The following is a 95,006-nucleotide window of genomic DNA, read 5'->3' on the forward strand; positions in this document are numbered from 1 at the left end:
CCTCAAGACCGTCGGCAGCGTCTGACCATGAGCGACAATGTCAGGTTCCCCCTCCCCGACATTGTCCGCCGCCGCGCCGAGACCGAAGGCGCGGACGGGCGAGCCTGGCTGGCAGGCCTCGACCAGACCCTCTCCGAACTCGAACACGAATGGGGCCTCACGATCGGCGAGGCGATGCCGGGCGGCAGCACGGCCTTTGTCGCCGAAGCCACCGATGCCGCCGGCGACACTTTCATCATCAAGCTCCCAACGCCGGCCAGCCAGCTCGGTCGGCAGGAGATCACCGTTCTCGCCCTCGCCCGCGGCAAGGGCTATGTGCGGCTGGTCCGCCAGGATGCCGCCCGCCACGCCATGCTACTCGAACGCCTGGGCGGCCGCCTCGATGAACACGACATGCCCTACAGCACCAAGATCGACGTCATGTGTGGCACCCTGCTCGATGCGTGGATGCCGGTTCCCCCCGGCTTCACCTGGATCACCGGGGCCGAAAAGGCCAATAGCCTGGCCGCGGCCATGCTGCGGCTCTGTCAGGCGCTGGGCCAGCCATGCTCCCAGGCCGTGCTCGACACCGCCTTGATGTATTGCCGGGACCGCGCTGCCGCCTGGCGGCCGGAAAATGCCGTACTGGCCCATGGCGACCCGCACCCTGCCAATATCCTGGAAGTGCCCGGGAGCGCCGGGCGACATTGGAAGTTCATCGATCCCGATGGCCTCGTCATCGAGCCCGCCTACGATCTGGGTGTCCTGCTGCGTGCCTGGCATGAAGGCGTCACCGGCCGCCACGCCCACGACATCGCCCGCAGCCATGCCCGCCACCTCACCTCGCGCACGCAGGTTCCGGCCGAAGCCATCTGGCAATGGGGCTATATCGAACGGGTCTCCACCGGCCTCCACCTGATGGAAATCGGCGAGACGGCAACGGGCCGGGAATACCTCACCGTCGCAGAAGCCCTGACCCTCTAAGGAGCCGCGAAATGTCCGACAAGGTCCGTCTCGATGGCTATCTGGAAGTACCGCCCGACCGCGCCGCCACGGTGACCCAGGCGCTGCCCGATCATATCGCCCTGACGCGCGCCGAACCCGGCTGCCTTGCCTTCGACGTCACCCCCAGCCCGAGCGAGCCGAACCGCTTTCTCGTCTCCGAGGTCTTTGCCGACCGGGTCGCTTTCGAAGCGCATCAGGCGCGGGCCAAGGCATCGGCCTGGGCCGAGGTCACCGCCGGCCTGCCCCGTCACTATACCATCCGGGTCGAGCCGTAGCGGCGACGCGGGCTGCCACGGCCGGCGAACCTGGACGAGCCGCTGGCGCGCCCGTCGATCAATGCGCGGGAAAACCGGCCGGCGGCGTCGGCTGGGTCACCTCAGCCTCTTCTTCGGACCGGTCCAGTTCCGTTTCCTCGCTCAGTTCGCGCTGCGCGCGCAGCCAGTAGTCGAGCGCCCGCCCCTCTGGCGAGCCATCACTTTCCCACAGCGCATAGGCGCGGGTGCGGATGTCGGTCTCATGTAGTGTGTGCATGGCGGTATCCTCCTCAACCGGTCATAACGGCGCCGGCCGGCATCGGGTTGCCGTCAGAGGCTCCCGGAATTTCAAGCCCGGCTATCGCTCCGTCAAAGCCAGCCTGGCCCCCAGCAGCACGAAGGCGCCGGCAAATGTGCGCCGCATCCAGACCATGATGGCCGGCCTGGAAATCACGTGCCCGCGAATGGCTGCAGCGAACAGTCCATAGGCCGCAAACACCACAAACGTCATCGCCATGAACACCCCGCTCAACTCCAGCATGCGCATCAGTGCATTGTGTGTTGCCGCAGGAACGAATTGCGGCAGGAAGGCGAAAAAGAAGATCGAGAGCTTCGGATTGAGGATGTTGATCAGCACCGATTCAACGATCACCTTGCCCGCCGATTTCGGCTCCCGGTCCGCCTCCACGCTCAGCGCGCCGGATTCCCTCAGGGTCGCCCAGGCCATGTAGAGCAGATAGGCAACGCCCAGATACTTGATGATCTCGAAGGCCAGCGCACTGGTATGCAGGATCGCGGCCAGCCCGGTAATGGCGGCCAGCATGTGCGGCACGATGCCGAGCGTACAGCCAAGTGCCGCCCAAAGGCTGGCCCTGTGGCCCCTGCTCAACCCAGCCGCAATGGTGTAAAGCGCACCAGTGCCGGGCGATACGACCACGATCAGCGTGGTGACGAGGAATTCGATGCTCATGCCTGGTCTCCATTGGGGCCGAAATGTCGACCATGCCCACGATTGACCTGCCATGCCAGCGCGCAACCTGCATAATCCCCACGGAACGCGCCCCTGCCCGGGCGCATTGATGCAGGCAATCCCGGGGCCTTCCATGAAACTGTTCGTCTGCGACCATTGCGGCAATACCGTCTATTTCGAGAATGCGCTGTGCGAGCGCTGTGGCCATCAGCTCGGCTATCTGCCCGAGAGCAACGCGCTGGTCTCGCTGGTCGAGGACGGCGGGCTGTGGTCGACACCGGCCTTCCCCGATGACGCCTATGTCTTCTGCGAAAACGCCCATCACGGCGCCTGCAACTGGCTGATCCGCGCCGAACCGGGCGGCGACATCTACTGCGCCGCCTGCCGCCACAATGACACCATCCCCGCCATCGCCGACCAGCGCAACCTGCTGCGCTGGCAGATCATCGAGCGCGCCAAGAAGCGCCTGATCTATTCCCTGCTGCGCATGGACCTGCCGCTTGAGACGCGCAACGAAAACCCCGCCCATGGCCTGTCCTTCCGCTTCCTGGCAGACCTCCCGGTCGCCGCCGGTCCGGTGCTGACCGGCCATGAGGGCGGCGTCATCACCATCGCGCTAGCCGAAGCCGACGACGCTGAGCGCGAGGCGCGACGCGCCAGCATGGGCGAGCCCTACCGCACCCTGCTCGGCCATTTTCGCCACGAGATCGGCCATCATTACTGGGATCTGCTGGTCGATCGCCAGCCGTCACAGGATCGCTTTCGCACTTTGTTCGGCGACGAGCGGGCCGACTACGGCGAGGCGCTGCGAGCTTACTATGCCAGCGGCGCCCCGGCGGGCTGGCCGCAGAACTATATCAGCGCCTATGCCACCGCCCATCCATGGGAGGATTTCGCCGAGACCTTCGCGCATTATCTCCACATCACCGACACCGTGGAAATGGCCTCGGCCTTCGGTGTGCGCGCCCGCCCCCGCACCGAAGATGTTGGCCTTGCCGTGCATGTCGATTTCGACCCCTATGTGCAGCGCGACGTGCAGACCATCATCGACAACTGGGTGCCGCTGGCCTCCATGCTCAACAATCTCAACCGCGCCATGGGCCACCCGGATGCCTACCCGTTCATCCTGACGCCCGCGGTGATCGAAAAACTGGGCTTCGTGCACGACCTGGTGCATGGGCGCCGCCTGCCCCATTAACCAGTTAGCGCGCTCTTAAGCCTGTCGCTCGACGAGCCATTCCCTGCCCCGGCATTTGCGCTATTGTCGGCGATGTCGGGCAGCTTGCGCGCCCATGGCAGCGCAGCACCCAGAACAAAAACCGCCAGGGAGGCGGAGAAGGCCGATCTCGTTTTCGAGGTCGGCCTTTTTCAATTCGTCATCGGTCAGCTCGACAAAAGCGTCGGAACATCTCGCGCAGTCGTCGCGTTGTCGAGGCATCATGGGCCGCACGGTGCTCCACCGGCAAAGTTTTGCACCGCACGGCCCGTTCACCTCAACGATGAACCTACGGAGCCTATAATGATCCGCACCCTTTTGGCCACCACCGCCCTTGCCGCACTGCTCGCGGGCGGCGCCATCGCCCAGGATGCCACGCCTGCCGCTGATCCGGCGGCCCCCGCAACCACTGAAGCTCCTGCCGATCCGGCAGCCCCTGCCGACGCAGCTGCGCCGGCCGCAACCGAGGCCACCCCGGTTGAATCGGGCGCCATGGAAGAAACCGATGTCAACGAGCCCTGGGACATGTCGGCCGGCTATGTCGCCGCTGATACCGACAATCTCGGCACCCGCCTGATCGGTCAGCCCGTCTATTCCAGCGCCGGCGACGACGCCGAGGAAATCGGCAATATCGACGATATCGTCTTCGACGAGAACGGTCAGATCAAGGCCGTGGTCATCGCCGTGGGCGGCTTCCTCGGCATCGGCGAAAAGGCCGTCGCCGTCGACTTCCAGCAGCTTGAATTCACCCTCGCTGCCGACAATACGGAACGCTGGGTGCTCCCTACCACGGCTGATGCGCTCACCGCAGCACCGGATTTCGTCTGGTCGGACGATGAGCCCGTCGATGCTGATGAGGTCGATGCCAACGCTGACGCCGTAGATGCCGAGACCGACGCAATGGCTCCAGCCGATCCGGCCGCCCCTGCTGCCCCGGCAGCGGATAACGCCATGGCCCCGGCCGCTGACGGCGCCGCGCCGATGGCCCGGGAAGGCTATGAGCCCCTTGAGGCCGAAGCCCTGACGGCCGAGAACCTCACCGACGCCACCGTGATTGGCCCCGATGGCGACGACATTGCCGAAGTCGAAGACCTGCTGCTGACCCAGGATGGCAAGATCGACGCCATGCTGGTCGACTTTGGTGGCTTCCTCGGCATTGGCCAGAAGCGGGTTGCCGTGGGCATGGAAAACCTTGAATTCGCTGCCAATGCCGATGGCGATCTGCTGGTCTATAGCGACTTCACTCGCGAGCAGCTCGAAGCTGCCCCCGAATATGACGAAGCCGCCTACGCGGCCGATCCTAGCCTCCGCGCCACCGACCTGTAGTCGTTGGCCGGCCGCTCCGGCAACCAACTGGTCCCTCGCGGATTATCCCCTGGATGGGCCGGCCCTCGGGCCGGCCCATCTGCGTCACAGGAGACCCCATATGCTGCGTTCGCTCGTCACTGCGCCGGCCATGACCTTGTTGCTGCTGCTCTCCCCCGCTTTCGGGCAGGCCGCTGCGCCGGCCACCGAGCTGGAACAGAGCGGGCTCACGCCACCCACCGTGCTCTCGCAAGGCTATGCGGCCAGCGGCCAGGACGTGCTGGTCACCCGCCTGCTGGGCGAAACCGTCTTTTCCTCGATCGAGGATTCCGCCGAGGAAATCGGCACCGTCAGTGACATGGTGGTAACATCAGGGCTCGGCATATCAGCGGTGGTCATCAGCGTGGGCGGTTTCCTCGGCGTCGGCGAAAAGGATGTGGCTGTTGATTTCGCCCAGCTCAAATGGGCCCAGCGCGAGCACGGCTCCCGCCGCTGGGTGCTTGCCACCACGGCCGACGCGCTTGCCGCGGCCCCCGCCTTCGCCTGGTCCGACAGCGAGGCCATGACGGGCGAGACCGCGCTGACCCCGCAAGAGGAAGAGGACCAGCTGGTCGACGGCGACCCCAACGACACCACCGATATCGACCCCGCTTTGACCACCGATCAGTCCGAGCGCCCCACCATCACCACCCCGCTTGACCGCTCCGGCTTTTCCGAATTCGACGAAGCCGGCCTCACGGCCGAGGACCTGCGCGGCATCGGCGTCTATGGCATTAATGACGAGCAGATCGGCACCATCGGGGATGTCATCGCCAACCCCGATGGCAGCTTCGACGCCGTTATCGTCGATGTCGGCGGCTTCCTGGGCCTGGGCGCCAAGCCCGTCGCGGTGGGCTACGACAACCTGGTCTTCTCCGCCGATACCTTCGGCAACCGCTACCTGTTTCTCAACACGACGCGCGAGCAGCTCGAAACCCAGCCCGCTTACGATCCGGCAACCTATGCCGACCAGCGCGAAACCCAGCGCATGTCGATCGCGCCCTGACCGCCGCCAGCGAGTCGCTGCCAACCCCTTGAAATCGGCAACAGAAATACCAGATCGATATTGCCCGGCGGCTGCCGGGTGAGAGCTGAAGCTTCTCCCTGTATCTATGTTGCTCAATTGAGGATGTAGCTATGAGGACTGACCTCGATCTCGTTACCAATCCCTTCGACATCGCCGAAATCACGCGTGCCGACTTCGTCGGTTACTACCACCCCCGCGAAATCGTCGCCGATCCGCTGCTGACCATCGCCCGCAAGCGGGCGCTGCTGGCGCGCTGGCTGTCGGACGCCAATGCCCTGCCCAACGCGCCGGCACTTCGGCGGTCGCCCGCAGGCGTAACCGCGACACTCGATGAAATCAGGCTGGCCCTGGACAAGCTCGACGAGATGGTCGAGGCCATCGTGCTGGCCGGTGGTGGACAGACCAGCGGCATAGCCGCCTAGCAATCGCGCCCGCGCCCCGGCTGCCGGGGCGCTTCCGCCCAGACACTCGCCATAAGTCAGTTACTGCCGCGAAAACCGCAGTCGGCCGATCTCGTCATATTCGCTTTGCTCGACCTTGAGCTGCTCGGCAGCCTCGCGCTGGTGCTCGCGCTGGTCCAGCAGTTCGACCTTCTTGAGGTCTTCGAGCGCCTCGGCCAGTCCATCCTGGGCCGCTTCGAGCTTGCCCCGCATGTCGCTGGCGGAGTTGAGCAGGTTGTCGCGCCGCGTCAGCGCGGCCTTGGCAAAGGTCGAATAGGCGAAATGGGCGACGTCGGAAATGCCGGTCTTGGTGTGCTCGATTTCGATCTGCTGGTCGAGTTCGGACGCCATGCGTTCGAAATCGGCAATCATCATTTCGATCTGCGCGACCTGACGGCGCTTCTCATCCACCTGGAACTTCTTGAGCCGAATGAGGCTCTCGCTGCGCGATTTCAAGACCTGTACTCCTTACACACCAAGTCAGTTCCGGGACAAATACACTGTCCCATCAGCCCGCCGCACCCGCCTCGTCGACGATCGCTTCGAGCATTTTGTAGCCCTCGGCGATGGTCGTCGTCTCTTCCCGCTGCTGCCCGAGAAACGCCTCGAGCGCGGGATTGATGGCGATCGCGCGGTCCACTTTCGGATCTGACCCTTTCCGGTAAGCCCCCAGCCGGATCAGTTCCTCCATGTCCGAATAGATGGACATGAGCTCTCGCGCCTTTTGCAGGACGGGCCGGACTTCGACCGGCACGCACCCTGGCATGGTGCGCGAGATGGACCGGAGCACGTTGACCGCCGGGTAGCGTCCCCGCTCGGCGATCCCGCGCTCCATTACGATGTGCCCATCCAGAATACCGCGCACGGCGTCCGCAATGGGCTCATTGTGATCATCACCTTCGACTAAAACGGTAAACAGTCCGGTAACAGAACCTGTCGTGGCTGTGCCTGGACCCGCGCGTTCGAGCAATCGTGGCAATTCGGTGAACACCGTCGGTGGATAACCCTTGGCCGTCGGAGGTTCCCCGATGGCCAGGCCAATCTCGCGTTGCGCCATGGCAAAGCGGGTCAGGCTGTCCATCATGCACAGCACCCGCAGGCCCTGGTCGCGGAAATATTCCGACAGCGCCAGGCTCATATAGGCCGCCTGCCGGCGCATCAGCGCCGCCTCGTCCGAGGTGGCGACCACCACCACCGCATGCGCCAGCCCCTCCTCGCCCAGATATTCCTGGATGAATTCGTGCACTTCGCGGCCGCGCTCGCCGATCAGCCCGATGATCGCCACATCCACATTGGCATTGCGCGCCAGCATGGACATGAGCACCGACTTGCCCACGCCTGAGCCGGCAAAGATGCCCATGCGCTGGCCCTCGCACAGCGTGGTGAACGTATTGAGGCACCGCACCCCCAGCTCCAGCGGATCGCCCACGCGCACCCGGTCATGCGCCAGCAGCGGGTTCTGCCGCAGCGGATAGGGCGTCGCCCCGCGCGGCAGCGGCCCCTTGCCGTCGATCGGCTCGCCATCGGCATTGATCACCCTGCCAAGCCAGCCCTGCGACGGAAAGGCCGCGCCATCATGGCGCTGGAACACTGCCTTGCAGCCCAGTCGAACCCCGCTCAGCTGCCCAAACGGCAGGCAGAGCGCGTGCCCATCCTTGAAGCCGATGATCTCCGCGCCCAGCCGCTCGCCATTGACGGTTTCGATCTGCACCCGGCCGCCTACCCGCAACTCGCGCACTGGGCCGACGATTTCGATCAGCAGCCCCTGCACGGATTTGACGCGGCCGAACACCTCGACATCGTCAATCGCATCGATCGCAGAGATCAGTGCCTTCATTTCGCGTTCAGCTTCCCTTCGTCGACATCATCAAACTATGGTTTCCCGGTCGCTCGAATCGTCTCAGGCCACGAATCACACAGTAACCGATCATTAAGCAAAACGCGCTATTTGAGGGTTTGGCCCCGTCCGTCCGCCACTTCGGACCGACCACCCGCCAACCCCCTGACATAGCCACAATTGCTTGAGTCGAAAGAGTCGGTTGAAACCTCTTCTTAAACCATTTTCTTAAGAAAATTCAATAAGATTAACCCTTAAATTTCAACGACTTAGACTTAATTTACCCTAACGTCGTTTGCGTATTGCCGAACCGAATTAAACTTTGTTAACTATTTGGGCTTAGGGTTCAGTCATATCCAGTAGGGTTGGCGTGGGCAGTCGAGGTCCCACGGTTCCAGCAGGAACGAATGGCAAGGGGAATATAATGCGGGTACTCCTTATTGAGGACGACAGCGCTACGGCGCAGAGCATCGAGCTGATGCTGAAGTCCGAAAGCTTCAACGTCTACACCACCGATCTCGGTGAAGAAGGCGTCGATCTTGGTAAGCTCTATGATTACGACATCATCCTTCTCGACCTGAACCTGCCCGACATGAGCGGCTACGAGGTGCTTCGCACCCTGCGCGTCGCCAAGGTTCAGACGCCGATCCTGATCCTGAGCGGTCTGGCCGGTATCGAGGACAAGGTTCGTGGTCTCGGCTTCGGCGCCGACGACTACATGACCAAGCCCTTCCACAAGGACGAACTCGTGGCCCGCATCCACGCCATCGTCCGCCGGTCCAAGGGTCACGCCCAGTCGGTCATCCAGACCGGCGATCTCACGGTTAACCTGGATACCAAGACCGTCGAAGTGCAGACCCAGCGGGTGCACCTCACCGGCAAGGAATACCAGATGCTCGAGCTGCTCTCCCTCCGCAAGGGGACCACGCTCACCAAGGAAATGTTCCTCAACCATCTCTATGGTGGCATGGACGAGCCCGAGCTCAAGATCATCGACGTGTTCATCTGCAAGCTCCGCAAGAAACTCAGCGTGGCCACCGGTGGCAAGAATTACATCGAGACCGTCTGGGGCCGCGGCTACGTGCTGCGCGAGCCCGATGCAGACGAAGTCTATAGCGAGAACGTCGCCTAGGCTCCCAGGCTCCGGCGTCAACAAAAGCCCCGCGCGATCACTCGCGCGGGGCTTTTGTTTGTGCCCTGTGGCGCCTCGCCGCTGCGACACCATTTCGTAGGCGCCGCCGATCGATCCGCCTCTATGCTGCCTTCATCGACTGACGGAGGATCGGCATGGCCCGCAACTATGACTATCCCGCAAAGGGTCTGCTGCGGCGGTACTACGCCAACGGCGACTTCCTCGACGGACAATCGGTGCCACTGCCCCACCCTGCCCCCGACGCCGCCACCCTCACCATCGCCACCTTCTTCAACATACCGCGCTGGGTTGTTGCCTTGCTGGCGCTGCGCGACAGGCTGGTCACCCCCCTCGGCCTCAAGACGGGCACCGAGCTTGATTTGCGGCCCCCGACGCGTGACGAGATCGTCTCGGCCACCTATCCCGGCATTTTCGCTGTCCACGCCGCCACCGACGACGAGGTCATCCTCGGCAGCGATGACAAGCACCTCGATTTCCGCATCTCCATCCTGCGCTCGCGGCAGGATGACCTGGTGGCCCTCAGCACTTGGGTGCGGCCACACAACCTGCTTGGCCGCACCTACCTGACGCTGGTCTACCCATTTCACCGCCTCATTGTGGCCCGCTGCCTCGCCAACGCCACCGGTCTCGGCATTACGAAACAGTCACCCGCCTCGACCTGCTAGCCCTGCGCAAGCGGCTTGAGATCGGGCAACAGCAGTTCGATCGGAACCGGTTCGCCCTGAGGTGTCTGGCCGCGCCGGAACAGCGACAGCGTGGCGTAGCCATGCACGGTCGACCACACCTTGAGTTCGTTGATACCGGGGCCGGCAGGATCCGGCTCGAACAGGGCGCACACGTCGACCAGAACGTTGTAGGCGCGTAGCGAGGCCGCCTGCAGGTCGCCATCGGGATGGTTCTTGTACTCGAAGCTGAAGTTCAGGCGGAACAGGGCCCGCTGCTCGCGCGAGAACCGCAGGTAGCCACGGCAGATGCCGAACAGTTGCTCGCGCGGCCCGGTTCCCTGGGCAAAACGATCTTCCAGCATGTAGTCGCGAAACCGGTCGAAACCATGGGCCGCGATGGCGACGAACAGCCCTTCCCGGTTGGCGAAATGATGCGCGGGCGCGGCATGTGAAACGCCGGCGCGGGCCGCCACCTTCCGCAGGCTCAGTCCCTCCAGTCCCTCCTGGTCGAGTATGTCGAGGCCGGCGAGCACCAACGCATTGCGCAGGTCGCCATGGTGATAGTCAGAACCGCTCATAGAAAATGCATATCAATCTTGACAGCGCAAAGATAGCGCTTCATCTTGCAGAAACTTTACACTGTCTAGATGGATACCATCATGCTGATGCAGCGAGCCTCGACCGGGCTTTTCTGGTTTCTCTCCATCGTCATCGCGGCACTGGCCTTCGTTGTCGTGACACTGGCAACCGCCATCGGCTTCGATCAGGCAGCACCACACTTGGTTCATTACCTGGACAGCGAGAAGCTCCCGCTCTACGCCCATATCGTTTTTGCTCCATTGGCGCTGCTGCTGGCACCCTTCCAGTTCTGGGCCGGCCTGCGCAACGGGCATCGTCGCATACACCGCGCCATCGGCTATGCTTACGCCGTGTCCATCGCCATCGCCGCCATCGGCTCGCTGCTGATGCTGCCGCGTTTCCAGGGCTCAACATGGGCCACAACGGGCTTTGCCCTGCTGGCCGTAATCTGGGTGGCAACCACCGCCCGGGCCTTCCTGCTGGCACGCGCGCGCCGGATCGCGGCGCACAGGGCCTGGATGATGCGCTCGGCAGCGCTGACCTTCGCAGCCGTCGTGCTGCGGCTGATGATGCTGCCGCTTATGGCGACAGGCATGCCGATGCTTAAGACCTATGACATCACCGCCTGGGCCAGCTGGCTACTGCCGTTGCTCGTCGTTGAATGGCTGCTGCGCCGGCCCGGACGGATGGTGCAGCAGCCGGTCTAGTTTCAGGTCAGTCGCCGGTTTCCTGCATCACCGCCACGGCATTGACCACGCCATCCTCATTGGCGCGGAAGGTCAGCTCCTGCCAGATCTCGAAAGGCGCGGTGGCGGCCGGGGTGAGGTTGACGCTGCGGAACCAGCCGTACTCGTCCGGCTGTCCGGTCAGGTAGTTGCCGATAATCACGTCGGTGGGCAGGCCAATGCCCATGATCCCCAGATCGGCATTCATGTCGGCCGGCCAGGTGCCGCACTTGGCCGAGGCAGGAGCCGCATCGCGCACATCGATGCCCACGCCCGTCACCGCGCCATCGCCCATCTCGCCATCCGAATAGAGCCAGAGCGTTTCCGCATTGCGGCTGAGGCAGGCCCAGCTGACGGCCTCGCCGGCCTCGCCCCAATGCTGCGCCTCGGCGCCGAGCCTGGCAGCCAGATCGGCAAGCTGGGTTTCCTCCAGCACAACGGATTCCGAACCAATGGTGACGCCATAGACCTGCTTGACTGTTCCCCACGGCTCGGGCGCAGCCGGACCGCTGCGCGACACCTGGTCGATCCAGGTATTGGCGATGGGCGACTCCTCGGCCAGAACAGGAACGGCCGAAGCCGCGAGCAGCAGGCAGGTAAAGGCAGTGCGACGCATTGGTGTTGTCCCCTTGTTTGGTGGCGCCGCTATAGCGACGCTAGGATGAACCCAATCTGACAGCAGCCGGGGACCAGTGCAGATTATTTTCGTTGGCCCGTCGAAGTGCCACGCAGCCACTCGTCGTTCAGGCAGAAGCGCGGTCGGGAGCCGCGCGCCAGCCAAGGAGACAAGAATGATCCGCCCTGCCATCACCATTGCCGCAGCCATCCTCATGAGCGCAGCCGCCTTTGCCCAGTCCGAGCCCGTGGGCCAGACGGTCGAGGTCAACGGCATGCAGATGTATTATGAAGTCAGCGGCGAGGGTGAGCCGCTGATCGTCCTGCATGGCGCCTACATGAACATCCCCACCATGGGTGAGATCATCCCCAGGCTGGCCGAGACCCACAAGGTCTACGCCCTTGAGTTTCAGGGCCACGGTCGCACCGAGGATATCGACCGGCCCATCACCTATCCCAATCTCGCCAGCGACGTCGCCACCTTCATGGACGAGGTCGGCATCGAGAACGCCGACATATTCGGCTATTCCATGGGCGCCGCCGCCGCCCTGCGTCTCGCCATCGACCACCCCGAAAAGGTTGATCAGTTGGTGACGGCCTCCGTGGGCTATGACGTCTCCGGCTGGCAGCCGGCATTCACCGCCTTCATCCCCCAGATGTCCCCCGAAATGTTCGTCGGCACCCCCATGGAAGACGAGTGGAAGAAGCTCGCGCCCAATCCCGACGGCTTCCGCGCCGTGGTCGAGAGGTTGATTGACCTCGAGCACGAGCCCATGGCCTGGGAGGCGGACGTCAAGGCGCTCCAGACCCCAGTGCTGATCATAGCCGGCGACGCCGATGTCTCCACCCTTGAGCACAACGTGGCCATGTTCCGCCTGCTGGGCGGCGGAGAAATGGGTGACATGGGCGCGCCGCTCTCCCCCTCTCGCCTGGCCATCCTGCCCGCGACGTCCCACACCGCCGTCATCAATCAGGTCGACCTGCTCCATGGCTTCATCGAGCCATTCCTGCAGGGCGAAACGCCCGCCGGCTTCATGGGCCAATAGGCCGTGCCGCAATGGGAGGCAGCGGCCTCCCATTTTCCTTCGCCACGAAGTGGTTGCGACTGGACACCGATGCTGGTTTCATCCGCCACCATGAGCGAATCCGAAACCCATCGCGCCATCACCAGCGTCTGGAAAATCGAGCAGGCCCGGCTCATCGCGGGGCTGACCCGCATGGTCCGCGACATCTCGCTGGCCGAGGAACTGGCGCAGGACGCGCTGGTCATTGCCCTCAGGAAGTGGCCGGAAACCGGTGTTCCCACCAATCCTGGCGCCTGGCTGATGCAGACCGCCAAACGACGCGCCATCGACTATTTCCGCCACCGCAAGATGGCCGCCACCAAGCTCGAAGAAGTCGGCCGCATCATCGAGGACGATGCACCCGACCACGAGGCCGACATCATCGAGAACCTCGACGACGATGTCGGCGACGACCTGCTGCGGCTGATTTTCACCTCCTGCCACCCGATTTTGCCAGCAGAATCAAGGGTCGCGCTGACGCTGCGCCTGCTGGGCGGCCTCACCACCGAAGAGATCGCCCGCGCCTTCCTCGCCGCCGAACCCACCATCGGCCAGCGGATCGTCCGCGCCAAGAAGGCCATCGCTGATGCCGGCATTCCCTTCGAAGTGCCTGTTGGCGCCGAGCGCGAGGAACGGCTGGGCTCGGTCCTGGGCGTGCTCTATCTCATCTTCAACGAAGGCTATTCGGCCACCTCGGGCGACGACCTGATCCGCCCCCAGCTGTGCGAGGAGGCCATGCGCCTGGGCCGTACGCTGGCCCGGCTGTCGCCCGATGACGCTGAAGTCCATGCCCTTGTAGCCCTGATGGAAATCCAGGCCTCTCGCACTGCCGCCCGCACCGACAGCCGGGGCGAGCCGGTGCTGCTGCTCGATCAGGATCGCTCGCGCTGGGATCAGTTGCTGATCCGCCGCGGCCTGGCGGCGCTCGACCGGGCCATCGCCCTGGGCGGCGAGAATGCGCCCTATGCGCTCCAGGCCGCCATCGCCGCCTGCCACGCCCGCGCCCGCAGGGGCGCCGATACCGACTGGGCCCGGATTGCCGCGCTCTACGCCACCCTGGCCCGGGTAACACCGTCGCCGGTGATCGAGCTCAACCGCGCCGTGGCGGTGTCCATGGCCGAGGGCCCGGCCGCCGCCCTGGTGCTGATCGATGCCATCAAGGACGATCCGACGCTCCGCAACTATCACCTGCTCTATGGCGTGCGGGGCGACCTGCTCGGCAAGCTAGGCCGGCATACCGAGGCAATGCTGGAATTCCGCCGTGCCGCGGAACTGACCCGCAACGAGCGTGAAAAGACCTATCTGCTTGGCAGGGCTGAAAAAATCGCCTAGGCGGCGAGCGATGAACCCAGGTCGAACTTGGCTTCGAGAATGGTGCGGTCGAAGGGCTTCATCATGTAGTCGCTGGCGCCGGCCTTGAGCGCCATGGCGATGGCGCCGATGTCATTCTCGACGGTGCAATAGACGATATGCGGCTTGTCGCCGCCGACATAGGCCCGCAGCAGCTTGAGGAATTCCAGCCCGCTCATGATGGGCATGTTCCAGTCGAGGAAAATGGCGTCCGGCATTTCCTGGCGGCATTTGTCGAAGGCGTCCTGCCCGTCTTCGGCTTCCTCGACGATATAGTCCATGTCCTCGAGGATGCGGCGCGCCACTTTGCGCACCACACTCGAGTCATCGACGATCAGGCAGGATTTCATTCCCGAGGGACTCCGCGGAGGCTAACGCTCGTTCGATTATGAGTAGCACATCCTAGGAATTGGTTAGCAGACTGCTGACGTTTGGCGTCACCTCATCACGCTGTCGGCTGTTCCAGCGCCGCGCCGGCCGGTTTGGGCGTGGCGGTGAGGTAGAACATGTCGTTCTCGATGCCGATATTGATCTCCATATCGGTCATGCGGGCCAGCAGGCCCGTATAGAACGGCTGGATGCCGCGGGCATCGACAAAGCCTTCTTCGGGCATGCCGGACAGCAGCCCCGCGGCGCCCGAGGGCACCAGCGTCTTCTGCCGCTTTTCCGGATCGCTCTTGGAGGTGAACTCGAACTTCTCGTTGCCAGCATCGCCGATGATCGATGCCGTCACCTGGCCGCCGCGCGGCACCGACATGGCGGCGATCAACAGCATGTTCATGAACAGCTTGGCCTTGTGCTTGGGCAGAAGGATCAGCGGCACGTTCCATTCGAGATCGGCCTTCTCGATCTCGAACAGGATGCGCGCCACGCGCTCGCATTCGCGCGTGTCGATATCGGTACCCGAGGTGGACGATGCCCCATAGGCGAGGCGCGCGAATTCGAGCTTGGCGCGGCTCTGCCGGGCGGCGCTGGCGATCAGGTCGCGCGCCCCCTCGGCCATATCGGTCTGGTTGGGATCAGCCAGCACTTCGAGCCCGTTGCCGATCGCCCCGATGGGGTTGATCAGGTCATGGCAGACCCTGGAGCACAGCATGGCCGCCAGATCGGTTGCCTTGAGCTCGATGATGTCCATCCGTGCAGTCTCCATAGAATCAGTTTCCCAGACATTAGAGGGTGATCGGCAATAGTGGACAGGCGAAATGCGCGCCCTGTGCCGACCTAGTTGATCGACAGGTCCTTGGACAGCACCGCCCAATTGGCCTCGGCCGCGATTGCCGCCGCATCGGGCGCCAGCAGGAAGGCCTCGCGATTGGCAGCCGAATAGAACAGGTAGAGGCGCTGCTTGAACACCACGTAGATCGAAGGATTGCTGTCCGCCACATAGCCACGGGCCATGCCCATGGCACCATGGCCGCCAAATTGCGGCGCATAGATTTCGGGCGAGCCCTTGAAGATGTCGCGATTGGCCGCGGTGACGAAATGCCAGGGCACGTTCTGCCAGATATACTCGAAATCCGCCCGCCCCTGCAGCGGCTCGGGCTCGGTGAAATAGCTGACCGGGTCCATGCCATAGATACCCACGCCCGTCAGCGGATTGGTGACGAAAAGCGTCACCACCGACTGCGCCCGAACCGGCAGAATGGCGAGCCAGGCCATGCCCAATAGCGGCAAAACAAAGGCAAGCATGGTTAAGATTTGTTTAGAGGTTTGCTTCATCATTGATCCAATGATCGGCATGCCGGCGACCAAAGTCCGCCTTACAAAACTACGGTTCAAGCCTTAACGACTCCGTAACCGCCCGCTTTGCCTTCGCCCGGGAGATTTCGATGTTCAAGCGTCTAGCCCTTTTTGTCGCCCTGGTGGCCGCCCTGGCCGCACCGGTGCCCGCCGCCTTCGCCCAGGGCTCGCTCAGCGACACCTATGCCGGCGAAGACCTGGTCGAAAGCGGCAAGGAATTCTTCGGCTCTGCCAGCCAGGGCCTCGCCTCGCTGGTCGAGCGCGCGGTCAGCCAGTTCGGCCTGCCCAATGGCTACATTCTCGGCGAGGATGCCGGCGGCGCCCTGTTTGCCGGCGCCCGCTATGGCGAAGGCGTTCTCTACACCCGCAATGCCGGCGAATATAACGTCTATTGGCAGGGCCCCTCGGTTGGCTTCGACATTGGCGGCGATGGCTCCAAGGTCATGATGCTGGTCTATAACCTCAACCAGATCCAGGACGTGCTTGGCCGCTTCGTCGGCGTCGATGGCTCGGCCTATATCGTGGGCGGCTTCGGCATGACCGTGATCAAGCGCTCCAACATCGTGATGGTGCCCATCCGCTCCGGCGTCGGCGCGCGCCTCGGCATCAATATCGGCTACCTCAAATTCACCAACGAGCCGACCTGGAATCCCTTCTGACGGCCACGTCCGGCCGCTGGCCATCGGCCCTGCGGGTCGGTAACGTCAGGCGCATGTCAAATAGCATTGGCAGGACGCGAGATGCATGTAGGACGGTCATATCGGCTGATCGATTTTGCGCTCTGGTCACGGCGCAGTGTGATCTACATGATCGTGGTCAGCCTCCTGGCGATCGGGGTCTATCATATTCCCGGAATAGCCGGATTCAGCGTGCCATGGCCGGTGGTCATCATGCTGGGCACCACCGTGTCGCTGATCGCGGGCTTCAAGAATGCCCAGGTTCTCGCCCGTAGCGGGGAAGCCCTTCAGCTCTTTGCGCAGATTTCGGCCATCAGCCGAGTATGGGCGAGCCTCTGCCGGGACTTCGCTGACCCCGATACCGCGCGCGCCCTCATTCACCGGCATCTGGCCTGGCTCACCGCATTGCGCTTTTCGTTGCGCCGCCCCATGCCCTGGGAAACGATGGCGCGGCCGAGCAATGCCGAGTTTCGCAAGCGCTACCATATCGCGGAGGACGAGAGCTCCCTGCAGACGGAGATCAGACCCTTGCTGACGGCCGAGGCCGAGATGGTCCTTGAGGCGCGCCATCCCGCCCCGCAGGTGCTCGATCTGCAGACCCGCCACCTCAACCAGTTGTTCAAGGAAAGCGCCCTCCCTCCGCAGATTTACGGCGAGCTGATGAAGTCGATGCGCGAAATGCATGACCTGCAGAGCCGAGCCGACCGGATCAAGAACAATCCCTACCCCCGCCAGTACGCCATCGTCGGCACGATGTTCGTCGCCATATTCTGCACGATACTGCCGTTTGGCGCGGTGCCCATCTTTGCCGATCTCGGCAAGGCCGGCGCCGTGCTTGGTGCGGCTACGATCTGGCTGGCGATTCCGTTCAGCACACTGCTGGGATGGATGTACCTGTCGCTCGACCAAGTCGGCGAAAGTACGTCCAATCCTTTCGAGGGGAATGCCAACGACGTCCCCATCAGCCAGATTTGTCGCGACATCGAAATCGAGCTGCGCGGAATGCTTGGAGAGCCGAACCTGCCAACGCCGCTGCCCGCTACCAACGGTTTTGCGACCTAGAATGCCAGCTTGGCCGTGACGCCGAGCCCCAAACCCGTTAGGGTTAACCGCTGGCAAACATGGCGGCCGCCTGCCATTGCTGCCAGATAGGGATTGCCCGTATTGCAGGCCGGTGCGGCTGCGGAGTTTGGCCGATGGTCATCGAGAACATCATGTATTTCGCGCTGGGCCTGCTGGTTGCGGGCCTGGTGGCGCTGATCATCCTGCCGGCAGTGTGGAAGCGGGCGGTGCGCCTCACCAAGCGCCGCATCGAGGCCGCTACGCCCATCACCATGGCCGAATTCCGCGCCGACAAGGATCAGCTGCGCGCCGAATTCGCGCTCTCCACCCGCCGGCTCGAAATGAATGTCGAGACCCTGCGCAAGCGGCTCGCCGAACAGCTGGGCGACGTCAACCAGAAGCGCAGCGACCTGGGCCTGCTCAAGGCCGAGCGCGACCAGCATCTGGCCGTGGTCCGGGAACTCGAAGCCCGTGAAGCCGAACTGCGCGCCCGCGTCGCGGAACTCGAGCGCGAGGGCACCGACCTCGCCCAGCGCCTGCGCATGCGCGACCGCGAGCTCGATACGCGCAGCGAGGAAGTCGCAAAGCTGCGCGACACGCTGCGGGGTGGCCTGCCCCGTGGCACCGACGCCGACGGCAAGCCGCTGACCGGCGACTATGACGAGGACATCGATCGCCTGACCACCACCCTCGCCATCGAGCGCAAGCGCGCCAGCTTCCTCGAAGACCAGGCCCGCAGCCTTTTGGCCCGGCTCGAGACCTCCGACCGCCGCAGCGTCGAGGCGACAGCAGCCATCGCCCAGATGCGCGCGGCGCTGACCACCAGGGACGACAAGAAGGACGCCCAGGCCGATAGCCTGGTGGTTGCCGAGGCCCGCATCGCCAGCGCCGAGAACCGCCTCAACGCCCTGCTGGCCGAAACCAGCCAGGTGGTGGAGCAATCCGAAGGTCGCGCCGAGCTGCTGCTGGCCGACAAGCTCAACCTCGAAGCCGAGTTGGAGACGCTGCGCAAGAAGGTGAGCAACGTCGAATCCACCATCCTGGCGGACTGGGATACCGAGCGGATCGAGGAAGCCTATCTGCGCGAAAAACTCAACGACATTGCCGCCAGCGTCAGCCGGCTGGTCTATGCGGTGGATACCGAGACAGCAGTGCCCAGCGCCAGCGAGGAAAGCCTGTTCGACCGCGTCCAGCGTTTCGCCGACGACGGCGAGGGCAGCGACACGCTGCCGGCCAAGCCCGCCAAGGGCGACCGCAAGCGCGGCTCGGTGACCGACCGCATGGCGGCGCTCAAGGAAATCCAGGGGCGGTAGCGGAGCGGCGCTTCGCGTGCCCCACCACCAGCCGTCACCCTCGGGCTTGACCCGAGGGCACTGTACTTAACAGTGCGCCCCGCAAAGTGAAGTCCCCTCGGGTCAAGCCCGAGGGTGACGATCGAGCTCTGGGAGGGAGAGGTGGACTCCACTACTCCCCGATCACCACGCTCCGCGTCAATTCCCCCGTCGCCTGGTCGAACAGCGCCAGCGTCGTGACCCCGTCCGCCGTATAGGTCACATTGATCGCGCCTTCGCTGACCACGGCCGAAACCACCTCGACGCCATTGGGCAATACCACGCGTTCCGCTACCGCCGGTGGCGGCGCATCGCGCATCACGCGATAGACAAGGGCGATGCCAATCGCCATAAAGCCCAGCAACAGGATGCCGATCGAAATACCGAACGAGCGGCGCGCCTTCCCCAGCATGGCAATGGCTTCCGGCGTCAGCGGCGCATCGGCCTTTTGTCCAGTCTCGTTAGGATCGCTCATGGTCGAAAATACCGCACTAGAGTTCGAGGGCGAGGAAGTCGAAGTCGTCGTCGATGCCGGCATGGCCGGCGAACGGCTCGATGGCGCCCTGGCCAAGGCCCATACCGTGCTAAGCCGGAGCCGCATCAAGGACCTGATCCTGTCCGGCGCCGTCAGCATCGACGGCACGACCGTCAGCGAGCCCAAATACCGGCTAAAGGCGGGCGAGACAATCGTTCTTCTTGCCCCACCCCCCGAGGATGCCGAACCCCATCCCGAGGATATCCCGCTCGACATCCTCTACGAGGACGATCAGCTCATCGTCGTCAACAAGCCGGTCGGCATGGTGGTCCATCCCGCCCCCGGCTCGCCCGATGGCACGCTGGTCAATGCGCTGCTGTTCCATTGCGGCGATAGCCTGGTCGGCATTGGTGGCGTCAAGCGCCCCGGCATCGTGCACCGGCTCGATCGCGACACATCAGGCGTCATGGTCGCCGCCAAGACCGAGAAGGCGCACAAGCACCTCAGCGAGCAATTCGCCGATCATGGCCGCACCGGGCCGCTGCACCGGGCCTATATCGCCTTCGTCTGGGGCTCCACCGAAACCGCCAAGGGCACGATCAACGCGCCCCTCGGCCGCGACCAGAACAATCGCCTCAAGCAGGCGGTGCGCAAGGATGGACGCGAGGCCATCACCCACTATTTCGTCGAGGCCCGCTTCGGCGATGTCGGCTGGGACATCACACGGGTGCAGTGCCATCTCGAAACCGGCCGCACCCACCAGATCCGCGTGCATATGGCCCATATCGGCCATCCCCTGGTCGCCGACACGGTCTATGCCGCCGGCTACGCCACCAAGATCAACAAGCTGCCGCCCGACGTGGCCGGTCCGATCCAGACCCTCGGCCGCCAGGCACTGCACGCTGCGGAACTGGGCTTCGAGCATCCGGTAACCAAGGAGGAGATGTTCTTCGAAGCCCCGCTGCCGCCCGATCTGCAGGCGCTGGAGGATGCGCTGGAGAACTACGACAAGGCATTTGCGCGGTAGCTCTTCTCACCTCTCCCTTTGGGTGAGGTAAGAGGGAACCTTCCTCAACATTGCGCATTTGTAATCTCTTGGCGCTCTTACAATCGCCCAATTGCGTCCTATATAGTTCATCGTTGTTTGCCGATGGGCCGGTTACGGCCATCGCCAGATACGCTTCCGCCCGTGCCATACGGGGGAACCAGAAAGGGGTGCGTCCATGGCCCAGACCAATCTTCCAGTCCTCTCCGCCGAAGGGGGCTTGAGCCGCTATCTTCAGGAAATCCGCAAGTTCCCCATGCTGGAACCGGATGAAGAATACATGCTGGCCAAGCGCTACAAGGAACATCAGGACCCCGGTGCGGCCCAGAAACTCATAACCAGCCATCTCCGCCTCGTGGCCAAGATCGCCATGGGCTACCGCGGCTATGGCCTGCCCATTTCCGAAGTCATTTCGGAAGGCAATGTCGGCCTCATGCATGCGGTCAAACGTTTCGAGCCCGAAAAGGGCTTCCGCCTGGCCACCTATGCCATGTGGTGGATCCGCGCGGCCATCCAGGAATATGTGCTGCGCAGCTGGAGCCTGGTCAAGATCGGCACCACCGCCGCCCAGAAGCGCCTGTTCTTCAACCTGCGCAAGGTGAAGGGCCAGATTGCCGCCCTGGACGACGGCTCGCTCCATCCTGACCAGATCAAGCAGATTGCCACCACCCTCAAGGTGACCGAGGATGACGTGGTATCCATGAATGCGCGCCTCTCGGGCGACGCCTCGCTCAATTCGCCGATGCGTGCCGACGAAGGTTCGTCCGAATGGCAGGATTGGCTGGTCGACGATACCCCAAGTGCTGAAACCAGCCTGGGCGAAAGCCAGGAATTCTCGGAGCGGATGGGTCTGCTGACCAGCGCCATGGACGTGCTCAACGAGCGCGAGCGCGCCATCTTCCAGGCCCGCCGCCTGCAGGACAATCCCGCGACGCTCGAAGAGCTGGCCCAGCAATATGACGTCAGCCGCGAGCGCATCCGGCAGATCGAGGTCCGCGCCTTCGAAAAGGTGCAGGACGCGGTCAAGGAAGCCGCCGCGGCGCACTGAGCGCCCCCGACACAGTTGGAAAGGGCCACCTTCGGGTGGCCCTTTGTCATTTCGTGATGGTCTGCTTGTCGCGCTCGCGCGTTTCGGTGAGCAGGCGGGTCGTTACATTCTGGCAATGGGCACAGGTCGAGGTCACGGTGACCTCATAGGTGTCCTCGATCCATTTGGTCATCACCTTGCCCGGCTTTGCAGGCGCGGCGCTGAGCTTGGCTTTCGTCTTGTCGACGGCTTCCGCTGGCACGGCCTCTTCGACCTTGCTCCTAGGTTCGCTTGACACCAGCCGCTCGCTGCGTCCGCTCTCCCTGACGCTGAACGGCGTGCCGCATTTCTCGCATTGCGCCTGCTTCGACCCTGAGCCGAAAATGCCGCGATAGCTGGCGAACCCGACACCACCAGCGGCGATGACCGCGATGGCCGCGCGCGGCAGCATGTCAAGGCTCCCCGCAAGCCAGTAGCCCAATCCACCCACGACCAGGCCGGCAATGCTGCCCCAGATCAATCCGCTCTTGTGAATACTGGCGCGCAGCGCCGCCTGCTCAACCGACAGATCGCTCATGTCCATGTCCCCCAACACTGGGGCGCAATCTTACCGTAGCCACGAGGCCGGGCAAGTCATGTATGTGCGGCCATCAAGTCCCACAGCCGCTCCTTGCCCAGGATGAGCAGCCAGGGCGTTGCATCAGCAGGCACGATCTCCACAGCGCCACCAGTGCCCTCGTTCGACGTGCCGATCAGCCCGCCCGGCTCCAGCAACAGCCCATCCATCGGATAATACAGCCCCGTCGAATGCAAAAACCGGATCGGCAGCAGGGGATGGATCGACACGCGCTCCCTAGGCCCCGCCTCGAAGCGGATCGGGCCCACGACCGCCAGCGCCACGTCGACCTCGTCAACCAACAGCAGACGGCGCGTCGGGGCATATTGCAGCACCGCGCTGAGCGCCGCCAGGGTGTGGTCGAGCCTCTTGCCCGTCATGCCCAAGGCCAGCGTCACCGGGGCGCTGGTGGAATAGAGCGCCTTCTGGAAATCGGTGGTGATCTGCTCGGGAATGTGGATGACGCGGGTGCGCTCTTCCCACACGGTCCTGTCGGCCAGCGAATCGAGGTCGCCGATGATAGCCGCCGGCATCAGGCCGGCGTCGCCGATGGCGTCGGCGCCGCCATCGGCGCCCACCAGCGCCACACCGCGATCCGCCAATTCGCGCAACAGCGCCGGGTCCACCGCCCCGCCGCCCACAATGGCCATGGGCCCTTCGAATACGACCATTGGCGCATCCGCCGCGGGCACGGAAGTGTCTTGCACTGTCACAAAGCTCTCATTAAGTGTGGGGCGTCTCGCTGGGGTGTTCCGGAAGTTCCGGAGCTGAGAATTACCCATTGAACCTGAACCAGGTCATGCTGGCGGAGGAAGTTCGAGATGGCAAGGGCGTCTCGGCGTCCTCTCCATTGACGCTATCCCTTCACTCATGGCCGTGACACCAAACGAAGGGAATGACCCATGGTCAAATTCACCCGTCTGGCGCTTGCGGTCCTATCCGGACTGTTCGTCGCGCCCGCTTTCGCCGAAGAAGTGCCAATCCTGCGCATCTACACCTATGACGGCTTTGCCGCCGAGTGGGGCCCAGGGCCCGGCCTCAAGGCCGGCTTCGAGGCGATCTGCGGCGGCTGCTTTGTCGAATTCATCGCCGCCGACAGCTCCATCGGCACCCTGCGCCGCGTGCAGCTCGAAGGCGACACCACCGAGGCCGACCTTATCGTCGGGCTCGATACCGCCATCGCCGGCGAGGCCCGCGCCACCGGCCTCTTTGCCGATCATGAGCTTGATCTCTCCGGCCTCAGCCTGCCCGGCGAGTGGACCGACACGCAGTTCGTGCCCTTCGATTATGCCCACTTCGCCTTCGTCTACGATACCGACACCGTGCCCAATCCGCCCAAGTCGTTCGAGGAACTGATCGCCCTGCCCGACGACTTCAAGATCGTGGTGCAGGACCCCCGTTCCGCCACACCGGGCCTCGGCCTCGTGCTGTGGATCGCCGCCGCCTATGGTGACCGCGCCCCGGAAATCTGGGCCGGCCTCAAGCCGCATATCCTCACCGTCACGCGCGAGTGGAGCGAAAGCTACAACCTCTTCCTCGAGGGCGAAGCCGATATGGCGCTGAGCTATTCAACCTCGCCCGCCTACCACATCATTTCCGAGGGCGACGACACCATCAAGGCCGCCCTGTTCGAGGAAGGCCACCTGGCCCAGACCGAAGTGGCCGGCGTCCTGAAATCCTCGCATGCTCCGGCCTTGGCACAGAAGTTCCTCGCCTATCTGACGTCGCCCGAGGGCCAGAAGCAGATCCCATCGACCAACTGGATGTTCCCGGTCATCGACCTGGGGGCCGACCTCGATCCGACCTTCGCCACGCTGCCGCAGCCGGAAAAGACGCTTGTGCTGAGCGACGACGACATCGCCGCCAACGGCCAGCGCTGGGTGGATGAGATGCTGGCGGCCGTGCAGTAGGGACACAAGGGAGATCGCGGCTGTGAGCGGCAGGTTGAGCACCGCGTCACCTCTCCCTTTGGGGGAGAGGTCGACCGTCTTCGGTCGGGTGAGGGGGCCTTCCCCACACGCCGAGCCAAAAAAAGGCCCCCTCACCCGGCGCTGTCGCGCCGACCTCTCCCCCAAAGGGAGAGGTGAGCTGCGGCGCTTGGAATCGGCCCCTTGCTGACCCTGCCCCATCGCCCCATCCGTATCGCAGTCGCCATCACCCTGGCCGTGGCAATAACCGCGCTCATCGCCCTCGTCCTTTGGTCGATCCTGACGGCGGCCAGTGGCGGCGCCACCGGCTCGCGCATCGACATCCCGCACCTGTTGCGCATGACCTCCATCCAGGCCGGCCTCACCACCGTCCTCTCCATAACCGTGGGAATTGCCCTGGCCTGGGCGCTCAATCGCCTGCGTTTCCCCGGCCGCGACCTGGTCGTCGGCCTCTTCGCCTCGGCCATCGTCACGCCCGGCATGGTGGTGGCCTTCGGGCTGCTGTCAATCTGGGGACGCAACGGCTGGATCAACCAGGCCAGCGAGGCCTGGTTCGGCATATCGATCGGCAGCCCGGCCTACGGCCTTTCGGGGATCCTGCTCGCCCATGTCGTGCTCGACGGCGCCCTGGCCGCCCGCATCATGCTGGCCCGGCTCGACGCCATTCCCACCGGCCGGCTCAAGACCGGCCAGTCGCTGGGCCTGTCCGCCTTCCAGCGCTTCGCCATTATCGACTGGCCGGCCCTGCGCGGCACCATACCCGGCCTTGCCGCCATCATCTTCCTCCTCGCCTTCACCAGCTTTCCCATCGTGCTGCTACTAGGCGGCGGCCCCGCCAACCAGACACTGGAAGTCGCCATCTACGCTGCCGTGCGCCAGGATTTCGACCTCGCCGGTGCCGTGCTGCTGGCCGCCACCCAGATCGCCGTCTGCTCGCTGGTCATCCTGGCCGCCTCGGCCCTGGCGCCCATCCCCACCAACTTTGGCGCCTCGACACCGCCGCGCTGGCGCGACAGAGGCCCGGCCCGGTCGCTGCAGGCCCTGGTTCTGCTCGGCTGTACCATTGGCTTCCTGTTGCCACTGACCGCCGTGCTGGTCGACGGCGTGGGCGCGGGAATGGGACGTGTCGTGGCCCAGCCGGCCTTCTGGTGGGCAGCAGCAAGCAGCCTTGTCATCGGCACGACCTCAGCCCTGCTGACCCTGTTGCTGGCCCTTGCCCTGGCCCTTGGGCGCGGCGCCACCGGCAGCGGCACCCTGCGCACGCTGCTGGGCATGCCGGCCTTCGCCTATCTCGCGGTGCCCGCGGTCGTGCTGTCGCTGGGATTCTTCCTGCTTGTGCGCACTCTCGGCATCGCGCCGTCCACGGCCGCGCCCTTCGTCGTCATCCTGGGCAATAGCCTGTTGGCGCTGCCCTTCGCCATGGCGACCCTGGGCCCGCCGCTCGAAGCCATTGCCCGCACCCGCGGCAAGCTCATCCGCTCGCTCGGACTGTCCGGCTGGCGCCAGTTCGCCCTGGTCGAATATCCCCTGCTCGGTCGGGACATCGGGGTCATGCTGGCGCTCGCCTTCTGCTTCTCGCTGGGCGACCTCGGCGTCATCGCCCTGTTCGGCACCCAGGATTTCCAGACCCTGCCGCTGATGATGTTCCGCGCGCTCGGCTCCTATCGCAACAACGACGCTGCCGCGATCGCCGCCATCCTGCTGATCGGCACCATCGCTGCCTTTGTCGGTCTGCCCAAACTGTTCGAGAGGATCGCCGATGCTGCGCGTTGAGAACCTGACCTACGCACATCCCGGCCAGGCGGCTCCCTACATATTCTCCTTCACTGCCGAAGCCGGCGAGGTCACCGCCATTTCGGGGCCTAGCGGCTCAGGAAAATCGACCTTACTCGACCTGCTCGCCGGCTTCCTGTTGCCAAGCGCCGGCCGTATCGAACTCGACCGGCAGGACCTGCTGCCCCTGCCCCCCGAGGCCCGGCCGGTGTCACTGCTGCTGCAGTCGGAAAGCCTGTTCGAGCACCTGACGGCGGCGCGCAATATCGGGCTTGGCCTGCCGGCCGGCCTCGACCGCGCGCAGGCCCGGATGCAGATCGATGCGGCCTTGGTGGAGGTTGGTCTTGAGGGAATCGGCGACCAGGTGGCCAGCACGCTCAGCGGCGGCCAGAAACAACGCGTGGCCCTGGCACGCACGCTGTTGCGCGCCAGGCCGGTGCTGCTGCTGGACGAACCCTTCTCGGCCCTGGACGACGACACCCGCATTTCGGTGCGGGAGCTGGTGGGCCAGCTAACGGCGCGCCACGCCTGGCACACCATCCTCGTCAGCCACCACGCCGACGACATCGCAGCCCTCGCCAGGCGGCGCTATGTTCTGTCCGAGGGGAAATTGCGGGCCGTAACGCCCTCCCCCTGAACGAGGGGAGGAGCAGTTGCGCTTGCAGGATACTTGTCCCCACCAGGGGCGGGGGAATCGTATCTACTCAGCCCAAGCGGAGAACACCTTGTCGAACAGGGCCTGCGCCGCCTCATCCTTTTCCAGGGTGATAATGGCATTCCGCCCGGTGCCGTAGACGACCGCCAGATCCATCCAGCGGCGGTTTTCCAGCAGGTCGGTATTGGTTTCGGCATCGGCCGGCGTGGCACTGAGCGCGAACAGGAACGAGTTGCCCACCACGCGTGCCGACGCACCCACCAGCGCTGTGCCCGGCACCAGTTCCTCGTCCTTGAGCAGCACGCCCGGCAGCGTGGCGATGGTGCCCCCGATGAAGGTGTCGTTCACCTTGAAGTCGACTTCCATCAGATGGCTCGCGGGCAGGCTCGGATCGGAATTCTTGCGGATGGTGATATCGACGCCCAGGTTGCGCGCCGGAATGCTCGCCGTACCGATCAGCGTCGGCAGCCCGAGCTCGTCCACGCCTTCGCTCCACTCAACCGTGCCCGAGAACGGCACGGCGCCTGTCGTGCCGTCCTGGCTGGCCTCGAGCAGCAGCGACTGGCTGCCGGCGAGAACCGCCGGATCGACCGAGGCCGCGGGGTCGGCGATGGCGAGCGGGGTCGTGTCCTCGCCTGTCAGCCGTTCCTCGCTCTTGATCTCGCCAGAATTCACATCGGGCAGCACGGTCTCATTGCCGGTCGGCTGCACAGGTTGCGGCGTCGGCTCAAGCCGATCCTCAATCTCAAGTCCGCCGAGCTCCGCATTGGCATTGCCAGTCGGGGTGACAGGCGCCGTGTTGCCGGGTCCGACCACGGCGTCACTGGTCGTTTCTGCCGGCTGCACCGGGTCGAGCGTCGGCGTCGAATTGGCTGCGTCCGCCGTCTCGGTCACGGGCGCCTGCGCCTGGCCGAACATCTGGTCGAGATCGACATAGCCCTCGCGCCACGCCCAGAAGCCCGCGCCGCCGACACTGGCGAGCAGGATGGCGAAGACGACAAGGAAGATCGTGAGCCCGGCGCCACTGCGCTGGGCCGGGGCGTCGGTAAAGCCGGCATCGTCGCTCTCGTCGGCTACCGGCGGCTTGGCGAAGGATGCAACGGCAGGCTCGGGCAAGGCGGGTGTCGGCTCGCCGCGCGCCTCGCGATCCAGGACTTCGATGGCACGCTCGATGACACCCTGCGCCTCGGTAGCGTCGGGCTCGACATCGACTTCCCGCACGCTCGAGAGCGCCGCCTCGACCGGTACGGGCTCGATGACGGGCGTCACGACCTGCTGCCGCGCCACGGCATGGTTGCCGATCGACGGCTCGATCCGCGCCGTGACCCGGGTCGCCTCGGCCGAGGAATTGGCCGCCAGCGGAATGGCATCGCGGCGCGGCTCGAAACTGGGCCCCTTGAGGGGCGATTCCAGCGGACGGACGTTGGAGGATTGCGGCACGGGCGAGGTCGGACCCGTCCGGTTCGCCTGCACGCGCGCCACGATGGCCGGCATGACCCGAATTTCGGATTTTGTCTCGGGCTTGACCTCGGATTCGGTCTCCGCCTTGCCCCCCGCGGGCTCCGCCGAACCCTCTGTCACGGCCGATGCCTGGCTGATGATGTCTTCGATGGACATGGGTGCCGCAGGCTTTGGCGTGACACTGACCGGCGTACCGGCCTCGGCCGGTACCGGCGCCGCCCCGATCGTCGCGGCCTCAGGTCCGGATGCCTCGACGGGCGCGGGCTTTGGTGCCTCGACCGGCGCCGGCTTGGGTGCCACTGCGACCGGCGGCGGGGTCGGTGCGGGATCGGCAACCGGCGCCGACGCACGCGGCGCTGGCGGGTGTTCGCGCCCGAGCGTGATGACGGCCTCGCTGGCTTCCTGCTCGACCTGGCGGATACAATCTTCGAGCTGCAGGCGATGCTGGGTGATGTCGCGTGCCGGCAATGGCGGCGTAATCGCACGCAGCTGTCCGACGAGGGCCGAGCGGGCCTTCTCGTAGACTGCCCGGCGGGCCGCCCCATTGTTCTCCGGCAGCGCCGATATGGCGCGGCGCAACAGCTCCTTGTAGTCCGCCATGTGTTACTTGATACTCACAATTGCAGCGATGTGTTGTAACAAAAAATCTCAGTCTTGGAATGGGTCAACCACCAAGATGGTATCCAGCCGTTCCGGGCTCGTCGACAGCATGGCGACCGGCGCCCCGATCTGCTCTTCAATATAGCGGACATACTTGATCGCCTGCGCGGGAAGATCGGCCCAGCTCCGGGCGCCGGCGGTGGTGTCCGACCAGCCTTCGAGCGTCTCGTAAATCGGCTTAACGCGCGCTTGTGCCCCCATTGAGGCAGGCAAATAATCAATCCGTGATCCATCGAGTTCATAGCCGACGCAGACCTTGATCTCCTTGAGACCATCGAGCACGTCGAGTTTGGTCAGCGCAATACCCGTAATGCCCGAGGTCTTGACCGTCTGGCGGACCAGCACGGCGTCGAACCAGCCGCAGCGGCGCGGCCGCCCCGTATTGACCCCGACCTCGCGGCCGACCGTCGCCAGGTGGCGCCCGATCTCATCGTCCAGCTCGCACGGAAACGGACCTTCGCCGACGCGGGTCGTATAGGCCTTGGTGATACCAAGCACATAGCCGATCGCCGTGGGCCCCAGGCCCGAACCGGCCGCCGCCTGGCCGGCGACGGTATTGGACGAGGTGACGAAGGGATAGGTGCCGTGGTCATTGTCGAGCAAGGCACCCTGCGCGCCCTCGAACAGAATGCGGGCGCCAGCCCTGCGCTTGTCGTCGAGCACTTTCCAGACCTGGTCCATGAAGGGCAGGATTTCCGCCGCCACTGAAGTCAGTTCGTCAAAAATCTTCTGCGCTTCGATCTCGACCAGGCCCATGCCGCGGCGCAGCGCATTGTGGTGGCCGAGCAGGCGTTCAATCTTGACCATCAGCGTGTCCGGCTCGCTGAGATCGATCAGCCTGATGGCGCGTCGGCCGACCTTGTCTTCATAGGCCGGGCCGATGCCCCGCTTGGTGGTGCCGATCTTGAGGCCCGAATTGGAATCTTCGCGGATGGCGTCGAGCTCGCGATGCAGCGACAGGATCAGCGGCGCATTGTCGGCAATGCGCAGGATCTCGGGCGTGATCTTGACGCCCTGGCCGCGCAGTTTGGCCATTTCCTGGACGAAGTGATGCGGGTCGACGACCACGCCATTGCCGATCACCGAGAGCTTGCCCTGCACAAGGCCCGATGGCAGCAGCGCCAGCTTGTAGCTCACCCCGTCGATGACCAGTGTGTGGCCGGCATTGTGGCCGCCGTGATAGCGCACCACCACATCGGCGCGCTCGCTCAGCCAATCGACGATCTTGCCCTTGCCCTCGTCGCCCCACTGCGAGCCGACGACAACCACATTAGCCATAGAATTACCTTCTCCAGGATAGGCGCGACACAAAGGGCCCGGCCGCCACGGCCGCACCCTTATCCACTTGGACGTCTGTCCTCCCGGCCACCTTGGGTAGAAATTTTGCCGATGGCCGAATAACTGCTAAGTCCAGACGTCCATACATCACCAAGACGACGATGACAAAGCCGCAGACCCACGAAAATCGCGGCATATCGGCCCGCCTGCTCGACCAGCCCTACCTGCTGCTGATTCTGGCCCCGCTGTTTTGGGGCGGCAATGTCGTGGCGGCCAAGCTGGTGGTCGGCGAAATCGACCCCTTCCTGCTGCTGGCGGCTCGCTGCGTCGGCGCGACGCTGTTCATCCTGCCCTTTGCCTGGCCCTATCTCAAGGCCGACTGGCCGGTGATCCGCAGGACATGGCCACAACTGATGGCTTTCGGCTTCGTCGGTTATGCCCTGTTCAACGTGCTGCTCTATCTGGGGCTCAGCACCACATCAGGGGTCAATGCCGCCATCGTGCAGGCATCGCTGCCCATGCTGATCCTGCTCGCCAATTTCGTGGTGTTCCGGGCCCGGGCAAAGGTCCTGCAGATCGTAGGCGTGATCATCGCCATATCCGGCGTCATGCTGACCGCCACCCACGGCAATCTGGGACGGATACTCACCCTCGACATCAATGTCGGCGATGGCTTCGTCATCCTGGCCTGCCTGGCCTACACTGCCTACACGCTGGCCCTGCGCTTCCGGCCGGATGTGCACATGATGAGCTTCATGGCCGTGGCCTTTTCGGGCGCAGCCATCAGCGGCGTTATCATGCTGCAGCTCTTCGGGGACGGGGTCGGACAGTTCGCCACCATCCCGTCCATGTCGGCCACGGTCTGGATTGTGCTGATCTATGTGATGATCTTTCCGTCCATGTTCAGCCAGGTGGCCTATGCGCGCGCCGTCGACCTCGTCGGCCCCAACCGCGCCGCACCAAGCCACAACCTGATCCCGGTTTTCGGCGCCATTGGCTCCGTGTTGATTCTTGGGGAGCGATTGGAGCTCTACCACTACCTGGCAGCGGCGATCATCATCGGCGGCATCGTGCTGGCCGAATGGGCCGCACGGCGGCGACGGTAAAATGCAGAAGGCCGACGCAATCGCCGGCCTTCCGGAGCGGCAAGACTTGCTTCGCCGCTAGAACCGCAGGGCCTTGGCCTGCTTGACGCCTTCGAGCGAAGCGATTTCGGCCAGCTGGTTCTCGGTCAGCGTGCCGTCGATGGAGACAAGCGCGATGGCGTCGGAACCGACATCGACACGGCCGAGGTTGAAATTGGCGATGTTGATGCCGAGCTTGCCCAGGAGCGTGCCGAGGCGGCCGATATGGCCAGGCTTGTCCTCATTGGTCACATAGAGCATGGACGGCGTCAGTTCGGCCTCCATGTTGATGTCCTTGACCTGGATGATGCGCGGCTTGCCGTTGGCGAAGATGGTGCCGGCCACGCCGCGCGTCTGCCGCTCGGTGGTCACCGTCAGGCGGATATAGCCCTCATAGGCGCCCTGGCGATCGCGCGTGGTGGTCTCGACGGTAATGCCGCGATCCTTGGCGATCTGCGGCGCCGAGACCATGTTGATATCGCCCAACGAGGGCTTGAGCACGCCGTTGATGGCCGCAGCGATCATCGGCTTGACGTTGAGCTCGGCAACATTGCCTTCGAACTCGATCTTGATGCCGCTGATCGCCGTTTCGGTGAGCTGGCCGGCGAAAGAACCCAGCGCCTCGGCCAGCTTGACCCACGGCGTCAGGATCGGGGCTTCCTCGGCCGAGATCGACGGGAAGTTGAGCGCATTGGTGATTTCGCCAACCATCAGATAGGCCGAAATCTGTTCGGCCACCTGCAGCGCCACATTCTCCTGCGCCTCGGTCGTCGCCGCACCCAGATGCGGCGTGCAGATGACGTTGGGCAACTCGAACAGCGGATTGTTCTCGGCTGGCTCCTCGAGGAACACGTCGAGCGCCGCGCCGGCAACATGGCCCGACTTGAGGGCGTCGTAGAGCGCGGCCTCGTCGATCAAACCGCCACGGGCGCAGTTGATGATACGCACGCCCTTCTTGGTCTTGGCCAGGGCCTCGGCGTCGATGATGTTGCGCGTCGCCTCGATCAGCGGCGTGTGCAGGGTGATGAAATCGGCACGGGCCAGCAGCTCGTCCAGCTCGACCTTTTCGACGCCCAGCGTCTGTGCGCGCTCTGGCGTCAGGAACGGATCGAAGGCGATGACCTTCATGCGCAGGCCGATGGCGCGGTCGGCCACGATGGAGCCGATATTGCCGGCGCCGATTAGGCCCAGCGTCTTGTTGGTGACCTCGACACCCATGAAGCGGTTCTTTTCCCACTTGCTGGCGCGGGTCGAAGCATCGGCTTCCGGCAGCTGGCGGGCCAGCGCCATCATCATGGCAATGGCATGCTCCGCGGTCGTGATGGAGTTCCCGAAGGGCGTGTTCATCACGATGATGCCCTTCTTGGTCGCGGCCGGAATGTCGACATTGTCGACCCCGATACCGGCGCGGCCGATGACCTTGAGCTTGTGGGCGGCGGCAATGATCTTTTCGGTGACCTTGGTGGCCGAGCGGATGGCCAGGCCATCATACTGGCCGATGACTTCGAGCAGCTTTTCCTTGTCCTTGCCCAGATCGGGCAGGTAGTCCACCTCCACGCCATTGTCCTTGAAGATCTGGACGGCGGTGGGGCTCAGCTTGTCGGAAACGAGAACCTTGGGCATGGCAGCCCTCCTGCTTTTGGTTGCGGGAGCAGGGTTTGAACCTGCGACGCCGCATGAATACGAGAACTCCGTCCTCTCCCCGCCGTCACCACCCGGCTTGTCCGGGTGGTCCATGGATTGCCCGGACAAGCCGGGCAATGACGATCAGGGGGAGGTCGGACTAGACGGGAACTAGGCAGCGGCCTTGTTCAAGGCTGCCAGCTCTTCGGCAAAGGCATAGTCCAGCCACGGCACCAGCGCCGCCAGGTCGGCCGCCTCGATGGTCGAACCGGCCCAGATGCGCAGCCCCGAGGGAGCATCCTTGTAGGCGCCGATGTCATAGGCGACGCCTGCCTTGTCGAGACGCGACACGATGGCCTTGGCGAAGGCCGCCTGCTTGTCGGCGTCGAGCGCCGTCACCGTAGGGTCGACGATCGACAGGCACACCGAGGTGTTGGAGCGGTTGGCTGCGTTCTTGGCCAGGAAATCGACCCATGGGGTCCTGGCGACCCAGTCAGCCAGCACCTTGAAATTGGCGTCGGCGCGGGCCTGCATGGACTTGAGGCCACCCAGCGACTTGCCCCATTCCATGGCGTCGATCGCGTCCTCGATGCAGATCATCGACGGCGTGTTGATGGTCGCCGCCTCGAACACTTCCTCGAGCAGCTTGCCGCCCTTGGTGAGGCGGAAAATCTTGGGCAACGGCCGGTCGGGCTTGAAGGTCTCGAGCCGCTCGACGGCGCGGGGGCTGAGGATCAAGACGCCATGGGCGGCTTCGCCACCCAGCGCCTTCTGCCAGGAGAAGGTCACGACATCGAGCTTGGCGAAATCGAGATTCTGCGCAAAGGCCGCCGAGGTGGCGTCGCAGATGGTCAGCCCCTTGCGGTCGGCCGCGATCCAGTCGCCATTGGCGACCCGCACGCCCGAGGTCGTGCCATTCCAGGTGAAGACCACATCGCGATCGAAATCGACTTGGCCCAGATCGGGCAATTCGCCATAGGGCGCCTTGAGGATGCGGACATCATCGAGTTTGAGTTGCTTGGACACATCGGTGACCCAGCCCTCGCCGAAGCTCTCCCAGGCCAGCATGTCGACGCCACGGGCGCCGAGCATCGACCACAGCGCCATTTCGACGGCGCCGGTATCTGATGCCGGGACAATGCCGATACGGTAATCGGCGGGAACTTCAAGCAGTTCGCGCGTCAGGTCGATGGCGCGCTGGATGCGGGCCTTGCCCGGCTTGGAGCGGTGCGACCGACCAACCAGCGAATTGCTGAGCGCTTCAACCGTCCAACCAGGACGCTTGGCACAGGGGCCCGACGAAAAATTCGGATTAGCCGGTTTCACCGCCGGCGCGGTCAGGGGCATTGCAGCCATATCAAGCGACCCTCCCAGGTCTATGCGTCTCGCGTTAGGGCGAGATGTCCTGAAGCGGGAAATACGCCGGATCGATCCAGGCCGTCAATGAGTCTTTTGGGGACCCACCACCAACACTGTTGAGGAACTCAGAGATCGTCTTGGGGAACACGTGACCGAGCCCGAATCGGGTTGTCCACCCAGGCCGCCGCCATGCGGCGATGGTTGCGAGATGCGACAGTCAGGCGGCACGGTCAGTTCCCCCTGAGGGCTTCAGAGCGGCCCGCGTTTCGCTAGCGTGTCGCCTAGTCGGGCCGGAACCGCCAGGCAATTGTGGCGCGGAGCGGCGCGGTGACTTGCCCGGAATTGTGCGAGGCCGAGCCGAGTTTCTCGAGCGTGGTATTTCCGTTCAATCCGCTGCCCGTCGCTGGTTGATCAGGCAGATCGAGCAGGCGTTGTCCCTCAATGAGCGCCACCGAGGTTTCATCGGTAAAAGCATGGCCGGTGAGCGCCACCGGCACCATGAGCCCGCCGGTGGGAAGACGCAGGCTCACAAGGCCGCTTTCGGTGTCATGCGTGAGCTCTGCGCTGCACACCGAATCCGTTCTCAACGCGGTTGGCATGTAATTCCGCGTCCAACGGGAGCAGCCAAAGTCTGGGAGGGGCGCGGCGCATGGCGTTTTCAGACCTACCTGCATTCCGGATAGAGCGGTTGTACCGACAATAGACACCTGGTGGCGGCTTCGGCGCCTTGACGTGCCGAGCATTTGCGCTTCCTGTCGCACTGTCATACAAAGATAGGGTGGAGGTAGACGATGGTGGCCATAGATTACCAAGTGCTGGCACTGCGCTATGCCAGCACCGAGCCCTCGCGCCCGCGACACGAAAACTTCCTGCCCGGCATGGACCTGCATGATGGCCCCATGCCGCTGGACTACTTCGTCTGGGCGATTGAGGGGATGGGGCGAACCGTCATCGTCGACACCGGATTTGGTGCCGATCAGGCCGTGGCGCGCGGTCGCAGGCTGCTGCACGAACCGGCCACGTTGTTGAAACAGGCCGGAATTGACGCGGGAGCGGTCACCGACGTCATTCTCACCCACCTCCACTATGACCATGCCGGCGGGCTGTCACAGTTTCCGGCGGCGCAGTTTCATCTGCAGGACGACGAGATGAGTTACGCGACGGGGCGCAACATGTGCCACGCCCACCTGCGCGCGCCATTCGAGGCCGAAGATGTGGTGGATGCGGTGCGCCTGGCGTTCAAGGGCAGGATGCGTTTCCACAGCGGCGATGCGGAGCTGTTCCCGGGGATCAGCCTGCACCGGATCGGCGGCCACTCGGGCGGTTTGCAGGTCGTGCGCGTGGCGACAAAGCGGGGGCCGCTGGTGCTGGCCTCTGACGCGTTCCATTTCTCGGAGAACCGGGTGCGCCGCGCACCCTTTCCCATTGTCTATCACCTGGGCGAAATGCTCGATGGCTTCGACCGTTGCGAGCAACTGGCAGGCGGAGATGCCGACCTGCTGATTCCCGGCCATGATCCGGAGGTGCTGCAGCGCTGGCCCCGCCTGCGGGAGGACACGCCTGATATTGTCCGGGTCGATCTGGCACCGACACGGTGATTCTGAATTTTGTCATCTTGACGTATTGTCATACAATGTGGTTTGGTCGCAAGGCTTTCGACTGAAGAGGAGCGGCCATGCAGATAGACACCACCATTGAAGCCCAGGGCCGATCCCGCCGCATTCGGGGTAGTTATGATCCCCGCTTCGCGCCGGTTCTTGATGCCTTCATCGAGAACTACCGGACCGAAGAGGAGATTGGTTCGGCCACCTCCGTAGTGGTCGAGGGCCAGACGGTTGTCGATCTGTGGGGAGGCAGCAGGGACGCCGCCTTCACCCGTGATTGGGAACGCGACACCATCGTCTGCATGATGTCCGTGGCCAAGGGCATTTCCGGCATTGCCTTCAACATCCTCATCGACCGCGGCTTGGTCGATCCTGACGCGCCGGTGGCGCGCTATTGGCCCGAATTCGCCCAGAACGGCAAGGAGGGCGTACTGGTGCGCCATGTGCTCGATCACACCGCTGGGCTCCCCGTGGTGCTGGAGCCGCTGTGGAAGGGCGCGATCTTTGATTGCGATGCCATCGTAGCCGCGCTCGAGAAACAGGCGCCGCTGTGGCCACCGGGCACGACGGCGGCCTATCACATCCACACCCAGGGCAACCTGCTGGGCGAGATCGTCCGCCGTGTCACTGGTATGCGTTACCGCGACTTCATCGCCCAGGAACTGGTGCGGCCGCTGGGGCTGGACTACCGGATCGGCGGGCTGACCGAGGCCGATTTCGACCGCAGGGCAGAACTCGTCCCAACCGTCGAGGGAACCCTGTTTGCGCGCAAGGACAGCGAACCGGATTCACTGCTGGCCAAGGGGTTCCAGCAGCATCCGGACGAGCCCATCGGCGTCACGCTCAATTCGATCGGCTGGCGCCAGGCCGAAATCGCCAGCGCCAATGGACATGGCACGGCGCGCTCGGTTGCCGCCATCTACGGCGCCATCGCCAATGGCGGCACATTGGGCGATGTGCGGATCATGTCGCAGCAGACCATCGCCAATATGCTGACCGAGCAGCACAACCAGACCGAAAAGATGCAGAACCGTCCTTATCATCAGGGGCTGGGCGTTCTGCTCAATACGCCGGTCTCGGTGTGGATGGGCCCCAATCCACATGCCTTCGGCCACCACGGTTTCGGTGGTTCCATTGGCATGGGCGATCCCGACGCCAAGCTCGGCTTCAGCTATGCCTGCAACAAGATGCATGCCCTGCCGGATAATGGTCCGCGCGCGCGCCGCATCATTGAGGCGATCTATGGCGTGTTGGGGGAACAGCCATGAGTTCCATTGAGCCGCGTGTTGCCGCTGTGACCGGCGGAGCGGGCGGAATTGGCGAAGCAACCGTGCAGCGCCTGCGTCAGGACGGCTGGCAGGTGGCAGTGCTCGACCTCGATCCGGACAATGCCAAACGCGTGGCCGAGCGTCACGGTGCGCTCGCCTGCCCGATCGACATCGGCGACGCCGCAAGCATCGAGGCGGCGGCAGCCTTTGTCGAGCGGGAACTGGGGCCGTGCTCTGCATTGGCGGCGGTTGCAGCGCACCTGGAAAATCCGCATGCGCCTGAGCGGCAGGACATGAACGAGTGGGACGATATCCTGCGAGTCAACCTCACCGGCACATTTCGCACGCTGACCGCCTTTGGGCGCGGCATGAAGGAGCGCCGCAGCGGCGCCATCGTGACAGTTGGATCGATCACCGCCTTCAATTCGTCGCCGCTACAGGCCTATGGCCCGACCAAGGCCGCCATCCTCAACATGACGCGCAATTTTGCCGTCGCCTGGGGACGTAGCGGGATACGTGTCAACTGCGTCTGCCCCGGCCCGACGCGCACGCCCGCTGTGGAGGCCAGCTATGCCCGTGGCGAGCGCAATCCGGAGACCATGATCCGCCAGACCGCCCTGGGCACCCTGGTTCGGCCGATGGACGTGGCCAATGCCATTTCCTTTCTGCTGTCTGACCAGGCGGCGGCCATTACCGGGATCGACCTGCCGGTCGATAGCGGCACGCTGGCGACCCAGCTCTGGTCGCTCTACGGCGGCGTTCCCGGGCCCGAATAGCAATCCAATTAGCAGCACCTCAGCAACCAAATGGGGTTGCCAAGCGTCCAAGATTGTCATACAAACGTACGGTATACAAAGGAGTGAGTGCGTTGGACGAGGGAACACAACGCCAGGTCATCCTGGTTACCGGGGCAGGCAGGGGCATCGGCCGGGCAGCCGCAGAGCGCCTGGCGCGCAACGGCGTATCGGTCGGTGTGCTCGACATCTCTTCGGACCTCGCTGCTGAAACCGTGGCAAGTATCCACGAGGCCGGCGGACGCGCCTTGGCGCTGACCACCGACGTGGCCGATCGGGCAGCCATGCTGTCTGCTGCTGCGCACCTGAGCAGCGCGTTCGGCCCGCTCACCGGTATCGTCAATGACGCCATGTGGATCCGCTACGGTCCCATTGAACATCTTGCTGAGGATGATCTCGACCGCATGCTGGCTGTTGGGGTCAAGGGCCCGATCTGGGGCGTGCAGGCCCTGCTGGCGCATCGTGGGCCAGGGGCGGCATGCGTGGTCAATCTCGCCTCACCCGTCGCCGATCTCGGCATGGCCAATACCGTCGCCTACACCGCCGTGAAGGGCGCCATCGTTGCCTTGACCCGGCAAATGGCAGTCGAGCTGGGGCCGCAGGGCATTCGCGTCAATGCGGTGGCTCCCGGCGCCGTGCCGACACCGGGCGCGCGTGCCATCGTCGACGAGGCCGGCTACGCCAAGCGCCGCGCCCAGACGCCCTTAGGCCGGCTGGGCGAGGAATCCGAGATTGCCGCGGCCATCGCATTTCTGTGCGGGCCGGACGCCGCCTTCATCACCGGCGAAGTGTTGCATGTCGATGGCGGCATAACAGTCAAGTCCATGTGAGGCGCGTGATGGCAAATCGAAGGGACGATCGTCCCGCCCCAAACTCAACCAGTCATCTACAGCAAGGCAATGATCGTCATGACGACTGAACCAAACGAACTGGACGAAATGTTCCGGCGTGGTCTGGCGCTCCGCCGTCAGGTGCTGGGACCTGAATATGTTGATCGCTCCATGGCCAATGCCAACGACTTCATGATGGCCTTTCAGCGGGTCACGACAGAGTGGTGCTGGGGCTATGCCTGGACGCGCGACACGCTCGATCTCAAGACGCGCAGCATGCTCAACCTGGCCATGCTGACCGCGCTCAATCGGGCCGCCGAGATCCGGCTGCATGTGCGCGGGGCGATCAACAATGGCGTCACGGTCGAGGAGATCCGCGAAACCCTGCTGCATGCCACCATCTATTGCGGCATTCCGGCCGGATTGGACGCCTTCAAGGCTGCCAATGAGGTGCTCGTGGAGATGGGTGTCATGGAGCCAGCCGCCGAAGTGGTGGATATCGAAGAGTAATGACATATTGACGTACTTGTAGACTGTCATACAAACTGACTGAAGGACGATGCGTAGCGCACGATCCAACGAGGGAGGAATATCATGAGCACAATCAAGTCCGGCGGGCCTGTTGCCAGTCGCCGTCAAGTCATCAAGGGGCTGGCCTACGGCGGCGCCGCTGCCGCGATCGGCATGCCGCACATTGCCCGCGCCCAGGACAACGATACGATCCGTATCGGCTATATCGACCAGTTCACCGGCATTCGCGCCAACTTCGGCGAGACCGCACCCTGGGTGGTCGACCAGATGGAAGCCCTGCTGGCCGACGGCATCGAAATCGGCGGCAAGACCTATAATGTAGAAATCCTGCGCCGCGACAGCCAGTCCGACCCCAACCGCATGGGCAGCCTGGGCAACGAGCTGGTGCTGCGCGAAAATGTCGATCTGCTGCTGGTTGCCGACGGCCTGGCGGCGCCGGCCCTGGAAATCTGCGACCAGAACGGCACGCCCGCCATTTCGACCATCCTGCAGTGGGAACCCTTCTATGCAGCACGTGGCTCCAACCCCGAAACGGGCTATCCTTGGAGCTTCCTGTTCTTCTGGAGCGGCGGCGACATCATCAAGAACTATGTCGGCATGTGGGATGCTTCGGGCATCGACAAGGTGGTTGGCACCTTCTACGAGGACAACGACTTCGGCCGCGGCTTCTCCGCCGGCATGACCGACTCGCTCAAGGCCGGTGGCTATACCGAAGTCCCCGGCGGTCTGTTCAAGGAACAGGTGGACGATTTCTCCAACCAGGTCGCCGCTTTCCGCGACGGTGGCGCCAAGATCGTCACCGGCCTGGTCTTTCCGCAGCACCTTGCGACTTTCTATGGCCAGGCCCTGCAGGCCGGGCTCGAGCTGGACGCGGTCACGATTGCAGCCGCATTCGTCTTCCCGTCGGGCGTCGAAGTGCTCGGCGACCGGGGCGCGGGCATGTCGACCGAAATCTGGTTCAACCGCCAGTTGCCGTTCAAGTCGAGCCTGACCGGGGAAACCGCCGACGCCTTCTGCGGGGCTTATGAAGAGGCCACGGGACGTCAGTGGGCGCAGCCTATGGGCTACCACCATGCCATCTGGGAAGTTGCCCTGGCCGCCCTCAAGGCATCGGGCGATCCCAAGGATCGCGCGGCGGTTCGCGACGCCATTGCCGGGCTCGAACTCGACACCATCATCGGCAAGGTCGATTTCAAGAACTCGACAATGAAGTCGGTGGCCAACACCTGGGTCACCATGGGCCAGTGGCATGCCAACCCCGAGGGCAGCAAGTTCCCCTATGAGCTTTATGTGACCAACAATGTCACGGCCCCGGAGGTCCCGGTGCAGAAGGAGTTCCTCCCCCTCTCCGCCTTCCGCTGACCGGGCGCATACTGGCCTGACGGCCGGGGACCCAACGGGCCCCCGGCCGAATTGATGAGCAGGAGACACCAATGCCCCCCGTATTGCAGGCCGACCGCCTTTCAAGGCGTTTCGGACAGATCGTCGTCGCCGATGAACTGTCCTTCAGCGTCGATCACGGCCAATGCCTGGGCATTATCGGGCCTAACGGCGCCGGCAAGACTTCGGTCTTCAACATGCTGGCCGGGGTGATCCGTGCCCAGAGTGGCCACATCCTGCTCAACGGCGCAGATGTGACCACCAAGGCGCAGCATGAACGCACCCGGCTGGGGATTGGCCGCACCTACCAGGTGCCGCAGCCTTTCGGCCAGCTGACCGCCTTCGAAAACGTGTTGACCGCCGCCAGCTTTGGTGGTGGCCGCCGTGGTCAGGACGCCGCCGACCACGCCGCAAGCATTCTCGATCGCACCGGGCTGAGCAAACGGTCCGACATGCCGGCAGGCGCACTGCCCTTGCTCGACCGCAAGCGGCTGGAACTGGCGCGGGCGCTGGCCTTGTCGCCGCGCCTGCTGCTGCTTGACGAAATTGCCGGTGGCCTGACCGAGGCCGAGGTGAACGTGCTGGTCGATCTGATCGCCGCCATCAAGCCGACACTGGCCATCGTCTGGATCGAGCATGTGACCCATGCCGTATCGGCGGTGGCCGACAATGTCGTCGCCATCAACTTCGGCAAGAAGATCGCCGAGGGTACGCCGGCAGCCGTCATGGCCGATGCCGCCGTCCAGGAAGTCTATATGGGAGCCGTGATGGATGTCGCTGCTGTCGGTTGAAAATCTCGAAGTCTCCTATGGCGACTTCCAAGCGGTGCGCGGCGCGTCCCTCGAGCTGGAGGCCGGCCAGACCATTGCCATCATCGGCGCCAATGGCGCCGGCAAGTCCACCCTGCTCAATGCCATTGTCGGGCTGAACAGCCAGAAGCGTGGCACGGTCCGTTTCGACGGGCAGGACATAACCCACCTGCGGACCGACCGTATCGCCCGGGCAGGGATCACCATGGTCCCCGAAGGCCGGCGGCTGTTTGGCACGCTGACCGTCGAGGACAACCTCATGGTCGGCCTCGCGGCCGAGCGGCCGGGGCCCTGGACCATCGAGGCGATTTACCAACTGTTCCCGCGCTTGGGTGAGCTGCGCAGCATGGTTGCCGGCAGCCTGTCGGGCGGCCAACAGCAGATGGTGTCGATCGGCCGGGCGTTGATGACCAATCCGCGCGTGCTGCTCTGCGACGAGATCTCCCTGGGGCTCGCTCCCAAGGTCATCGGCGATATCTACCGCTGCTTTGACGCGATCACCGCCAGCGGCGTCTCGGTGGTGCTGATCGAGCAGAACGTGGTGCAGGCCTGCGCGGCCTCCGGATACGTCTATTGCATGCTCGAAGGCCGGATCAGCCTCGAAGGGCGCCCGCAGGATCTGACCAGAGCCGAAATCACAGCGGCCTATTTCGGCACGGAGGTCCGGACATGATCTGGCTCGAAACCATTGCGAACGGCATCTTCCTTGGCGGCCTCTATGCCCTGATCGGACTGGGACTGGGCTTCGCCTTCGGCGTGATGCGGGTGGTGAACGTGGCGCAGGGCGATTTCATCGTCGCGGCCGCCTTCATCGGGCTGTTCCTCTATCCCTGGACGCCGGTACACCCGATCCTCGTGATCATCCCGGTCGCGGTGGTGGCCTTCCTGATCGGCATGGCGCTGCAATGGCTGCTGGTCAACCGGGTGCTGGGGCACGACCAGATCCCGCAGATCCTGCTCACCTTCGGCTTGGCCATCGTGCTGCGCAACGGCATGGTTGCCGGCTTCGGCGCCAACAGCCAGTCGATCGATGTGGGCGAGATGCGCTTCTGGGGTTTCGATTTCCTGGGCCTGCGGCTGGGGGTATTGCCCGCGCTGGTCCTGGTGATCGCCATTGTCCTGTTCGCCGCGCTGCACCTCTGGCTGCACCGGTCCCGGCTTGGTCGCCTGATCCGGGCCACGGCCGATGACTATCAGATCGTGCAGCTCCAGGGAGTCAACTACCGCAAGGTCTACGCCGTGGCCATGGGCCTCGCCATGGCCCTGTCAGCCGTGGCTGGCGTGCTGCTGGCCATGCGCGGCTCGTTCACGCCCTATTCGGGCTCCGATCGCCTGCTCATCGCCTTCGAGGTTGTGGTCATCGGGGGGCTCGGATCGTTCTGGGGTATGTTCCTGGGCGGCATGGTCCTGGGCGTGACCCAGTTGATCGCCCTCAAGCTCGATCCGACTTCGGGGCTGATGTACGGCCACATCGTCTTCTTCATCATCCTAATCCTGTCGCCAAACGGCCTGGCCGGGGCATTTCGCAACGCGGTGTTCCGGAAATGACACGAGCCTCAATCTCTTCGCCCAAACCCGCACTGGTGGCCGCTGCCGCCGCTCTTTCGACCATCTGTCTTGCTCTGGCCCCCTTCGTCGTCCGCGAAGGTGACCTGAGGCTGATGATCGAGATCTTTGCCGTCTTCACCTTTGCGCAAAGCTGGAATTTTCTGGCCGGCTATGTCGGGTTGATGTCGTTCGGGCAGCAGCTCTTCATCGGACTGGGCGCTTATTTCGTCTTCCTGATATCGGGCAAGGCCGGCATCAACCCTTTCCTGCTGCTGCCGCTTTCATTCGTCTTCTGCGCCGCCTTCGCAGCGGTCTGTGCGCCGTTCGTCTTCCGCCTGCGCGATGCCTATTTTGCCATCAGCATCTGGGTGATCGCGGAAGTGGTCCGCATGTTCATTTCGCAGAAAGACTGGCTGGGCTCGGTCAGCGGCCTGCCGCTGGTGGCGACGCGCGGCATGGATCGCACCGTGGTGGCCAACACCACATTCTACTTCGTCGCAGCCCTGGCACTGATTTCGGTCTTTGGCCTCTACGCCCTGTCCCGCAGCCGCATGGGACTGGCCCTTGCGGCGGTGCGCGACAACGAGGGTTCCGCGGCCGCTGTTGGTATCAATGTGTGGTGGACCCGGTTCTTCGGCTTCGTGCTGGGCTCGGGCCTCGCCGGTATCGCGGGCGCCACCTACTACATGTCGGTCTTTCACGTGGAGCCCGGCGGCGCCTTCGACCCGAACTGGATGGTCATCATGCTGTTCATCGTCATCATTGGCGGCGTCGGCACCATCGAGGGACCGATCATCGGCACCACCATCTATTTCCTGTTCCGCGCCTGGTTCGCCGGCACCGGCAATCTCTACCTCATGCTGCTGGGGGCGGCCGCCGTCGTCACCATGCTGGTGGCACCCAAGGGCATCTGGGGCGTCCTCCGCTCCCGCCTAGGTTTTGAACTGTTCGGCACCCGCCGGCTCGGCCCCACCAATCACAGGAGTTCACCATGACCGGCAGGCTCGCTGGCAAGCGCATTCTGGTCATCGGCGCCGCCAGCGGCATCGGCCTGGCCGTCGCCCAGGCGGCGGTGGCCGAAGGGGCACGGGTCGTGATTGCCGATCTGGCGCAGGAGGCCGGTGAGACCGCCGCGCGGCAAACGGGCGGCGATTGCAGTTTTCGCCAATGCGACGTTGGCGATGAAGCCAGTGTCATGTTGACTGTCGCCGGGGCCGCCGCGCAACTGGGCGGCCTCGATGGCCTGGTCAACAATGCCGGCCTGATGCGCGCCGGTCCGCTGGAATCGCTGACATCAGGCGACTGGGACCGGATGATGACGGTCAACGCCCGGGGCGTATTCCTCGCCGTCCGCGAAGCCATTCCGCACCTCAAATCCGCTGGCGGCGGGTCCATCGTCAATACCGCCTCGCTGGCAGCCAAGCGTGGCGGCCCTGGCATTGGCGGCTATGCGGCGACCAAGGGCGCCGTCATGGCCTTCACCACGGCAGCGGCGCTGGAGCTGGCCCCGCACAAGATCCGGGTCAATTCGGTATGCCCGGGCTTCATCGACACGCCGTTCAACAATCCCGCCATCAACTTCATGGGCGGGCGCGAAGAGCAGGCCAGGATCGTCAAGGCCATGGTGCCGCTCGGTCGCCAGGCGACGCCCGAAGAGGTTGCACCACTCTACACCTACCTGCTGTCTGACGAGTCCGGCTACGTCACCGCGCAGGCCCTCTCCATCGACGGCGGTGTCTACAATTGAGCGCGGCCAGCGAAGTCGACAGGTTCGACTATGTGGTGATCGGCGCTGGCTCGGCTGGCGCTGCCGTAGCCGCCCGGCTGAGCGAGAACAGCGCCCACCGCGTGCTTCTGCTCGAGGCGGGCGGCATGGATCGGCATCCCGGATTTCGTCTGCCGCTGCTGATGGGCGCCTTCATCAAGTCAGGCATCTACAACTGGGGCTATGCGACAGAGCCCGAGCCCCATCTGGATGGACGCCGCATTGCCTGGCCACGCGGCAAGGTGATTGGTGGAACCTCCACGCTCAACGGCATGGTCTACATCCGAGGCGTACCGTCCGACTATGACGGTTGGGGTCTCAAGGGCTGGTCGTGGAATGAGGTTCTACCATTCTTCCGCAAGGCGGAGGGCCACGAGCACAGACGTGACCCGTGGCATGGCACATCGGGGCCGCTGCATGTTCGCCGCGCTACCGGTGGTCATCCACTCGCCGAGGCTTTCGTAGGCGCCGGCGCGCAGGCAGGATATCCGACAAATGATGACTTCAACGGGCCAACGCAGGAAGGGTTCGGCCTTTATGATTTCACCATCAAGAACGGGCGCCGCTGCGGTACTGCTCGCGCCTATGTCCGGCCGTCGCTGGGGCGGAAGAACCTCAAACTCGCCACACATGCTTTGGTGCGGCGCCTGATCGTTGAAGACGGCAGGGTGAGCGGCGTGGAGTATGAACGCGGCGGGCAAATCTGCCGGGCTGATGCAGCGCGTGAGGTCGTTCTATCGGCCGGCGCGATCAACTCCCCACAGATTCTCATGCTCTCCGGCATTGGCGATTCTCGCGAGTTGAAGAATATCGGTATCGAGCCGGTGCTTGATCTGCCCGGTGTTGGTCGCAACCTCCAGGACCATTTCGATTGTGCCCTGGTCTATGAATCCCGCGAGCCCGTCTCACTTTACAGCCAGTTGCGCTTCGACCGCGCGGTGCTGGCCGTGCTGCGCGGCATGGTGTTTGGCGCCGGACCGGCCACGGTCTTCCCCTACGAGGGTGGTGCCTTCATCAAGGTCGATCCCAGGGAATCCAACCCGGATATCCAGGTTCACTTCATGCATGGCCGCGAGGATACGGCGCAGCTGCACGCATTCTCGCCGCCGCGACCCGAAACCAAGCATGGCTTCACGATCAGGGTGTCACAGCTTCGGCCCGATAGCCGCGGCCAGGTTCGCCTGCGCTCGGCCGATCCGCATGATGCGCCCTTGATGACGGCCAATTACCTCGCAGCCGACCGCGATGTTCAAACCACCATCCAAGGACTTCGGGCGATGCGCCGCGTGGTGGAACAGAGGGCGTTCGACCGCTATCGCGGTCGAGAAATTGCGCCCGGGCCCGAGGTGGCAAGCGACGTAGATTTCCGGCATTGGCTGAGCCGGGCCGGTGGCACGACCTTTCATCCCGTAGGCACATGCGCAATGGGGCATGGCCCAGACGCCGTGGTCGATGAACAGTTGCGACTGCACGGACTTGCCGGGCTGCGCATTGCCGACGCCTCGATCATGCCGCGCATCATCAGTGGCAACACCAATGCGGCAAGCATCATGATCGGTGAAAAGGCCGCGGCGTTGATCAGCGGTGGAACGGCATGACCGCTGCTGAAGCAGAGTTCGACTATATCATCATCGGCGCCGGCTCCGCCGGCTCAGTGGTGGCCAATCGACTGTCCGCCGATCCGCAACTGAGAGTACTGGTGCTGGAGGCCGGGCCGGACGAGCGAGTCATCCATAGCCGTGCTCCCGGCGCGTTTGTTGGCCTGTTTGGAACAGACCGAACCTTTCCCTACGTTTCGGACCCCGAGCCGGCTGCCGCCGGCCGGCGAATCCATGTGCCGCAGGGCCGCATGCCGGGCGGTGGCAGCGCCATCAATGGCATGATCTATGTCCGCGGTGATGCCCGCGACTATGACGACTGGAGCGCGGCCGGCTGTACTGGCTGGAGCTATGACGAGGTGCTGCCATATTTCCGGCGCTCCGAACAGAATGTGCGTCTAGCCGACAGCTTCCATGGTGTCGACGGACCGCTCGGTGTCACCGACGTGCCGCATCGCCATGCCGTCAGCACCGGATTCGTGCGGGCGGCCCAACAGGCAGGACTGGCCTACAATCACGATTTCAACGGGGCCAGCCAACTCGGGGTCGGCTTTTTTCAGGTCACCCAACGGGACGGGGAACGCGAGAGCACCGCTGCGGCCTTCCTGCGACCGGCGCTCCGCGCAAGGCAGAACCTGGCCCTCGAGCTGAACGCAGACGTAGAGCGGATCGCTGTCGCCGACGGGCGGGCAAACGGCGTCTTCTGGCGACGCGGCGGCACATTGCGTGGCGCCACCGCACGACGCGGGGTCATCCTGTCAGCGGGCGCCATCGGTAGTCCCCGCCTGTTGCTGCTGTCCGGCATTGGCCCGGCTGCGCAACTGGCGGAATGGGGAATTCCCGTCGTCCACGACCTCGCCGGTGTCGGGCGCAATTACCAGGACCATCTCCAGATCCCCAATTACTACGCGACACGGGGGCCGATCAGCCTGCTCGGGCAGGACAAGGGCCTCAACGCGGTTCGACACCTGGCGCAGTGGGCACTGTTTCGCACCGGCCTGCTCACCTCCAATGTGGGCGAAGCCGGCGCGTTTGCCGATACCGATGGCGACGGTCGCGCCGATATCCAGCTGCATGCCTTTCCGGTGATGGTGCCCGACCACGAACGGGCGCCGCCGCCCGGCCACGGGATCACGATCAGCCCATGCGACCTCAGACCGAAGTCGCGCGGACAGGTGATGCTGCGCGGGGCTGATCCGCGCCTGCCGATGCGCATCATTGCCAATGCACTGGGTGACGAAGCGGATGTGGCCTCGCTCGTCAGGGGGCTTCGACTTGCGCGCCGGATAGCTCGGGCTCCTGCGCTGGCCGCAATGGTCGAGCGTGAACTTCTCCTGCCTGCAGACGATCCTGGTGACACTGTCTTGGCCGACTATGTCCGGTCCTATTGCAAGACCGTCTATCATCCTGTCGGAACGTGCCGGATGGGCATCGACGCCGGTGCGGTTGTTGATCCGGGCCTTGCGGTTCGGGGCATCGCGGGCCTACATGTCGTTGATGCGTCGATCATGCCGGCCATTCCGAGCGGCAACACCAATGCGCCAACCATCATGATTGCTGAAAAGGCCGCCGATCTTCTGACCGGCAAGGCGCCGCCGCCACGCGCTCCCCAACGGGTCGCCGCATGAGCGCGCTGATCCGCCACAAGGCTGTGTTGACCACGGCGACCGCCGAGCGCCTGGCGCAAGCGGGGTTGGCGTATGCCAGGAGCAATTCCATGGTGGTTGCTGTAGCAGTCGTCGATGACGGGGGCGCCGCGATCGTTCTCATCCGCATGGATGGAGCGAACCCTGCCGTTGCCGATCTGGCGCTCGACAAGGCCCACACTTCTGCCAACACAGGCGCGCCCACCGAGGCCTTCGGGGAACTCATGCTGTCACGCCCTGGGCTGGCGTTGGGCCTTTCGAACCGGCCAAGGCTGTTGACGTGGGGCGGGGGCGTGCCGGTGCGGGTCGATGGTCACGTTGTCGGCGCGATTGGTGTTTCCGGCGGTCCGGAAGATGACGATATCGCTTGCGCCAGGGCCGCGCTTGCCGCGTTAGACCTGGGCTGAGCCCTACTACTGGAGCCAAGATGACCAGCCTAGACCTTGTCCATACCGACGCCTTCATCAATGGCAGCTGGCGTGGTGCCGATCGCCGGTTTGCGGTGACCAACCCGGCTAACGGCTCATTGATCGCTGAAGTAGCCGACCTTGAAATCGAAGCAGTGCGGGAAGCGATTTTCGCGGCCCGTGATGCATTGCCCGGATGGCGCGCTCGTACGGGCAAGGATCGCTCGCTCATCCTGCGGCGCTGGTTTGAGCTGATCATGCAGAACCAGGAGGCCCTGGCCCGCCTGCTGAGCGCCGAGCAGGGTAAGCCGCTGGCGGAAAGCCGCGGGGAAATTGCCTATGGCGCTGCCTTTATCGAGTGGTTCGCCGAGGAAGCGAAGCGGGTCTATGGGGACCTCATTCCCGCACCCGCCGCAGACCGGCGAATCGCGGTGCTGCGCCAGCCGGTCGGCGTGGTTGGCGCTATCACGCCCTGGAACTTCCCCACCGCGATGATCACCCGCAAGGCCGGTCCAGCGCTGGCAGTGGGCTGCACAATGGTGCTCAAGCCTGCCTCGGCGACACCCCTGAGTGCCCTGGCGCTGGCCGCCCTTGCGCACGAGGCGGGAATTCCACCCGGTGTTTTCAACGTGGTGACCTCGACCCGCAGTTCGGCGGTGGGCACGGAACTCGCGACCAATCCCGCCATCGCCAAGATCACCTTCACCGGATCGACGCCTGTGGGAAAGATCCTGCTTAAGCAGGCTGCCGACACGGTCAAACGCGCCTCCATGGAACTGGGTGGCAACGCCCCTTTCATCGTCTTTGACGACGCGGACCTCGATCAGGCGGTCAAGGGCGCCATTGCCTCGAAATACCGCAACAGCGGCCAAACCTGCGTCTGTGCCAACAGGCTGCTGGTGCAGTCGGGTGTTTATGAGGCCTTTGCGGAAAAGTTGGCGGTGGCGGTTCGGGCGCTCCGCGTCGGCCCGGCGCTGGGCGGCCCGAGTGAGCAGGGGCCGCTGATCGATACCAAGGCGGTCCTCAAGGTCGAGGAACACATTGCCGACGCCCTGGCCAATGGCGCTCGCATCGTGACCGGCGGGCATCGGCATGCACTTGGCGGCAATTTCTTCGAGCCCACGATCCTCGCCGATGTCACGCCCGCCATGCTGATCGCGCGGGAGGAGACCTTTGGGCCGGTGGCGCCACTGTTCCGCTTCGAGACCGAAGCCGAGGCCATCGCCCTCGCCAATGACACCGAGGTCGGGCTGGCCGGATACTTCTACGCGCGCGATATCGGCCGCGTCTGGCGCGTTGCCGAAGCGCTGGAGGTCGGCATGGTGGGGATCAACGAGGGCCTGATCTCCACCGAAGTCGCTCCCTTTGGCGGCATCAAGGAATCGGGCCAGGGTCGCGAGGGTTCGCGCTACGGCATGGATGACTATCTCGAGACCAAGTATCTGTGCTTCGGCGGCATTGACTGACACCGCACCCTGCCGCTGTATTGACGCCCGTTGCCATACAAGAATATCGTATTGCAAGCGACGCTTCGGACATGAATCGGTGCGGCAGGAAAGGTCTGAGCAATGAACGAACAGCTCTCGATGCGGGTGGAATCGCTTCCCAACCTTCGCGAACAGGTCGTCGAGAGGCTGCGCCTCGCCATTGCCACCGGGCGTTTCAAGCCAGGCGCCCGCCTTGTCGAACGCGAACTGTGCGAGATGATGGGGGTGTCGCGGACCTCTTTGCGTGAAGCGCTGCGAGAATTGCAGGCCGATGGACTGATCACAGCGCAGCCAAACCGGGGCCTCAGCGTTTCGGTGATCAGCCGCAAGGAAGCCGAGGGCATCTATCAGGTCCGCACTGTGTTGGAGGGACTTGCCGCTCGCTTGTTTGCCCGCAATGCGACCGACCGCGAGTTGAAGGCCCTGCGCCGCAGCATCGACAGGCTTGAGGCCGTCTATGCCGACTTCACGGCGGAGTCCTTCATCGCTGCCAAATCCGAATTCTATGACATCCTGCTCAACGGGGCGGGCAACGAGACGGCCTCGGCGATGCTGCTGCGTATCCACACGCGCGTCTCGCAATTGCGTGTCGTCTCGCTCTCCAGCGCCGAACGGGCGGAGCGGTCAATCGCCGAGCTTAGAGAATTCCTCAGCGCGCTCGAGGCACGGGATGAAGACAGGGCCTGGAGCCTGTGTATCCAGCATGTCGAGAATGCGGCCAAGGCCGCCCTGGCAGCGCTAAACTGACGATACGCTTGTTGGCCACGCGCATCGCGGCATCCTAGAACCCCACGCTATGCCGTGGCTGTACTCTGCCGGTGCGACGCCTCGTGCCACTGGTCGCTGATGGTCGACCTGAGTCTGTGTCTCCGCCCAATCTCTGGCCGTACACAACCCCGGTCTACCTGCCTTCCTGGCTTTTGGCGCGGCATTTACGGCTTTGGCAAAAACCCCAGCAAACCTCTAGGCACCAACAAGGCTCTTGATCGTCACATCGTAAGTCTGTATGACAAACATACGACGCATGGATGCCCGCCGCGAGGCGGGCGGGGTCAAGTGGCGGCACAGCCACAGACCCAGTCCGATGCGCCGCTGGCTGAACCGGTCCCTAGGGAGGAACCCATGAAAATCTGGAAATCGTTGATGGCGATTGCCGCTGTCGCTCTGGCCTCGCCTGCAGTCGCCCAGGACTATCCTGAGATGACCTTGCGCTATTCGTCGAACATCCCCGAAGTCGTCAACACATCCAAGATTGACCTGTTCTTCTCAGCTGAGATCGAGAAACGCAGTGGCGGCAAGATCAAGATCCAGCATTTCTGGGCCAACACGATGGGCGGCGAAGCCGAGATCGTGGACCTGACCGGCAGCGGTGCCGTCGATCTGGCGCTGATCGTCACCGGCAATCAGGTCTCCCGCCTGCCCTTCGCCGCCGTGACCAATTCGCTGCCGCGCACCTTTGCCGATGGCCCCAAGCTGGTGACGCTGACCCGGGACCTGTTCGAGAACAACGCGACGATCCAGGCGGAATTCGCAGCGGCCAACCTGCATCCGATCCTATACCGTTACCTGCCCGACTACCGGGTCTATTGCTCGTCGCCGATGCGGACCGTGGCCGATTTCCAGAACAAGAAGATCCGCAGCTATGGCGCCTATGTGCCTGTCATGTTCGAGGCGCTGGGGGCCGTGCCGGTCAATATTCCGCCCACCGACATGATCCAGGCCATGAGCACCGGCGCGCTGGACTGCACCTACATGTTCAATTCCTCGGCGCTGCAGTTCAAGGTTGATCAGGTTGCCAAATATGCGACCGATATCAGCTTCGGGGTTATCAACGCCCACACGCTGTTCGTCTCGGCGGACAAATGGAATGCCTGGCCCGAGTCGGTGCGCACCCTGTTCAACGAGGTGGCCCGCGACGCAGAGGCCTACGGCAATGCCCTGATCGCCGAAGATGAAGCCAAGGCCCTCGACGCCATCGTTGCCGCCGGCATGGAAGTCGTGCCCTTCGAGGAGCAGGACGCGCTGACGGCGGCCATCCCCGATATGCTTGAGGTGTGGGTGGCCAAGATGGGCGAGAGCGGCAAGGACGCTGAGGCCCAGGAGATTGCCGAATACATCAAGGCAAACCGCTAGTTGCGGCGGGGTGAGCCGGGGCCGTTGCCCCGGCTCACCCAGTGCATTGATCTCCGGGAGGGTGTGGTGATCTTACTGAAACTGGCGGACCGGACCGTGCGTCAACTGACGCAGTGGGCCTTCCTGGCCGGGGCGGTCCTGCTCCTGGTGCTGGCGCTGATCGGCTTTGTCGACGTCGTCATGACCAACACCATTCTGGTCCCGGTCCGCGGATTGGTGGAGATTTCCGGCTCGCTTCTCGCCGTGGTGGTATTCCTAGGGCTCGCCCAGGCGCAGGCACAGGGCGCCAATATCACCATCGATATCTTCACCCAGATGATGCCGCCGCTGCTGCGTCGGGTCAGCGATGTCGTCACCCTGGCGATCTGTACCGCCTTCATGGCGGCCCTCACCTGGTATACTGCCGCGCTCGCCTTGGCCGCATGGCACTACAATGAGACCGCCCTTGGTGCCTTCGCCTTCCCCATGGCCCCCGGCAAGACGCTGGCCCTCTTGGGAGCGGCCATCGCCACGCTCGAGTTTGCACGACAACTGGTCTGGCGCGCCTTCACCTCAACACCCCACGGCGGCCCACAGTCATGACCGACCCCCTTCTCATTGGCGCTATGGCTATCGTCGCCATGCTCGCGCTGGCCAGTATTGGGGTGCCGGTGGGCATCGCCATGGCTGTCGTAGCCTTGATTGGCCTGTGGACGATCGGCGGGCCGGCCTTTGCCATCGGCACGCTCACCAACCTGCCATTCGCCACCGCATCCGACTACGGCTTCGTCGTCATACCGATGTTCGTGCTCATGGGAACACTGGCTTCGGGATCCGGCATTACCCAGGAGCTCTTTGCCTTCAGCAATCGCGTTCTGGGCTCGACGCGGGGTGCCCTGCTGCAGGCCACGGTGCTGGCCTCTGCCGGTTTCGCGGCGATCTCCGGATCGACCGTGGTCAACGCAGTCCTGTTCACGCGCATTGCTTTGCCTGAAATGATGCGTTTGGGCTACGACAAGGCCCTCGCGGCCGGGTGCATTGCCGCCGCAGGCACAATAGCTGCGCTCATTCCGCCCTCGATCAGCTTTGTCATCTATGGCCTGATGACCGGGGAATCGGTGGCGGAACTGCTGATCGCCGGCATTGTGCCGGGCGTCATCACGGCGGCAGCTTATATGATCGGCATTTCGGTCATGCTGCGGATGAATCCCAAGCTGGCTCCGCCGCCACAACCGCGCGCCAGCGCCAGAGAAATCCTCGAAAGCGCCCGCGGATTGTGGGCGACCATCCTGCTCGCCGCTTTGGTCATCGGCGGCATCTATCTTGGCTTCACCACCCCCTCGGGTGCTGGGGCGTTCGGCGCGGTGGGCGCCCTGCTGATCGCGCTGTTTCGCCGGAAGCTGACTCGTGCCACTCTGGGCGAGTCTCTGAGCAGCAGCGCATCGACGACGGCCGCCCTGTTTATCGTGATCATCGGCGGCCTGCTGCTGACGCGCTTCCTGCTGGTATCGGGAACCGTCACCGCAACCACCGACCTGCTGGTCGGCCTCGATTTGTCGCCGATACTGTTCCTGGTCGTCCTGGTGCTGATCTATCTGGTGCTCGGCATGTTCGTCGATCCGCTCTCCATGCAGGTCATGACACTGCCCTTCGCTTATCCCATAATGCTGGCCCTGGGCTTCGATGGCATCTGGTTCGGCGTCATCGTCGTCAAACTGGTGGAGATTGCCGTCCTCACCCCTCCAGTCGGCATGAACCTGTTTGCCGTCGTCGGCGCGTCGGAGGGCAAGGTGTCCCTGGCTGATACCTATCGCGGCATCCTGCCCTTCGTGCTGATAGAATTGATCCTCCTGGTCCTCTTCGTCGCCTTCCCGCAATTGGTGACCTGGCTGCCCGACCAGATGTTCTCGCACTAATTCGCCGCCTAGTACTCATCACCGTCCCGGAGCCTGCCGTATGACCATGCAACCATCGACCGAAAAGCAGCGCATCGGATTTATCGGTCTGGGCGCCATGGGGACGCCGATGGTCGGCCGGTTGGCTGGCTGCGGATTCCGCCTGACTGTCTTCGACGCGGACGCGACGCGGGCGGCCGCAGTGGCTGGAGATGTGGGATGCACCGTTGCACCGACCGCCGCCGATGTCGCCCAGGGCGCCGACATGGTGATTACCATGTTGCCCAATAGTGCAATCGTCGCGGGCGTACTGGGTGGGCCTGACGGGGTTCTGGCCCGGTTGCGCAAGGGCGCGCTCGTGATCGAAATGTCGAGCGGCGTGCCCGAGCGAACCCGCGACCTTGCCGACAAGGCAGGTGAACGCGGCATCCTCCTGATCGATGCGCCCGTTTCCGGCGGCGTTGCCCGCGCCCGAACTGGCGACCTTGCGATCATGGTGGGGGGCGGCGACGAGGCCTTTGCGCTGGCCGAGCCGGCCCTGCGGTCTATGGGGAACGCCGTACAGCGCACCGGCGGTGTCGGCACAGCCCACGCGATGAAGGCGCTGAACAATCTGGTCAGCGCCGGCGGTTTCCTGATCGGCATTGAGGCGCTGTTGATCGGCAGCCGCTTCGGCCTCGACCCAGCCGTCATGGTGGATGTGCTCAACGCCTCGACAGGGATGAACAACTCGACCCAGAAGAAGTTCAAGCAATTCGTACTGTCCCGCCGCTTCGATGCCGGATTTGGTCTGGACCTGATGGTCAAGGATCTCGGCATCGCCCTGGGCGTGGCCCAGGATACCGGGACCGCCGCCCCGTTTGCGGCCATGTGCCAGCAGATGTGGGCCGGTGCCCGCGCTGCCCTTGGATCGGGGCAGGACCATACCGCCATGGCGCGCTTCAGTGAGTTGCTCGCGGGTAGTGAACTGATCGCTCAGGACAAGCCCACCGATGGGAGGTGACACGCTCGATGGCCAGCGGGTCGTCGTCTTCGGCGGTTCGTCCGGCATCGGGCTATCAACTGCCCGGCTCGCCCTGACGCAAGGCGCATTGGTCACGATCGCCTCGCGCATTCAGGGGCGCCTGGAGGCGGCAGGGGCGCAACTGGGCGACGTCGATATCGCTGTCGTAGACGTTACCGATCCGGGGGGCGTGGCTCGCTTCTTCGATGATCGCGCACCGTTCGACCATGTCGTCATTTCCGCGGCTGATCTTACAGTGGGACCGCTGCGGGTCCAGTCGTTGGCGGAAGCGCGTCGCTCCATGGAGTCCAAGTTCTGGGGGGCCGTTCACGTGGCACACGCCGCCAGGATCAAGCCAGGCGGCACCCTGACGCTTGTTTCGGGCATGTTGGGGCAGCGGCCGAGTGGTAATGCGACGATGTTGAGTGCGGTCAACGCCGCGTTGGATGCCCTGGCCCAAGCGCTGGCACTCGAATTGGCGCCCATTCGGGTGAACTGCGTTTCTCCCGGCAGGGTCGATACGCCATGGTGGAACCACCTGGACGAGACGTCTCGCAGGGAGCTGTTTGAACGGACGGCAGCGACCTTGCCAGTGGGTCGGATCGGCAAACCCGAAGCCATAGCCCAGCAGGTTGTTCAGTTCATGTTGAACGACTTCATCACCGGGAGCGTCGTTCAGGTGGATGGCGGCAACCACCTGGTCTAGTAGGCACGCGTGTCTTCCGCGCCCTGCCTATGGCTGCTTCCGTCGGCCCCCACCCAGCCCGACCGCCCCTCACCGACAGGGAGCGAGCCGCGATCCAGCCATGTAGGCCCGCCACTCTAGTAGGCATCTCTGTAAATTGACAGAATGTCGGATACCGACAGCGGGCGTGGGTTGTTGTCGATCAGCCGCTTTATGGCGAATGCGTCCTCCGCCCAGGCGGCCAAATCCCGCTCGCTCGCGCCATGGCTCGACAGGCTCATGTTGAGGCCCAGTCCTCGGCAATAAGCAAGACTTTCAGCAAGGACGCTATCGGTGGCAACCGCGCCCGAAAGGCCGAGCGATTGTGCCACCACGGCGGTTTTTCCAGGCCTTGCCGAGGCGTTGAAGGCAAGCATATGCGGGAATATGATGGCATTCGCCAGACCATGCGGCAGCTTGAGCCGGGTGCCCAGCGGATAGGCCAGGGCGTGACCGCCAGCAGTGTTGACGGGGCCGAGGCAGACGCCGCCATAATAGGAGGCGAGCATCATTCCGGCACGCGCCTCGGTGTCCCGTCCGTCTGCGACGGCCCGGGCCAGATAGCGGCCGACAAGCGAAATGCCGAGGCTGGCATAGCCGTCGACCAGCGGATGCGCCTTGATGTTGGTGAAGGATTCAACGCAGTGGGCGAGCGCGTCGATGCCGGTGGCCGCCGTGACCGCGGCGGGGACGGAATAGGTCAGTTCGGGGTCGAGCACGGCAATATCGGCGAGCATGAACGGGCTCTCGACCGCCAGCTTGGCCAGCGTTTCCGGATTGGTGACAAGCGACCGAATGCCCGCTTCGGACCCGGTGCCAGACGTCGTTGGCACCTGTGCCAGCGCCGAACGGCGGCCCCAGACCTTGCCGACTCCCACCACGTCGATCACGGACTGTTCGCTGTCCCACAACACCGCTACCAGCTTGGCGACGTCCATGACCGAACCGCCGCCCAGGCCGATCACCAGGTCCGGACGGAAGGCGCGGGCTGCGGCCAGAACGGCTTCGACAGCCGGCAAGTCGGGCTCGGGCGGAATATCGATGAAGGTCTCGACTGCACCCATCAGTCCGATGCGATCGACGAAACCGATCGTCGGCACCATGGCCACCACGAAGACGCGCTTGTAGGGCTCGGCCCAGGCAGCGAGACGGGTTATGGCGCCCGCGCCAATCTCGAGCCGTGCCGGCTGCAGCAGCGTGATGGGTTGCGCCATGGAAAGAACTGGCTCAGACATTTTCTTGCGCCTCAAGCTCGGCCATCTTCGCCCAGACGGTGTCGAGCTCTGCCGGAGACAATTCGACCAGCGGCGGTCGCACCCGCGTCCAGCCCAGGTGGTTGCGACGACGGGCCAACATGGCCTTGATGGTCGGCAACTGCACATAGGCGTTGGAGAGGTCGCGCCAGAGGTTGATGCGCTCCTGCGCCGCGTCGACCAATGCCCCATCCTCCGGCCGGTGCGCATGGTCGAACACGACACGCAGATGCTTGCCGATGAGGTTTGAGCTGGAGGTGATGCACCCTGCCCCGCCCGAATGCAGCAGCGGCAGCATGAAGGGATCGGCGCCAGCAAGCACGGAGAAATCTTGGAAAGTGCTGGCGAATTGCCGCATGCTTTCCAGCTTGCCGGAGCTGTCCTTGATGCCAACCACGATGCCGGGGAAGGCTTCGAGCAGCCGGCCGACCAGTTCGATCGAGAGCCCGACCTGGGCGATGGGCGGAATGTGGTAGAGCACGACCCGCAGGTCATCACGCCCCACACCCTCGATCGCTTCGGCATAGAACCGGAACAGGCCCTCGTCGCTGACACCCTTGTAGTAGAACGGCGGAAGAACCACGGCGGCCTTAACACCCGCCTCCACGGCGTGGCGCATCAGCGTGACTGTATCGGCCACGTTGGTCTGCGATGTGCCGGGCAGCAGACGCTGCGGGTCGATGCCTGATGCGATGACCTTGTCCAGCAAGGCCTTGCGCTGGGTGATGCTGAAGGAGTTCGCCTCGCCGGTTGTGCCGAGCAAGGCGATACCGTCGCAGCCCTCCTGCAACAGTGCGTGGCAATGGCTGGCGAAGGTGGCGTGGTCAGGTGTGCCATCCTCCAGCACCGGCGTGGCGGAGGCGCAGAGGACCCCGTGGATGGGAAGTTTGGTCGCCGGATTCATGACTTTGTCCCCGCCGCCAGGCGCCGTGCATAAGCGATGGCTTCGTTCAAATTGGTGTGGTTGGCCTTGCCTGACCCGGCAATGTCGAAGGCTGTGCCATGGTCGACCGAGGTCCGGTCGATCGGCAGGCCGATCGACACATTGACGGCCGTGTCGAAGGCCACGAGCTTGATCGGAATGTGCCCCTGGTCGTGGTATTGGGCGACGACGAGATCAAAGGCGCCGCTATAGGCGCGGTAGTAGAGCGTATCGGCCGAGATAGGGCCCTGTACGTCGATACCTTCCGCCCGGGCCATGGCGACCGCGGGAACGACCTGCACATCGTCTTCGGTGCCGAACAGGCCATTCTCCCCACAATGCGGGTTGATGCCGGCAACGGCGATGCGGGGCTTGGCATAGCCGACGCGCTTGAGGTGATCGTTACCGGCGCGAATGGTTGCGAGGATCCGCTCTGGTGTCGCCCGATCGATAGCGGTTTTCAGCGAGACATGGGTCGACACATGAATGACCTTGAGCCGCTCGGAAGCCAGAAGCATGAAGGCGGACTTCTGGCCGGTCAGGGCGGTCAGCATGCCCGTATGGCCATCATAATGATGGCCGGCCAGGTTAAGCGCTTCCTTGTTGATCGGGGCGGTGACAATGCAGCCGATCGTCCCGGCTTCGGCATCGCGGACGGCCCTTTCGATGAAGCGGAAGGCCGCGTCGCCAGCGCGCGGGTCGAGCTTGCCCCAGGGCAGCGGGCCGCCCTCGATGGGCAGATCGACGACGAGGCCATCAAGGTCGATGGAGGCGCCGGTGGCGGCAACCGCCAGGTCGAGCGTGGCGCGATTGCCGTAGATGCGGGTGCGCGCACGGTCGGCCGGGCTCATGTCCGCCAGAGCACGGACTGCGATCTCGGGCCCGACGCCCGCAGGGTCGCCCATGGTAATGCCGATAAGGTCGCTCAACTCTGTTCTCCGTCGATCCATCCCCTGGGGAGGCGGACATATTTGATGGCCCGCCGGAAGTAGGTGTAGGCGACGTGCAATGCGCCGTCCGGTCCTTCCAGCAGATAGGGATAGGACAGTTCCTTGTTGCGCCCGTCGATGGAATTGTTCGACAGGCAGGTGCCGGGGCTGTCGTCGACAATACGGCGCAGCGGCCAGGTCTTGCCGCCATCGGTGGAAACACACAGCGCCAGCGGCGCGCGCGGGACGCCCCAGATGGGCGCGCAGCCACCGCTGGCATCGGGCCGATCGTCGCCCTCCTCGATCTCGTCGTAGAGCGAAGCCCGCCGGTCGCTGGAGGTCGCGGCCGAGACCGGATTGCAGACCATGGCCAAACGTCCGTCGGCAAGCCGGACGACGTTGATCGAGGAATTGTTGTTGGGCACATCGGTCGGCTCGGGCATCGACCAGGTGAAGCCACCATCGTGGCTCTCCGAGCGATGCACGAAATCGGATTGGCGCCGGCGATAGAAGGCGACCATATGCGCGCCGTCCAGTGGCACGATGGTCATGTGAACCGAGCCGATCGAGCCCGGGACCTCGGTCATGGTCCAGGTGGCGCCATCGTCATGGCTGACAGCGACGCCGGCCGTGTCGTGGCTGCCGTTCCAGCGTTGGCCGGCGCGGGAGACGCAACGGAAGACCGGCATCATCCAGGCGCCATCGTTGCGGCGCACGAAGCGACCACGCACGAAGGTGCCCAGCGGCAGATCGATGATGCGCGGCGCCGAGCCGGTCAGCGTAGCGCCGATTATGGAAATATCACGCGCCCGCAGCAGGCACTCGTCCTGGTTGCCTGAAGGCTGCGCCGTATGGAACAGCTGCCAGCGCCCCTGCCCGTCGCGCGTCAGCACCGGATTTTGCTCGGAACGCTCAGGGTCGTCGCTGAGCTGCACCGACGGCGACCAGCGGTCGGCGCCTGGCGCCAGCGTGGTGCCATAGATCGAGATATCGGACTTGCCCTCAAGCGTGCCGCCGAACCAGAGGCAGGCCAGCGTGCCGTCATCCAGCAGTTCGATGAAGGCGGCATGATTCTGCACCATGGGCGACGGCAGGAAAGCTTCAAGGCGCCCTCCACCCACAGCGGCCAGCTGGCCTGTCATGCGCGTTTCGATCTCATCCGGAGTCATCTCTTCCCCTCTTCTGGTGGCGCCAAACTTTACAGTGATGGCCATGTTGTCAAGTTATTATTTGGCCAGATGGCCCGCATGGTACCGCGAGTTGCCGGGTAAATTTTCTTTTATATCAATGAATTACCTACAATTCTCCTGTTGCATGTCAACACTCAACTCAAATCAGTTTGACAACTTGAGGTTGTAACACGATAGTGCGACCCAAGCTTGGGCCCCAATGTGAGACCCGCTTGGAGGAATTTGCGTGGGCGCTCTGCAGCGTCGTTCACGCGCCGCAAAAGCTGCAAAGGGAGGACGACCTTGACCATCAAACACATTCTGGTCGGCGCGCTTGTGGCGTCGACGACCATGGTACCGGCCATGGCGCAGGACAATACCGACATTACCGTGGTGCTGAGCGAAGAACTCGACCTGGTCGAACCCTGCATGGCGACGCGATCGAATATCGGTCGCGTCATCCTGCAGAATATCAGTGAAACGCTGACAGAGCTCGACGTGCGCGGCGACAAGGGCCTGATGCCCCGCCTGGCCGACAGCTGGGAAGACAAGGGCGACGGCACCTGGCAGTTCAAGCTGCATCCGGGCGTCACCTTCTCGGATGGCACCGCGCTCGACGCCGCCGACGTCAAGCACTCGTTCGATCGCGTCTTCAGCGACCAGATGACCTGCGAAAGCGCCCGCTACTTCGCTGATACCGCGCTGACCTTTACCGTCGTCGACGACCTGACGGTGGACGTAAAGGCCGAGCCGGCCCAGCCGATCCTGCCGCTGCTGATGAGCCTCGTTACCATCGTGCCATCGGAAACGCCGATGGAATTCGTGCGCCAGCCAGTCGGCACCGGCCCCTATGAAATGACCGAGTGGACCGCCGGCCAGCAGATCGTGCTGACCCGCCGCGACAGCTATTGGGGCGCCCAGCCCGAAGTGACCAAGGCAACCTACCTGTTCCGCTCCGAGCCTGCCGTCCGCGCCGGCATGGTTGCCGCCGGCGAAGCCGATATCGCGCCGCAGATCACGGCTGAAGTGGCCGACAACAAGGCGACCGATTTTAGCTACCTGAACTCGGAAACCGTCTATCTGCGTATCGACAATGCCGACGCTCCCACCAGCGACATCCGTGTCCGCAAGGCGCTCAACGCTGCCATCGAGCGCGAGGCCTTTATCGGCACCGTGCTGCCCGATGGTACCGAACTGGCCGTCGCCATGACGCCGCCGACCACCCTGGGCTGGAACCCTGACCTGTCTCCCCCGGCCTACGATCCTGAACTGGCCAAGACGCTGCTGGCAGAAGCCAAGGCAGATGGCGTCGATGTCAGCCTGCCCATCGAAATCGTGGCCCGCACCGAGAACTTCCCCAATGTGACCGAGGTCTCCGAGGCCCTGGTGCAGATGTTCAACGAAGTCGGCTTCAACGCCACGCTGCGCATGGTCGAAGTCGCCGAACACGAGCAGTATTACTCCAAGCCCTACCCCGAGAGCGAAGGCACCCGCCTCGTCCTCGCGCAGCATGACAATAGCCGCGGCGACCCGGCCTTCTCGATGTTCTTCAAATATGCCAGCCAGGGCACCCAATCGGGCGTCAACGACCCGAAGGTCGACGACCTGATTGCCCGCGCCTCGGCGGCAACCGGCGAGGAACGTGCGGCCCTGTGGTCGGAGCTGTTCGCCTATGTCCATGACGAGATCGTCGCCGACGTCCTGCTGTTCCACATGGTTGGCCTCAGCCGCGTCAGCGAGCGTCTCGACTTCACGCCGACCATTGCGACCAACCAGCAGTTGCAGCTCGCCGAGATCGGCTTCAAGTAAGCTCGAATGCGGTCCACACTCCGATGCCGGGGACCATTCCCCGGCATCGCCATTCAAGGAAGCTGGTGAGAAGCCATGTTCAAGCTGATCGGACAACGGGCAATCGCCAGTCTGCTCTCGCTGCTGGGCCTGATGGTCCTGGTGTTCTTCCTCTCGCGTCTCACCGGTGATCCGGCAGTTTTGTTCCTGCCGATCGACGCGACCGAAGAGATGAAGGCCAATTTCCGCGCGCTGCATGGGCTGGATGCACCGCTGCTGGAACAGTTCGCGCGCTATGTCCTCGACCTGCTGCAGTTCGATTTCGGTGAATCGCTGCGCAAGGCCCGCCCGGCCATCGACGTGGTCATGGAGGCCTATGCCTGGACCCTGCCGCTGGCGCTGATCACCCTGTCGCTGGTCATCGTTGCCGCCATTGTCCTGGGATCGCTGGCCGCCTTCAATGTCGGCGGCTTTTTCGACCGGCTGGTCTCGATCGTTTCGCTGATCGGCGCATCGGCGCCCGACTTCTGGATCGCCATCGTGGCAATCGTCATCTTCGCGATCAACCTCGGCTGGCTGCCGACATCAGGCGTCGGCACGCCGCTGCACTGGGTGCTGCCGGTGGCGGTCCTGTTCATCCGCCCCTTCGGCCTCATCGTGCAGGTGGTGCGCGGCTCGATGCTGTCGGCGCTATCGGCGGCCTATGTGAAGACGGCCCGCGCCAAGGGCGTCAAGAACCTGCCCATCATCTTCGTCCACACGCTGCGCAATGCCATGCTGCCCGTCATCACGGTGATCGGCGACCAGGCCGCCGCCATGCTCAATGGCGCTGTCATCGTCGAGACGATCTTCGGCTTCCCCGGGATCGGCAAGCTGATGATCGACTCCATCCTGCAACGCGACTTCAACGTGGTGCTTGCCGCCATCATGGTCACCGCCATCGCCATCTTCATCATGAACATCCTGATCGATATCGCCTATGGCGTGCTCGATCCGCGGATCCGGAACTAGGGGGCGCCTGATATGACCGACCTGTCGCTCGCCAAGCCGCCCCGTTCCGAGAAATCCGCTGCCGCCACCCTGCTGTCGATGCTGTGGCGCGACAAGCTGGCCTTTGTCTCGGCCATCGTCCTGCTGCTGATCATCCTGTGTGCCATGCTGGGCCCTTCCCTGCTCGGCGAACTGGCAAGCCACCAGAACCTGCGCGGCCGCAACAGCCCGCCCTTCGACCTGGCCAAGGGCTGGGCCTTCGTGCTGGGCGGAGACTCGCTGGGCCGGCCGATGCTGGCCCGACTTATCGTGGCGGCACGCAGCACCATGCTTGTGGCCGCGGGCGCAGTGGCCTTCGCATTGTTCGTCGGCGCCACGCTGGGCCTCGTCGCCGGCTACCTCGGCAAGAACACGTCGCAGGTGATCATGCGGCTGGCCGATGTGATCATGAGCTTCCCCTCGCTGCTGCTGGCGGTGGTGGTGCTCTATGTGCTGGGGCCATCCATCCCCAACATGATCCTCGTCCTCGCCATTACCCGCATTCCGATCTACCTGCGCACCACGCGGGCCGAAGTGCTGGAGGTGCGCGAGCGCATGTTCGTGCAGGCGGCCATCGTCATGGGCGCCAGCCACTGGCGCATCATCGCCCGGCACGTCCTGCCGGTGGTCACCCCGACCCTGGTCACCATCGCAACGCTGGATTTTGCCTTCGTCATGCTGGCCGAGTCCTCGCTCAGCTTCCTGGGCATCGGCATCCAGCCGCCCGATATCACCTGGGGCCTGATGGTCAGCCAGGGCCGGCCCTATCTCAGCAATGCCTGGTGGCTGGCGCTGTGGCCGGGCGTCTGCATCGTCATCACCACCCTGGCGCTGAACCTGCTGAGCAACTGGATGCGCATCGCCCTCGACCCCGCCCAGCGCTGGCGGCTGGAAGCCAGGAGCACGTCAGATGAGTAATGCCCTGCTCGAAGTCCACAACCTCAGTGTGGATTTCCACACCGCGCGCGGCACGGTCCATGCGGTCAGACATGTCTCATGGAGCGTCAATCGCGGCGAGACCCTGGCCATCCTGGGTGAAAGCGGCTCGGGCAAGTCCGTCTCGGCAAATGCCGTGATGAACATTCTCGACAGGCCGCCGGCGCAGATCGTCTCGGGCGAGATCTTCTATGACGGCCAGGACCTTCTCAAGGTCAGCTACGAAACCCATCGGGCGCTCAACGGCAAGAAGATCGCCATGATCTTCCAGGACCCGCTGAGCCACCTCAACCCGGTCTATACCGTGGGCTGGCAGATCGTGGAGATGATGACCGCGCATGGCCGGCCCGCCGACGCGGCGCGTGCCCGGGCGCTGGAGCTGATCGCACGCGTCGGCATTCCGGACCCCGAAGCGGCCCTCCACAAGTACCCGCATCAGTTTTCCGGCGGGCAGCGGCAGCGCCTGATGATCGCCATGGCGCTGATGCTCAAACCCGACATCCTGATCGCCGACGAGCCAACGACCGCACTCGACGTGACCATCCAGGCCGAAGTGCTGGCGCTGCTCAAGGAATTGCAGGCCGAAACCGGCATGGGGCTGGTGCTGATCACCCACGACCTGGGCGTCGTCGCCGAGATTGCCGACCGCGTCGTGGTGATGAGCAAGGGCGAGATCGTCGAGGCGGGGACGCCGCGCGGAGTCTATCACAATGCCCAGCATCCCTATACGCGCCAGCTGATTGGCGCGGCTCCGGGCAAGGGCGAGATCAGGGTGCTGGACAGTGCCGAACCGGTGCTGCTTGAAACGCGGAAACTCTGCAAGACCTATGGCAAGTTCACCGCCTTGCACGACGTCTCGCTGACCCTCCATCGCGGACAGAGCCTTGCGGTGGTTGGCGAGAGCGGCTCGGGCAAGTCGACGCTGGCCCGCGCCATCCTGCGCCTCGAAAAGGCCGATAGCGGTGAAGCACTCTGGAAGGGTCGCGACCTCATTGCCATGAAACCGGGCGAACTGCTGGGTGTGCGGCGCGAGATCCAGATGGTGTTCCAGGACCCCACGCAATCGCTCAATCCGCGCATGTCGGTCTACCAGCTCATCTCGGAAGGCTGGGATATCCACCGGCTGATGCCCGATCGGGCTGCCAGGCAGGCCAAGGTGGCCGCCTTGCTGGAACAGGTCGGCCTCGCCCCCGAACATGCACAGCGCTACCCGCACCAGTTTTCCGGCGGCCAGCGCCAGCGCATCGCCATTGCGCGCGCTTTGGCGCTCGAGCCGGAACTGATCATCTGCGACGAGGCCGTTTCGGCGCTTGACGTTTCCATCCAGGCCCAGGTCATCGCCCTGCTCGACGACCTGCGAAAGCGTTTGGGCATTTCGTTCCTGTTCATCGCCCATGATCTCGGCGTGGTGCGCGATTTTGCCGATACGGTCATCGTCATGAAGTCGGGCGAAATTGTCGAGCGCGGGCCCACCGGTGACATCTTCGCGGCCCCGCAGCACCCCTATACGCAGCGCCTGCTGGCCGCCAATCTGGATCCTGATCCCGATATCCAGGCGCAGCGCCGGTCGGCCGGAATGGGTCCATGACACAACTGGCCGTCATTGCCGATGACCTGACCGGAGCCCTCGACGCCGCCGCTCCATTCGCCGCACGCGGCCTGTCGACGGTGGTGGCATTGGGACGGGACGAGCTTCCCGCCGCGCTGGCCAGCGGCGCCGAGGTGATTGGCGTCTCGACCGGCAGCCGCGAGCTGTCGCCAGCTGCGGCCAGGCAGGCGGTGGCCGATTGCCTGGCATTGCTCCCCACCGGATTGTCGATCTTCAAGAAGGTGGACTCACGCCTCAAGGGCAACATCACCGCTGAACTCGACGCCATCACCTTCCGACGCGCGCTGGTCATCCCGGCCATCCCGGCATTCGGGCGCTGGATGCGCGACGGGCGGCTGGGCGGTTTCGGGGTGTCCGCACCGATCGATGTCGCTGCCAGGCTGGGCCACCACGCCGGCAAGGCGCATATGCCCGATGTGGAAACGCAGGACGATATCGACCGGGCGCTGACGCGCTTTGACCATGATTTGCCAGTCGGTGCCCGCGGGCTGGCCGAAGCGCTGGCAGCCCGCCTCGCACCGGTCGCTGCGCCGCCTGTGGTGCCGAGCATCACTGCGCCGATTATCTGCGTGATCGGCTCGACCGATCCCATTACCCTGGCGCAGATTGGGCGCTTGCGGGATGCCAACCCGGGGCTGCACGACATTGCTGCACCGAACGGGGTGGCGCCACATGACTTGCCGCCGCTCGGCCCGATGACTCTGCTGCAGGCCACCGCCGGGGGCACCCCCATCGATCCGGCACTGGTGGCGCGACATCTGGGCGAAGCGCTGCTGCGCATGCCGGTGCCGCCTGGCGCCACCCTGTTCATCTCGGGCGGCGCTACGGCGCAGGTGGTCTTGCGGGCCCTGGGGATCGGCCTTCTCCAGCTCGCTGGCGAGGCGCTGCCCGGCCTGCCTATTGCCCGGGCGGGCGGCTTCACGATAATCACCAAGTCGGGGGGCTTCGGCACACCCGATACATTGCTGCGCCTGCTCGAGCATTCGGGCAGCGCGGACCGGAGGGCGCACGGATAGCATGTCGGAAATTCTCAACGTTCGGCGCAGCCTTTCCGATGCGGTGTTCGACCGCATCCAGCGGGCCATCAAGTCCGGCGCCTACGGCGTGGACGAACGTTTGCCCACCGAGCATGCCCTGGCTGCAGAGTTCCAGGTGTCCCGCCCCGTGGTCCGCGACGCACTGCAGCGCCTGCGCGACCAAGGCCTGATCTATTCGCGCCGTGGGGCCGGCAGCTTCGTGCGCGAACAGGGCCTGCGCGAACCGCTGGGCTTCGGCCAGATGGAGAACCTTTCGGACCTGCAGCACTGCTACGACTTCCGCCTGACCATCGAGCCGGAAGCCGCCGCCATGGCGGCCGTCCGCCGTTCACCCGAGGCCTTGCAGGAGATCAGGTCGGCACTCAACCAGCTTCGCGATGCCACCAACCGTCAGGCGCACCGCGCCGATGCCGATTTCATGTTTCACCTCAGCATCGCCCGGGCGTCGGCCAATCCGTATTTCGCCACCGCCATGGAGGCACTGGAGGAGCACATCGCCGTCGGCATGCGCTTTCACGGCCTTTCATTGCGCAGCACCCACGACGGCCTGCAGCATGTCTTTGTCGAACATACTGCCGTCTACGAAGCCATCGCGCGCGGCGATGCCGCCGCGGCCCGCACGCATATGCAGACCCACCTCAACGGTTCCCGAGATCGGCTGTTTGCTCCCAAGCGCTGATTGCCTCTCACCCAGGCAGACGACTGTCGAACAGTCAGGGCCTGGGTACCGGCGGTATCCAGGTTCATGGCGCGAAGAACCAGGCAATCAGCTCCGCGGTATTGCGAACGCCCACTTGCCGCATCATGCGCAGGCGATGCGCTTCCACGGTCCGCTGGCTGAGGCCGATTTCGGCGGCGATGGCGGCATTGGTCTTGCCTTGCGCCACCAGGGCCAGGATCTGTCGCTGCCGCCCGGTTATGGTCGCCTCACTGACCGGCCGGCTCATCGGCTCGAAGCAGTAGAGCGCTTCGGCAAAGGGGTCGGTGCCATGGCGTGAGCGGCCATTGACACGGCACCAGAAGCGGTGGCCACCAGCACCCTCCATGATGCGCTCGTCGTAATAGACCTGGCCACCCGGCAGGTGACTGCGCCACATCTGCCCGGTGCGCACGAAATCGGCCAGCGCGGGGTAGAGCCGGGAGAAGCTCTGATCGATCAGGTCCTCGCGCACAAAGCCAAACAGGGCGGCGAATTCCCCATTGCAGTCACGGATGATGCGGTGGGTGGCAAACACCATGGGCACGGGAATTTCGCCCAACGTGAAGCGCATGGAAGCGCGGTCCGGGCTCGCGGGGAGAGGTGTCGCCATAGCGTATAAATACGACTAACCGGGCCGGACGGACAAGACCTAACCTTCCCTCAAACGGCGTGCTGCGGGGAGCGGCATCGCCGATATCAAACAAGACGGCGAGGAGGACGGGCTTTGCAAAAGGTCTATGCGGACGCAACGGCGGCCATGGCCGGCGTGCTGGCGGATGGAATGGTGATCATGTCGGGCGGCTTCGGCCTCTGCGGCATTCCCGAGGCCCTGATCGCGGCGATCCGGCAGTCTGGTGTCAAAGACCTGACCTTCATTTCCAACAATGCGGGCGTCGATGGCATCGGGCTCGGCACGCTGCTGGAGACAAGGCAGATCAGGAAGATGATCTCGTCCTATGTGGGCGAGAACAAGCTCTTCGCCCAGCAGTTCCTGTCGGGCGAGCTGGAGCTCGAATTCACCCCGCAGGGCACGCTGGCCGAGCGAATCCGGGCCGGAGGCGCGGGCATTCCGGCCTTTTTCACCAAAACGGGCGTGGGCACGATCATTGCCGATGGCAAGGAAGTGCGCAGCTTCGACGGCGACGACTACGTGATGGAGCGCGGGCTGGTGGCCGACGTCTCGCTCGTCCATGCCTGGAAGGGCGATACCGAGGGAAATCTCGTCTATCGCAAGACGGCGCGAAACTTCAATCCGATGATGGCAACGGCCGGCAAGGTGACCATTGCCGAGGTTGAGCACCTGGTCGAGGTCGGCGAGATCGAGCCCGACCAGATCCACACGCCGGGCATTTTCGTGTCGCGGCTGGTGCATGTGCCCAACCCGGCCAAGCATATCGAGCAGCGCACGGTGCGGCCCCGCGCCATGGCGGAGGTGAACTGATGGCCTGGACCCGCGAACAGATGGCGGAACGCGCGGCGCGCGAATTGCAGGACGGCTTCTACGTCAATCTCGGCATCGGCATTCCGACGCTGGTGGCCAATTTCATCCCGGATGGCATCGACGTGCGGCTGCAGAGCGAGAACGGCATGCTCGGCATGGGGCCCTTTCCCTTCGAGGGCGACGAGGATGCGGACCTGATCAATGCCGGCAAGCAGACCATTACCGAACTGCCGCTGACCAGCTTCTTTTCCAGCGCCGACAGCTTTGGCATGATCCGGGGCGGGCATATCGACCTCTCCATCCTCGGCGCCATGCAGGTGGCCGAGAATGGTGATCTCGCCAACTGGATGATCCCCGGCAAGATGGTCAAGGGCATGGGCGGGGCGATGGATCTCGTTGCCGGGGTCAAGCGCGTCGTGGTGGTGATGGAGCATGAGGCCAAGGGCGAGCCCAAGCTGCTCAAGGCGTGCACCCTGCCGCTGACGGGAAAGCGCGTCGCCGACATGGTGATCACCGATCTGGGTGTCTTCACGCTGGAGCGGCGCGGCGAGCCACGCATGGTGCTGATCGAGCTGGCTGATGGAGTGAGCGTGGACGAGATCACCGCCAAGACCGAGGCTCATTTCACAGTCGGACAGAGCCTGAAGGTGCCGGCATGAGCGATATCGTCATTGTCGGCGCGGCACGCACGGCCGTCGGGGCCTTCATGGGCGGGCTCGCCACCGTGCCGGCGCATGAACTGGGTGCCACGGCCATCGCCGTGGCGCTGCAGCGGGCTGGCGTGGAGGCCAGCGAGGTCGATGAGGTGATCTTGGGGCAGGTGCTGACAGCGGGTACCGGACAGAACCCGGCTCGGCAGGCGGCAATGCGCGCGGGTGTACCGCAGGGCGCCACGGCCTGGAGCCTCAACCAGGTCTGCGGTTCGGGCCTGCGCGCGGTGGCGCTCGGCATGCAGCAGATTGCGGCCGGGGATGCGCGGATTATCGTCGCGGGCGGACAGGAATCCATGTCCCTGGCGCCGCATTGCCAGCAGTTGCGGGCGCCCGCGAAAATGGGGCCGATTACGCTCGTCGATACCATGATGGTCGATGGGCTGATCGACGCCTTTGGTGGCTATCACATGGGGATCACCGCCGAAAACGTGGCGAAACAGTTCGGCATCGACCGGGCGGCGCAGGACGGCTTTGCACTGGCCTCGCAGCAGAAGGCCGCGGCAGCACAGCAGGCGGGGCGGTTCACGGCCGAGATCGCACCGGTAACGGTCAAGACGCGCAAGGGCGATGTCGTGGTCGATAGCGACGAATATATCCGCTCCGATACCAGCGCCGAGGCACTGGCCAAGCTCCGTCCGGCCTTCGACAAGGAGGGCACGGTCACCGCTGGCAATGCCTCGGGCATCAATGACGGCGCTGCGGCACTGGTCCTGATGCATGAAGACGAGGCCGCGCGGCGCGGGCTGACGCCGGTGGCGCGGATTGCCGGCTGGGCGACGGCGGGCGTCGATCCCACCATTATGGGGACCGGACCGATTCCGGCTTCGACCAGGGCACTGGCCAAGGCCGGCTGGAATGTCGCCGATCTCGACCTGATCGAGGCCAATGAGGCTTTTGCGGCCCAGGCCTGTGCAGTCAACCAGGCGATGGGCTGGGACCCTGCACGGGTCAACGTCAATGGCGGCGCCATTGCCATCGGGCACCCGATCGGGGCATCGGGCGCGCGGGTGCTGGTGACGCTTCTGCATGAACTGGCGCGGCGTGGCGGCAGCAAGGGGCTGGCGACGCTGTGCATCGGAGGGGGCATGGGCGTGGCGCTCTGCGTCGAGCGGGTGTGATGCCGTTGCCCAAGCCATGAGCGGGCACTAGACTCGCCCGGAACGAATGGAAGCGAGACCGGCCATGGCGCCCATACCGACAACCGAACGCTGGCCGGCGGCCAATGGGCTGGCCAGCATCGAGGAGGCGGTGGGTGCCTTCAGCCTGCTGAGGGATTTCTTCGAAGGCGCCATCATTGTCGACGCGCAGACGCGCATCACCTGGATGGACAAGCGCTATCGCGAGTTGCTGAAGCTGGCGCCCGATTTCGATCCCATCGGCCTGCCGGTGGAAGAAATCCTGCCCCATTCCCTGCTGCGGCGGGTCGTCGAGACAGGCCGGCCGATCCTGCTCGACATCATGAACTTCGACGACCGCCAGTTCGTCGTCTGCCGCATTCCGCTCAAGGACGAAGCGGGGGCCGTGGAAGGGGCCATCGGCTTCGTCTTCTATGACAATGTCGATTATCTCGCACCGATCCTCGACAAGTTCGAGGCGCTGCAGAAGCAGCTCACCAGGGCACAGGCGGCGCTGACGCGGGAGCGGCAGACCAAATATTCGCTGTCGAGCTTCGTCGGCCAGAGCGAGGCGGTCAAGGATCTCAAGGCCATGGTGCGGCGCTTTGCCCTCAGAGATGGTGCGGCGCTGATCCTGGGCGAAACCGGCACTGGCAAGGAACTGCTGGCCCATGCCATCCACCAACAGTCGGACCGGGCGGACGGACCATTTGTCGCGGTGAATATGGCGGCGGTGCCCGAGGCTTTGCTGGAAGCCGAGTTCTTCGGCGTGTCGCCGGGCGCCTATACCGGCGCCGACAAGAAGGCGCGGCAGGGCAAGTTTGAGCTTGCCCATGGCGGCACGCTGTTTCTCGACGAGATCGGCGACATGCCGCTGGGTATCCAGGCCAAGTTCCTGCGCGTGTTGCAGGAGGGCGAGATCGAGGCGCTGGGCTCCAATACGGTCAAGAAGATAGATGTCCGCATCATCGCCGCGACGTCGCAGGATCTCGAAGCCAAGATTGCCGACAAGAGCTTCCGGGCCGATCTCTATTATCGCGTCGCGGTGCTGACGGTGCATGTGCCGCCGCTGCGGGAGCGGCGGGAGGACATGGCGCTGCTCTGTGAAACGCTGCTGGAGCAGACCATGCGGGCGGGCGACCAGCGCGGCTGGGAGATCACGCCCGAGGCGGTGGCGCTGCTGCAGGCGCATGCCTGGCCGGGCAATGTGCGCGAATTGCGCAATGTGCTGGAACGGGCCGCAGCGCTGGCGCCGAGTGAAGTGCTGGATGCCAGGGTCATCTCCCGCGCGCTACCGCCGGGCGTTGTGCGGTCAGGCGCGCCACGTCAGGGGCTGGCCACTGCCGTGGCCGATACGGAACGGCAGGCGATCCTTGATGCGCTTGAGGCCACCGGCGGCCAGAAATCGGCCGCGGCGCTCCGGCTGGGCGTGTCGCGCTCGCAATTCTACGAAAAGCTCAAGCGCCACAATATCACCCTCTGATCTGTCCGGATTCCCGGACAGTGTCGTGTCCGCCATACATATCCTGCCGTCTGCTCTGCCGGAAAACGCCCGGATTGCTGCCTTTCCGCGCTTGGCACGGAACTTGATACATAGCTGGCAAAAGACCGGGCCCATCGAAGGCCCGCTACAGGGTGGAGCATGACGACAAAGCGCGTGGCACTGGTCACAGGCTCGACGAGCGGCATTGGCCTCTCGATCGCCAGCAAATTTGCGGCGATGGGTTATGACGTAGCGATCAACAGCTTCGAGGCGGAAGCCGATGTGGTCGACGCGCTGCGTTCAGTGGCAGGCAATGGCGCCAGCGTGCGCTATTTCCAGTCCGATCTGTCCCTCAATGGCGGTGGCTACGACCTGGTTGGCGAGGTGGTCTCGGCTTTTGGCCAGCTCGACGTGCTGGTCAACAATGCCGGCGTGCAGAAGGTCGCCCCGATCGAGGACCTGCCGCCCGCCGACTGGGACCGCATCGTCGCGGTGAGCCTGGATTCAGCGTTTCACACCATCCGCGCCGCCCTGCCGGGCATGACCGGTCGCGGCTGGGGTCGCATCATCAATATCGCCTCGGCGCATGGCCTGCGCGCTTCGCCGTTCAAATCGGCCTATGTGGCAACCAAGCATGCCGTGGTCGGGTTGACCAAGGCGGTGGCGCTGGAAACGGCGGAGAAGGGCATTACCGTCAATGCCATCTGTCCCGGCTATGTGTGGACGCCGCTGGTCGCCGCGCAGGTGGCCGACCAGGCGCGGGTGCATGGCATGAGCGAGGAGCAGGTGATGCGCGAGGTGATCCTGGCACCGCAGCCGACGCGGCAATTCGTACAGCCCGAGGAAATTGCCGAACTGGCAGCCTATCTTTGCGGCGACCTGGCCCGCTCGATCACCGGCTCGGCCATTTCCATAGATGGCGGATGGACAGCCCGATGAGCGCAGCCATGACAACCCTGACCGCTCCACAAGCCGACGTGATCCTGTCCGCGCGCGGCCTGACCAAGCGTTTTGCCGGCTTCGTGGCCGTCAACGGCGTCGATCTCGATGTGCAGCGGGGCTCGATCCACGCGCTGATCGGACCCAATGGCGCGGGCAAGACCACCTGCTTCAACCTGCTGACCAAGTTTCTGCAGCCCAGTGCTGGCACCATCACCCTCAACGGCCGCGATATCACCCGCATGCCGGCCGCCGATATCGCGCGGCTGGGCCTGGTGCGCTCGTTCCAGATTTCGGCGGTGTTTCCCAGGCTCAGCGTGCTCGAAAACGTGCGTATCGCCCTGCAGCGGCGGCGCGGCGACAGCTTTGATTTCTGGCGCCCGGAGAAGGTGCTGCGCGCGCTTGATGCCGAGGCGATGGAGCGGGTCGACGAGGTCGGCCTGTCGAGCTTCACCCATGAGACGGCGGGCGAATTGAGCTATGGCCGCAAGCGGGCACTCGAGATTGCCACCACGCTGGCGCTGGAGCCGGAAATGCTGCTGCTGGACGAGCCGATGGCCGGCATGGCGCAGGAGGACGTGGCGCGCATCTCGGCGCTGATCCGAAAGATATCAGCCAATCGCACCATCTTGATGGTGGAGCACAATCTGTCTGTCGTGGCCGACCTCTCCGACCGCATCACCGTGCTGGCCCGCGGGCAGGTACTGGCCGAGGGGCCCTATGAAGCGGTGTCGAAGGACCCGCGCGTCATCGAAGCCTATATCGGAGCGGGCCATGAGTGAGGCATTGGCGATGACCGACGCGATCACCGACAGCCTGCTCGCGGTACGCAATCTCAATGGCTGGTACGACGAGAGCCATGTGCTGCATGGCATCAATTTCGATGTGCGCCCCGGCGAGGTGGTGACCCTGCTCGGCCGCAATGGCGCGGGCAAGACCACGACGCTGCGCGCCATCATGGGCATCCTCGGCAAGCGCCAGGGCTCGGTGCGCTTCGACGGCCGCGAGCTGATCGGGCTTGAGCCACGCCACATTGCCCAGGCCGGCATCGCCTTCTGTCCCGAGGAGCGGGGTATCTTTTCGAGCCTCTCGGTCGACGAAAACCTCATGCTGCCGCCGCAGGTCAAGCCGGGCGGGCTGACGCGCGAAGCGGTGCTCGACATGTTCCCCAACCTGCGCGAGCGGCTCGGCAGCCAGGGCACCAAGCTCTCTGGCGGTGAGCAGCAGATGCTGGCCATCGGCCGCATCCTGCGCACCGGCGCCAAATTCCTGCTGCTGGACGAACCCACAGAGGGCCTGGCCCCGGTCATCGTGCAGCAGATCGGCCGCACACTGAGCCAGCTCAAGAGCCAGGGCTTCACCATCGTGCTGGTCGAACAGAACTTCCGTTTCGCGGCCTCGGTCGCGGACCGGCACTACGTGGTCGAACAGGGGCGGGTGATCGACACCATCCCCAATGAAGACCTCGCCGCCAACATGAACAAGCTGCACGCCTATCTGGGCGTCTAGCACCAAGCCGAAAATCGGCACTTTCAGGAGGAACGCAGTAATGAACTTCAAGACCCTCATTCTGGCCTCGGCCACCAGCCTGTTGCTGGCGGGCACGGCCATGGCCCAGACTGCAATCAAGATCGGCGTGCTCAACGATCGCTCGGGCGTCTATGCCGATTTGTCCGGCGAAGGTTCGGTGATCGCCGCCCGCATGGCCGTCGAGGATTTCGATGCCGCCGGCAAGGGCATCACGGTCGAAATCATCTCGGCCGATCACCAGAACAAGCCTGATATTGCCTCCAACATTGCGCGCCAGTGGTATGATCAGGACGGCGTCGACCTGATCGTGGACGTGCCGACCTCGTCGGCGGCCTTTGCAGTCAACGAGATCACCCGCGAGAAGAACAAGATCTTCATGAATTCGGGCGCCGGCTCGGCCGATCTGACCGGCGCGCAGTGCTCGCCCAACACCGTCCACTGGACCTATGACACCTGGGCTCTGGCCCACGGCACCGGCTCGGCCATGGTGGCCGAAGGCAATAGCAAGTGGTTCTTCATCACCGCGGACTATGCCTTTGGTCAGGCTCTGGAAAAGGACACCACGGCAGTCGTCGAAGCCGCTGGCGGCGAAGTCCTTGGCGCGGTGCGCCATCCGTTCCCCGGCACCGACTTCTCGTCCTACCTGCTGCAGGCCCAGGCTTCGGGCGCCCAGGTGATCGGCCTTGCCAATGCCGGTGGCGACACCGTCAACACCATCAAGCAGGCATCCGAATTCGGCATCACCCAGGCTGGCCAGGCGCTGGCGGGTCTCTTGATCTTCATCACCGATATCCATGCGCTCGGCCTTGAAACCGCGCAGGGCCTGGTGCTGACCGAGAGCTTCTACTGGGATCTCAACGACGAGACCCGCGCCTGGTCCGAGCGCTTCGCCGCCGAGAATGACGGCAAGAAGCCGACCATGGTTCATGCCGGCGTCTATGCCAGCGTGCTGCACTACCTCAAGGCGGTGGAAGCCACCGGCGGCAAGGAAACCGAAGCCCTGATGGCCTCGATGAAGTCGACCCCGACCAGCGATCCGCTGTTCGGCGAAGGCATGATCCGCGAAGACGGCCGCAAGGTGCATGACATGTACCTGTTCCAGGTCAAGTCGCCGGCCGAGTCCACCGGTGCGTGGGACTATTACAACCTGCTCGCTACGATCCCGGCTGCGGAAGCCTTCCGTCCCCTCGAAGACGGCGGCTGCGCCTTCCTCGCCGAGTAACTCGCCCAAGGCGCTCCGGCCCGGCCGGGGCGCCACCCTTTCGTTCCACCAGGATTGCTTGTCATGTTCGAGCTTTTGGGCATTCCGCCACAGGCGCTTTTCGGCCAGTTGCTGCTGGGGCTGATCAACGGCTCGTTCTATGCGCTGCTCAGCCTTGGCCTGGCAGTCATCTTCGGCCTGCTCAACATCATCAATTTCAGCCATGGCGCGCAGTATATGATGGGCGCCTTCGTCGCCTGGATGCTGCTGACCTATACCGGCATCAACTACTGGTGGGCCCTGCTCATCGTGCCGCTGGTGGTGGGCGCGACAGGCGTGGTCATCGAGCGGCTGATGATATCCAGGCTCTATCACCTCGACCATCTCTATGGCCTGCTGCTGACCTTCGGGCTGGCGCTGATCATCCAGGGCCTGTTCCGCAACCAGTATGGCGTCTCGGGCCTGCCCTATTCCATTCCGGCTGAACTATCGGGCGGCACCAATCTGGGCTTCATGTTCCTGCCCAATTATCGCGGCTGGGTGATCGTCGCCTCGGTCGTGGTCTGCTTTGCCACCTGGTTCGCCATCGAGAAGACCAGGCTGGGCGCCTATCTGCGCGCCGCCACCGAAAACCCGACGCTGGTTGGCGCCTTCGGCATCAATGTGCCGCGCATGATCACGCTGACCTATGGCTTTGGCGTGGCGCTGGCGGCTCTGGCCGGCGTGCTGGCCGCGCCAATCTACTCGGTCAATCCCAATATGGGTGCCGACCTCATCATCGTGGTCTTTGCCGTGGTGGTCATCGGCGGCATGGGCTCGATCCTGGGCGCTATTCTCACCGGCTTTGGCCTGGGCATCGTCGAGGGCCTGACTCGGGTGTTCTACCCCGAAGGCTCCGCCGTGGTGATCTTTGTGATCATGGCCATCGTGCTGCTGGTCAAGCCTGCCGGGCTGTTTGGAAGGACGCAGTGATGACGACCCAATCGGAGACCGGCTATCGGTCCGAAGCCGCGGCCCTGCCGGTCGGCACGCCGCGCCATCACATGGTGATCTTCGCCGTGCTGCTCGGCCTGCTGCTGGTGGCGCCCAGTGTGCTCTACCCGGTCTTCCTGATGAAGGTGCTGTGCTTTGCGCTGTTCGCCAGTGCGCTCAACCTGCTGCTCGGCTTTGGCGGGCTGCTCTCCTTCGGCCACGCCGCCTTCTTTGGTTCATCGAGCTATGTTGCGGCCTATGCGGCCAAGGCCTGGGGCTTCAATCCAGAATTCGCCATCCTGCTAGGCGTGCTGGCAGCGGCCGTGCTGGGTCTGGCCATCGGGGCATTGGCCATCCGCCGGCAAGGCATCTATTTCGCCATGGTGACGCTGGCCTTTGCGCAGATGGTATTCTTCTTTGCCCTGCAGGCGCCGTTTACCGGCGGCGAGGACGGCATCCAGGCCGTGCCGCGCGGCAAGCTGTTCGGCTTTGTCGATCTCAGCTCCGATCTCACGCTCTATTTCGTGGTGGTGGCCATCGTGTTTGGCGCGCTGCTGCTGATCTATCGCATCATCCACTCGCCCTTCGGCCAGGTGCTCAAGGCGATCCGTGACAACGAGCCCCGCTCGATCTCGCTGGGCTACAAGGTCAACCGCTACAAGCTCGCCGTCTTCGTCATGTCCGCCGCGCTGGCGGGCCTGGCCGGGGCCACCAAGGCCATCGTGTTCCAGCTCGCCTCGCTCACCGACGTCTATTGGACCATGTCGGGTGAGGTGGTGCTGATGACGCTATTAGGCGGCATGGGCACGGTGTTCGGGCCGTTGGTCGGCGCTGCGGTGATTGTCACCATGCAGAACTACTTCGCCGGCTTCGGCGCCTGGGTAACGGTGCTGCAGGGCGCCATCTTCGTAGTCAGCGTGCTGCTGTTCCGCGAAGGCATCGTGGGTGTGCTGGCCAAGTGGCTCAAGAAGCCACTCTAGGCTGGTAGCGACAAGGTAACGGCGACGCTGGTAGCGACAAGGTAACGGCGACCGATCTCCTCGCAGGCAGCACCACTGCTCCAGGATCAAACCCGATGGCTTGGTGTCAGCTGAGTACTCTCCCGTACAAGCAGTTCCGGCACTATTGTCAGAATTCGATCCGTGGGCTTGCCCTCGAGAAGGTCAAGGATAACCCGTGCAGCCTGCTGCCCGATTTCGATCGGGAATGGATTGATGGTGGTCATGGAGGGCACGCAGATCTGACCTATGTCATAGTCGCCGAAACCGGCAACACTCATTCTGTCTGGCACCGCCACACCGCGTCTTTGGCACTCGGTCAGGGCACCAAAGGCGGATAGGTCCGAGACGCAGATGACCGCCTCGGTATCAGGCATCGTATCCAGCAGCCGTCCCATCGCGTTGGCGCCCTCGCGCATCGAGATAGGCGGGGTGCCGACGGCAATCAGGCGATCTGGAAGGAGGCCGTGGCGCTCCATCGCGTGCAGGAAGCCCAGGCGCCTGTCGGCGCCGCGCGTGTCACGGGTGGTATCGCCGCCGATGAAAGCAATCTTTCGCCTGCCCTGTTCCACCAGATGGTCGACCAGGCGTCCCACAGCGGCGGCATTGGAGAAGCCCACCACATTGCCAATCGGGTCTTCCGGCAGGTCCCAGGTCTCGACCACGGGGATCCCCGCGTTCTCCAGCAGGCGTCGCGCGCGCGGCGTGTGCTTGCCACCCGTCACCACGATGGCCTCGGGGCGCCGTGTCAGCAGCTGCTCGATCAGCTGTTCCTCCTGCGCCGTATCGTAGTCGGTATAGCCGAGCAGAATCTGCAACCCGCTTGGCCTCAGGCCATCCGAAAGGCCACGAACCGTCTGGGCAAAGTTGGCATTGTTGATGGATGGAATGGTGACGGCGACGAAATTGCTCTTCTGCGACCGCAGGTTCGATGCGGTGCTGTCAAAGACATAACCCAGATCTTCGGCGGCCTTGGCCACCTTCTCGCGCGTCTTGGCGCTGACCGAGGTCCCATCCTTGAGCGCCCTGCTGACCGTCATCGGCGACACGCCCGCGCGTTGCGCGACGTCCATCATGGTGGGCTGTTGTCTTGGGCCGGGCATCAGGTTTGGGGATTCCGATGGTATCGATCACCACAACAAATCAGCAAGTGACCGAACCCGCAAGTTCGGCCACCCAACTTGCGGCTAGAGGGCGTGGTCGCTGGCCATTGTGACATGGTGGTGGATACGTCCATCGAAGAACCGCGCCACCACCGACTCCGTTACCCTGCGGGACTCCATCCGAATCGGGCTGGCCAGCGCGCCCTGCATCGCCTCCTGGCTCGGATAGCTCACGGCGAGGATCAGCGGGAATTCCGGGGCCCCATCGTCGCGGGACTCCGAGAAGCTCAGGCGCACGGCGCTGGCGCCGGGAAACTGCTTCCACAGCGGCAGCAGCTCGTTGGTAACGGCCTCTCGAAAGGCCTCGGTCTGCCCATCGCGGACCTCGCCCTCGAACAGGGCGTAGCGGGTAATCATGAAAACTGTTCCTTGTCTGGGCCCTTGAAAAATTCCATCAGCGCCGCCTGGTCCTCGCCGCCCAGTCCGGCCGCGGTCAGCATGCGGTGAATCTCTCCACACAGTGACGTCAACGGCATGGCGACGCCGGTCTGGCGGGCGAGTTCGCGGGCGCCATCGAGGTCCTTGACCATGTTGTCGATCCGTCCGGTGCGCCTGTAGTCGCGCGTGGCAAAGCGCGGCATGTATTCCTGCAGGATTGCACTGTCGGCGCGGCCGCCCCGAAGCGCTGCGGGGATCAGATTGGCATCAACCCCTGCCGCCTGCGCCAATGCGGTCGCCTCGGCAACCGCCAAAAAGCCCAGCCCACACAGGACCTGGTTGATCAGCTTGGTGGCCTGCCCCGCGCCGACCGGCCCCATCCGCGTCTGGTTGGAGGCGACATTGCGCAGCACCGATTGTGCCATGGCGACATCGGCTTCTACGCCGCCCTGCATGAGCGTGAGTTGCCCGATCGCGGCCTTGGGCGCCCCGCCGGAAAGGGGGCTGTCCACCCAGCGCAACCCGCGTCCCGCTGCATCTTCGGACAGTTGCCTGGTGGCAGCAGGATCGATCGAGGACATGTCGATGACGAGTGTGCCGGGGTCTGCACCCTCGGCAACGCCACCGGCACCGAATACCGCAATCCTGACAATGGCCGCAGAGTTTAGACTGAGGATCACCGCCCCTGCACCGCGCGCGGCCTCTGCAGCACTGGCGGCGGCGATGGCCCCTTGCGCCACCAGCGCGGCAACCTTTTCCGGATCACGGTCATAAACCCGCAGGTTTGTACCCGATTGGGCAAGGCGGGCGCCGATGGCACCGCCCATCGCACCGGCCCCGATCAGGGCGACTGGTGTGCTCATGATAATCCTCTCTTGAACTCGGCCAATGCGGTCGCGACCATGGTCTCGACCGGCATATCTATGGCCAATGTAAGCGCCTCTTCCGCGCCCGGGGGTTCCAGCGTCGCCAGCTGGCTGTCGAGCAGGCTGACGGGCATGTAATGGCCCGGCCGTTCGGCCATGCGCTGCGCCAGACTTGCCCGGTCTCCTGCCAGATGCACGAAGTGCAGGGGCACGCCCGATCGTGTCCGCAGGCGGTCACGATAATCACGCTTGAGCGCCGAACAACTGACAACGATCGGCCGGTCATTGGCAAGTGCCGACGCGACGGCGTCCAGCCAGGGCCAGCGGTCCGCGTCATCAAGCGGGATGCCGGCCCGCATCTTGGCGACATTGGCTTGGGGATGAAGCCGGTCGCCCTCGATAAAGCGGGCGCCCAGCCGCTCGGCCAGGGCAATCCCGACAGTGGTCTTGCCACAGCCCGATACACCCATGACCACCACGCGCAGCTCACTCATAGCGAGGCCGTGATGCCGCCATCGACATAGAGGATATGGCCGTTGACGAAGCTGGAAGCGTCAGAGGCGAGGAAGATTGCGGCGCCGACAAGTTCATCGACATTGCCCCAGCGCCCTGCCGGTGTGCGTTTTTCCAGCCAGGCGGAGAATTGAGGATCGGCCACGAGCGCTGCATTGAGCGGCGTATCGAAATAGCCCGGTGCGATCGCATTGCATTGCAGTCCGTGCCGGGCCCAGTCGGTCGCCATGCCCTTGGTCAGGTTGCCGACGGCACCCTTGGTAGCCGTGTAGGGCGCAATTGAAGGTCGGGCCAACGCGGTCTGCACGCTGGCGATATTGATGATCTTGCCCCTGCCGCGACCGATCATGTGGCGGGCACAGGCCTGGCCGACATGGAACACGCTGGCGATGTTGGTCTGCAGCAGTTTTTCGAACGCGGCAGCGGGGAAATCCTCCAGCGGCCCGCGATGCTGCATGCCGGCATTGTTGATCAGGATGTCTATGGCGCCGTGTTCGGCCTCGAACCGATCTACCGCTGTCCGCACCGCATCATGATCGGTCGCGTCAAAGGCCAAGGTACTCGCCCCGGGCACTTGCGCCGCTGCTGCGGCAAGCTTGTCCGCATCCCGGCCGTTGAGCACCACGCGTGCCCCGGCCGCCGCAAGCCCTTGTGCCAAGGCGAGCCCGATCCCCTGCGATGACCCGGTGACCAGCGCCCGTCGCCCTTCCAGGTTGAACAATTGAATCGACATGGCACCCCGCAGATTTCGTCTCGACAAACGCTTCGGCTTTTGTTTTGATATCGATAACATTTCCTGTCAAGCGAGAACTGTAGCCACGATGACAAGCAAGCCCGAGATAATGCAGATGGGTCCCTATCCAGCCTGGGACCAGGAACCGCTGGACGCCGCCTACACCGCGCACCGCTATTTCGAGGCGGGTGACAAGGCTGCGTTTCTCGCCGAATTCGGCCCCAGGGTGCGGGCCATCGCGACCCGCGGCGAACTGGGCGCCAACGCGCAGGTCATTGCCGCCTGTCCGCAACTTGAGGTCATCAGCGTCTATGGCGTGGGCTTCGATGCGGTTGACCTCGACGCCTGCCGGGCACGCGGCATCCGCGTGAGCAACACACCCGACGTGCTGACCAATGACGTGGCGGATCTGGGCATCGCCATGATGCTGGCACAGTCGCGCGGGGTTATCGGTGCGGAAACCTGGGTCAGGGATGGCTCCTGGGCCAGCAAGGGCCTCTATCCGCTGAAGCGCCGGGTCTGGGGCAGGCGAGCGGGCGTGCTGGGTCTCGGGCGCATCGGCTTTGAGGTCGCCAAGCGCCTGGCCGGCTTTGACATGGACATCGCCTATTCCGACGTCGGGGCCAAGGACTATGCCAGCCAGTGGGAGTTCATTGCCGATCCGGTGGCGCTGGCGGCGCGCTCCGATTTCCTGTTCGTGACCCTGGCGGCGTCGGGCGCCACGCGGCACATCGTGGGCAAGTCGGTCATCGAGGCGCTGGGCCCCGAAGGCACGCTGATCAATATCTCGCGGGCTTCCAATATCGACGAGAACGCGCTGATCGAGGCCTTGGCCTCGGGCCGGCTTGGCGCGGCGGCACTCGATGTGTTCGAGGGCGAGCCCAAGCTCGACCCGCGCTTCCTGACGCTGGACAACGTTTTGCTGCAGCCGCACCATGCCTCGGGCACGGTGGAAACCCGGCAGGCCATGGGCCAACTCGTGCGCGACAACCTGGCGGCGCATTTTGCTGGCCGCCCCCTCCTGACCCCGGTGTTCTGATGCAAGCTATCGTTATTCATTCCGCCAGGGACTTGCGGATCGAGGAGCGTCCCGAGGAAGCAGTCGGGCCGGGCGAAGTTGGCCTGCGGCTGGCGACGGGCGGCATTTGCGGCTCGGACCTGCATTATTTCAACCATGGCGGCTTCGGCACTGTCCGGCTGCGGGAACCAATGATCCTGGGGCACGAAGTCTCGGCCGTGGTCGAGGAGCTTGGCGAGGGCGTGACGGGCCTGGCGAAGGGGCAACTGGTTGCGGTTTCGCCATCGCGCCCCTGCGGCAGCTGCCGCTATTGCACCGAAGGCCTGCCCAACCAGTGCCTCAACATGCGCTTTTACGGCTCGGCCATGCCGTTCCCACACATTCAGGGCGCGTTCCGTCAGAAGCTGGTGGCCAAGGCCAACCAGTGTGCGGTCGCCGACGGCCTGAGTGCCGGAGAAGCGGCCACGGCGGAGCCGCTGGCGGTGACGCTGCATGCGACGCGCCGGGCTGGCGACCTGTTCGGCAAGCGGGTGTTGGTGACCGGCTGCGGGCCGATCGGCGTGCTGTCCATCCTGGCGGCGCGCCGGGCTGGTGCTGCAGAGATCGTCGCCACGGACCTCTCCGACTTCACGCTCTCGATCGCGCGGAAGGCCGGCGCCGATCGCACCATCAATTCGGCGAGCGAGCCGGACGCGCTCGCCGCCTATGGCACCGACAAGGGCTATTTCGACGCTTTGTACGAGTGCTCTGGCGCTGCGGTAGCCCTGGCCGGCGGCATCGGCGCGCTGCGGCCCCGCGGTATCGTGCTGCAACTGGGGCTGGGTGGCGACATGAGCGTGCCCATGCAGACCATCACCAGCAAGGAGCTGGAAATTCGCGGCTCGTTCCGCTTTCATAGCGAGTTTGCCATCGGCGTGGAGCTGATGCGCAAGGGGCTGATTGATGTGAAGCCGCTCATCTCCCAGACCCTGCCGCTCGCCCAAAGCGTCGACGCTTTCACCCTGGCATCGGATCGCTCGCAGGCGATGAAGGTGCAGATCGCATTTTCCTGACGGGACCAGCACGTGACGGATTTTGAAGTTTTCGATGAGCGTTTCGCGCGCTTCTTCATGGAAAATGCGCCGGTCAAGCGACTGGCGACCGGCTTTGACTGGGTCGAGGGCCCGGTCTGGTTCGGCGACATGGGCTGCCTGTTGTTCTCGGACATCCCCAACAACAAAATTCTGCGCTGGTCGCCCGATGGGGTGAGCGTGTTCCGCCAACCCTCCAACTATGCCAACGGTCACACCCGTGACCGGCAAGGGCGGCTGATATCGTGCGAGCATGGCACCCGTCGTGTGACGCGGACGGAGTGGGATGGATCGATCACGGTCATTGCCGACAGTTTTGAGGGCAAACGCCTCAACTCGCCCAATGACGTGGTGGTCGCAACCGACGGAGCAATCTGGTTCACCGACCCCCATTACGGCATCCAGACCGATTATGAGGGTTTCCGGGGCGAGCAGGAATTGCCCTGTAATGTCTATCGCGTTGACCCCGCCGGCGGGATCGAGGCTGTCATCACCGACATCAACTGCCCCAACGGGCTGGCCTTCAGCCCGGACGAAACCAGGCTATACGTCGCCGACACGGGGCGCATGTTCTCCCAGGATACGCGGCACATCCTGCGGTTCGACATGGTCGATGGCCGCCCGCGAAACGGTCGTCCCTTTCACATCATCGCGGTTGGCGCCGCCGACGGCATCCGGCTCGATAGCGATGGTAATCTGTGGTCCTCCGCCGGGGACGGCGTGCGCTGCCTCTCACCGGACGGCGTACTCCTGGGTTTGGTCCGCGTGCCGGAGGGGGTGTCAAACCTGTGCTTCGGTGGCCGCGCCAAGCACCAGCTGTTCATAACGGCCACGACAAGCCTTTACAGCGTCGTGCTCAATCGCGGGGGTGCGCAACGCCCCTGATCAGATGGTTTCCCCCTCGATCAGCTTGGTCCGGACCGCGATGACCCGGCGGGTTGGTTCGCCCCTGATGCGGGCGACGAGCGCCTGGGCTGCCTGCTTGCCCAGCCCCGTCGTTGGCACGACTGTCGTGGTGAGGCGCTTGGGCAGGATGGATGCCGCCTCCATCCCGCCCCAGCCGACAATGCCGATATCCTCGGGCACGCGCAGCCCGCGCGACTGACAGAAAGCCAGCCCACCAATGGCCATTTCGTCATTGTGGAAATAGACCAGATCAAGCGCAGGCTGCCGGGCCAGCAGAATTTCAAGACCGTAGAAGCCGGCGTAGAAGCTGGGGGCGTCTTCAAGAATCTCCGTTTCGACCAGAGGATGGCCAGCCTCCTCAAGCGCGGCGGCAAACCCTTCGAGGCGGGACTGCCCCATAACGTCCGAACGCGAGTGAGCCCCCAGATAGGCGGCGCGACGGCGGCCCTTTTGCAGAGCAAAGCGCGCCATTTCCACGCCGCAGTCATAGTGGGAGAAGCCAACCGACAGATCGATCGGGCTGGTGGTCAGGTCCCACATTTCGACCACCGGAATGCCGCTCGTGGACAACATCTGCACAGTGCCGATGGAGTGGCTGCGACCCGCCAGGATGACGCCCGCCGGCCGCCAGCTGACGATGTGGCGGACCCATTCTTCCTCTTCGGGCTGGGAATGGTTGCTGCATCCGATCATCATCTGGAAGCCCAGCCGCGACAATGCGCGGTCCAACCCGTCCAGCACATTGCCGAACAGTCCCGATGTGAGGCGCGGCACACACACACCGACCAGCGTCGAGGCTCTGTCTGCGGCAAAGGCGGAGGCCAGGCGGCTGGGCACATACCCCAGGCGCCGAGCTTCTGAGAGCACCCTCTGCGCCGTCTCTTCCGAGAAGCCGGTCCCCCCACGAAGCACCCTGCTGACCGTCATTTTCGAAACGCCGGTGAGCCGGGCGATATCGCTCAGGCCGGGCGCGCCACGCCGCTCGCCAGGCTCAATCGCCGCAAAATTGTTATCGATATCTTTTTTGCTTGACACTATTGGGCCACTGGATCAGGGTGCACTTACGTTACCGGTAAACCTAACTTGAGAACAAGGGGCCGGGAGGAGGAACATCGAATGGACGAAACCGCCAGCGGTTTGTTCTTTGATCGCATCGTCAAGTCATTCGGCGGCACCCAGGCCCTGCGCGGTGTGTCGCTCAAGGTCGGGCGCGGCGAGATCGTCGCCCTGTTGGGTGAGAACGGCGCCGGCAAGTCCACGCTGATCAAGGTACTCGGCGGCATTCATCGTCCCGATGCCGGTATGGTCTCGATCGATGGCGTTCCCTATGCCCACGAGGCGGGCCGGGCCAGCGGACAGAAGGTGGCCTTTATACATCAGGACCTTGGCCTGATCGAATGGATGACCGTGGCTGAGAACGTGGCCATGCAACTCGGCTACGAGTGCCGCCTGGGCCGCATCGACTGGGCTGCAACCCAGACCAAGGCGGAACGGGCCCTCGCACTGGTCGATGCCGACTTCCCGGCCACCGCCCGGGTGTCGAGCCTGTCGCGAACGCAGAAGTCTCTCGTGGCCATTGCCCGTGCCCTAGCTGCCGAATGCGATTTCCTCGTCCTCGACGAGCCAACGGCGAGCCTGCCTGCCGATGAGGTCGAACGCCTGTTTTCGGCCCTTCGGCCGCTGCGCGAGCGCGGCGTTGGTATGATCTATGTCAGCCACAGGCTCGATGAAATCTTCCTTGTTGCCGACCGCGTGGCGGTGCTGCGCGATGGACAATTGGTGGCCATGCGCGATGTTGCCCACACCACGCCGGACGAACTGGTCGGGCTGATCGTCGGCCGCAAGGCGCGGGAAATCCAGCGGCCACCCGTCCTCGAAGGTCCTGCCATCCTGACGGTGGAAGGGCTGACCACGCGCAGCGTCGGTCCGGTGAGTTTCGAAATCCGACGCGGAGAACTGCTCGGCCTGGCAGGGCTGCGGGGTGCTGGCCATGAAGATATTGGCAGAGCCCTGGTCGGCGCGCGCAAGCATGGCGGCAGGATTGTCCTTGATGGCCGCACGCCTGATCTTTCCTCGCCGCAGACCGCAATGGCCGATGGCATTGGCCTGGTGGCGCGAGACCGCGTGCGTGAAAGCGTGGCGACCGGCCTGACCATTCGTGAGAACACCTTCGTCAACCCGTCCGCAACGGGTCGCGGCCTGTTCTCGCTCATGACACCAGGGCAGGAGGAAGCGCTGGCCCGTGAAATCGGTGCCCGGGTCGGTCTTTCCCCCAACGATCCGTCCCTGCCCATCGAGGCCCTGTCCGGCGGCAACCAGCAGAAGGTGATCGTCGGTCGATGGCTGGAGTCGGGCCGGCGCCTACTGGTGACCGAGGATCCCACAGCAGGCGTCGATGTGGGAGCCAAGGCAGAAATCTACCACCTGCTCTTCGAGGCCTTGGCTTCCGGCATGGGCGTACTCGTGATCTCCACCGACTTCGAGGAGATCGCCAATATCTGTCACCGCGCGATCGTGTTCTCGCGCGGCCTGCCGGTCGCCGAACTTACCGGCGTCGAACTCTCCACCGAAACCCTGATCCAGGCCGCTTCGGCCGGTGATGCCGCTTGAGGTCCGCAAATGCCGTCCATTGAATCCAACGCCATCGAACCCACCAAGGACGAACTGGCCGGCCTGCCCCCCCTGGTCAAGCTGATGCGCATGCTGCCCAGCTATGGCCTGGTCATCCTCACCGTCGCGCTGATCGTGCTGTTCTCGATCCTGCTGCCGACTACGTTTCCGACAGTCCTCAACCTGCGGGCCATCCTGTCCGACAAGGCCATCATTGCGCTCCTGTCACTGGCGGCGATGATCCCGATGGTGGCCGGTCGCATCGATCTCACGGTCGGCTACGGCATCGTGCTCTGGCATATCCTGGCCATCTCATTGCAGACCATGTACGGCCTGCCCTGGCCGATGGCCGTGGCAATCGTACTATGTTTGGGCGTCCTGGTGGGCGTGCTCAATGGCCTCTTGGTCGAAGTTGCGCGCATCGACAGCTTCATCGCCACGCTGGGCACCGGCACGATCCTCTATGCCCTGGCACTCTGGCATACCGGGGGCCGGCAGATGGTCGGCGTGCTGCCGGACGCCTTCTATGCGGTGAACGGCACCTTCGTCTTCGGACTGCCCATCACCGCCTATTACGTCCTGGCCATCACCATCGCACTGTGGGTGGTGCTCGATTACACCCCGATCGGCCGCTACCTCTATGCCATCGGCGCCAACCAGCGCGCTGCCGAACTCAACGGCATCCCGACCCGCAAATTCGTCGTCGGCGCCTTCGTGGCCTCTGGCCTGCTCACCGCCTTCGCCGGCGTCCTGCTGGCATCAAAACTGCGCATCGGCCAGGCGAGCGTCGGGCTCGAATTCCTGCTGCCCGCCCTGGTCGGTGCCTTCCTGGGCTCGACCACCATCAAGCCGGGCCGCGTCAATGTCTGGGGCACCATCATTGGCGTCATGATCCTGGCGGTCGGCATTGCCGGCATCCAGCAGTTCGGCGGCAGCTTCTGGGTCGAACCTCTCTTCAATGGCGCCACGCTGCTCATCGCCATCGGTATCGCCGGATATGCCCAACGCAAAAAGGGCGCCGGCTCAAAATAACGACAGCACAACAGGAGGATATCAATCATGCTGCGTCGTACCTTTACTGTCTCCCTGCTCGCCTTGATGGCGGCCACCCCCGCCTTCGCCGACGCGATTTCGGACGCCATGGCCGAAGTCCAGAAATATGCTGGCCAGAAGACCACCTGGGATGGCCCCAGCACTGGCCCGGCCGCCGCTGAAGGCAAGGCCATCGTCGTCCTCGCCGGGGATCTCAAGAATGGTGGCATCCTCGGTGTCACCAAGGGTGTCCAGGAAGCCGCCGACAAGATCGGCTGGACCATCAACGTGCTCGATGGCGCCGGTTCGATCCAGGGCCGTGCTGCCGCCTTCGGCCAGGCGCTGGCGCTCAACCCCGATGGCATCATCATCAACGGCTTCGACGCCGTCGAACAGCAGGCAGCGCTCGAGCAGGTCAAGGCCGCCGGAATCCCGATCGTCAGCTGGCATGCCGGCCCTGTCATCGGTCCCGATCCGACCAGCGGCATCTTCGCCAATGTGTCGACCGATGCGATGGAAGTGTCTGCCGCGGCCGGCAAGTGGGCCTTCGCCGATGCCGGTGGCAAGCCGGGCGTCGTCATCTTCACCGACTCCACCTATGCCATCGCCATCGCCAAGGCCGACAAGATCAGGGAAACGATCGAGGCGCTGGGCGGCACGGTGCTCGAATATGTCGATACCCCGATCGCCGATACCTCGACCCGCATGCCCTCGCTGACCACGGCCCTGCTGCAGAAATATGGTGCGAGCTGGACCCACGCCATGGCCATCAACGACATCTATTTCGACTTCATGGGACCCGCGCTTGCCGCTGCCGGCATTGCCGGTGACGGTGCGCCCAAGGCCGTGGCGGCCGGCGACGGCTCCGAAAGCGCCTACCAGCGCATCCGCACCGCCCAGTATCAGGCGGTGACGGTAGCCGAGCCGCTCAACCTTCAGGGTTGGCAACTGATCGACGAGCTCAACCGCGCCATCCAGGGCGAGGAATGGTCCGGCTATACCTCCCCGCTCCACGTCGTCACCGCGGAAAACATCTCCTTCGATGGCGGCGACAACAATCTGTTCGACCCGGGCAATGGCTACCGGGACGAATATGCCCGCATCTGGGGCAAATAGGCTTCTCCAACGTCTCCCGCGTTAACTGGGGCGGGCTTCTGCCTGCCCCTTCTTTTTGAGGCGACCGCATGACCGACACCGGCGTCAGCTTCTCCTGCATGCATCCTCGCCTGACCGACCACGCGGTTACGACGATGCTCCTGGCTGCCATGGCCGCCGCCAGGGCCATGGCGCAACCGCAATGCATCGCCCTGGTCGACGCTAGCGGGGTCGTGCTGGCCCACCTGCGCATGGAAGGGGCCAAGGTCCTGTCGCTGCACAGTGCGCTGGCGAAAGCGGAAACAGCGGCTTCGATCAACGTGCCGACACATAGGGTGCCAACTGGCGTGGCCAGCGCGATTGCTGCCGCAACAGGCGGTCGCGTAACGTCCCTTCCCGGCGGCCTGCCGATCCGCCTGTCCGGTCACCTTCTCGGCGGCATCGGCATCGGCTCGGGTACGGGAGACCAGGATATCGCCGTGGCAATGGCAGCATTGCGTGCCATAGGTGCGGAGGTCTTTGACGGATCGTCGTGATGGCTAGGACCGGGTTGTCGCCCCGGGGGTTAAGAGATGGCGCCGCCTAGTTCGTCCTCGATATGAATGCGGATGATCTCGTCAAAACTGGTCTCGCCGACGAAACCCAGGCCCCTGGCGCGGCTGGCGTCGAACGCCTGCGGCCAGCCTGCCACGATGCGTGCAATGGTCTCGTCCGGCTGGCGGCGGATGAGCGCGGTGGCCTTTGGCCCGGCGACGCGCTCGAGCGCGGCAATCTGCTCGCCGACCGTGGCGGCGAGACCCGGCATGGTCAGGTTGCGCTGGTTGCCCAGGGCGGCGGTATCCATGGCCGCCGCATGCAGCAGGAAGCCGACAGCGGCCCGTGGGCTGGCGAACCAGTGCCGCACCGTCTCGGCGACTGGCAACAGGGCCTCATGCCCCGCCAGCGGCTCGCGGATGATGCCGGAGAAAAAGCCCGAGGCAGCCTTGTTGGGTTTGCCCGGCCGCACCGCGATCGTCGGCAGGCGAATGCCGACCCCATCGACAAAACCCCGTCGTGAATAATCTGCAAGCAGTAGTTCGCCGATGGCCTTCTGCGTACCGTAGCTGGTCAGCGGCGTGTGCTCGTGCGTATCGCCGATCACATCGGGCAGTGGTTCGCCGAATACGGCAATCGACGAGGTGAAAACCAGCCGCGGCCTGTAGGGCGCCGCCTGCCCCGCAAGGCGGATGGCCTCCAGCAGATACCTCGTGCCGTCCAGGTTGATGCGATAGCCCTTTTCGAAATCGGCCTCGGCCTCGCCCGATACAATCGCTGCAAGGTGAAAGATCAGGTCAGGCCGCCCGGCGATCAACTGTCCTGCCACCCCGGGCATGGAGAGGTCGGCAGCTTGCGTCGTGACGGGGATGGTGGTGGCCGGGACCTCCGGCGCGATGACATCGGCAAGGGCCAGGCCGGTAATGGCCTGGCCGCCCACAGTCCCGGCCGCCAGGAGTGCGGCGACCAGCTTGCGCCCCACCATGCCGGCTGCGCCGATCACCAATACCTTCATGCTACCCCCCAAATCGTCTGCGGCGAGCTTAGCGTGTTGGCGGCGGCGGAGAAAAACAAAATCGGCGCCCTTCTGGACGCCGATTTTCTTGAGAGAGCGCAGCGGGCCGTGGCTACCCCGCCACGTTCCGTTCTAGTTGAAGCGATAGCGGACAGTGCCGCGCACTTCGTGAACCCAGTTGTGGTCGATCCAGTAGGGGGCGGTCGCCACCGTATTGGTCAGGCTGTTGATGTAGAGGCCGCGATAGCCGATATCGGCCACCACCTGCCCGAAGTCATAGCCGGCGCCGACCATGCCGGCAGCGGCGAAACTGGTATTCTGTGTACGCGTATCAGCCGGCGAACCGGCAGGGCCCGTGGTGATGAAATCGTTGAAGGCAACGCCGGCGCCAGCGCCAACATAGCCGAACATGCCGCCCGCAGCGCCATAGTCGCCGCCGCCCAGGCCGAAGTCGTAATAGGCGTTGGCCAGGAGAACCGTGGAGCGCAGCGACAGCTTGTGGACGCCGGGAAACAGCGCCGGTGCCGCGGAAGCCGGGATCGTGGTCTGCATCCCCTCATTGGACAGGTAGTCCGCTGTAACGTCGAAACGCAGTCCGGTGCCGGTTTCATAGCCGAAGCCCGCGCCGACCGAATAGCCATAGCCAAAGCCGTCGATCAGGAACGGGGTGCCCGGCGCTGTCGGATGGTTGACTTCCCGGGCCCACATCAGGTTACCCGCGGCACTGCCGCGCAAGTAGAACGAGCCGGAGACGCCGTAGTCGACATCGGGAATTTCGATGATCGGCGGGTAATAGGGCATATCGGCGGCGATTGCCTGTCCACCAACAATGGTGGCTCCTGCCACCATCATTGCAGTGATGAACTTACGCATGGGGAACGTCCTTTGAGTTGCCACGACACAGGTCGGTTGCAAGCCAATATCGGACAATTTCCTTAAAGCGCGCTTAACCTTAAAACTTAACCCTAACGAGAATAGAACGGCCGTCGGTATAGTTAACCGACAGTAAATCCAGACGATTCCGGCTAGGCGACTTGCAGTATCGCCGCCTCGATCTGTGACACCACCGTGCTCACCAGCGAGGCATCATCGGCCTCGCCCATGACCCGGATGACCGGCTCGGTACCGGAGGCGCGCACCACCAACCGCCCGCCGCTGCCCAGCATGGCCTGCCCGTCAGCGATGGCGGCAATGACCTGCTTGTGTTCGAGCGGCTTGCCCGACTTGAACTTCACGCTGCGCAGAAGCTGCGGCACCTTCGTAAAGCGCGCGCAGATCTCGGAGACGCTGCGCTCCTGCTGCTTGAGCACCGCCAGCAGCTGCAACGCCGCCACCAGGCCGTCGCCCGTCGTCGTGAAATCGGACAGGATGATATGGCCCGATTGCTCGCCGCCCACGTTGAAGCCCTTGCTGCGCATGGCTTCCAGCACGTAGCGATCACCAACCTGGGTGCGCTCGAGCGTCAGGCCGAGCGAGGTCAGGTAGCGTTCCAGCCCGAGATTGGACATGACGGTGGCGACGATGCCGCCGCCGACCAGCATTTCACGCTCGAGCCAGCTCTGGGCGATGACCGCCATGAACTGATCGCCGTCAACCACGTCGCCCTTCTCGTCCACGATGATCACCCGATCGGCATCGCCGTCCAGGGCAATGCCGATATCGGCGCGGACTTCCTTGACCTTGGCGGCCACCGCTTCCGGCGCCGTCGATCCCACCTTGTCGTTGATGTTGAAGCCATCGGGCTTGTCGCCAATGGTGAAGACCTCCGCCCCCAATTCCCACAGCGCCACCGGGGCAACCTTGTAGGCGGCGCCATTGGCGCAATCGAGCACAACCCGCAGGCCGGCAAGGTCGGTGCCGCGCGGCAGCGTGCGCTTGGCATATTCGATGTAGCGCGTGCGGGCTTCTTCGTCGCGATAGGCGCGGCCGATCTCACGGCCATGTGCCAAAAGGCTGGTCATGTCGCTGTCGATCAACCGCTCGATCTCTTTTTCGACTTCGTCGCTGAGCTTGTAGCCATCGGGACGGAACAGCTTGATACCATTGTCGTCATAGGGATTGTGGGACGCCGAGATCATGACGCCCAGGTCGGCGCGCAGCGAGCGCGTCAGCATGGCAACGGCAGGAGTGGGCATCGGCCCCAGGAAGTAGACATCCATACCCACAGCGGTGAAGCCGGCGCCCAGGGCACTTTCGATCATGTAGCCGGAGCGGCGCGTATCCTTGCCGATCACCACGCGGTTCCGGTGGTCGCCCCGCACGAATTTCTGCCCGGCCGCCATGCCGACGCGCAGGGCCAGCTCCGGCGTCAGCTTGTCGCCATTGGCCAGGCCGCGAATTCCATCCGTACCAAAATACTTGCGTACCATAGCGTCCTGTCCCCTGAGCCCGGCGATTCCGGCAGCGTCGGATAATACCACTTTTGGGCGGAATAGCGGAGAATGCCGCCATGCAAAAGGGCCGCCTTGCGGCGACCCCCTGTAAATTTGCCCAGGCCTAGCTGTTGGGCTGCGGCTCGAGGCCCGGCTCGGGCGGCGCGTCGGGACGCTTCTTGCCCGCCTTGCCGGCCGAAGGAACGCCGCTGGCCTTGTTGGAGGGGCCGCTATCGTCCGGACGGGTCGGCTGGATCCCGTCCATCAGCGCGCGCAGCTCGTCGCCGGTCAGCGTCTCGTATTCGAGCAGCGCCTGGGCAATCGCCTCCCACTGGTCGTGGTAGGTGGTGAGGATTTCCTTGGCCGAAGCCTCGCCATCCTCGATCAGCTTGCGCACTTCCTGGTCGATGATACGGGCCGTATCATCCGACATGTGCTGGGACTGCGTCACCGAGTGGCCCAGGAACACTTCCTGGTCGTTGCTCTTGTAGCGCACGCGACCGAGCTTCTCGCTCATGCCCCATTCCATCACCATCGAGCGGGCGAGATTGGTCGCCATCTGGATATCGCCCGAAGCGCCAGACGTGACCTTTTCCGGACCGAACTTGATGATCTCGGCCTCGCGGCCACCGAACAGCATGGTCAGGCGGGCCAGGGCCTTTTCGCGGGAGAACGAATAGCTGTCGCTTTCGGGCAGGGTCATCACCATGCCCAGGGCACGGCCGCGCGGAATGATCGTCGCCTTGTGGATCGGGTCGATGCCGGCAACCTTGAGCGCGATGATGGCGTGGCCGGCTTCGTGGTAAGCCGTCAGCTTCTTCTCGTCCTCGGACATGGCCATGGTGCGGCGCTCGGCGCCCATCATGATCTTGTCCTTGGCATCCTCGAATTCGGCATGGGTGACGAAACGCTTGTTGCGCCGCGCCGCCATCAGCGCCGCCTCGTTGACGAGGTTCATGAGGTCAGCACCCGAGAAACCGGGCGTACCGCGCGCCAGAACCTTGAGATCCACATCGGGCGCCAGCGGCACCTTGCGGACGTGAACCTTGAGCACCTTCTCGCGGCCCGAAACGTCGGGGTTCGGCACCACGACCTGGCGGTCGAAGCGGCCCGGACGCAGCAGGGCAGGATCGAGCACATCGGGACGGTTGGTGGCAGCGATCAGGATGATGCCTTCATTGGCTTCAAAGCCATCCATCTCGACAAGGAGCTGGTTGAGGGTCTGTTCGCGTTCGTCGTTACCGCCGCCGAGACCGGCGCCACGCTGGCGGCCGACGGCGTCGATTTCGTCGATGAAGATGATGCAGGGCGCATTCTTCTTGGCCTGCTCGAACATATCGCGGACGCGGCTGGCGCCGACACCGACGAACATTTCAACGAAGTCCGAACCCGAAATGGTGAAGAAGGGCACATTGGCTTCGCCGGCGACCGAACGGGCCAGCAGCGTTTTACCGGTGCCCGGAGGGCCCACCAGCAGAACGCCGCGCGGAATACGACCGCCCAGGCGCTGGAACTTGCCCGGATCACGCAGGAATTCGACGATTTCCTCGAGATCCTGCTTGGCCTCGTCCACGCCGGCCACGTCCTCGAACGTCACCTTGCCATGGGTTTCCGTCAGCAGCTTGGCGCGCGACTTGCCAAAGCCCATCGCGCCGCCACGGCCACCGCCCTGCATCTGGCGTATGAAGAAGAACCACACGCCGATGATGACGATGAAGGGCAGCCATGAGCTGAGCAGGATCGACCAGAACGGGCTCGATTCGAGCGGCCGCGCAGTGATCGAGACACCCTTGTCCTCGAGGCGATTGATGATTTCGGCGCCTTCGGGCAGCACGGTTTCAAACCGCGTGCCGTCGCGCAGCGTGCCGGAAACGACGTTCTCGGTAATGGTGACGCTGGTCACGCTGCCGGCTTCGACATCGGTGACGAACTGGCTGTAGCTCTTGTCGGAAACCGAGGTCGAGCGGGTCGAAGACTGAAAGACCTGGAACAGGCCCATCAGCATGAAGAGTATGACCAGCCAGATGGCAAAGTTGCGGAAGTTTCCGTTCATCAATCCTGTCCCGGAGATGCCTGCGCTAAGGGAGCGCGGCGCGTGTGCCGAATGTATGTCCGGCATTAGGGCGTTACAAGGGCAAGACCTGCGGCCCTTTGGGTGCCCCGTCCAGTCATAATGTCGCGATTGGGTTAATACGCGGTGGGGATTCTGTAGGTTCCATCGGGCATGCGAAAGCGCCGCCTGTCTGCGGTTGTCATGGGCTCGGTCCGCTCGGTGTCGAGACGCCAAGGGGCGCTCAGAGAGCTATGGTGGCGAGGCGCCTGCCTCGAAGTGGTAGTTAAAGGAAGTGAGGCCGTTGCCCCGCCACCACGCCAGGATTTTCGCGGGTCCGGGCCAGGTACGCTGTGTCGCAAGCGCAGCTGCCGAGTTCCCCCCGCCCGATGGGAGCGACCTCCCATCCCCGACTGCCCTCACGGTCAT

Annotated in this window: 96 protein-coding genes and 1 riboswitch; of the genes, 64 read left to right on the forward strand and 32 right to left on the reverse strand. The window is 64.1% G+C overall.

Features of this window, described 5'->3' with window-relative positions; translation table 11 throughout:
- Positions 1-963, forward strand: a 963-nt coding sequence (locus IH615_RS13285) for an aminoglycoside phosphotransferase family protein (RefSeq protein ID WP_291362354.1), incomplete at its 5' end; no start/stop codon positions are given.
- Positions 964-974: 11 nt separating this feature from the next.
- Positions 975-1,259 (forward strand): putative quinol monooxygenase, encoded by a 285-nt coding sequence (locus IH615_RS13290; protein WP_291362355.1) that lies wholly within the window; start codon positions 975-977, stop codon positions 1,257-1,259.
- Positions 1,260-1,317: 58 nt separating this feature from the next.
- Here IH615_RS13290 and IH615_RS13295 read toward each other — a convergent pair whose 3' ends face one another.
- Both IH615_RS13295 and IH615_RS13300 read right to left on the reverse strand, forming a co-directional pair.
- Positions 1,318-1,515, reverse strand: a complete 198-nt coding sequence (locus IH615_RS13295; protein ID WP_291362356.1) for a DUF2934 domain-containing protein — start codon at positions 1,513-1,515, stop codon at positions 1,318-1,320.
- A gap of 81 nt (positions 1,516-1,596) precedes the next feature.
- The gene (locus tag IH615_RS13300) at positions 1,597-2,208 is read right to left on the reverse strand and encodes a LysE family translocator (RefSeq protein WP_291362357.1); all 612 of its coding nucleotides are present in this window, start codon (positions 2,206-2,208) and stop codon (positions 1,597-1,599) included.
- 133 nt (positions 2,209-2,341) lie between these two features.
- On the opposite strand from IH615_RS13300, the gene IH615_RS13305 reads away from it, so the two are divergent.
- The 4 genes from IH615_RS13305 (at position 2,342) to IH615_RS13320 (ending at position 6,217) form a co-directional block, all read left to right on the forward strand.
- Complete coding sequence (locus IH615_RS13305) at positions 2,342-3,406, forward strand: putative zinc-binding peptidase (RefSeq protein WP_291362358.1); 1,065 nt, start codon at positions 2,342-2,344, stop codon at positions 3,404-3,406.
- A 321-nt stretch (positions 3,407-3,727) separates the two neighbouring features.
- Positions 3,728-4,750 (forward strand): PRC-barrel domain-containing protein, encoded by a 1,023-nt coding sequence (locus IH615_RS13310; RefSeq protein ID WP_291362359.1) that lies wholly within the window; start codon positions 3,728-3,730, stop codon positions 4,748-4,750.
- A gap of 100 nt (positions 4,751-4,850) precedes the next feature.
- Positions 4,851-5,774 carry a PRC-barrel domain-containing protein gene (locus IH615_RS13315; protein WP_291362360.1) on the forward strand — a complete coding sequence of 308 codons (924 nt, stop codon included), beginning with the start codon at positions 4,851-4,853 and terminating at the stop codon, positions 5,772-5,774.
- 131 nt (positions 5,775-5,905) lie between these two features.
- The gene (locus tag IH615_RS13320; protein WP_291362361.1) at positions 5,906-6,217 is read left to right on the forward strand and encodes a hypothetical protein; all 312 of its coding nucleotides are present in this window, start codon (positions 5,906-5,908) and stop codon (positions 6,215-6,217) included.
- 60 nt (positions 6,218-6,277) lie between these two features.
- Here the strand turns inward: IH615_RS13320 and fliJ are convergent, their stop codons facing one another.
- On the reverse strand, positions 6,278-6,691 hold the full coding sequence (gene fliJ / locus IH615_RS13325; RefSeq protein ID WP_291362362.1) for a flagellar export protein FliJ: 414 nt from the start codon (positions 6,689-6,691) through the stop codon (positions 6,278-6,280).
- A 52-nt stretch (positions 6,692-6,743) separates the two neighbouring features.
- Positions 6,744-8,072 carry a flagellar protein export ATPase FliI gene (fliI, locus tag IH615_RS13330; protein ID WP_291362363.1) on the reverse strand — a complete coding sequence of 443 codons (1,329 nt, stop codon included), beginning with the start codon at positions 8,070-8,072 and terminating at the stop codon, positions 6,744-6,746.
- A 424-nt stretch (positions 8,073-8,496) separates the two neighbouring features.
- On the opposite strand from fliI, the gene ctrA reads away from it, so the two are divergent.
- Positions 8,497-9,204: a response regulator transcription factor CtrA gene (gene ctrA, locus IH615_RS13335; RefSeq protein WP_291362364.1), complete on the forward strand. Its 708-nt coding sequence runs from the start codon at positions 8,497-8,499 to the stop codon at positions 9,202-9,204.
- A 155-nt stretch (positions 9,205-9,359) separates the two neighbouring features.
- Positions 9,360-9,890, forward strand: coding sequence for a DUF2867 domain-containing protein (locus tag IH615_RS13340; protein ID WP_291362365.1), 531 nt, complete (start codon positions 9,360-9,362; stop codon positions 9,888-9,890).
- Here the strand turns inward: IH615_RS13340 and IH615_RS13345 are convergent.
- Positions 9,887-10,468: a TetR/AcrR family transcriptional regulator gene (locus IH615_RS13345; protein WP_291362366.1), complete on the reverse strand. Its 582-nt coding sequence runs from the start codon at positions 10,466-10,468 to the stop codon at positions 9,887-9,889. The genes IH615_RS13340 and IH615_RS13345 overlap by 4 nt on opposite strands.
- A gap of 81 nt (positions 10,469-10,549) precedes the next feature.
- Between IH615_RS13345 and IH615_RS13350 the strand changes: the two genes are divergently transcribed.
- Entirely contained in the window at positions 10,550-11,176 is a 627-nt protein-coding gene (locus tag IH615_RS13350; RefSeq protein WP_291362367.1) for a DUF2306 domain-containing protein, read from the forward strand.
- Positions 11,177-11,183: 7 nt separating this feature from the next.
- Here IH615_RS13350 and IH615_RS13355 read toward each other — a convergent pair whose 3' ends face one another.
- Complete coding sequence (locus IH615_RS13355; RefSeq protein WP_291362368.1) at positions 11,184-11,810, reverse strand: hypothetical protein; 627 nt, start codon at positions 11,808-11,810, stop codon at positions 11,184-11,186.
- 175 nt (positions 11,811-11,985) lie between these two features.
- On the opposite strand from IH615_RS13355, the gene IH615_RS13360 reads away from it, so the two are divergent.
- Both IH615_RS13360 and IH615_RS13365 read left to right on the forward strand, forming a co-directional pair.
- The gene (locus IH615_RS13360; RefSeq protein WP_291362369.1) at positions 11,986-12,855 is read left to right on the forward strand and encodes an alpha/beta hydrolase; all 870 of its coding nucleotides are present in this window, start codon (positions 11,986-11,988) and stop codon (positions 12,853-12,855) included.
- A gap of 69 nt (positions 12,856-12,924) precedes the next feature.
- On the forward strand, positions 12,925-14,205 hold the full coding sequence (locus IH615_RS13365) for an RNA polymerase sigma factor (RefSeq protein ID WP_291362370.1): 1,281 nt from the start codon (positions 12,925-12,927) through the stop codon (positions 14,203-14,205).
- Here the strand turns inward: IH615_RS13365 and IH615_RS13370 are convergent.
- The 3 genes from IH615_RS13370 to IH615_RS13380 all read right to left on the reverse strand — a co-directional run bounded on the left by IH615_RS13370 (position 14,202) and on the right by IH615_RS13380 (position 15,912).
- A complete protein-coding gene (locus IH615_RS13370; protein WP_291362371.1) occupies positions 14,202-14,573 on the reverse strand; it encodes a response regulator in 372 nt (123 codons plus the stop codon). The genes IH615_RS13365 and IH615_RS13370 overlap by 4 nt on opposite strands.
- Positions 14,574-14,668: 95 nt before the next feature.
- Positions 14,669-15,358, reverse strand: a complete 690-nt coding sequence (gene chpT / locus IH615_RS13375) for a histidine phosphotransferase ChpT (protein ID WP_291362372.1) — start codon at positions 15,356-15,358, stop codon at positions 14,669-14,671.
- 86 nt (positions 15,359-15,444) lie between these two features.
- Positions 15,445-15,912, reverse strand: a complete 468-nt coding sequence (locus IH615_RS13380) for a YHS domain-containing (seleno)protein (RefSeq protein WP_291362373.1) — start codon at positions 15,910-15,912, stop codon at positions 15,445-15,447.
- 140 nt (positions 15,913-16,052) lie between these two features.
- Here IH615_RS13380 and IH615_RS13385 point away from each other — a divergent pair, with 140 nt between their 5' ends.
- From IH615_RS13385 to IH615_RS13395, 3 genes are all read left to right on the forward strand, one after another.
- Positions 16,053-16,622: a DUF1134 domain-containing protein gene (locus IH615_RS13385; RefSeq protein ID WP_291362374.1), complete on the forward strand. Its 570-nt coding sequence runs from the start codon at positions 16,053-16,055 to the stop codon at positions 16,620-16,622.
- Between the two features lie 81 nt (positions 16,623-16,703).
- Positions 16,704-17,702, forward strand: a complete 999-nt coding sequence (locus IH615_RS13390; RefSeq protein ID WP_291362375.1) for a bestrophin family ion channel — start codon at positions 16,704-16,706, stop codon at positions 17,700-17,702.
- 134 nt (positions 17,703-17,836) lie between these two features.
- The gene (locus IH615_RS13395) at positions 17,837-19,015 is read left to right on the forward strand and encodes a hypothetical protein (protein WP_291362376.1); all 1,179 of its coding nucleotides are present in this window, start codon (positions 17,837-17,839) and stop codon (positions 19,013-19,015) included.
- A 151-nt stretch (positions 19,016-19,166) separates the two neighbouring features.
- Here the strand turns inward: IH615_RS13395 and IH615_RS13400 are convergent, their stop codons facing one another.
- Entirely contained in the window at positions 19,167-19,508 is a 342-nt protein-coding gene (locus tag IH615_RS13400) for a DUF6476 family protein (protein ID WP_291362377.1), read from the reverse strand.
- Between IH615_RS13400 and IH615_RS13405 the strand changes: the two genes are divergently transcribed.
- Together IH615_RS13405 and rpoH are read left to right on the forward strand one after the other, a co-directional pair.
- Positions 19,507-20,535, forward strand: a complete 1,029-nt coding sequence (locus IH615_RS13405; protein ID WP_291362378.1) for an RluA family pseudouridine synthase — start codon at positions 19,507-19,509, stop codon at positions 20,533-20,535. The genes IH615_RS13400 and IH615_RS13405 overlap by 2 nt on opposite strands.
- A gap of 196 nt (positions 20,536-20,731) precedes the next feature.
- Complete coding sequence (gene rpoH / locus IH615_RS13410) at positions 20,732-21,601, forward strand: RNA polymerase sigma factor RpoH (RefSeq protein ID WP_291362379.1); 870 nt, start codon at positions 20,732-20,734, stop codon at positions 21,599-21,601.
- Between the two features lie 46 nt (positions 21,602-21,647).
- On the opposite strand, the gene IH615_RS13415 is transcribed toward rpoH, so the two are convergent.
- Positions 21,648-22,157, reverse strand: a complete 510-nt coding sequence (locus IH615_RS13415; RefSeq protein ID WP_291362380.1) for a hypothetical protein — start codon at positions 22,155-22,157, stop codon at positions 21,648-21,650.
- Between the two features lie 56 nt (positions 22,158-22,213).
- Positions 22,214-22,867, reverse strand: a complete 654-nt coding sequence (locus IH615_RS13420) for a thiamine diphosphokinase (RefSeq protein WP_291362381.1) — start codon at positions 22,865-22,867, stop codon at positions 22,214-22,216.
- A 62-nt stretch (positions 22,868-22,929) separates the two neighbouring features.
- Positions 22,930-23,027, forward strand: a riboswitch (TPP riboswitch).
- Positions 23,028-23,098: 71 nt separating this feature from the next.
- On the opposite strand from IH615_RS13420, the gene thiB reads away from it, so the two are divergent.
- The 3 genes from thiB to IH615_RS13435 all read left to right on the forward strand — a co-directional run bounded on the left by thiB (position 23,099) and on the right by IH615_RS13435 (position 26,534).
- Positions 23,099-24,106, forward strand: coding sequence for a thiamine ABC transporter substrate binding subunit (thiB, locus tag IH615_RS13425; protein WP_291362382.1), 1,008 nt, complete (start codon positions 23,099-23,101; stop codon positions 24,104-24,106).
- 201 nt (positions 24,107-24,307) lie between these two features.
- Positions 24,308-25,897: a thiamine/thiamine pyrophosphate ABC transporter permease ThiP gene (locus tag IH615_RS13430; RefSeq protein ID WP_291362383.1), complete on the forward strand. Its 1,590-nt coding sequence runs from the start codon at positions 24,308-24,310 to the stop codon at positions 25,895-25,897.
- The gene (locus IH615_RS13435) at positions 25,884-26,534 is read left to right on the forward strand and encodes an ATP-binding cassette domain-containing protein (protein WP_291362384.1); all 651 of its coding nucleotides are present in this window, start codon (positions 25,884-25,886) and stop codon (positions 26,532-26,534) included. Before IH615_RS13430 ends, IH615_RS13435 begins: the two co-directional genes overlap by 14 nt.
- A gap of 63 nt (positions 26,535-26,597) precedes the next feature.
- Here IH615_RS13435 and IH615_RS13440 read toward each other — a convergent pair whose 3' ends face one another.
- Positions 26,598-28,613 (reverse strand): hypothetical protein, encoded by a 2,016-nt coding sequence (locus IH615_RS13440; RefSeq protein WP_291362385.1) that lies wholly within the window; start codon positions 28,611-28,613, stop codon positions 26,598-26,600.
- Between the two features lie 48 nt (positions 28,614-28,661).
- Positions 28,662-29,951 carry an adenylosuccinate synthase gene (locus IH615_RS13445; protein ID WP_291362386.1) on the reverse strand — a complete coding sequence of 430 codons (1,290 nt, stop codon included), beginning with the start codon at positions 29,949-29,951 and terminating at the stop codon, positions 28,662-28,664.
- 161 nt (positions 29,952-30,112) lie between these two features.
- On the opposite strand from IH615_RS13445, the gene IH615_RS13450 reads away from it, so the two are divergent.
- Entirely contained in the window at positions 30,113-31,057 is a 945-nt protein-coding gene (locus IH615_RS13450; protein WP_291362387.1) for a DMT family transporter, read from the forward strand.
- A gap of 57 nt (positions 31,058-31,114) precedes the next feature.
- On the opposite strand, the gene serA is transcribed toward IH615_RS13450, so the two are convergent.
- The 3 genes from serA to IH615_RS13465 all read right to left on the reverse strand — a co-directional run bounded on the left by serA (position 31,115) and on the right by IH615_RS13465 (position 34,656).
- The gene (gene serA / locus IH615_RS13455) at positions 31,115-32,698 is read right to left on the reverse strand and encodes a phosphoglycerate dehydrogenase (RefSeq protein WP_291362388.1); all 1,584 of its coding nucleotides are present in this window, start codon (positions 32,696-32,698) and stop codon (positions 31,115-31,117) included.
- 171 nt (positions 32,699-32,869) lie between these two features.
- The gene (locus IH615_RS13460) at positions 32,870-34,045 is read right to left on the reverse strand and encodes a phosphoserine transaminase (protein WP_291362461.1); all 1,176 of its coding nucleotides are present in this window, start codon (positions 34,043-34,045) and stop codon (positions 32,870-32,872) included.
- Between the two features lie 293 nt (positions 34,046-34,338).
- Positions 34,339-34,656, reverse strand: coding sequence for a hypothetical protein (locus tag IH615_RS13465; RefSeq protein WP_291362389.1), 318 nt, complete (start codon positions 34,654-34,656; stop codon positions 34,339-34,341).
- A 192-nt stretch (positions 34,657-34,848) separates the two neighbouring features.
- Between IH615_RS13465 and IH615_RS13470 the strand changes: the two genes are divergently transcribed.
- The 21 genes from IH615_RS13470 to IH615_RS13570 all read left to right on the forward strand — a co-directional run bounded on the left by IH615_RS13470 (position 34,849) and on the right by IH615_RS13570 (position 55,440).
- Positions 34,849-35,655 carry an N-acyl homoserine lactonase family protein gene (locus IH615_RS13470; protein WP_291362390.1) on the forward strand — a complete coding sequence of 269 codons (807 nt, stop codon included), beginning with the start codon at positions 34,849-34,851 and terminating at the stop codon, positions 35,653-35,655.
- Between the two features lie 77 nt (positions 35,656-35,732).
- A complete protein-coding gene (locus IH615_RS13475; protein WP_291362391.1) occupies positions 35,733-36,929 on the forward strand; it encodes a serine hydrolase domain-containing protein in 1,197 nt (398 codons plus the stop codon).
- Complete coding sequence (locus tag IH615_RS13480) at positions 36,926-37,705, forward strand: SDR family oxidoreductase (RefSeq protein WP_291362392.1); 780 nt, start codon at positions 36,926-36,928, stop codon at positions 37,703-37,705. Before IH615_RS13475 ends, IH615_RS13480 begins: the two co-directional genes overlap by 4 nt.
- A 92-nt stretch (positions 37,706-37,797) precedes the next feature.
- Positions 37,798-38,553, forward strand: coding sequence for an SDR family NAD(P)-dependent oxidoreductase (locus tag IH615_RS13485; protein ID WP_291362393.1), 756 nt, complete (start codon positions 37,798-37,800; stop codon positions 38,551-38,553).
- 78 nt (positions 38,554-38,631) lie between these two features.
- Positions 38,632-39,063, forward strand: coding sequence for a carboxymuconolactone decarboxylase family protein (locus tag IH615_RS13490; protein WP_291362394.1), 432 nt, complete (start codon positions 38,632-38,634; stop codon positions 39,061-39,063).
- 84 nt (positions 39,064-39,147) lie between these two features.
- Positions 39,148-40,446 (forward strand): ABC transporter substrate-binding protein, encoded by a 1,299-nt coding sequence (locus IH615_RS13495; protein WP_291362395.1) that lies wholly within the window; start codon positions 39,148-39,150, stop codon positions 40,444-40,446.
- Between the two features lie 71 nt (positions 40,447-40,517).
- The gene (locus tag IH615_RS13500) at positions 40,518-41,255 is read left to right on the forward strand and encodes an ATP-binding cassette domain-containing protein (protein ID WP_291362396.1); all 738 of its coding nucleotides are present in this window, start codon (positions 40,518-40,520) and stop codon (positions 41,253-41,255) included.
- Entirely contained in the window at positions 41,236-41,946 is a 711-nt protein-coding gene (locus IH615_RS13505; protein ID WP_291362397.1) for an ABC transporter ATP-binding protein, read from the forward strand. Before IH615_RS13500 ends, IH615_RS13505 begins: the two co-directional genes overlap by 20 nt.
- The gene (locus tag IH615_RS13510; protein WP_291362398.1) at positions 41,943-42,821 is read left to right on the forward strand and encodes a branched-chain amino acid ABC transporter permease; all 879 of its coding nucleotides are present in this window, start codon (positions 41,943-41,945) and stop codon (positions 42,819-42,821) included. The genes IH615_RS13505 and IH615_RS13510 overlap by 4 nt, the downstream gene beginning before the upstream one ends.
- On the forward strand, positions 42,818-43,816 hold the full coding sequence (locus IH615_RS13515) for a branched-chain amino acid ABC transporter permease (protein ID WP_291362399.1): 999 nt from the start codon (positions 42,818-42,820) through the stop codon (positions 43,814-43,816). The genes IH615_RS13510 and IH615_RS13515 overlap by 4 nt, the downstream gene beginning before the upstream one ends.
- Positions 43,813-44,568 (forward strand): SDR family NAD(P)-dependent oxidoreductase, encoded by a 756-nt coding sequence (locus tag IH615_RS13520; RefSeq protein WP_291362400.1) that lies wholly within the window; start codon positions 43,813-43,815, stop codon positions 44,566-44,568. Before IH615_RS13515 ends, IH615_RS13520 begins: the two co-directional genes overlap by 4 nt.
- Positions 44,565-46,184, forward strand: a complete 1,620-nt coding sequence (locus tag IH615_RS13525; protein ID WP_291362401.1) for a choline dehydrogenase — start codon at positions 44,565-44,567, stop codon at positions 46,182-46,184. The genes IH615_RS13520 and IH615_RS13525 overlap by 4 nt, the downstream gene beginning before the upstream one ends.
- Positions 46,181-47,812 (forward strand): GMC family oxidoreductase N-terminal domain-containing protein, encoded by a 1,632-nt coding sequence (locus tag IH615_RS13530; RefSeq protein ID WP_291362402.1) that lies wholly within the window; start codon positions 46,181-46,183, stop codon positions 47,810-47,812. The genes IH615_RS13525 and IH615_RS13530 overlap by 4 nt, the downstream gene beginning before the upstream one ends.
- Positions 47,809-48,237: a heme-binding protein gene (locus IH615_RS13535; RefSeq protein ID WP_291362403.1), complete on the forward strand. Its 429-nt coding sequence runs from the start codon at positions 47,809-47,811 to the stop codon at positions 48,235-48,237. Before IH615_RS13530 ends, IH615_RS13535 begins: the two co-directional genes overlap by 4 nt.
- A 20-nt stretch (positions 48,238-48,257) precedes the next feature.
- Positions 48,258-49,703, forward strand: a complete 1,446-nt coding sequence (locus IH615_RS13540) for an NAD-dependent succinate-semialdehyde dehydrogenase (protein ID WP_291362404.1) — start codon at positions 48,258-48,260, stop codon at positions 49,701-49,703.
- Between the two features lie 102 nt (positions 49,704-49,805).
- The gene (locus IH615_RS13545; RefSeq protein WP_291362405.1) at positions 49,806-50,471 is read left to right on the forward strand and encodes a GntR family transcriptional regulator; all 666 of its coding nucleotides are present in this window, start codon (positions 49,806-49,808) and stop codon (positions 50,469-50,471) included.
- A gap of 375 nt (positions 50,472-50,846) precedes the next feature.
- Entirely contained in the window at positions 50,847-51,857 is a 1,011-nt protein-coding gene (dctP, locus tag IH615_RS13550; protein ID WP_291362406.1) for a TRAP transporter substrate-binding protein DctP, read from the forward strand.
- Between the two features lie 66 nt (positions 51,858-51,923).
- Positions 51,924-52,439, forward strand: a complete 516-nt coding sequence (locus IH615_RS13555) for a TRAP transporter small permease (RefSeq protein WP_291362407.1) — start codon at positions 51,924-51,926, stop codon at positions 52,437-52,439.
- A complete protein-coding gene (locus IH615_RS13560; RefSeq protein WP_291362408.1) occupies positions 52,436-53,752 on the forward strand; it encodes a TRAP transporter large permease in 1,317 nt (438 codons plus the stop codon). Before IH615_RS13555 ends, IH615_RS13560 begins: the two co-directional genes overlap by 4 nt.
- 40 nt (positions 53,753-53,792) lie before the next feature.
- Positions 53,793-54,734 (forward strand): NAD(P)-dependent oxidoreductase, encoded by a 942-nt coding sequence (locus tag IH615_RS13565; RefSeq protein ID WP_291362409.1) that lies wholly within the window; start codon positions 53,793-53,795, stop codon positions 54,732-54,734.
- The gene (locus tag IH615_RS13570) at positions 54,724-55,440 is read left to right on the forward strand and encodes an SDR family oxidoreductase (protein WP_291362410.1); all 717 of its coding nucleotides are present in this window, start codon (positions 54,724-54,726) and stop codon (positions 55,438-55,440) included. Before IH615_RS13565 ends, IH615_RS13570 begins: the two co-directional genes overlap by 11 nt.
- Positions 55,441-55,556: 116 nt before the next feature.
- On the opposite strand, the gene IH615_RS13575 is transcribed toward IH615_RS13570, so the two are convergent.
- Genes IH615_RS13575 through IH615_RS13590 form a run of 4 tightly spaced genes read right to left on the reverse strand, consistent with a single transcriptional unit; the run spans position 55,557 to position 59,731 of the window.
- Positions 55,557-56,693 carry an iron-containing alcohol dehydrogenase gene (locus IH615_RS13575; protein WP_291362411.1) on the reverse strand — a complete coding sequence of 379 codons (1,137 nt, stop codon included), beginning with the start codon at positions 56,691-56,693 and terminating at the stop codon, positions 55,557-55,559.
- Positions 56,686-57,615 carry a dihydrodipicolinate synthase family protein gene (locus tag IH615_RS13580; RefSeq protein ID WP_291362412.1) on the reverse strand — a complete coding sequence of 310 codons (930 nt, stop codon included), beginning with the start codon at positions 57,613-57,615 and terminating at the stop codon, positions 56,686-56,688. The genes IH615_RS13575 and IH615_RS13580 overlap by 8 nt, the downstream gene beginning before the upstream one ends.
- Positions 57,612-58,562 (reverse strand): 4-hydroxythreonine-4-phosphate dehydrogenase PdxA, encoded by a 951-nt coding sequence (gene pdxA / locus IH615_RS13585; protein WP_291362413.1) that lies wholly within the window; start codon positions 58,560-58,562, stop codon positions 57,612-57,614. Before pdxA ends, IH615_RS13580 begins: the two co-directional genes overlap by 4 nt.
- On the reverse strand, positions 58,559-59,731 hold the full coding sequence (locus IH615_RS13590) for an exo-alpha-sialidase (protein ID WP_291362414.1): 1,173 nt from the start codon (positions 59,729-59,731) through the stop codon (positions 58,559-58,561). Before IH615_RS13590 ends, pdxA begins: the two co-directional genes overlap by 4 nt.
- Before the next feature lie 351 nt (positions 59,732-60,082).
- On the opposite strand from IH615_RS13590, the gene IH615_RS13595 reads away from it, so the two are divergent.
- From IH615_RS13595 to IH615_RS13620, 6 genes are all read left to right on the forward strand, one after another.
- Positions 60,083-61,540 (forward strand): ABC transporter substrate-binding protein, encoded by a 1,458-nt coding sequence (locus IH615_RS13595; protein WP_291362463.1) that lies wholly within the window; start codon positions 60,083-60,085, stop codon positions 61,538-61,540.
- Between the two features lie 75 nt (positions 61,541-61,615).
- Complete coding sequence (locus IH615_RS13600; RefSeq protein WP_291362415.1) at positions 61,616-62,530, forward strand: ABC transporter permease; 915 nt, start codon at positions 61,616-61,618, stop codon at positions 62,528-62,530.
- A 12-nt stretch (positions 62,531-62,542) separates the two neighbouring features.
- The gene (locus IH615_RS13605; RefSeq protein WP_291362416.1) at positions 62,543-63,466 is read left to right on the forward strand and encodes an ABC transporter permease; all 924 of its coding nucleotides are present in this window, start codon (positions 62,543-62,545) and stop codon (positions 63,464-63,466) included.
- A complete protein-coding gene (locus tag IH615_RS13610) occupies positions 63,459-65,072 on the forward strand; it encodes an ABC transporter ATP-binding protein (RefSeq protein WP_291362417.1) in 1,614 nt (537 codons plus the stop codon). The genes IH615_RS13605 and IH615_RS13610 overlap by 8 nt, the downstream gene beginning before the upstream one ends.
- Positions 65,069-66,109 (forward strand): four-carbon acid sugar kinase family protein, encoded by a 1,041-nt coding sequence (locus IH615_RS13615; RefSeq protein WP_291362418.1) that lies wholly within the window; start codon positions 65,069-65,071, stop codon positions 66,107-66,109. Before IH615_RS13610 ends, IH615_RS13615 begins: the two co-directional genes overlap by 4 nt.
- Before the next feature lies 1 nt (position 66,110).
- A complete protein-coding gene (locus IH615_RS13620) occupies positions 66,111-66,809 on the forward strand; it encodes a FadR/GntR family transcriptional regulator (protein WP_291362419.1) in 699 nt (232 codons plus the stop codon).
- Positions 66,810-66,873: 64 nt separating this feature from the next.
- Here IH615_RS13620 and IH615_RS13625 read toward each other — a convergent pair whose 3' ends face one another.
- Complete coding sequence (locus tag IH615_RS13625) at positions 66,874-67,401, reverse strand: LuxR C-terminal-related transcriptional regulator (RefSeq protein WP_291362420.1); 528 nt, start codon at positions 67,399-67,401, stop codon at positions 66,874-66,876.
- A gap of 153 nt (positions 67,402-67,554) precedes the next feature.
- On the opposite strand from IH615_RS13625, the gene IH615_RS13630 reads away from it, so the two are divergent.
- From IH615_RS13630 to IH615_RS13675, 10 genes are all read left to right on the forward strand, one after another.
- Complete coding sequence (locus tag IH615_RS13630; protein ID WP_291362421.1) at positions 67,555-68,271, forward strand: CoA transferase subunit A; 717 nt, start codon at positions 67,555-67,557, stop codon at positions 68,269-68,271.
- On the forward strand, positions 68,271-68,930 hold the full coding sequence (locus tag IH615_RS13635) for a 3-oxoacid CoA-transferase subunit B (protein ID WP_291362422.1): 660 nt from the start codon (positions 68,271-68,273) through the stop codon (positions 68,928-68,930). Before IH615_RS13630 ends, IH615_RS13635 begins: the two co-directional genes overlap by 1 nt.
- The gene (locus IH615_RS13640) at positions 68,927-70,102 is read left to right on the forward strand and encodes an acetyl-CoA C-acetyltransferase (protein ID WP_291362423.1); all 1,176 of its coding nucleotides are present in this window, start codon (positions 68,927-68,929) and stop codon (positions 70,100-70,102) included. The genes IH615_RS13635 and IH615_RS13640 overlap by 4 nt, the downstream gene beginning before the upstream one ends.
- A gap of 64 nt (positions 70,103-70,166) precedes the next feature.
- Positions 70,167-71,582: a sigma 54-interacting transcriptional regulator gene (locus IH615_RS13645; RefSeq protein WP_291362424.1), complete on the forward strand. Its 1,416-nt coding sequence runs from the start codon at positions 70,167-70,169 to the stop codon at positions 71,580-71,582.
- Between the two features lie 159 nt (positions 71,583-71,741).
- Positions 71,742-72,521: a 3-hydroxybutyrate dehydrogenase gene (locus IH615_RS13650; protein ID WP_291362425.1), complete on the forward strand. Its 780-nt coding sequence runs from the start codon at positions 71,742-71,744 to the stop codon at positions 72,519-72,521.
- Positions 72,522-72,529: 8 nt separating this feature from the next.
- On the forward strand, positions 72,530-73,303 hold the full coding sequence (locus IH615_RS13655; RefSeq protein WP_291362426.1) for an ABC transporter ATP-binding protein: 774 nt from the start codon (positions 72,530-72,532) through the stop codon (positions 73,301-73,303).
- Complete coding sequence (locus IH615_RS13660) at positions 73,296-74,030, forward strand: ABC transporter ATP-binding protein (RefSeq protein WP_291362427.1); 735 nt, start codon at positions 73,296-73,298, stop codon at positions 74,028-74,030. Before IH615_RS13655 ends, IH615_RS13660 begins: the two co-directional genes overlap by 8 nt.
- Positions 74,031-74,070: 40 nt before the next feature.
- On the forward strand, positions 74,071-75,273 hold the full coding sequence (locus IH615_RS13665; RefSeq protein ID WP_291362428.1) for an ABC transporter substrate-binding protein: 1,203 nt from the start codon (positions 74,071-74,073) through the stop codon (positions 75,271-75,273).
- 63 nt (positions 75,274-75,336) lie between these two features.
- Positions 75,337-76,224, forward strand: coding sequence for a branched-chain amino acid ABC transporter permease (locus tag IH615_RS13670; protein WP_291362430.1), 888 nt, complete (start codon positions 75,337-75,339; stop codon positions 76,222-76,224).
- A gap of 71 nt (positions 76,225-76,295) precedes the next feature.
- Positions 76,296-77,204: a branched-chain amino acid ABC transporter permease gene (locus IH615_RS13675; protein ID WP_291362465.1), complete on the forward strand. Its 909-nt coding sequence runs from the start codon at positions 76,296-76,298 to the stop codon at positions 77,202-77,204.
- Between the two features lie 86 nt (positions 77,205-77,290).
- Here the strand turns inward: IH615_RS13675 and IH615_RS13680 are convergent, their stop codons facing one another.
- From IH615_RS13680 to IH615_RS13700, 5 genes are all read right to left on the reverse strand, one after another.
- The gene (locus tag IH615_RS13680) at positions 77,291-78,298 is read right to left on the reverse strand and encodes a LacI family DNA-binding transcriptional regulator (RefSeq protein ID WP_291362432.1); all 1,008 of its coding nucleotides are present in this window, start codon (positions 78,296-78,298) and stop codon (positions 77,291-77,293) included.
- A 111-nt stretch (positions 78,299-78,409) separates the two neighbouring features.
- Positions 78,410-78,742, reverse strand: coding sequence for a hypothetical protein (locus tag IH615_RS13685; protein WP_291362434.1), 333 nt, complete (start codon positions 78,740-78,742; stop codon positions 78,410-78,412).
- Entirely contained in the window at positions 78,739-79,626 is an 888-nt protein-coding gene (locus tag IH615_RS13690; protein WP_291362436.1) for an NAD(P)-dependent oxidoreductase, read from the reverse strand. Before IH615_RS13690 ends, IH615_RS13685 begins: the two co-directional genes overlap by 4 nt.
- Positions 79,623-80,123, reverse strand: a complete 501-nt coding sequence (locus IH615_RS13695) for a gluconokinase (RefSeq protein ID WP_291362438.1) — start codon at positions 80,121-80,123, stop codon at positions 79,623-79,625. Before IH615_RS13695 ends, IH615_RS13690 begins: the two co-directional genes overlap by 4 nt.
- On the reverse strand, positions 80,120-80,875 hold the full coding sequence (locus IH615_RS13700; RefSeq protein ID WP_291362440.1) for an SDR family oxidoreductase: 756 nt from the start codon (positions 80,873-80,875) through the stop codon (positions 80,120-80,122). Before IH615_RS13700 ends, IH615_RS13695 begins: the two co-directional genes overlap by 4 nt.
- A 115-nt stretch (positions 80,876-80,990) precedes the next feature.
- Here IH615_RS13700 and IH615_RS13705 point away from each other — a divergent pair, with 115 nt between their 5' ends.
- The 3 genes from IH615_RS13705 to IH615_RS13715 are packed head-to-tail and all read left to right on the forward strand — an operon-like array spanning position 80,991 to position 83,848.
- Positions 80,991-81,914, forward strand: coding sequence for a 2-hydroxyacid dehydrogenase (locus IH615_RS13705; protein ID WP_291362442.1), 924 nt, complete (start codon positions 80,991-80,993; stop codon positions 81,912-81,914).
- Complete coding sequence (locus IH615_RS13710) at positions 81,914-82,945, forward strand: L-idonate 5-dehydrogenase (protein WP_291362443.1); 1,032 nt, start codon at positions 81,914-81,916, stop codon at positions 82,943-82,945. Before IH615_RS13705 ends, IH615_RS13710 begins: the two co-directional genes overlap by 1 nt.
- A 12-nt stretch (positions 82,946-82,957) precedes the next feature.
- On the forward strand, positions 82,958-83,848 hold the full coding sequence (locus IH615_RS13715; RefSeq protein ID WP_291362445.1) for an SMP-30/gluconolactonase/LRE family protein: 891 nt from the start codon (positions 82,958-82,960) through the stop codon (positions 83,846-83,848).
- Here IH615_RS13715 and IH615_RS13720 read toward each other — a convergent pair whose 3' ends face one another.
- Entirely contained in the window at positions 83,849-84,904 is a 1,056-nt protein-coding gene (locus IH615_RS13720; protein WP_291362447.1) for a LacI family DNA-binding transcriptional regulator, read from the reverse strand. It lies immediately after the preceding gene.
- A gap of 81 nt (positions 84,905-84,985) precedes the next feature.
- Here IH615_RS13720 and IH615_RS13725 point away from each other — a divergent pair, with 81 nt between their 5' ends.
- From IH615_RS13725 to IH615_RS13740, 4 genes are all read left to right on the forward strand, one after another.
- The gene (locus IH615_RS13725; RefSeq protein WP_291362449.1) at positions 84,986-86,479 is read left to right on the forward strand and encodes a sugar ABC transporter ATP-binding protein; all 1,494 of its coding nucleotides are present in this window, start codon (positions 84,986-84,988) and stop codon (positions 86,477-86,479) included.
- A 9-nt stretch (positions 86,480-86,488) separates the two neighbouring features.
- Entirely contained in the window at positions 86,489-87,511 is a 1,023-nt protein-coding gene (locus IH615_RS13730) for an ABC transporter permease (protein WP_291362451.1), read from the forward strand.
- Between the two features lie 27 nt (positions 87,512-87,538).
- Positions 87,539-88,627, forward strand: coding sequence for a substrate-binding domain-containing protein (locus tag IH615_RS13735; RefSeq protein ID WP_291362453.1), 1,089 nt, complete (start codon positions 87,539-87,541; stop codon positions 88,625-88,627).
- Between the two features lie 68 nt (positions 88,628-88,695).
- The gene (locus IH615_RS13740; protein WP_291362455.1) at positions 88,696-89,142 is read left to right on the forward strand and encodes a heme-binding protein; all 447 of its coding nucleotides are present in this window, start codon (positions 88,696-88,698) and stop codon (positions 89,140-89,142) included.
- A 29-nt stretch (positions 89,143-89,171) separates the two neighbouring features.
- Here IH615_RS13740 and denD read toward each other — a convergent pair whose 3' ends face one another.
- The 4 genes from denD to ftsH all read right to left on the reverse strand — a co-directional run bounded on the left by denD (position 89,172) and on the right by ftsH (position 94,580).
- A complete protein-coding gene (gene denD, locus IH615_RS13745; protein ID WP_291362457.1) occupies positions 89,172-90,155 on the reverse strand; it encodes a D-erythronate dehydrogenase in 984 nt (327 codons plus the stop codon).
- Between the two features lie 132 nt (positions 90,156-90,287).
- Positions 90,288-91,028, reverse strand: a complete 741-nt coding sequence (locus IH615_RS13750) for a hypothetical protein (protein WP_291362458.1) — start codon at positions 91,026-91,028, stop codon at positions 90,288-90,290.
- A 152-nt stretch (positions 91,029-91,180) separates the two neighbouring features.
- Positions 91,181-92,524 carry a phosphoglucosamine mutase gene (gene glmM, locus IH615_RS13755; protein ID WP_291362459.1) on the reverse strand — a complete coding sequence of 448 codons (1,344 nt, stop codon included), beginning with the start codon at positions 92,522-92,524 and terminating at the stop codon, positions 91,181-91,183.
- 127 nt (positions 92,525-92,651) lie between these two features.
- On the reverse strand, positions 92,652-94,580 hold the full coding sequence (gene ftsH / locus IH615_RS13760; protein WP_291362460.1) for an ATP-dependent zinc metalloprotease FtsH: 1,929 nt from the start codon (positions 94,578-94,580) through the stop codon (positions 92,652-92,654).
- Positions 94,581-95,006: the final 426 nt, after the last annotated feature.

Source organism: Devosia sp. (genome assembly GCF_014860165.1).
Taxonomy (GTDB): Bacteria; Pseudomonadota; Alphaproteobacteria; order Rhizobiales; family Devosiaceae; genus Devosia.

Excerpts from the sequence above, each read along its gene's own strand:
- IH615_RS13290 (WP_291362355.1), top strand. The coding sequence starts at position 975 with ATGTCCGACAAGGTCCGTCTCGATGGCTATCTGGAAGTACCGCCCGAC.
- IH615_RS13295 (WP_291362356.1), bottom strand. The coding sequence starts at position 1,515 with ATGCACACACTACATGAGACCGACATCCGCACCCGCGCCTATGCGCTG.
- IH615_RS13300 (WP_291362357.1), bottom strand. The coding sequence starts at position 2,208 with ATGAGCATCGAATTCCTCGTCACCACGCTGATCGTGGTCGTATCGCCC.
- IH615_RS13305 (WP_291362358.1), top strand. The coding sequence starts at position 2,342 with ATGAAACTGTTCGTCTGCGACCATTGCGGCAATACCGTCTATTTCGAG.
- IH615_RS13310 (WP_291362359.1), top strand. The coding sequence starts at position 3,728 with ATGATCCGCACCCTTTTGGCCACCACCGCCCTTGCCGCACTGCTCGCG.
- IH615_RS13315 (WP_291362360.1), top strand. The coding sequence starts at position 4,851 with ATGCTGCGTTCGCTCGTCACTGCGCCGGCCATGACCTTGTTGCTGCTG.
- IH615_RS13320 (WP_291362361.1), top strand. The coding sequence starts at position 5,906 with ATGAGGACTGACCTCGATCTCGTTACCAATCCCTTCGACATCGCCGAA.
- fliI (WP_291362363.1), bottom strand. The coding sequence starts at position 8,072 with ATGAAGGCACTGATCTCTGCGATCGATGCGATTGACGATGTCGAGGTG.
- ctrA (WP_291362364.1), top strand. The coding sequence starts at position 8,497 with ATGCGGGTACTCCTTATTGAGGACGACAGCGCTACGGCGCAGAGCATC.
- IH615_RS13340 (WP_291362365.1), top strand. The coding sequence starts at position 9,360 with ATGGCCCGCAACTATGACTATCCCGCAAAGGGTCTGCTGCGGCGGTAC.
- IH615_RS13345 (WP_291362366.1), bottom strand. The coding sequence starts at position 10,468 with ATGAGCGGTTCTGACTATCACCATGGCGACCTGCGCAATGCGTTGGTG.
- IH615_RS13350 (WP_291362367.1), top strand. The coding sequence starts at position 10,550 with ATGCTGATGCAGCGAGCCTCGACCGGGCTTTTCTGGTTTCTCTCCATC.
- IH615_RS13355 (WP_291362368.1), bottom strand. The coding sequence starts at position 11,810 with ATGCGTCGCACTGCCTTTACCTGCCTGCTGCTCGCGGCTTCGGCCGTT.
- IH615_RS13360 (WP_291362369.1), top strand. The coding sequence starts at position 11,986 with ATGATCCGCCCTGCCATCACCATTGCCGCAGCCATCCTCATGAGCGCA.
- IH615_RS13365 (WP_291362370.1), top strand. The coding sequence starts at position 12,925 with ATGCTGGTTTCATCCGCCACCATGAGCGAATCCGAAACCCATCGCGCC.
- IH615_RS13370 (WP_291362371.1), bottom strand. The coding sequence starts at position 14,573 with ATGAAATCCTGCCTGATCGTCGATGACTCGAGTGTGGTGCGCAAAGTG.
- chpT (WP_291362372.1), bottom strand. The coding sequence starts at position 15,358 with ATGGACATCATCGAGCTCAAGGCAACCGATCTGGCGGCCATGCTGTGC.
- IH615_RS13380 (WP_291362373.1), bottom strand. The coding sequence starts at position 15,912 with ATGCTTGCCTTTGTTTTGCCGCTATTGGGCATGGCCTGGCTCGCCATT.
- IH615_RS13385 (WP_291362374.1), top strand. The coding sequence starts at position 16,053 with ATGTTCAAGCGTCTAGCCCTTTTTGTCGCCCTGGTGGCCGCCCTGGCC.
- IH615_RS13390 (WP_291362375.1), top strand. The coding sequence starts at position 16,704 with ATGCATGTAGGACGGTCATATCGGCTGATCGATTTTGCGCTCTGGTCA.
- IH615_RS13395 (WP_291362376.1), top strand. The coding sequence starts at position 17,837 with ATGGTCATCGAGAACATCATGTATTTCGCGCTGGGCCTGCTGGTTGCG.
- IH615_RS13405 (WP_291362378.1), top strand. The coding sequence starts at position 19,507 with ATGGTCGAAAATACCGCACTAGAGTTCGAGGGCGAGGAAGTCGAAGTC.
- IH615_RS13400 (WP_291362377.1), bottom strand. The coding sequence starts at position 19,508 with ATGAGCGATCCTAACGAGACTGGACAAAAGGCCGATGCGCCGCTGACG.
- rpoH (WP_291362379.1), top strand. The coding sequence starts at position 20,732 with ATGGCCCAGACCAATCTTCCAGTCCTCTCCGCCGAAGGGGGCTTGAGC.
- IH615_RS13415 (WP_291362380.1), bottom strand. The coding sequence starts at position 22,157 with ATGAGCGATCTGTCGGTTGAGCAGGCGGCGCTGCGCGCCAGTATTCAC.
- IH615_RS13420 (WP_291362381.1), bottom strand. The coding sequence starts at position 22,867 with ATGGTCGTATTCGAAGGGCCCATGGCCATTGTGGGCGGCGGGGCGGTG.
- thiB (WP_291362382.1), top strand. The coding sequence starts at position 23,099 with ATGGTCAAATTCACCCGTCTGGCGCTTGCGGTCCTATCCGGACTGTTC.
- IH615_RS13435 (WP_291362384.1), top strand. The coding sequence starts at position 25,884 with ATGCTGCGCGTTGAGAACCTGACCTACGCACATCCCGGCCAGGCGGCT.
- IH615_RS13440 (WP_291362385.1), bottom strand. The coding sequence starts at position 28,613 with ATGGCGGACTACAAGGAGCTGTTGCGCCGCGCCATATCGGCGCTGCCG.
- IH615_RS13445 (WP_291362386.1), bottom strand. The coding sequence starts at position 29,951 with ATGGCTAATGTGGTTGTCGTCGGCTCGCAGTGGGGCGACGAGGGCAAG.
- IH615_RS13450 (WP_291362387.1), top strand. The coding sequence starts at position 30,113 with ATGACAAAGCCGCAGACCCACGAAAATCGCGGCATATCGGCCCGCCTG.
- serA (WP_291362388.1), bottom strand. The coding sequence starts at position 32,698 with ATGCCCAAGGTTCTCGTTTCCGACAAGCTGAGCCCCACCGCCGTCCAG.
- IH615_RS13460 (WP_291362461.1), bottom strand. The coding sequence starts at position 34,045 with ATGCCCCTGACCGCGCCGGCGGTGAAACCGGCTAATCCGAATTTTTCG.
- IH615_RS13465 (WP_291362389.1), bottom strand. The coding sequence starts at position 34,656 with ATGCCAACCGCGTTGAGAACGGATTCGGTGTGCAGCGCAGAGCTCACG.
- IH615_RS13470 (WP_291362390.1), top strand. The coding sequence starts at position 34,849 with ATGGTGGCCATAGATTACCAAGTGCTGGCACTGCGCTATGCCAGCACC.
- IH615_RS13475 (WP_291362391.1), top strand. The coding sequence starts at position 35,733 with ATGCAGATAGACACCACCATTGAAGCCCAGGGCCGATCCCGCCGCATT.
- IH615_RS13480 (WP_291362392.1), top strand. The coding sequence starts at position 36,926 with ATGAGTTCCATTGAGCCGCGTGTTGCCGCTGTGACCGGCGGAGCGGGC.
- IH615_RS13490 (WP_291362394.1), top strand. The coding sequence starts at position 38,632 with ATGACGACTGAACCAAACGAACTGGACGAAATGTTCCGGCGTGGTCTG.
- IH615_RS13495 (WP_291362395.1), top strand. The coding sequence starts at position 39,148 with ATGAGCACAATCAAGTCCGGCGGGCCTGTTGCCAGTCGCCGTCAAGTC.
- IH615_RS13500 (WP_291362396.1), top strand. The coding sequence starts at position 40,518 with ATGCCCCCCGTATTGCAGGCCGACCGCCTTTCAAGGCGTTTCGGACAG.
- IH615_RS13505 (WP_291362397.1), top strand. The coding sequence starts at position 41,236 with ATGTCGCTGCTGTCGGTTGAAAATCTCGAAGTCTCCTATGGCGACTTC.
- IH615_RS13510 (WP_291362398.1), top strand. The coding sequence starts at position 41,943 with ATGATCTGGCTCGAAACCATTGCGAACGGCATCTTCCTTGGCGGCCTC.
- IH615_RS13515 (WP_291362399.1), top strand. The coding sequence starts at position 42,818 with ATGACACGAGCCTCAATCTCTTCGCCCAAACCCGCACTGGTGGCCGCT.
- IH615_RS13520 (WP_291362400.1), top strand. The coding sequence starts at position 43,813 with ATGACCGGCAGGCTCGCTGGCAAGCGCATTCTGGTCATCGGCGCCGCC.
- IH615_RS13530 (WP_291362402.1), top strand. The coding sequence starts at position 46,181 with ATGACCGCTGCTGAAGCAGAGTTCGACTATATCATCATCGGCGCCGGC.
- IH615_RS13535 (WP_291362403.1), top strand. The coding sequence starts at position 47,809 with ATGAGCGCGCTGATCCGCCACAAGGCTGTGTTGACCACGGCGACCGCC.
- IH615_RS13540 (WP_291362404.1), top strand. The coding sequence starts at position 48,258 with ATGACCAGCCTAGACCTTGTCCATACCGACGCCTTCATCAATGGCAGC.
- IH615_RS13545 (WP_291362405.1), top strand. The coding sequence starts at position 49,806 with ATGAACGAACAGCTCTCGATGCGGGTGGAATCGCTTCCCAACCTTCGC.
- dctP (WP_291362406.1), top strand. The coding sequence starts at position 50,847 with ATGAAAATCTGGAAATCGTTGATGGCGATTGCCGCTGTCGCTCTGGCC.
- IH615_RS13560 (WP_291362408.1), top strand. The coding sequence starts at position 52,436 with ATGACCGACCCCCTTCTCATTGGCGCTATGGCTATCGTCGCCATGCTC.
- IH615_RS13565 (WP_291362409.1), top strand. The coding sequence starts at position 53,793 with ATGACCATGCAACCATCGACCGAAAAGCAGCGCATCGGATTTATCGGT.
- IH615_RS13570 (WP_291362410.1), top strand. The coding sequence starts at position 54,724 with ATGGGAGGTGACACGCTCGATGGCCAGCGGGTCGTCGTCTTCGGCGGT.
- IH615_RS13575 (WP_291362411.1), bottom strand. The coding sequence starts at position 56,693 with ATGTCTGAGCCAGTTCTTTCCATGGCGCAACCCATCACGCTGCTGCAG.
- IH615_RS13580 (WP_291362412.1), bottom strand. The coding sequence starts at position 57,615 with ATGAATCCGGCGACCAAACTTCCCATCCACGGGGTCCTCTGCGCCTCC.
- IH615_RS13590 (WP_291362414.1), bottom strand. The coding sequence starts at position 59,731 with ATGACTCCGGATGAGATCGAAACGCGCATGACAGGCCAGCTGGCCGCT.
- IH615_RS13595 (WP_291362463.1), top strand. The coding sequence starts at position 60,083 with ATGGTACCGGCCATGGCGCAGGACAATACCGACATTACCGTGGTGCTG.
- IH615_RS13600 (WP_291362415.1), top strand. The coding sequence starts at position 61,616 with ATGTTCAAGCTGATCGGACAACGGGCAATCGCCAGTCTGCTCTCGCTG.
- IH615_RS13605 (WP_291362416.1), top strand. The coding sequence starts at position 62,543 with ATGACCGACCTGTCGCTCGCCAAGCCGCCCCGTTCCGAGAAATCCGCT.
- IH615_RS13610 (WP_291362417.1), top strand. The coding sequence starts at position 63,459 with ATGAGTAATGCCCTGCTCGAAGTCCACAACCTCAGTGTGGATTTCCAC.
- IH615_RS13615 (WP_291362418.1), top strand. The coding sequence starts at position 65,069 with ATGACACAACTGGCCGTCATTGCCGATGACCTGACCGGAGCCCTCGAC.
- IH615_RS13620 (WP_291362419.1), top strand. The coding sequence starts at position 66,111 with ATGTCGGAAATTCTCAACGTTCGGCGCAGCCTTTCCGATGCGGTGTTC.
- IH615_RS13625 (WP_291362420.1), bottom strand. The coding sequence starts at position 67,401 with ATGCGCTTCACGTTGGGCGAAATTCCCGTGCCCATGGTGTTTGCCACC.
- IH615_RS13635 (WP_291362422.1), top strand. The coding sequence starts at position 68,271 with ATGGCCTGGACCCGCGAACAGATGGCGGAACGCGCGGCGCGCGAATTG.
- IH615_RS13640 (WP_291362423.1), top strand. The coding sequence starts at position 68,927 with ATGAGCGATATCGTCATTGTCGGCGCGGCACGCACGGCCGTCGGGGCC.
- IH615_RS13645 (WP_291362424.1), top strand. The coding sequence starts at position 70,167 with ATGGCGCCCATACCGACAACCGAACGCTGGCCGGCGGCCAATGGGCTG.
- IH615_RS13650 (WP_291362425.1), top strand. The coding sequence starts at position 71,742 with ATGACGACAAAGCGCGTGGCACTGGTCACAGGCTCGACGAGCGGCATT.
- IH615_RS13655 (WP_291362426.1), top strand. The coding sequence starts at position 72,530 with ATGACAACCCTGACCGCTCCACAAGCCGACGTGATCCTGTCCGCGCGC.
- IH615_RS13660 (WP_291362427.1), top strand. The coding sequence starts at position 73,296 with ATGAGTGAGGCATTGGCGATGACCGACGCGATCACCGACAGCCTGCTC.
- IH615_RS13665 (WP_291362428.1), top strand. The coding sequence starts at position 74,071 with ATGAACTTCAAGACCCTCATTCTGGCCTCGGCCACCAGCCTGTTGCTG.
- IH615_RS13670 (WP_291362430.1), top strand. The coding sequence starts at position 75,337 with ATGTTCGAGCTTTTGGGCATTCCGCCACAGGCGCTTTTCGGCCAGTTG.
- IH615_RS13675 (WP_291362465.1), top strand. The coding sequence starts at position 76,296 with ATGGTGATCTTCGCCGTGCTGCTCGGCCTGCTGCTGGTGGCGCCCAGT.
- IH615_RS13680 (WP_291362432.1), bottom strand. The coding sequence starts at position 78,298 with ATGATGGACGTCGCGCAACGCGCGGGCGTGTCGCCGATGACGGTCAGC.
- IH615_RS13685 (WP_291362434.1), bottom strand. The coding sequence starts at position 78,742 with ATGATTACCCGCTACGCCCTGTTCGAGGGCGAGGTCCGCGATGGGCAG.
- IH615_RS13690 (WP_291362436.1), bottom strand. The coding sequence starts at position 79,626 with ATGAGCACACCAGTCGCCCTGATCGGGGCCGGTGCGATGGGCGGTGCC.
- IH615_RS13695 (WP_291362438.1), bottom strand. The coding sequence starts at position 80,123 with ATGAGTGAGCTGCGCGTGGTGGTCATGGGTGTATCGGGCTGTGGCAAG.
- IH615_RS13700 (WP_291362440.1), bottom strand. The coding sequence starts at position 80,875 with ATGTCGATTCAATTGTTCAACCTGGAAGGGCGACGGGCGCTGGTCACC.
- IH615_RS13705 (WP_291362442.1), top strand. The coding sequence starts at position 80,991 with ATGGGTCCCTATCCAGCCTGGGACCAGGAACCGCTGGACGCCGCCTAC.
- IH615_RS13710 (WP_291362443.1), top strand. The coding sequence starts at position 81,914 with ATGCAAGCTATCGTTATTCATTCCGCCAGGGACTTGCGGATCGAGGAG.
- IH615_RS13725 (WP_291362449.1), top strand. The coding sequence starts at position 84,986 with ATGGACGAAACCGCCAGCGGTTTGTTCTTTGATCGCATCGTCAAGTCA.
- IH615_RS13730 (WP_291362451.1), top strand. The coding sequence starts at position 86,489 with ATGCCGTCCATTGAATCCAACGCCATCGAACCCACCAAGGACGAACTG.
- IH615_RS13735 (WP_291362453.1), top strand. The coding sequence starts at position 87,539 with ATGCTGCGTCGTACCTTTACTGTCTCCCTGCTCGCCTTGATGGCGGCC.
- IH615_RS13740 (WP_291362455.1), top strand. The coding sequence starts at position 88,696 with ATGACCGACACCGGCGTCAGCTTCTCCTGCATGCATCCTCGCCTGACC.
- denD (WP_291362457.1), bottom strand. The coding sequence starts at position 90,155 with ATGAAGGTATTGGTGATCGGCGCAGCCGGCATGGTGGGGCGCAAGCTG.
- IH615_RS13750 (WP_291362458.1), bottom strand. The coding sequence starts at position 91,028 with ATGCGTAAGTTCATCACTGCAATGATGGTGGCAGGAGCCACCATTGTT.
- glmM (WP_291362459.1), bottom strand. The coding sequence starts at position 92,524 with ATGGTACGCAAGTATTTTGGTACGGATGGAATTCGCGGCCTGGCCAAT.
- ftsH (WP_291362460.1), bottom strand. The coding sequence starts at position 94,580 with ATGAACGGAAACTTCCGCAACTTTGCCATCTGGCTGGTCATACTCTTC.